At 61.8% G+C, this 112197-nt stretch carries 111 protein-coding genes and 2 tRNA genes (2 of these 113 cut by a window edge); 48 read left to right on the forward strand and 65 right to left on the reverse strand.

Going from position 1 to position 112197, the window contains the following annotated elements:
• On the reverse strand, positions 1–298 hold the 5' portion of the coding sequence (gene hisB, locus AC1DUY_RS08420; protein ID WP_309941513.1) for an imidazoleglycerol-phosphate dehydratase HisB. Its footprint begins 296 nt before the window's first position; the window shows 298 of its 594 coding nt (coding positions 1–298); it begins with the start codon at positions 296–298; its stop codon lies beyond the left edge, outside the window.
• Positions 299–499: 201 nt separating this feature from the next.
• Between hisB and hslV the strand changes: the two genes are divergently transcribed.
• From hslV to hslU, 3 genes are read left to right on the forward strand one after another with little or no spacing between them, the layout of a single operon-like run.
• Positions 500–1072: an ATP-dependent protease subunit HslV gene (hslV, locus tag AC1DUY_RS08425; RefSeq protein ID WP_068730238.1), complete on the forward strand. Its 573-nt coding sequence runs from the start codon at positions 500–502 to the stop codon at positions 1070–1072.
• A complete protein-coding gene (locus AC1DUY_RS08430) occupies positions 1069–1680 on the forward strand; it encodes a DUF2585 domain-containing protein (RefSeq protein ID WP_478113588.1) in 612 nt (203 codons plus the stop codon). The genes hslV and AC1DUY_RS08430 overlap by 4 nt, the downstream gene beginning before the upstream one ends.
• A gap of 41 nt (positions 1681–1721) precedes the next feature.
• A complete protein-coding gene (gene hslU / locus AC1DUY_RS08435) occupies positions 1722–3023 on the forward strand; it encodes an ATP-dependent protease ATPase subunit HslU (protein WP_478113590.1) in 1302 nt (433 codons plus the stop codon).
• A gap of 49 nt (positions 3024–3072) precedes the next feature.
• Here the strand turns inward: hslU and AC1DUY_RS08440 are convergent, their stop codons facing one another.
• Genes AC1DUY_RS08440 through AC1DUY_RS08450 form a run of 3 tightly spaced genes read right to left on the reverse strand, consistent with a single transcriptional unit; the run spans position 3073 to position 6096 of the window.
• Positions 3073–3669, reverse strand: coding sequence for a Smr/MutS family protein (locus tag AC1DUY_RS08440; RefSeq protein WP_478113592.1), 597 nt, complete (start codon positions 3667–3669; stop codon positions 3073–3075).
• Entirely contained in the window at positions 3666–5504 is a 1839-nt protein-coding gene (gene mltA / locus AC1DUY_RS08445) for a murein transglycosylase A (protein ID WP_478113594.1), read from the reverse strand. Before mltA ends, AC1DUY_RS08440 begins: the two co-directional genes overlap by 4 nt.
• The gene (locus AC1DUY_RS08450) at positions 5401–6096 is read right to left on the reverse strand and encodes a Tim44/TimA family putative adaptor protein (protein WP_068730234.1); all 696 of its coding nucleotides are present in this window, start codon (positions 6094–6096) and stop codon (positions 5401–5403) included. The genes mltA and AC1DUY_RS08450 overlap by 104 nt, the downstream gene beginning before the upstream one ends.
• Before the next feature lie 504 nt (positions 6097–6600).
• Here AC1DUY_RS08450 and secB point away from each other — a divergent pair.
• Positions 6601–7080 carry a protein-export chaperone SecB gene (secB, locus tag AC1DUY_RS08455; protein ID WP_068730233.1) on the forward strand — a complete coding sequence of 160 codons (480 nt, stop codon included), beginning with the start codon at positions 6601–6603 and terminating at the stop codon, positions 7078–7080.
• A 61-nt stretch (positions 7081–7141) separates the two neighbouring features.
• On the opposite strand, the gene dnaQ is transcribed toward secB, so the two are convergent.
• Genes dnaQ through AC1DUY_RS08475 form a run of 4 tightly spaced genes read right to left on the reverse strand, consistent with a single transcriptional unit; the run spans position 7142 to position 9939 of the window.
• Positions 7142–7843 carry a DNA polymerase III subunit epsilon gene (dnaQ, locus tag AC1DUY_RS08460; RefSeq protein ID WP_089263111.1) on the reverse strand — a complete coding sequence of 234 codons (702 nt, stop codon included), beginning with the start codon at positions 7841–7843 and terminating at the stop codon, positions 7142–7144.
• A gap of 32 nt (positions 7844–7875) precedes the next feature.
• Positions 7876–8475, reverse strand: coding sequence for a dephospho-CoA kinase (gene coaE, locus AC1DUY_RS08465; RefSeq protein WP_184512508.1), 600 nt, complete (start codon positions 8473–8475; stop codon positions 7876–7878).
• A gap of 16 nt (positions 8476–8491) precedes the next feature.
• Complete coding sequence (locus AC1DUY_RS08470) at positions 8492–9100, reverse strand: Maf family protein (RefSeq protein WP_309941539.1); 609 nt, start codon at positions 9098–9100, stop codon at positions 8492–8494.
• Positions 9097–9939: a pyruvate, water dikinase regulatory protein gene (locus AC1DUY_RS08475; RefSeq protein ID WP_478113598.1), complete on the reverse strand. Its 843-nt coding sequence runs from the start codon at positions 9937–9939 to the stop codon at positions 9097–9099. The genes AC1DUY_RS08470 and AC1DUY_RS08475 overlap by 4 nt, the downstream gene beginning before the upstream one ends.
• Positions 9940–10408: 469 nt before the next feature.
• On the opposite strand from AC1DUY_RS08475, the gene hemJ reads away from it, so the two are divergent.
• The 4 genes from hemJ (at position 10409) to mnmG (ending at position 16080) form a co-directional block, all read left to right on the forward strand.
• On the forward strand, positions 10409–10831 hold the full coding sequence (gene hemJ / locus AC1DUY_RS08480; protein ID WP_439065423.1) for a protoporphyrinogen oxidase HemJ: 423 nt from the start codon (positions 10409–10411) through the stop codon (positions 10829–10831).
• A gap of 274 nt (positions 10832–11105) precedes the next feature.
• Complete coding sequence (gene rho, locus AC1DUY_RS08485; protein WP_068730228.1) at positions 11106–12371, forward strand: transcription termination factor Rho; 1266 nt, start codon at positions 11106–11108, stop codon at positions 12369–12371.
• A gap of 236 nt (positions 12372–12607) precedes the next feature.
• The gene (mnmE, locus tag AC1DUY_RS08490; RefSeq protein WP_439065422.1) at positions 12608–13942 is read left to right on the forward strand and encodes a tRNA uridine-5-carboxymethylaminomethyl(34) synthesis GTPase MnmE; all 1335 of its coding nucleotides are present in this window, start codon (positions 12608–12610) and stop codon (positions 13940–13942) included.
• A gap of 266 nt (positions 13943–14208) precedes the next feature.
• Positions 14209–16080 carry a tRNA uridine-5-carboxymethylaminomethyl(34) synthesis enzyme MnmG gene (gene mnmG, locus AC1DUY_RS08495; RefSeq protein WP_478113601.1) on the forward strand — a complete coding sequence of 624 codons (1872 nt, stop codon included), beginning with the start codon at positions 14209–14211 and terminating at the stop codon, positions 16078–16080.
• 32 nt (positions 16081–16112) lie between these two features.
• Here the strand turns inward: mnmG and AC1DUY_RS08500 are convergent, their stop codons facing one another.
• Both AC1DUY_RS08500 and AC1DUY_RS08505 read right to left on the reverse strand, forming a co-directional pair.
• Complete coding sequence (locus AC1DUY_RS08500) at positions 16113–16301, reverse strand: hypothetical protein (protein ID WP_478113603.1); 189 nt, start codon at positions 16299–16301, stop codon at positions 16113–16115.
• Positions 16302–16386: 85 nt separating this feature from the next.
• The gene (locus tag AC1DUY_RS08505; RefSeq protein WP_439074149.1) at positions 16387–16920 is read right to left on the reverse strand and encodes a DUF4269 domain-containing protein; all 534 of its coding nucleotides are present in this window, start codon (positions 16918–16920) and stop codon (positions 16387–16389) included.
• A gap of 102 nt (positions 16921–17022) precedes the next feature.
• Here AC1DUY_RS08505 and rsmG point away from each other — a divergent pair, with 102 nt between their 5' ends.
• The 3 genes from rsmG (at position 17023) to AC1DUY_RS08520 (ending at position 19613) form a co-directional block, all read left to right on the forward strand.
• Positions 17023–17733 carry a 16S rRNA (guanine(527)-N(7))-methyltransferase RsmG gene (rsmG, locus tag AC1DUY_RS08510; RefSeq protein WP_231081251.1) on the forward strand — a complete coding sequence of 237 codons (711 nt, stop codon included), beginning with the start codon at positions 17023–17025 and terminating at the stop codon, positions 17731–17733.
• A complete protein-coding gene (locus AC1DUY_RS08515) occupies positions 17720–18574 on the forward strand; it encodes a ParA family protein (RefSeq protein WP_068730223.1) in 855 nt (284 codons plus the stop codon). Before rsmG ends, AC1DUY_RS08515 begins: the two co-directional genes overlap by 14 nt.
• A gap of 148 nt (positions 18575–18722) precedes the next feature.
• The gene (locus tag AC1DUY_RS08520) at positions 18723–19613 is read left to right on the forward strand and encodes a ParB/RepB/Spo0J family partition protein (protein ID WP_478114026.1); all 891 of its coding nucleotides are present in this window, start codon (positions 18723–18725) and stop codon (positions 19611–19613) included.
• Here AC1DUY_RS08520 and holA read toward each other — a convergent pair.
• The 4 genes from holA to AC1DUY_RS08540 form a co-directional block, all read right to left on the reverse strand.
• A complete protein-coding gene (gene holA, locus AC1DUY_RS08525; protein WP_478113606.1) occupies positions 19610–20638 on the reverse strand; it encodes a DNA polymerase III subunit delta in 1029 nt (342 codons plus the stop codon). The genes AC1DUY_RS08520 and holA overlap by 4 nt on opposite strands.
• A gap of 9 nt (positions 20639–20647) precedes the next feature.
• Positions 20648–21199 carry an LPS assembly lipoprotein LptE gene (locus AC1DUY_RS08530; protein ID WP_089263131.1) on the reverse strand — a complete coding sequence of 184 codons (552 nt, stop codon included), beginning with the start codon at positions 21197–21199 and terminating at the stop codon, positions 20648–20650.
• A complete protein-coding gene (gene leuS, locus AC1DUY_RS08535; RefSeq protein ID WP_478113608.1) occupies positions 21186–23795 on the reverse strand; it encodes a leucine--tRNA ligase in 2610 nt (869 codons plus the stop codon). Before leuS ends, AC1DUY_RS08530 begins: the two co-directional genes overlap by 14 nt.
• A gap of 181 nt (positions 23796–23976) precedes the next feature.
• On the reverse strand, positions 23977–25674 hold the full coding sequence (locus tag AC1DUY_RS08540) for a diguanylate cyclase domain-containing protein (RefSeq protein ID WP_478113610.1): 1698 nt from the start codon (positions 25672–25674) through the stop codon (positions 23977–23979).
• 75 nt (positions 25675–25749) lie between these two features.
• On the opposite strand from AC1DUY_RS08540, the gene AC1DUY_RS08545 reads away from it, so the two are divergent.
• Positions 25750–26478 carry a YggS family pyridoxal phosphate-dependent enzyme gene (locus AC1DUY_RS08545; protein WP_089263137.1) on the forward strand — a complete coding sequence of 243 codons (729 nt, stop codon included), beginning with the start codon at positions 25750–25752 and terminating at the stop codon, positions 26476–26478.
• Between the two features lie 9 nt (positions 26479–26487).
• On the opposite strand, the gene AC1DUY_RS08550 is transcribed toward AC1DUY_RS08545, so the two are convergent.
• The gene (locus AC1DUY_RS08550; RefSeq protein WP_414716827.1) at positions 26488–26997 is read right to left on the reverse strand and encodes a L,D-transpeptidase family protein; all 510 of its coding nucleotides are present in this window, start codon (positions 26995–26997) and stop codon (positions 26488–26490) included.
• A gap of 249 nt (positions 26998–27246) precedes the next feature.
• Between AC1DUY_RS08550 and AC1DUY_RS08555 the strand changes: the two genes are divergently transcribed.
• The gene (locus AC1DUY_RS08555) at positions 27247–27933 is read left to right on the forward strand and encodes a response regulator transcription factor (protein ID WP_068730214.1); all 687 of its coding nucleotides are present in this window, start codon (positions 27247–27249) and stop codon (positions 27931–27933) included.
• Between the two features lie 72 nt (positions 27934–28005).
• Positions 28006–28455 (forward strand): cyclic nucleotide-binding domain-containing protein, encoded by a 450-nt coding sequence (locus AC1DUY_RS08560; protein ID WP_093757793.1) that lies wholly within the window; start codon positions 28006–28008, stop codon positions 28453–28455.
• A 6-nt stretch (positions 28456–28461) separates the two neighbouring features.
• Here the strand turns inward: AC1DUY_RS08560 and AC1DUY_RS08565 are convergent, their stop codons facing one another.
• The 8 genes from AC1DUY_RS08565 to tesB form a co-directional block, all read right to left on the reverse strand.
• Positions 28462–29277, reverse strand: coding sequence for an exodeoxyribonuclease III (locus tag AC1DUY_RS08565; RefSeq protein ID WP_120287667.1), 816 nt, complete (start codon positions 29275–29277; stop codon positions 28462–28464).
• 66 nt (positions 29278–29343) lie between these two features.
• Entirely contained in the window at positions 29344–30198 is an 855-nt protein-coding gene (locus AC1DUY_RS08570) for an outer membrane lipoprotein carrier protein LolA (protein WP_439075557.1), read from the reverse strand.
• A gap of 193 nt (positions 30199–30391) precedes the next feature.
• Positions 30392–32878 carry a DNA translocase FtsK gene (locus AC1DUY_RS08575; protein WP_478113614.1) on the reverse strand — a complete coding sequence of 829 codons (2487 nt, stop codon included), beginning with the start codon at positions 32876–32878 and terminating at the stop codon, positions 30392–30394.
• Positions 32879–32916: 38 nt separating this feature from the next.
• Positions 32917–34146 (reverse strand): aminotransferase class I/II-fold pyridoxal phosphate-dependent enzyme, encoded by a 1230-nt coding sequence (locus AC1DUY_RS08580; RefSeq protein ID WP_478113616.1) that lies wholly within the window; start codon positions 34144–34146, stop codon positions 32917–32919.
• A gap of 293 nt (positions 34147–34439) precedes the next feature.
• Complete coding sequence (locus AC1DUY_RS08585; RefSeq protein ID WP_089263149.1) at positions 34440–35879, reverse strand: ammonium transporter; 1440 nt, start codon at positions 35877–35879, stop codon at positions 34440–34442.
• 54 nt (positions 35880–35933) lie between these two features.
• Positions 35934–36272, reverse strand: a complete 339-nt coding sequence (locus AC1DUY_RS08590; protein ID WP_068730208.1) for a P-II family nitrogen regulator — start codon at positions 36270–36272, stop codon at positions 35934–35936.
• Between the two features lie 468 nt (positions 36273–36740).
• On the reverse strand, positions 36741–37079 hold the full coding sequence (locus tag AC1DUY_RS08595) for a P-II family nitrogen regulator (RefSeq protein WP_089263151.1): 339 nt from the start codon (positions 37077–37079) through the stop codon (positions 36741–36743).
• A gap of 168 nt (positions 37080–37247) precedes the next feature.
• Complete coding sequence (tesB, locus tag AC1DUY_RS08600; RefSeq protein WP_089263153.1) at positions 37248–38123, reverse strand: acyl-CoA thioesterase II; 876 nt, start codon at positions 38121–38123, stop codon at positions 37248–37250.
• Between the two features lie 142 nt (positions 38124–38265).
• On the opposite strand from tesB, the gene AC1DUY_RS08605 reads away from it, so the two are divergent.
• Positions 38266–39486, forward strand: a complete 1221-nt coding sequence (locus AC1DUY_RS08605; RefSeq protein ID WP_089263155.1) for a ubiquinone biosynthesis hydroxylase — start codon at positions 38266–38268, stop codon at positions 39484–39486.
• Between the two features lie 25 nt (positions 39487–39511).
• Here the strand turns inward: AC1DUY_RS08605 and AC1DUY_RS08610 are convergent, their stop codons facing one another.
• Positions 39512–40474, reverse strand: a complete 963-nt coding sequence (locus AC1DUY_RS08610) for a LysR family transcriptional regulator (RefSeq protein ID WP_478113620.1) — start codon at positions 40472–40474, stop codon at positions 39512–39514.
• A 101-nt stretch (positions 40475–40575) separates the two neighbouring features.
• Between AC1DUY_RS08610 and gstA the strand changes: the two genes are divergently transcribed.
• Genes gstA through AC1DUY_RS08625 form a run of 3 tightly spaced genes read left to right on the forward strand, consistent with a single transcriptional unit; the run spans position 40576 to position 42234 of the window.
• Positions 40576–41202: a glutathione transferase GstA gene (gstA, locus tag AC1DUY_RS08615; protein WP_478113622.1), complete on the forward strand. Its 627-nt coding sequence runs from the start codon at positions 40576–40578 to the stop codon at positions 41200–41202.
• Positions 41199–41897, forward strand: coding sequence for a glutathione S-transferase family protein (locus tag AC1DUY_RS08620; protein ID WP_478113624.1), 699 nt, complete (start codon positions 41199–41201; stop codon positions 41895–41897). Before gstA ends, AC1DUY_RS08620 begins: the two co-directional genes overlap by 4 nt.
• 7 nt (positions 41898–41904) lie before the next feature.
• The gene (locus AC1DUY_RS08625; RefSeq protein WP_478113626.1) at positions 41905–42234 is read left to right on the forward strand and encodes a DMT family transporter; all 330 of its coding nucleotides are present in this window, start codon (positions 41905–41907) and stop codon (positions 42232–42234) included.
• A 17-nt stretch (positions 42235–42251) separates the two neighbouring features.
• Here the strand turns inward: AC1DUY_RS08625 and AC1DUY_RS08630 are convergent, their stop codons facing one another.
• Genes AC1DUY_RS08630 through trxA form a run of 3 tightly spaced genes read right to left on the reverse strand, consistent with a single transcriptional unit; the run spans position 42252 to position 44143 of the window.
• Positions 42252–42452 (reverse strand): Trm112 family protein, encoded by a 201-nt coding sequence (locus AC1DUY_RS08630; protein WP_068730204.1) that lies wholly within the window; start codon positions 42450–42452, stop codon positions 42252–42254.
• A gap of 47 nt (positions 42453–42499) precedes the next feature.
• Entirely contained in the window at positions 42500–43174 is a 675-nt protein-coding gene (locus tag AC1DUY_RS08635; protein ID WP_089263165.1) for an LON peptidase substrate-binding domain-containing protein, read from the reverse strand.
• A 30-nt stretch (positions 43175–43204) separates the two neighbouring features.
• A complete protein-coding gene (gene trxA, locus AC1DUY_RS08640; protein ID WP_414716828.1) occupies positions 43205–44143 on the reverse strand; it encodes a thioredoxin in 939 nt (312 codons plus the stop codon).
• A 298-nt stretch (positions 44144–44441) separates the two neighbouring features.
• Here trxA and AC1DUY_RS08645 point away from each other — a divergent pair.
• From AC1DUY_RS08645 to AC1DUY_RS08660, 4 genes are all read left to right on the forward strand, one after another.
• Positions 44442–44516 (forward strand) — tRNA-Gly (locus AC1DUY_RS08645).
• Between the two features lie 160 nt (positions 44517–44676).
• Positions 44677–45126 carry a hypothetical protein gene (locus tag AC1DUY_RS08650; protein ID WP_478113629.1) on the forward strand — a complete coding sequence of 150 codons (450 nt, stop codon included), beginning with the start codon at positions 44677–44679 and terminating at the stop codon, positions 45124–45126.
• Positions 45127–45382: 256 nt separating this feature from the next.
• Positions 45383–46651, forward strand: coding sequence for a PQQ-dependent sugar dehydrogenase (locus AC1DUY_RS08655; protein WP_120287658.1), 1269 nt, complete (start codon positions 45383–45385; stop codon positions 46649–46651).
• Positions 46652–46727: 76 nt separating this feature from the next.
• Positions 46728–47318 carry a c-type cytochrome gene (locus AC1DUY_RS08660; protein ID WP_478113631.1) on the forward strand — a complete coding sequence of 197 codons (591 nt, stop codon included), beginning with the start codon at positions 46728–46730 and terminating at the stop codon, positions 47316–47318.
• A 54-nt stretch (positions 47319–47372) separates the two neighbouring features.
• On the opposite strand, the gene panE is transcribed toward AC1DUY_RS08660, so the two are convergent.
• The 5 genes from panE to AC1DUY_RS08685 form a co-directional block, all read right to left on the reverse strand.
• Positions 47373–48296, reverse strand: coding sequence for a 2-dehydropantoate 2-reductase (panE, locus tag AC1DUY_RS08665; protein ID WP_478113633.1), 924 nt, complete (start codon positions 48294–48296; stop codon positions 47373–47375).
• Positions 48297–48447: 151 nt separating this feature from the next.
• On the reverse strand, positions 48448–49185 hold the full coding sequence (locus tag AC1DUY_RS08670; RefSeq protein WP_478113635.1) for an SDR family oxidoreductase: 738 nt from the start codon (positions 49183–49185) through the stop codon (positions 48448–48450).
• Between the two features lie 13 nt (positions 49186–49198).
• Positions 49199–49813, reverse strand: a complete 615-nt coding sequence (locus AC1DUY_RS08675; protein ID WP_478113637.1) for a DsbA family protein — start codon at positions 49811–49813, stop codon at positions 49199–49201.
• Positions 49814–49916: 103 nt separating this feature from the next.
• On the reverse strand, positions 49917–51272 hold the full coding sequence (locus AC1DUY_RS08680; RefSeq protein ID WP_478113639.1) for an MATE family efflux transporter: 1356 nt from the start codon (positions 51270–51272) through the stop codon (positions 49917–49919).
• A 26-nt stretch (positions 51273–51298) separates the two neighbouring features.
• Positions 51299–51904 (reverse strand): DUF2239 family protein, encoded by a 606-nt coding sequence (locus AC1DUY_RS08685; protein WP_478113641.1) that lies wholly within the window; start codon positions 51902–51904, stop codon positions 51299–51301.
• Positions 51905–52012: 108 nt separating this feature from the next.
• On the opposite strand from AC1DUY_RS08685, the gene AC1DUY_RS08690 reads away from it, so the two are divergent.
• Positions 52013–52678: a glutathione S-transferase family protein gene (locus AC1DUY_RS08690; protein WP_478113643.1), complete on the forward strand. Its 666-nt coding sequence runs from the start codon at positions 52013–52015 to the stop codon at positions 52676–52678.
• Here AC1DUY_RS08690 and AC1DUY_RS08695 read toward each other — a convergent pair.
• The 3 genes from AC1DUY_RS08695 to ggt all read right to left on the reverse strand — a co-directional run bounded on the left by AC1DUY_RS08695 (position 52675) and on the right by ggt (position 56692).
• Complete coding sequence (locus AC1DUY_RS08695; RefSeq protein WP_478113645.1) at positions 52675–53574, reverse strand: amidohydrolase family protein; 900 nt, start codon at positions 53572–53574, stop codon at positions 52675–52677. The two genes, AC1DUY_RS08690 and AC1DUY_RS08695, sit on opposite strands and share 4 nt — an antisense overlap.
• Positions 53561–54865: an MFS transporter gene (locus AC1DUY_RS08700; protein WP_089263183.1), complete on the reverse strand. Its 1305-nt coding sequence runs from the start codon at positions 54863–54865 to the stop codon at positions 53561–53563. The genes AC1DUY_RS08695 and AC1DUY_RS08700 overlap by 14 nt, the downstream gene beginning before the upstream one ends.
• An 81-nt stretch (positions 54866–54946) precedes the next feature.
• Complete coding sequence (gene ggt, locus AC1DUY_RS08705) at positions 54947–56692, reverse strand: gamma-glutamyltransferase (protein ID WP_439065404.1); 1746 nt, start codon at positions 56690–56692, stop codon at positions 54947–54949.
• Between the two features lie 106 nt (positions 56693–56798).
• Here ggt and AC1DUY_RS08710 point away from each other — a divergent pair, with 106 nt between their 5' ends.
• Positions 56799–58190: an MFS transporter gene (locus AC1DUY_RS08710; RefSeq protein WP_175369320.1), complete on the forward strand. Its 1392-nt coding sequence runs from the start codon at positions 56799–56801 to the stop codon at positions 58188–58190.
• Here AC1DUY_RS08710 and AC1DUY_RS08715 read toward each other — a convergent pair.
• Positions 58187–59107: a LysR family transcriptional regulator gene (locus AC1DUY_RS08715; protein WP_175369319.1), complete on the reverse strand. Its 921-nt coding sequence runs from the start codon at positions 59105–59107 to the stop codon at positions 58187–58189. The two genes, AC1DUY_RS08710 and AC1DUY_RS08715, sit on opposite strands and share 4 nt — an antisense overlap.
• 116 nt (positions 59108–59223) lie before the next feature.
• On the opposite strand from AC1DUY_RS08715, the gene AC1DUY_RS08720 reads away from it, so the two are divergent.
• The 3 genes from AC1DUY_RS08720 to AC1DUY_RS08730 all read left to right on the forward strand — a co-directional run bounded on the left by AC1DUY_RS08720 (position 59224) and on the right by AC1DUY_RS08730 (position 61234).
• Complete coding sequence (locus AC1DUY_RS08720) at positions 59224–59868, forward strand: DsbA family protein (protein WP_175369318.1); 645 nt, start codon at positions 59224–59226, stop codon at positions 59866–59868.
• A gap of 72 nt (positions 59869–59940) precedes the next feature.
• On the forward strand, positions 59941–60837 hold the full coding sequence (locus tag AC1DUY_RS08725; RefSeq protein WP_478113649.1) for an MBL fold metallo-hydrolase: 897 nt from the start codon (positions 59941–59943) through the stop codon (positions 60835–60837).
• Between the two features lies 1 nt (position 60838).
• Positions 60839–61234, forward strand: a complete 396-nt coding sequence (locus AC1DUY_RS08730; protein WP_175369316.1) for a nuclear transport factor 2 family protein — start codon at positions 60839–60841, stop codon at positions 61232–61234.
• A gap of 103 nt (positions 61235–61337) precedes the next feature.
• On the opposite strand, the gene purH is transcribed toward AC1DUY_RS08730, so the two are convergent.
• The 3 genes from purH to AC1DUY_RS08745 all read right to left on the reverse strand — a co-directional run bounded on the left by purH (position 61338) and on the right by AC1DUY_RS08745 (position 66246).
• Positions 61338–62930, reverse strand: a complete 1593-nt coding sequence (purH, locus tag AC1DUY_RS08735) for a bifunctional phosphoribosylaminoimidazolecarboxamide formyltransferase/IMP cyclohydrolase (protein ID WP_320446082.1) — start codon at positions 62928–62930, stop codon at positions 61338–61340.
• Between the two features lie 100 nt (positions 62931–63030).
• The gene (locus tag AC1DUY_RS08740) at positions 63031–64722 is read right to left on the reverse strand and encodes a heparinase II/III family protein (RefSeq protein ID WP_089263676.1); all 1692 of its coding nucleotides are present in this window, start codon (positions 64720–64722) and stop codon (positions 63031–63033) included.
• Between the two features lie 183 nt (positions 64723–64905).
• Entirely contained in the window at positions 64906–66246 is a 1341-nt protein-coding gene (locus AC1DUY_RS08745; RefSeq protein ID WP_478113652.1) for an RsmB/NOP family class I SAM-dependent RNA methyltransferase, read from the reverse strand.
• A gap of 195 nt (positions 66247–66441) precedes the next feature.
• Between AC1DUY_RS08745 and AC1DUY_RS08750 the strand changes: the two genes are divergently transcribed.
• Both AC1DUY_RS08750 and AC1DUY_RS08755 read left to right on the forward strand, forming a co-directional pair.
• Positions 66442–66672 carry a DUF1674 domain-containing protein gene (locus AC1DUY_RS08750; RefSeq protein ID WP_115033144.1) on the forward strand — a complete coding sequence of 77 codons (231 nt, stop codon included), beginning with the start codon at positions 66442–66444 and terminating at the stop codon, positions 66670–66672.
• Between the two features lie 111 nt (positions 66673–66783).
• Positions 66784–67299 carry a thermonuclease family protein gene (locus AC1DUY_RS08755; RefSeq protein ID WP_478113654.1) on the forward strand — a complete coding sequence of 172 codons (516 nt, stop codon included), beginning with the start codon at positions 66784–66786 and terminating at the stop codon, positions 67297–67299.
• Positions 67300–67362: 63 nt separating this feature from the next.
• Here the strand turns inward: AC1DUY_RS08755 and AC1DUY_RS08760 are convergent, their stop codons facing one another.
• The 3 genes from AC1DUY_RS08760 to acs form a co-directional block, all read right to left on the reverse strand.
• Positions 67363–67878 (reverse strand): L,D-transpeptidase, encoded by a 516-nt coding sequence (locus tag AC1DUY_RS08760; RefSeq protein WP_175369311.1) that lies wholly within the window; start codon positions 67876–67878, stop codon positions 67363–67365.
• A 273-nt stretch (positions 67879–68151) separates the two neighbouring features.
• Positions 68152–69273, reverse strand: a complete 1122-nt coding sequence (locus AC1DUY_RS08765; protein ID WP_309941645.1) for a Kelch repeat-containing protein — start codon at positions 69271–69273, stop codon at positions 68152–68154.
• Positions 69274–69311: 38 nt separating this feature from the next.
• The gene (gene acs, locus AC1DUY_RS08770) at positions 69312–71261 is read right to left on the reverse strand and encodes an acetate--CoA ligase (protein ID WP_478114029.1); all 1950 of its coding nucleotides are present in this window, start codon (positions 71259–71261) and stop codon (positions 69312–69314) included.
• A 351-nt stretch (positions 71262–71612) separates the two neighbouring features.
• Here acs and AC1DUY_RS08775 point away from each other — a divergent pair, with 351 nt between their 5' ends.
• A complete protein-coding gene (locus AC1DUY_RS08775; RefSeq protein WP_478113657.1) occupies positions 71613–72719 on the forward strand; it encodes a DNA topoisomerase IB in 1107 nt (368 codons plus the stop codon).
• Here AC1DUY_RS08775 and AC1DUY_RS08780 read toward each other — a convergent pair whose 3' ends face one another.
• From AC1DUY_RS08780 to tsaD, 4 genes are read right to left on the reverse strand one after another with little or no spacing between them, the layout of a single operon-like run.
• Positions 72720–73397, reverse strand: a complete 678-nt coding sequence (locus AC1DUY_RS08780) for a class I SAM-dependent methyltransferase (RefSeq protein ID WP_478113659.1) — start codon at positions 73395–73397, stop codon at positions 72720–72722. It lies immediately after the preceding gene.
• Positions 73394–73807, reverse strand: a complete 414-nt coding sequence (locus tag AC1DUY_RS08785) for an EVE domain-containing protein (protein ID WP_320446078.1) — start codon at positions 73805–73807, stop codon at positions 73394–73396. The genes AC1DUY_RS08780 and AC1DUY_RS08785 overlap by 4 nt, the downstream gene beginning before the upstream one ends.
• 7 nt (positions 73808–73814) lie before the next feature.
• A complete protein-coding gene (locus tag AC1DUY_RS08790; protein ID WP_478113662.1) occupies positions 73815–74795 on the reverse strand; it encodes an NAD(P)H-dependent glycerol-3-phosphate dehydrogenase in 981 nt (326 codons plus the stop codon).
• 10 nt (positions 74796–74805) lie between these two features.
• A complete protein-coding gene (tsaD, locus tag AC1DUY_RS08795) occupies positions 74806–75879 on the reverse strand; it encodes a tRNA (adenosine(37)-N6)-threonylcarbamoyltransferase complex transferase subunit TsaD (protein WP_120288082.1) in 1074 nt (357 codons plus the stop codon).
• A 145-nt stretch (positions 75880–76024) separates the two neighbouring features.
• On the opposite strand from tsaD, the gene AC1DUY_RS08800 reads away from it, so the two are divergent.
• The 4 genes from AC1DUY_RS08800 to AC1DUY_RS08815 all read left to right on the forward strand — a co-directional run bounded on the left by AC1DUY_RS08800 (position 76025) and on the right by AC1DUY_RS08815 (position 79944).
• Positions 76025–76771 carry a uroporphyrinogen-III synthase gene (locus AC1DUY_RS08800; protein ID WP_478113664.1) on the forward strand — a complete coding sequence of 249 codons (747 nt, stop codon included), beginning with the start codon at positions 76025–76027 and terminating at the stop codon, positions 76769–76771.
• 56 nt (positions 76772–76827) lie between these two features.
• A complete protein-coding gene (locus AC1DUY_RS08805) occupies positions 76828–77991 on the forward strand; it encodes a COG4223 family protein (RefSeq protein WP_478113666.1) in 1164 nt (387 codons plus the stop codon).
• Positions 77992–77998: 7 nt separating this feature from the next.
• Positions 77999–79714: a heme biosynthesis HemY N-terminal domain-containing protein gene (locus AC1DUY_RS08810; RefSeq protein WP_478113668.1), complete on the forward strand. Its 1716-nt coding sequence runs from the start codon at positions 77999–78001 to the stop codon at positions 79712–79714.
• 154 nt (positions 79715–79868) lie between these two features.
• Positions 79869–79944, forward strand: a tRNA-Thr gene (locus AC1DUY_RS08815).
• Positions 79945–80000: 56 nt separating this feature from the next.
• Here AC1DUY_RS08815 and AC1DUY_RS08820 read toward each other — a convergent pair.
• The 6 genes from AC1DUY_RS08820 to AC1DUY_RS08845 are packed head-to-tail and all read right to left on the reverse strand — an operon-like array spanning position 80001 to position 84570.
• Positions 80001–80813, reverse strand: coding sequence for an ABC transporter ATP-binding protein (locus tag AC1DUY_RS08820; protein ID WP_478113670.1), 813 nt, complete (start codon positions 80811–80813; stop codon positions 80001–80003).
• Positions 80810–81610 carry a pyrimidine utilization protein D gene (gene rutD / locus AC1DUY_RS08825; protein ID WP_276509765.1) on the reverse strand — a complete coding sequence of 267 codons (801 nt, stop codon included), beginning with the start codon at positions 81608–81610 and terminating at the stop codon, positions 80810–80812. Before rutD ends, AC1DUY_RS08820 begins: the two co-directional genes overlap by 4 nt.
• 31 nt (positions 81611–81641) lie before the next feature.
• Positions 81642–82433, reverse strand: coding sequence for an ABC transporter permease (locus tag AC1DUY_RS08830; RefSeq protein ID WP_089263216.1), 792 nt, complete (start codon positions 82431–82433; stop codon positions 81642–81644).
• A gap of 1 nt (position 82434) precedes the next feature.
• Positions 82435–82821, reverse strand: a complete 387-nt coding sequence (gene rutC / locus AC1DUY_RS08835) for a pyrimidine utilization protein C (RefSeq protein WP_093757765.1) — start codon at positions 82819–82821, stop codon at positions 82435–82437.
• 7 nt (positions 82822–82828) lie between these two features.
• Positions 82829–83557, reverse strand: coding sequence for a pyrimidine utilization protein B (gene rutB / locus AC1DUY_RS08840; RefSeq protein ID WP_089263220.1), 729 nt, complete (start codon positions 83555–83557; stop codon positions 82829–82831).
• Positions 83557–84570, reverse strand: coding sequence for an ABC transporter substrate-binding protein (locus tag AC1DUY_RS08845; RefSeq protein ID WP_120287636.1), 1014 nt, complete (start codon positions 84568–84570; stop codon positions 83557–83559). Before AC1DUY_RS08845 ends, rutB begins: the two co-directional genes overlap by 1 nt.
• A gap of 82 nt (positions 84571–84652) precedes the next feature.
• Here AC1DUY_RS08845 and AC1DUY_RS08850 point away from each other — a divergent pair, with 82 nt between their 5' ends.
• From AC1DUY_RS08850 to AC1DUY_RS08895, 10 genes are all read left to right on the forward strand, one after another.
• A complete protein-coding gene (locus AC1DUY_RS08850; protein ID WP_478113674.1) occupies positions 84653–85627 on the forward strand; it encodes a LysR family transcriptional regulator in 975 nt (324 codons plus the stop codon).
• 77 nt (positions 85628–85704) lie between these two features.
• A complete protein-coding gene (locus AC1DUY_RS08855; RefSeq protein WP_478113676.1) occupies positions 85705–86997 on the forward strand; it encodes a glutamate-5-semialdehyde dehydrogenase in 1293 nt (430 codons plus the stop codon).
• A 30-nt stretch (positions 86998–87027) separates the two neighbouring features.
• Positions 87028–87657 (forward strand): nicotinate-nucleotide adenylyltransferase, encoded by a 630-nt coding sequence (locus AC1DUY_RS08860; protein WP_478113678.1) that lies wholly within the window; start codon positions 87028–87030, stop codon positions 87655–87657.
• 360 nt (positions 87658–88017) lie between these two features.
• Positions 88018–88383, forward strand: a complete 366-nt coding sequence (gene rsfS / locus AC1DUY_RS08865) for a ribosome silencing factor (protein ID WP_244558251.1) — start codon at positions 88018–88020, stop codon at positions 88381–88383.
• Between the two features lie 46 nt (positions 88384–88429).
• Positions 88430–88912, forward strand: a complete 483-nt coding sequence (rlmH, locus tag AC1DUY_RS08870; RefSeq protein ID WP_439060188.1) for a 23S rRNA (pseudouridine(1915)-N(3))-methyltransferase RlmH — start codon at positions 88430–88432, stop codon at positions 88910–88912.
• A 126-nt stretch (positions 88913–89038) separates the two neighbouring features.
• On the forward strand, positions 89039–90343 hold the full coding sequence (locus AC1DUY_RS08875) for a murein hydrolase activator EnvC family protein (protein WP_478113680.1): 1305 nt from the start codon (positions 89039–89041) through the stop codon (positions 90341–90343).
• Complete coding sequence (locus AC1DUY_RS08880; protein ID WP_120287632.1) at positions 90340–91716, forward strand: S41 family peptidase; 1377 nt, start codon at positions 90340–90342, stop codon at positions 91714–91716. The genes AC1DUY_RS08875 and AC1DUY_RS08880 overlap by 4 nt, the downstream gene beginning before the upstream one ends.
• A gap of 145 nt (positions 91717–91861) precedes the next feature.
• The gene (locus tag AC1DUY_RS08885) at positions 91862–93070 is read left to right on the forward strand and encodes a divergent polysaccharide deacetylase family protein (RefSeq protein WP_439060186.1); all 1209 of its coding nucleotides are present in this window, start codon (positions 91862–91864) and stop codon (positions 93068–93070) included.
• Between the two features lie 105 nt (positions 93071–93175).
• On the forward strand, positions 93176–93679 hold the full coding sequence (locus AC1DUY_RS08890) for an RNA pyrophosphohydrolase (protein WP_068730156.1): 504 nt from the start codon (positions 93176–93178) through the stop codon (positions 93677–93679).
• A gap of 7 nt (positions 93680–93686) precedes the next feature.
• Complete coding sequence (locus AC1DUY_RS08895) at positions 93687–94181, forward strand: RNA pyrophosphohydrolase (protein WP_093757758.1); 495 nt, start codon at positions 93687–93689, stop codon at positions 94179–94181.
• Between the two features lie 43 nt (positions 94182–94224).
• On the opposite strand, the gene AC1DUY_RS08900 is transcribed toward AC1DUY_RS08895, so the two are convergent.
• From AC1DUY_RS08900 to AC1DUY_RS08920, 5 genes are all read right to left on the reverse strand, one after another.
• The gene (locus tag AC1DUY_RS08900) at positions 94225–94632 is read right to left on the reverse strand and encodes a F0F1 ATP synthase subunit epsilon (protein ID WP_089263241.1); all 408 of its coding nucleotides are present in this window, start codon (positions 94630–94632) and stop codon (positions 94225–94227) included.
• Positions 94633–94752: 120 nt separating this feature from the next.
• Positions 94753–96195 (reverse strand): F0F1 ATP synthase subunit beta, encoded by a 1443-nt coding sequence (gene atpD, locus AC1DUY_RS08905; protein WP_089263243.1) that lies wholly within the window; start codon positions 96193–96195, stop codon positions 94753–94755.
• Positions 96196–96271: 76 nt separating this feature from the next.
• Entirely contained in the window at positions 96272–97147 is an 876-nt protein-coding gene (locus AC1DUY_RS08910) for a F0F1 ATP synthase subunit gamma (protein WP_068730146.1), read from the reverse strand.
• Positions 97148–97268: 121 nt separating this feature from the next.
• Positions 97269–98804 (reverse strand): F0F1 ATP synthase subunit alpha, encoded by a 1536-nt coding sequence (atpA, locus tag AC1DUY_RS08915; RefSeq protein ID WP_478113684.1) that lies wholly within the window; start codon positions 98802–98804, stop codon positions 97269–97271.
• Complete coding sequence (locus AC1DUY_RS08920; RefSeq protein ID WP_478113686.1) at positions 98804–99364, reverse strand: F0F1 ATP synthase subunit delta; 561 nt, start codon at positions 99362–99364, stop codon at positions 98804–98806. The genes atpA and AC1DUY_RS08920 overlap by 1 nt, the downstream gene beginning before the upstream one ends.
• 694 nt (positions 99365–100058) lie before the next feature.
• On the opposite strand from AC1DUY_RS08920, the gene AC1DUY_RS08925 reads away from it, so the two are divergent.
• A complete protein-coding gene (locus AC1DUY_RS08925) occupies positions 100059–100550 on the forward strand; it encodes a septal ring lytic transglycosylase RlpA family protein (protein WP_175369293.1) in 492 nt (163 codons plus the stop codon).
• Between the two features lie 193 nt (positions 100551–100743).
• Here AC1DUY_RS08925 and AC1DUY_RS08930 read toward each other — a convergent pair whose 3' ends face one another.
• Positions 100744–102942: a primosomal protein N' gene (locus AC1DUY_RS08930; protein ID WP_478113688.1), complete on the reverse strand. Its 2199-nt coding sequence runs from the start codon at positions 102940–102942 to the stop codon at positions 100744–100746.
• 145 nt (positions 102943–103087) lie between these two features.
• Between AC1DUY_RS08930 and AC1DUY_RS08935 the strand changes: the two genes are divergently transcribed.
• The 3 genes from AC1DUY_RS08935 to AC1DUY_RS08945 all read left to right on the forward strand — a co-directional run bounded on the left by AC1DUY_RS08935 (position 103088) and on the right by AC1DUY_RS08945 (position 105481).
• Entirely contained in the window at positions 103088–103720 is a 633-nt protein-coding gene (locus tag AC1DUY_RS08935; protein WP_246297922.1) for a carboxymuconolactone decarboxylase family protein, read from the forward strand.
• 84 nt (positions 103721–103804) lie between these two features.
• On the forward strand, positions 103805–104788 hold the full coding sequence (locus AC1DUY_RS08940; RefSeq protein WP_478113691.1) for a tyrosine recombinase XerC: 984 nt from the start codon (positions 103805–103807) through the stop codon (positions 104786–104788).
• A 102-nt stretch (positions 104789–104890) separates the two neighbouring features.
• Complete coding sequence (locus AC1DUY_RS08945; RefSeq protein ID WP_068730131.1) at positions 104891–105481, forward strand: DUF4337 domain-containing protein; 591 nt, start codon at positions 104891–104893, stop codon at positions 105479–105481.
• Between the two features lie 4 nt (positions 105482–105485).
• Here the strand turns inward: AC1DUY_RS08945 and AC1DUY_RS08950 are convergent, their stop codons facing one another.
• The 7 genes from AC1DUY_RS08950 to AC1DUY_RS08980 form a co-directional block, all read right to left on the reverse strand.
• Positions 105486–106379 carry an alpha/beta fold hydrolase gene (locus tag AC1DUY_RS08950; protein WP_478114032.1) on the reverse strand — a complete coding sequence of 298 codons (894 nt, stop codon included), beginning with the start codon at positions 106377–106379 and terminating at the stop codon, positions 105486–105488.
• Positions 106380–106406: 27 nt separating this feature from the next.
• Positions 106407–106937, reverse strand: a complete 531-nt coding sequence (locus tag AC1DUY_RS08955; protein ID WP_068730456.1) for a hypothetical protein — start codon at positions 106935–106937, stop codon at positions 106407–106409.
• A gap of 38 nt (positions 106938–106975) precedes the next feature.
• On the reverse strand, positions 106976–108379 hold the full coding sequence (lpdA, locus tag AC1DUY_RS08960) for a dihydrolipoyl dehydrogenase (protein ID WP_478113693.1): 1404 nt from the start codon (positions 108377–108379) through the stop codon (positions 106976–106978).
• Positions 108380–108424: 45 nt separating this feature from the next.
• Entirely contained in the window at positions 108425–109171 is a 747-nt protein-coding gene (locus tag AC1DUY_RS08965; protein WP_478113695.1) for an SDR family oxidoreductase, read from the reverse strand.
• Positions 109168–109599, reverse strand: a complete 432-nt coding sequence (locus AC1DUY_RS08970) for a VOC family protein (RefSeq protein WP_120287625.1) — start codon at positions 109597–109599, stop codon at positions 109168–109170. Before AC1DUY_RS08970 ends, AC1DUY_RS08965 begins: the two co-directional genes overlap by 4 nt.
• A gap of 12 nt (positions 109600–109611) precedes the next feature.
• On the reverse strand, positions 109612–110856 hold the full coding sequence (odhB, locus tag AC1DUY_RS08975) for a 2-oxoglutarate dehydrogenase complex dihydrolipoyllysine-residue succinyltransferase (protein WP_478113697.1): 1245 nt from the start codon (positions 110854–110856) through the stop codon (positions 109612–109614).
• Between the two features lie 116 nt (positions 110857–110972).
• Positions 110973–112197, reverse strand: partial view of a 2-oxoglutarate dehydrogenase E1 component gene (locus tag AC1DUY_RS08980; RefSeq protein ID WP_478113699.1) — the 3' portion only. 1733 nt of this gene lie beyond the right edge of the window; the window shows 1225 of its 2958 coding nt (coding positions 1734–2958); the start codon falls outside the window, past its right edge; the stop codon is at positions 110973–110975.

Raw genomic sequence — 112197 nt, forward strand, 5'->3', positions numbered from 1 at the left:
CGTCCATCGGCATATAAACCGAGGCATAGCGGGTGATCCCGGCCATATCGCCGAGTGCCTGCTTGACCGCCTGGCCGAGCGCGATGCCGACATCCTCCACCGTATGATGGAAATCGACATGAAGGTCGCCGACCGCTTTCACGGTGACGTCGATGCGGGAATGGCGGGCGAGCAGATCGAGCATATGGTCGAAGAAGCCGATTCCGGTGGTCGATTTGGATACGCCGGTACCGTCGAGGTTCACGGAGACCTCGATATCGGTTTCCTTGGTCTTGCGCCTGATCGTCGCCGTGCGCATGAAAACGCCTCTCCGCCTGCTGAAAACGCGCCCTTTTAACAGGGAGATGACACCTTCGCTACCGCGGGAGAGCCGATTCCGGACCGATCTTTGCGCCTATGGTGACCGGAATCCGCGCGCATCGGCCGCTGGCCTATGCTTCCTCGCCGGATTTGCAACGGCCGGTATCCGTGCCTAGATCAGGCGCTCAAGAGGGTTTCCATGAACGCATCCTATTCGGCCTCCCATGACGGATCGTCTCCGGTCTGGCACGGCACCACCATCCTGACCGTCCGCAAGGGCGGTAAAGTCGTGATCGGCGGCGACGGCCAGGTCTCGATCGGCCAGACGGTCATCAAATCCAACGCCAAAAAGGTCCGTAAACTGGGCAAGGGCGACGTGATCGGCGGCTTTGCCGGCGCCACGGCGGACGCCTTCACGCTGTTCGAGCGTCTCGAAGCCAAACTGGAGCAGTATCCCGGCCAATTGACCCGGGCGGCCGTCGAACTCGCCAAGGACTGGCGCACCGACCGGTATCTGCGCCGGCTGGAAGCCATGATGATCGTCGCCGACAAGGACGTCTCGCTGGTGCTGACCGGCACCGGCGACGTGCTCGAGCCGGAAGCCGGCGTGATGGCCATCGGCTCCGGCGGCAATTACGCACTGGCTGCGGCGCGGGCGCTGGTCGATACCGATCAGGATGCCGAGACCATCGTGCGCAAGTCGCTCGATATCGCCGCCGATATCTGCGTCTACACCAACCGGAACGTGACGCTGGAAATGCTGGAGGCATGACCGCCGCGGGTCACAATACCCGCGCGTCGTCCGTCAGCGACCTCTCGGTCAAGCAGGGCGTCGTCATCGCGCTCGGTCTGCTCACCCTGCAGGCGACACTTCTCTATGCGATGGGCCGGTTGCCGATCTGCGCGTGCGGCTATGTGAAGCTCTGGCATGGCGTGGTGCTGAGTTCGGAGAATTCACAGCACCTCACCGACTGGTACACCTTCTCCCACATCATCCATGGCTTCCTGTTTTACGCCGCCACCTGGCTGCTGCTTCCACGACTGTCCTGGATCGCGCGCCTGATCGTCGCCATGCTCATTGAAGGCGGCTGGGAGCTGCTGGAAAATTCGAGCTGGATCATCGAACGCTATCGCGCGGGTACGATGTCGCTGGATTATTTCGGCGACAGCATCGTCAATTCGCTGGCTGATACACTGTCGATGATCACGGGCTTCATCCTGGCGCGGAAGCTGCCGGTCGCCGCTACCGTCGCGATCGCGCTTCTGTTCGAGATTCTGGTCGGCCTGCATATTCGCGACAATCTCACTTTGAACGTGATCATGCTGATTCATCCATTCGAAGCGATCCGAACCTGGCAGGCCGGGCCACCCATTATCTGATCCGCTTGTCCCCACGCCCTTCTCAACTTACGTAGAGTGACATGACCGACTTTTCTCCCCGCGAAATCGTAAGCGAACTCGACCGGTTCATCATCGGCCAGCACGACGCCAAGCGCGCGGTATCGATCGCGCTGCGCAATCGTTGGCGGCGCCTGCAACTGACCGGATCGCTCCGCGAGGAAGTGCTGCCGAAGAATATTCTGATGATCGGCCCCACCGGCGTCGGCAAGACCGAGATCGCACGCCGGCTGGCGAAGCTCGCCGGCGCGCCTTTCATCAAAGTCGAGGCCACCAAGTTCACCGAAGTCGGTTACGTCGGCCGCGATGTCGAGCAGATCATCAGGGACCTCGTCGAGGTCGCGATCTCGCTAACCCGCGAGCGCAAGCGCAAGGACGTGCAGGCACGCGCGCAGCTCGCCGCCGAGGATCGCGTAGTCGACGCGCTGGTCGGCGCCACGGCGAGTGCGGCGACAAAAGAATCCTTCCGCAAGAAGCTCCGCACCGGCGAGCTCAACGATAAGGAGATCGAGATCGAGGTTCAGTCCTCCGGCGGCCCCTCGATGTTCGAAATCCCGGGCATGCCCGGCGCGCAGATGGGCGCAATCTCGATTGGCGATATCTTCGGCAAGATGGGCAAGGGCACCAAGACGCGCCGTCTGCGCGTGGAAGACGCACATGAGCCGCTGGTGAATGAGGAAGCCGACAAGCTGCTCGACAGCGACGCACTCGTGCAGGAAGCGATTTCAGTGGTCGAGAACAACGGCATCGTGTTTCTCGACGAGATCGACAAGATCTGCGTGCGCGACGGCCGCAGCGGCGGCGAAGTCTCGCGCGAAGGCGTCCAGCGCGACCTGCTGCCGCTGATCGAAGGCACCACCGTCTCCACCAAGCACGGCGCGGTGAAGACCGACCACATCCTGTTCATCGCATCCGGTGCATTCCATATTGCCAAGCCGAGCGATCTCTTGCCGGAATTGCAGGGCCGCCTGCCGATCCGCGTCGAGCTCAATGCGCTGACCCGCGACGACATGCGCCGCATTCTCACCGAGCCGGAGGCTTCGCTGATCAAGCAATATGTGGCGCTGCTGCAGACCGAAGGCGTGACGCTGGAATTCGCCGACGATGCCATCGATGCACTGGCCGATGTTGCCGTTGCCGTGAATTCAACCGTCGAGAATATCGGCGCACGACGTTTGCAGACGGTGATGGAGCGCGTGCTCGACGAGATTTCCTTTGCGGCGCCCGATCGCAACGGCGAGACCATCCGAATAGATGCCGCCTATGTGCAGAAGCATGTGGGGGATCTCGCGAAGAATTCGGATCTGAGCCGGTTTATTTTGTGAGACGAAGCACTGACCTCTCGCTCCCTCGCCCCGCTCTTGCGGGGAGAGGTTAAGAACGCGCCCGCCTGATCCGCACATACAGCGCACCGGCGCCGCCGTGCCCGATATGCGCTTCCTCGAATCCCACCACCAGCGACCGAAACTCCGGCAGGCCCAGCCAGAGCGGCACCTGGCGGCGCAGGACGCCGCGTTCGGATTCCGGGCCGGTCGTGCGGCCCTTGCCGGTGATAACCAGCACGAAAGTCATACCGTCATGGCTGGCGCGATGCAGGAAGGCCGACAGCGCGTGATGCGCGCGCGTCTGTGTCATTCCGTGCAGATCAATCCGCGCGTCGATGTCCTTGCGACCGCGCGAGAGCTGCGAACGTTCGCGACGGCCGAGCGGCGCCAGAGGCGGCACGGGCGGTGGGGCAGGCTTTGCGGTTTTAAGGGCTGCCGGGGGTGCCGAAGTCATCTTCTTGGGCGCCGCGACTTTCACAAGCGTTGGCGCGTCTTCCGCGGGCTCCGGCTTCACCACACGCTTTTTGCGCAGCGGCTTGACCTGTTTGGCGACCAGTTCCCACAGCGCGCGCTCCTCTTCGCTCAGCACGCGGCGACGGCGCGGCGCCACGGGATCGATAAGTTGCGGTGGACGTGAACGCTTCATTGCCAGGGGAAACGGAAGAGGGACTGCGGCTGCTTCGCTGCGCGACGATACACGCGGTGCCGGGCTTTGGCACGTTTCGGTTTCACTTCCCGCTTCACTTCAGGTTTTACTTCGGGTTTTTTCTGCGACTTCGCCTCGGCTGCGACTTGAGGCGCGACCGCAGGCCGAGCCTCCGGCAATGGCACCGTCGTAGCCACGGATGGAGACGATGTCGGGGCAGGCGCGACTGCAGCCACAGCTGGTTTTGCAACTGGCAATGGCGTCGTCATTATCACGGCTGGCGCCGCGGGCTTTGACGCGACCGATGTATCAGACCTGGACGTATCGGGCCTTGCTGCAGCCTTGTTATCGATCGCGAAATTTTCGACCTTCGATGCTTCGACCGGCTTCGGCTCGGTCTGCGGAAACAGCTTTGCGATTGTCTCCGACGGCCGCGCATCGGGCAGCGGCATGTGATGGCCGCGCACAGAGGGATCGAGACTCTTCGGCACCAGCATAACAAAGCGCGCAGGATGGCGCATCCGGCCGGCGACTCGGCCAGCTTCTGCGCCGGCGCCGAAATACAGATCGGCGCGGGCAGGGCCGACAATGGCCGAGCCGGTGTCCTGCGCCACCATCAGGCGACGGAACGGCGTCTTTGCCGTATCCGAGTCGACAGGTAGATCGCCCTCGATGAAGAACGGCGTGCCATAAACATGCAGCGACTTGTCGACGGCGATGGAGCGGCCCGGCGTCAGCGGCACGCCTTGCGCACCGACGGCTTCGTCCTTGTCGGAGAGCTGCACTTCGCGAAAGAAGACATAGGAGCGATTCTGCCGACGCAGTTCGCTCGCGGCATCTGGATTCTCTTCCATATATTGCCGGATACGCTGCATCGACATCTGCTCGCGCGGGATGATGCCGCGATCGATCAGCACGCGACCGACCGGCGTGTAGCGATAGCCATTATGCGCATCGTAATTGATCCGCACCGTGCCGCCGTCTTCGAGGCGGACGCGCGCCGAGCCCTGGATCTGCGTGAACAGCAAATCGGTCTGGCTCTTCAGCCAGACGATTTCAAGCCCGCGCCCGGCGATGGCGCCGTCTTCGATCTCACCACGATCATAATAAGGCACGAGTTTGCGACGGCCAATCTTGCGGAACACATCGCCGCCATTTGGCATGCTTGCGGATGACTGGCGATAGCCGCGCACAAACAGATTCGACGGGCGGCGATAGACCGGCACGGTGTAAACGTCAGTCTTCGTGCGCGAACCGTCGATCACCGGCTCATAGTAGCCGGTGACGAAACCTTCAGGCTCACCGAGCCGTGAGATACGCAGCGGCAGAAAATGGTCTTCGAAGAAGGCGCGCGCCTTGGCACCATCGGAAATCTCGGCAGTTCTCGCAGCCCGGCAGGGATCGCGGAGCGTGGTGCCAAGCGCCTTCGAATCAGTTGGTGGGTTGCGTTGAGCAACAATCGGCTTGCAGCTGGTGCGAAACGCCTGGAAGGCGAGGAGGTGATCGTCCTCGCTCCAGCCGCCAATATCGGTCCAATTCACCGGCGCATATTGGCTGCCTGTGAATTCGAACGGCCATTCCCGCGGCGGATTGTGCCGCGGCACATACACAAATTGTGCAGGATCATTCTTGACGTGCTTGGCGTGACGCCGGACCCGTGCGTCTGCAGAGACAGGGACCAACGCAGCAGCAATCACGCACAGCGCGGCAAGCCGGCCGAGCCTGGCAGCGTTATTGCACGCTGCCGGTGCCAACCAGCTTCCAATTCGGATCGCGCGAAGTGATGTCGCGGGCAAAGGTCCAGACGTCGGTGATGTCGCTGACCTTGTCGGCATTGCCGTCGACCACAGCGCCGGTCTTGTCGCGCGTCACCGAAATCATCTGCGACACGAAACGTACGGTGAGCTGTGCCGCGCGATCGCGCACTTCGGCGCCGACGAGTTCGGCCTTGTCGATGGAGACGAAACGGGTCTCGGTCTTCTGCTCGTTCTTCTCGCGGTCCTTGATGACGGCGTCGAACGAGTCGAACACTTCCGATGACAGCAGATCCTTCAGCGACCGACGATCGCCATTGGCAAAGGCCAACACGATCATCTCATAGGCGCCCTTGGCGCCGGTGATGAAATGGCGCGGATCGAACGACGAATCCTGGTCGACGATGGCATCGAGACCGGCGGCGAGCGGCGTGCCCGGTTCGGTGATGCCCTTCCAGCGCTCGGCGGGAGAGACGTCGGCGGCCGGTGCCGGCGCAGCCTGATCGATCGGACCGCCGGGCATCGGCACGACATTGCCTTCGGGCGGCAGAGCATCACGCGCGGCGCGGTCGAAGGGCGGACGCTCCTCGCCGGTGCGCTGTCCGAGCACGTTGCGCAGGCGGATGAAAATGAAGACCGCCAGTGCCAGGAAGATGATGGTGTAAATGTCCACGTCTTATTGCTTTCTGATCGGTGCCGGGCATGCCCGGCGGAAGACTATGCCGCCCATCGCGGTGCTGAAATCGGCTCCCACAGGGTCGGGAGATCGCGTCATGGGCGAACCTGCTCCATGTAGACATGAAACTAAGCCCAGCCAATGGCGCGCCATCGTGTCCGGCTGCGGCAAAGCGGCCTTCGCACCGGCAGCCTCGACCGCAACCGTTTCGATAAATTCTAGCGCGTTTGTCTGTCAGAGGAAATCGGATCGAACGAGGAAAACCCGCACTTTCAGTCATTTAACGTGAATTCGGGGCGAATATGACCGGTTTTGCACCTGGATGCCCAAGCGGTGGGTCAAACCAGCGATTTTCTAGCGTCCAGGTTGTGGCGTGGCATCCTTGTCGAGTGCCGCAGGCCTATGATAGCCACTCGCCGCGATCACCTCATTCGACCGTTCGTGCGGACGCCCGCGACGAACCGGTTCCACCCGCCCGGCAGCGCTTCAGGAGAATTTTCGATGGCAAACGGCAACGGCACCCCTCCGGAGCAGTCCCCCCCTCAGCTTAATGTACTGGCGCAGTACACCAAGGACCTGTCGTTCGAAAACCCGAACGCCCCAGCCTCGCTGGCACCGCAGGCCCAGCAGCCAAACATCAATATCCAGATCAATGTCGGCGCCAACAATCTCTCCGAGAGCGAATATGAAGTGACGCTGTCGGTCGAGGGCAAGGCCGAGAACGCCGGCTCGGTGCTGTTCTCTTTCGAACTGGCCTATGCCGGCGTGTTCCGCATCGTCAACGTGCCACAGGAAAACCTGCACCCGCTGGTTATGATCGAATGCCCGCGCCTACTCTTCCCGTTCGCGCGCGAAATCATCGCCACCGCGGTGCGCGATGGTGGCTTCCCGCCGCTGATGCTCGATCCCGTGGATTTCGTCGGTCTGTACCGGCAGAACCTGGAACGTCAGGCTCAAGCCGACGCTGGTCCGGCAAACTAAGTTCGGGTGCTCCAAACAATAAGCTTACGTCATGGCCGGGCTTGTCCCGGCCATTGTCGTTTTACGACGGCGTTCCCAGAAATTCGTTCCAGATTGCCTTCTCGCCCATCGTTGCGACAAAGGCGCGGTGCTCGGCGCGATCGGCTTCGGTCACGCGCGGCGCAAGTGCGATCTCGCGCTGGCGGCGCGGTGCGTCATTGATGCTGCCGGTGCGCTGCGCAGGCGCTTCGTCCGCCAGGATCAGTTGCGACTGCCGGGCGCCAATGAGGTCGATATAGACTTCCGCCAGCAATTCGGAGTCGAGCAGCGCGCCGTGCTTGGTGCGGCGGGAATTGTCGATCGCATAGCGGGCGCAGAGATCGTCGAGCTTGTTCGACACACCGGGATGCTTGCGACGCGCCAGCAGCAGCGTGTCAACGAGACGCTCGCGCGGCACCGGCGGGCGCTTGATGCGATCGAGTTCGGCATTGATGAAGCCGAGGTCGAACATGCCGTTATGAATCACCAGCGGCGAATCGCCGATGAAGGCCATGAAGTCGTCGACCACTTCGTGAAACAGCGGCTTGGTCGACAGGAACTCGGCCGACAGCCCGTGCACGTTGAATGCTTCCTGAGGCATGTCACGCTCGGGATTGACGTAGACATGGAAGGTCTGGCCGGTCGGCATCCGGTTGAAAATTTCGAGGCAACCGATTTCCACCAGCCGATCGCCCCGGAGGGGATCGAGGCCGGTTGTTTCGGTATCCATGACGATTTCGCGCATCGCAGTAAGCCGGTTGTCGAATCAGGGGGCGGTTACGGTCGCCGTTGCGGCATCTTAACAGCCTCGGCGAGAATTTCACGGATCTGCTCCCGCACGGGATCCAATCCGTTCGATGTATCCACCACGAAGTCGGCGCGCTTGCGCTTTTCGGCGTCAGGCAGCTGCCGCGCCAGAATGGCGTCGAGTTTCTCGGCCGTCATACCCTCGCGCGCCAGGATGCGCTCGCGCTGCTGCTCGGGATTGGTGGACACGACGACTACCGCATCGACCCGCTTTTCTCCGCCGGTTTCATAGAGCAGGGGCACATCGACCACTACCACCGGCACACCCGACTTCTCTGCATCGTCCAGGAATTTTCTGTGATAGGCGCCGAGCAGCGGATGCACGATCTGCTCGAGCCTCTTCATCGCGGCGGCATCGTGCACCACCAGCGGCGATAGCTTCGCGCGATCGACCTTGCCATTCACGGTGGTTCCGGGAAACGCCGCCTCGATCAGCGGTGCAGCTTCGCCCTCATAGATCATGTGCACGGTGGCGTCGGCGTCATAGACCGGCACGCCGGCTTCCATGAACAACTTCGCCGTGGTGGATTTCCCCATTCCGATCGAACCGGTCAGCCCCAATACGCGCATCAATTCCTCATAAAAATCAGATCGCGATCATCTCTTCGCCCCGCAGGAAACTCAACAGCGGCAACAGCGGCAGGCCGAGAATGGTAAAGTGATCGCCTTCAATCAGCTCGAACAGATGCACACCCAGACCTTCGAGCTGATAGGCGCCGACACTCGTCGTCACCTTGTCGCCCGCAGCGTCCAGATAGGCATTGATCGCCGCATCATCCAGCTTGCGCATGGTCATATGCGCCACGGAGACATTGGAGAACAACGTCGCACCATCGCAAACGACGGCAAGCGCTGAATGCAATTCGTGGGTCCGACCGGCGAGGATCGCAAGTTGTTCGGCCGCCTGTTCGCGTCCGGCGGGTTTGCTGAACATCCGATCCCCGAGCGCCAGGATTTGATCGGCGCCAAGAACATAGCGGCCGGGATGACGCAGCGAGATAAAGGCCGCCTTCCGCTCGGCGAGCAAGGCTGCGATCTCGCCCGGCGCCTTCAACCCGGATTTCTGCTGGATGCCGCGCTCGTCGATATCCGCCGGCATCGCATCAAACGTAATGCCAGCATTCGCCAGCAACTCACGACGCGCCAAACTCTGCGACGCCAGGATCAGTGGTTGCACGCCTCGCCAAATGGTCATTCGGACATCCTCTGACGCTGGCGATCGGCCAGCAGTTTCATGATGGCTGCCGCGGTTTCCTCGATGGAGCGACGTGTCACTTCCAACAAAGCCCAGCCGTATTTGGCGCTAAGCTTGCGCGCATAGGTGACTTCGTCCGTGACCGACTGGCGATCGATATAATCGTCATTGGCCGTATCGCTACCAATGCTGAGAAGCCGGTTCTGGCGAATCTGAATCAAGCGCTCCGGCGTCGCGTGCAGGCTGACCACCAGCGGATTTTTCAACGTCTCAAGCTGATGGGGAATGGGGATGCCGGGGACGAGCGGCACATTGGCCGTGCGCACACCACGATTGGCAAGATAGATCGATGTTGGTGTCTTCGATGTGCGCGAAACGCCGACCAGAACCACGTCCGCTTCTTCGAGGCCTTCCACATGCTGGCCGTCGTCATGCATCATCGAATAATTCAGCGCGTCGATACGCTTGAAATATTCGGCGTTGAGCGTGTGCTGCGCACCGACGCGGCCGGTGGTCGACGCACCAAGATAAGCCTGAAAGAGCTGCATCACTGGCCCGATGATCGACAGGCTCGGGCTGTTGATCTCCTGGCACTTGGCTTCCAACCGGCCGACGAGATCTTTTTCCAGCAGCGTGAAGAGAACAATGCCCGGCGCTTCCTCGATTTCGGAAAGCACACGATCGAGTTGCTTTTGGCTGCGGACAAGTGGGTAGACATGTTCGACCGGGGTGACGTTGGCATATTGCGCCGCGACGGCGCGGGCCACCGTGATCAACGTCTCACCGGTCGAATCGGAGACCAGATGAAGATGAAAATAGCTGCCGGTGGGGGGCACCATGATCGTGTATGTCCTGTGAATCTCTGTGGAGCTTTTCCGGGAAATCGACCATCGCCTCAGCGGGCCCGGGATAACTCGGTTTTTTCTTCACAGGGCTCATGAAGAGGAAAAGCTCTGAGGCTGCTCTGAATGATAATGGGGTTATCCGGGTTTGTCTTGGGATAATCCAGTGCACGGCGACGGTAAGCCTTTGCGCTGCATATCGAACTTGCATGCAGGCCGCTTTGGAGAAATCACGTGGCCATGTGCATAAGCGTGGGACAGTTCCGGGATTGTTTTGGGCGGCTGAAATCCACTGTCACTTAGACTCAAACCTAAGATTCTATAAATATTATTTAAGAGAAGGATGGCTTGCGGATAGTGCGGTGATCCGCTCTGTATCGGCGCGTCCTGCAACGCGGCTTTCCGGTGAAATGTTCCGGTGTCTGCACGTGCGGTGTGACGCAGTGATGCTGGAAAGAACTTTCGAATGTATGAATGGGCCAAGGCGTTGCATGTGATCGCCGTCATCTCCTGGATGGCGGGCATGCTCTATCTGCCGCGACTGTTCGTCTATCACTGCGATGCGGAGATCGGCTCGAAGCAATCCGAAACCTTTAAGGTGATGGAGCGTCGCCTGCTCAAGGCGATCATCAATCCGGCGATGATTGTCACCTGGATCCTCGGCCTGTATCTCGCCTGGGCCGGTCACTGGTTCAGCTCGGGCTGGTTTCACGCCAAACTGACGCTGGTGCTGCTGATGTCTGGCGTTCATGGCTTCCTGAGTGCCCGGGTGCGTGATTTTGCTCAGAACAAAAATACGCGGACTTCGAAATTTTATCGAATTATCAACGAGGTACCGACAATTTTGATGATCCTGATCGTCATTTTGGTGATCGTGAAGCCGTTCTAGGCCAAATTTGTCATCACAACCGCCGTTTCGGCTCCTTGCGCGACACCCTGCGATTTTCTATATTCGCGTTATCCCACCCCACGCAGGCGGATGTGGTTTGTACCGGTTTCGCTTTTTGAACCGGCCACCGCATCAGGTTTGAAGCTCCTTCAGCACCTTCCTCGCTCAAGACTTCCTGGCCAGAGACCTGCGGACTTTCCTGATCTTTTCCAGCGTCCGCATCCGTCTTGGCTACCTCGCGCTCCCTCCCCGACTTTCCACAGGATCCCTCCCAATGCGGGAAATGAAACTCCAGGACCTCAAGGCCAAGACGCCAGCCGAGCTTGTCTCGTTTGCGGAAGAGCTCGGGGTCGAAAATGCCAGCACCATGCGGAAGCAGGAGCTGATGTTCGCGAGCTTGAAGCAGCTGGCGATCAAGGAAACCGACATCATCGGCGAAGGTGTCGTCGAGGTTCTCTCCGACGGCTTCGGCTTCTTGCGGTCGCCTGATGCGAATTACCTGCCTGGCCCGGACGATATCTACGTCTCGCCCTCGCAGATCCGCCGCTTCGGCTTGCGCACTGGCGATACGGTCGAAGGCCATATCCGCAGCCCGAAGGAAGGCGAACGTTATTTCGCTTTGCTCAAGGTCAATACGCTCAACTTCGAAGATCCCGAGAAGTCGAAGCACAAGGTCAATTTCGACAACCTCACCCCGCTGTTTCCGGACCAGCGCTTCCGCCTCGAGCTGGAAGATTCGACCCGCCGCGATCTCTCGGCGCGTGTCATCGACATCGTTGCGCCGATCGGTAAGGGTCAACGCGCACTGATCGTCGCGCCGCCGCGTACGGGTAAGACCGTGCTGATGCAGAACATCGCGCATTCGATCACCGCCAACCACCCGGAATGCTATCTGATCGTTCTTCTGATCGACGAACGTCCGGAAGAAGTCACCGACATGCAGCGTTCGGTGAAGGGTGAGGTCGTCTCCTCGACCTTCGACGAACCGGCGGTGCGTCACGTTCAGGTCGCCGAAATGGTGATCGAGAAGGCCAAGCGCCTGGTCGAACATGGCCGCGACGTGGTCATCCTGCTGGATTCGATCACCCGTCTTGGCCGTGCTTACAACACCGTGGTGCCGTCATCCGGCAAGGTGCTGACCGGCGGTGTCGACGCCAATGCTCTGCAGCGTCCGAAGCGCTTCTTCGGTGCGGCCCGTAATGTGGAAGAAGGTGGTTCGCTGACCATCATCGCCACCGCGCTGGTCGATACCGGCAGCCGCATGGACGAAGTCATCTTTGAAGAATTCAAGGGCACCGGTAACTCGGAACTCATCCTGGACCGCAAGGTCTCGGACAAGCGGACCTTCCCGGCGATCGATATCTCGCGCTCGGGTACCCGCAAGGAAGAGCTCATCACGGATCCACAGCTGCTCAAGAAGATGTATGTGCTCCGCCGGATCCTCAATCCGATGGGTACGATGGACGCTATCGACTTCCTGCTCGACAAGCTCCGCAACACGAAGAACAACTCGGAATTCTTCGATTCGATGAATACGTAAGTTTCGGGGGCTGTTCGAGCGAACAGCTGCAGGACTGCAAAACGCGCCGTTGCGAAAGCAGCGGCGCTTTTTTGTGTCGGTTCTTTGTACTGGCCGTTGACCGTCATTCCGGGATGTACGGAGGTCGGCGAAGACGCCTGATGCACAGACCCGGAATCACGGATTGTCTTAAACATCTCGGGATTCTGGGTTCAGAATCCCCATTGCATCGCATCGCCCCCATCGGCAAATAGGCGATGCATCCACGCGACCAGACGATCTACGCTTTGTCCTCCGGCCGCCCGCCGACAGCGATTGCGATTGTCCGCGTGTCAGGTCCTCAGGCAGGTGAGGCGCTGACGCGTCTGGCAAGGAAGCTGCCGGCGCCGCGGATGGCCACCCATGTTCTCCTCTCGGATGACCGGCTCGGCCCGATCGACGATGCGGTGGCGCTGTGGTTTCCGGGGCCAGCGAGCGCGACCGGCGAGGACGTTGCCGAATTTCATATTCATGGCGGGCGCGCGGTATTGGCTTCTTTGTTTGAGGCCCTGGGCGCCATCGACGACTTACGGCCGGCGGAGCCCGGCGAATTCACGCGCCGCGCGTTCGAGAACGGCAAGCTCGACCTGACCGAGGCGGAAGGCCTCGACGATCTGATTCACGCGGACACTGACCGGCAGCGGCGTCAGGCGCTGCGGCAACTCAAGGGACTGCTCGGCGACAAGGCGCGCAACTGGCGACAGCAGATCATCGAGGCGCTGGCCCTGGTCGAAGTCGGCATCGATTTTTCCGACGAGGGCGATGTATCCGCCGAATTGCTGGCGCCGGCTCTGGCGAAAGCATCGGCGCTGCATCGGGAGATCGAGGAGGTGCTGGCGGCGCAGAGTCGAAGCGAGCGGTTGCGTGACGGTCTGGTGGTGGCGATCGCCGGCCAGCCCAATGTCGGTAAATCGACGCTGATGAATCAGCTCGCCCGGCGCGATGTCGCAATCGTATCACCGCATGCCGGCACCACCCGGGACGTTATCGAGGTGCAGCTCGACCTCGACGGTTATCCGGTAACGATCATCGACACCGCCGGCATTCGCGAGACGGCCGATCCGGTAGAGGAGGAGGGTGTGCGCCGGGCGCGGGCTCGGGCGGCCGAGGCGGATCTGGTGCTATGGCTGGTTGACTCCAGCGCGGAGGTATCCAATCCAGAACAATGGCTGGCGGAATCTGAAACGCCGGTCTGGGTGGTCCAGAACAAGGTCGATCTGGTCCAGACTGCGTCGGCCGGGCCTGACCTGTTGATCGCAATTTCTGCGGAACGCGGTGATGGCCTCGCACAACTGTTGGCCCTGCTTGTCGATTTTGCCGGTCGGTACTTCGGGAGCGGCGAGGCCGGGCTGATTACCCGGGAGCGGCAGCGTCTTTTGCTGCGCAGCACATCGGATTTGTTGCAGCATGCTGCAGCATCGGCTGAGCAAGGCGAAGAATTCGTTGCCGAAGATATGCGTGCTGCAGCGCAGCAATTGGGACGATTGCTGGGACGTGTCGATGTAGAGGATATCCTCGATAGCATCTTCCGGGACTTTTGTATAGGTAAGTAATATTTCTTTGTTCATTATTTAATGAAATGAATGTGAGATCATCTAAGAAGCGAGCCTCTCGGTTAAAGAGATTTTACCCGTCTCAAAAGGACAAGACTGCTTCGTTGCGGGCGTGCGCCACGCAATGACGGCTAAAGCAGATTGTGTTTCACGTGAAACAGTCCTGCCTCTCAGATCCTCTTCAGAGGACATCCGTTGTTTCACGTGAAACACTGCCTGTGGATTTCTCTTCAATCCCGGCGGCGCCCGCGCTAGAAGCTGCGGCCATGCAGGACAAGTTTGACGTCATCGTAATCGGGGGAGGCCATGCCGGCTGCGAGGCCGCGGCTGGTGCTGCGCGCATGGGCGCGCTGACGGCACTGGTCACGCACCAGTTCGCGACTATTGGTGCGATGTCCTGCAACCCCGCCATCGGCGGTCTGGGCAAGGGTCATCTGGTTCGCGAAGTCGATGCGCTGGACGGGTTGATGGGGCGCGTCGCCGATGCCGGCGGCATCCAGTTCCGCATGCTCAACCGCAAGAAGGGCCCGGCCGTCCGCGGCCCGCGTACCCAGGCGGACCGCAAGCTTTACGCTGCAGCGATGCAGGCAGCGATTGTGGCAACCGAGAATCTGAGTGTGATCGAAGGCGAGGCCGACGACCTCCTGATGTCAAATGGTCGGGTCACCGGCATCCGTCTGGCCGATGGCCGCGAACTCTCCGCCGGATCGGTGGTCATCACCACTGGGACGTTTCTGCGCGGCTTGATCCATCTTGGAGAGAAGAACTGGCCCGCTGGCCGGATCGATGAAGCTCCCGCACTCGGCCTGTCCAAGGCGTTCGAGCGCGTCGGCTTTACCCTCGGACGGCTCAAGACCGGTACGCCACCGCGGCTCGATGGGACCACCATCGACTGGGCGGGGGTAGAGATGCAGTCCGCTGACGAGCCGCCGGAGCCGTTCTCGGTGATGACCGACCGGATCACCAATCCGCAGATCCAGTGCGGCATTACGCGCACCACACCGGCCACCCATGAGGTGATCCGCGCCAATGTGCATCGCTCGCCGATGTATTCCGGCCAGATCAAGAGCTCAGGGCCGCGCTATTGCCCGTCCATCGAGGACAAGATCGTCCGCTTTGGCGATCGCGATGGCCACCAGATCTTCCTGGAGCCGGAAGGCCTTGATGACTCCACGGTCTATCCCAACGGCATCTCTACCTCACTGCCCGAGGAGGTTCAGGCTGCGATCCTGGCCTCGATCCCCGGTCTCGAGCGGGTCCGAATGGTCCGCCCCGGTTATGCGATCGAATATGACCACGTGGATCCCCGCGAACTCGATCCGACGCTGCAGACCAAGCGCGTCCCCGGCCTGTTTCTGGCCGGGCAGATCAATGGCACCACCGGATACGAAGAAGCGGCCGCCCAGGGTCTCGTCGCCGGTTTGAATGCGGCCCTGGCCGCGAGTGGGAGCCAGTTGACCGTGTTCGACCGGGCTGACGGTTATCTCGGCGTGATGATCGACGACCTGGTCACCCGTGGGATTACCGAGCCCTATCGAATGTTCACGTCGCGGGCCGAATATCGTCTCACGCTGCGTGCCGACAACGCCGATCAGCGCCTGACTGACAAGGGTATCAGCCTGGGATGTGTCGGCAGCGCTCGTTCGGCCCGGCATGGCGCCAAGATGGAAGCTCTCACCGTCGGTAAGACGCTCACGCAGGCGCTTTCGATCACTCCTAACGGGGCGGCGAAGCATGGTCTGGTGCTCAATTACGACGGTCAGCGTCGCTCTGCCTTCGATCTCCTGTCCTATCCGGAGACCGAATGGGCCACCGTGACCCGGATCTGGCCAGAATTATCGGCCATTGACCCAGCGATCGGCACCCATATCGAGATCGATGCCAAATATGATGTCTATCTGAAGCGTCAGACCGCGGATGTGGAGGCTTTTCGCCGTGACGAGGGTCTCTCGCTGGTGGATGTCGACTATGATGCGGTCCCCGGACTGTCCAATGAGGCCCGGGCGAAGCTCAAGGCAGTACTTCCTCACACTGTGGGGCAGGCGGGACGTCTGGATGGTATGACTCCGGCCGCATTGGCCATTCTCGCGGCCTATCTCCGCCGCGAAGCACGCAAGCCGAAGGCTGCTTTGGCCTAGTTGGTTGTTTCACGTGAAACAGGAAGCCGAAATCAACGCGGCTCCGTTGAAGATGGCTTCGCTGGCCGACGGGGCCAGAAGGCAATAGCTGCGACGGCCACTGTAAAGAGAACCACGGCGACGATCGTCTGAACCACGTCGAAATTGAGTGCGTCACGCGAGACGAACAGCGCAGTGATGGGTGCTGCCAGCATCAGGAAAAGCCGTACGATCACACTCATGGTCATCTGCCTCCAACGATGATTCATTGGAGGCCGGACTCGTCCTGCTCACATTGATCCTGGTCAACTCACTGTCCTGAATCCTCTATACTGCAAACCCTTGCGCCCTCAGGACGGCATTCAGCTGGTTATCAGAGGTGCTGAACAGGTCGTACAGGACGGCGTAAGGATCGCCTTCAAGCTTGAGCGCACGCGCAAAGGCAGGCTCTGTCTTTACTCCTCCGGCCCGTAACGCGCAGATGGCGGTGTGGAAGGCGGGTCCACCCAGGGTCAGCAGTCGCTTCTCGACCTCGAAGTGCCGCCAGCCAGCTTGATCCTGTACGGGAGTCGAGCTGACGAAGATTTCGAATGGCCATCCATACGCTTCGAATGTCGCGATCACCGGTCGGCCTTTGGCCGACCATTGATAGATGGCAAAGCTTTCGGACTCGCCGAAGTGCTTCCAGACAAGTTCAACAGCCGCGGACAGGTCGGCGGCGCAACAGATGATATCGATGTCACTGTTGGGCCGGGCGACACCGAGCGGCAGCGTGCCGATCACATGCGGGTCGAATGGTTCGAGGATGCGGAGCAGGCCGGTGCGTCGAAGGGCATCCTGATAGGTCGGTCGCTCATTCATCGGCAATTCCCGCCCGGATTCGTCGCCTCAATCCGGCAATTTGATAGCGGCTGTAATGGACTCAGAGTATGGATGGGTCCCAACAGCTTTTCAGACAATCCAATGGCGCAACGATCCCAGCAAGCGGCTCCCGCACCCCGGCTCGATGCCGATAAGGCTGCGGCCTTGCGGCTGACACCTGTTTCACGTGAAACGGAAGACAGGCTCGATCGTTATGTCGACCTGTTGCTGCAGTGGCAGGCCAAGACAAATCTGATTTCGCCGGCCACGCTTCCAAATCTCTGGACGCGCCATATCTCGGATTCGCTGCAGCTTCTGAACCTCGCGCCTTCAGCCATGACCTGGCTCGACTTCGGCAGCGGCGGAGGTTTCCCCGGTGTGGTTCTGGCCTGTGCCATGGGTGATGTCGCTGGCGGACATGTTCATCTCGTCGAGCGAAACGCCAAGAAGGCGGCGTTCCTGCGCGAAGCGTTACGTGTGACGCAAGCCCCAGGCACAATTCATCTGGCTGACATCGGGGATAATGTGGATAGATTTCCCGAGCATGTCGATTGCATCACCGCGCGTGCCGTTGCCTCGTTACATATCGTCATCGGTTTCGCCGAGCCCCTGATGAAGCCGGGCACAAAAGCCTTATTTCTCAAGGGTCAAGATGTAGAATCGGAATTGACCGAAGCTACTAGATATTGGAATATAAGCCCGCGCCTGCATGCCAGCCTGACCGGCGGACAAGGCTGGATCGTCGAACTCGACCGGATCGAGCGACTGACCCCGTCCGCAAACCAAAATGGCCACACCAATGACCGTAATTGATCAGCAATATCAAGAGCATACGTCAAATACGGTGCCTGGCCATCCCCGCATCCTGGCGCTGGCCAATCAGAAGGGCGGCGTCGGCAAGACGACGACTGCGATTAATCTCGGCACCGCACTTGCTGCGATCGGCGAGCGCGTGTTGATCGTCGATCTCGATCCGCAGGGCAATGCGTCCACCGGTCTCGGCATCGATCGCCGCAATCGCAACTGCTCGACCTATGACGTTCTGATCGGCGAAGCGCCACTGCGCGATGCCGTCGTCGTCACCGCCGTGCCGCGTCTGCACATAGCCGCCTCGACCATGGATCTGTCGGGTCTCGAACTCGAACTCGGTTCGGCCCGCGACCGCGCCTTCCGGCTGCGCGATGCGATCGGCGAGTTGAACAACAATGTCTCGCCGGGCTCCGACTATACTTACGTGCTGATCGATTGCCCGCCATCGCTCAACCTTCTCACCGTCAATGCCATGGCCGCGTCGGACGCTATTCTCGTTCCGCTGCAGTGTGAGTTCTTCGCGCTCGAAGGTTTGTCGCAATTGTTGCAGACCGTGGAGCAGGTGCGCTCGACGCTGAATCCGAACCTGTCGATCCATGGCATCGTGCTGACCATGTTCGACTCGCGCAACAACCTGTCAAACCAGGTCGTTGCCGACGTACGCGAATTCATGGGCAGCAAGGTCTATGAGACCATGATTCCGCGCAACGTCCGCATTTCGGAAGCGCCGTCCTACGGCAAGCCGGTGCTGGTCTATGACCTGAAATGCTCGGGTTCTGAAGCCTATCTGCGGCTCGCGACCGAAGTGATCCAGCGCGAGCGCGACCTGCGCACCGCTCACTGAGCAAGTAGGGTGGGCAAAGCACAGCGTGCCCACCACAGCGGATCGCAAACGATAATGGCAGGCGCGGCGCAAGTGCGCCTTTGCCCAGCCTGTAACCGAATTTCAAGTTTGAGTACGGAGTGGCGCGATGAGTTCGAAGGGATTGGCGATGGCTGATGAAGCGCGTTCGCGGCTGGGCCGCGGTCTTGCAAGTCTGATCGGCGATGTCGGCGGCGAGGCCGCGCATGTCGAGCGTCCTTCGCGCAACCAGCGCAAGGTGCCTATTGAATTTCTCAAGGCCAATCCGCGCAACCCGCGTCGGGCTTTTGCCGATGCTGAGCTCGCCGAACTCGCCGCCTCGATCAAGCAGCATGGCGTGATCCAGCCGATCGTGGTGCGGCCGGTGAAGGGTAGCAACGATCGCTTCGAGATCATCGCCGGCGAACGCCGCTGGCGCGCGTCGCAGATCGCGGGTCTACATGAAGTGCCGATCGTGCCGCTCGACGTGACGGATTCGGCCGCGATGGAAATCGCGATCATCGAGAACGTCCAGCGCGAGGATCTCAATGCGATGGAAGAGGCGCAGGGCTATCACGCGCTCGCCGAGACCTACAAACACAGCCAGGACGAGATCGCGAAAATCGTCGGCAAGAGCCGTAGCCATGTCGCCAACATGATGCGCCTCACCAAGCTGCCGGAAGACGTGCAGGGCCTGATCGCATCGGGGCAGCTCTCCAACGGTCACGCCCGCGCGCTGATCAACCTGCCGGACGCATCGAGCGCCGCGAAACGGATCATCGCCGAGGGACTGAACGTTCGTCAGACCGAAGCACTCGCGCACGAAGAGGGGGTGCCGGAGCGCGCGCCGCAGAAGCCGCGCACGTCGTCTCCCAAGGCGGCGAAGGATGCCGACACGATCGCGCTGGAGAAACGGGTCAGCGACGTGCTCGGGCTGAAAGTGTCGGTGGATCACCGTGATCCCGGCGGCACCGTGATCATCAAGTATCGTGATCTCGATCAGCTCGACGAAATTCTGAAGCGGCTGGATTCGGAGAGCTAACCGCGCCGCCTTGCATTCACGGCAATCGACATCAACGCCCTCTGTGCGATCACCGCGCCGAGGGCGTTTTGCTTGCGGACATCGAGGGCGGCAACGGCGAGCTGGTCGATGATGTTGACCAACCGTTGTGCGGAGAAATTTCGCAGCGCTGCTTCCACCGTTCCCTTGCGGGAAAAATGCAGCCGCGGAAATCCGCTTTCCACGGCTGCTGATGCCGAACTACCAGCCTCCACCAGCAGGCTGGCTTTGTGCAGCAATGCGGCCTGGCGCTGCGCGGCCATCATGATCATGCCCGGATAAGTTCCGGCGATCATCGCCTTGTTGAACTCGACTTCCACTGCGGCGGGATTTCCGGCAAAGGCGCCATCGACGATCGGGTCGATCTTCAGTTCGGACGCGTCGGCGACGACGGCCATCACGTCGTCGAGCGTGACTTCGCCGGTACCATGCGCATAGAGCGTGAGCTTGCGGAGCTCGTTACGCGATGCCTGCCGATCGCCGCCGAGCAGCGACATTAGTGTGGCGCGTGCATCCGGCGCCATGCGGAGATTGGAGACGCGGAGCTCTTCATCGATAAGCTTTGCGAGATCGCGCTCGGTGTCGGGGTAACAGGCGATGGCCACCGCGGTCCTGGCCTTCTCGCAGACTTTCCGCAATGGCGATTCCGGCCGAAGCTCACCAGCCTCGATGACGATGCGGCAATCCTTGATATCGGAGTTAGCGAGCGTGTCGACGCCGCTGGAAAAATTCTTCGAGCCTGCGCGCACACGGATCGCCCGCCGCCCACCGAACAGCGGCACCGTCATGGCTTCTTCGACGAGACGCGACGGCTCGGCGGCCAAATCATCGCCGTCCATGCGAACCAACGAAAATGGATCATTGGGATCGTCGACCGCGGATTTCATCAGCGCGTCGGCGCGCTCGCGGACGAGTCCGGCGTCAGCCCCGTAGAGCAGGATGATCGGCCGGCCGGGATCCGGCCTGGCCAGAAACGCGTCGATATCTTTTCCGCGAAGCGCGACCACGCGAGGCGCTTAGGTGCCGGCGTAGAAGAACGACGCCAGACGGGTGTTGATGTTGTCGGCGATCTCGCCCGCCGCGCGGTCCTCGGCATCGCGATAGGCGCGGGCGCGGGCGAAGCGCTGCAGCTGACCGGGAATGTCATAGGTGACGCGGGAGAAGGTGCTGCCGGTCAGGACCTGCTTTCCGGTGGCGATCTCGATCAGGCCATAGGTCGCGTCGATGCCGTAGTTTTCGCTGGTCGGCAGTGCGGTATTCGGGTCGACGATCAGCGAGGTCCGGCTTGGGTTGAAGCGGATCTTCAGCTGATAGGTCGGCGGCAGACCGGTGGCGCTGCCGTACATCTTGAACATCAGTGCATTGCGGATATTCACGCCGACGCGGGCTTGCGGCGACGCGTTGGGATAGTCTAGCGGCGGCACCTCGACGCCCTGCAGCTTCTCGCGCAGGCCGGGTTTACCGTCGCCACGCTCGGCATACATCGGCTGGAAGCAGCCGGCCGTCAGCGCCGCCAGGGTGGCGACGACCATGAGCCGGGCGGCGATACGGGATTTAGCCGACAACATTCACGATCCTCTGGGCGACGACGATGACCTTCTTGACGGGTTTGCCGTCGAGAGCTTGTTTTACAGCATCGAGCGCCAGAGCGGCAGCCTCAATTTCCGGGTTCGTCGCTTCCAGGGCCACTGTGACTTCTCCGCGCTTCTTGCCGTTGACCTGTACCGGCAGGGTCATGGTGTCTTCAACCAGCAGATTGGGCTCGATTTGCGGCCAACGGGCTTCCGAGATCATGCCCGGTTGCCCCAGTACGCCCCAGCATTCCTCGGCCAGATGCGGCATCATCGGCGCAAACAGTTGAACAAGAATGACCGAGGCCTCGTGCAGCGCCCAGCAGACGTCCGGGGCCGGAGTTCCCGGCTTCGCTAAAGCTTCGCCCAGCACATTAGAAAATTCGCGGATATGGGCGAGGCAGACATTGAAATGCAGCTTTTCGATCTCGATCGAGACCTTGCTGAGCGCGCCATGGGCCGCCTTGCGGATCGCCAAGGCATCGGGGCCGAATTCAGTCGGCCGGGCTGCCGGCGCCGATTTGCCGTGCGCGGCTGATTCGTTGATCTGCCGCCACAGACGCTGCACGAAGCGCGAGGCGCCTTTGACGCCTTCTTCGCTCCAGATGACGTCGCGGTCGGGCGGCGAATCCGACAGCATGAACCAACGGGCGGTATCGGCGCCGTAGGTGCCCATGATGTCGTCGGGGTCGACTGTGTTGCGCTTCGACTTCGACATCTTTTCGATCGGGCCGATGGTGATGTCTTCGCCAGTGGCGATCAGCGTAGCGCGTTGGCCGTTACCGCCGATCTCGATGTTGATCTCGGCCGGTGAGGCGAAGGTGCCGTCCTGTTTCTTGTAGGTCTCGTGCACCACCATGCCTTGCGTGAACATGCCGGCAAACGGCTCGTCGAAATTGACGTGGCCGGTGGCCTTCATGGCGCGGGTGAAGAAGCGGCTGTACAGCAGATGCAGGATCGCGTGCTCGACGCCGCCGATATACTGATCGACAGGCATCATTCGATTGGCAACGGCGGTCGTCGTGGGTGCCGACGTGTTCCATGGATCCGTGAAGCGCGTGAAGTACCAGGACGAATCCACGAAGGTGTCCATGGTATCGGTTTCGCGCCGCGCATCCGCGCCGCAGTTCGGGCACTTCACATGCTTCCACGTCGGATGATGATCCAGTGCATTGCCCGGCTTGTCGAAGGAAACGTCCTCCGGCAGCACGACCGGCAGATCCTTGTCCGGCACCGGCACGATATCGCAGCTCGGGCAGTGGATGATCGGGATCGGGCAACCCCAATAGCGCTGACGTGAGATGCCCCAGTCGCGCAGGCGGAAATTGATCTCGCGCTTGCCCCAGCCGTCCTTCTCGAAAATCTCGAGCGACTTCTTCATCGCTTCTTCGCAGGTCATCACGGCGGGTTCACCCACCCAACGGACATACTGCACAGTCTCACTTTTCGCCGGAGCGAAAGCGATGTTACCAACGCGTTCATCGCTACCGACGGGCACGAACACGTCGAGCACCGGCAGGTCGTACTTGCGCGCGAAATCCAGGTCGCGCTGATCGTGTGCCGGGCAGCCGATGATGGCGCCGGTGCCGTAATCCATCAGCACGAAGTTCGCGATGTAGAGTGGCAGTGTCCATGACACGTCGGCGGGATGCGTGACCTTGATGCCGGTGTCGAAGCCGAGCTTCTCGGCTGTGTCGATCTCGGCCTGCGAGGTGCCCATGCGATGGCATTCCTCGATGAAGGCGACAACCTTGGGGTCCTTTTCTGCCAGCGCTTTCGCCAGCGGATGATCCGGCGAGATCGCAGCGAAAGTCGGGCCATACATGGTGTCCGGGCGTGTCGTGAACACCGGCAGTTTGTCGAAGCCGGCGGGGGCGCCGATCAGTCCGAACTGGAAATGCAGGCCTTCCGACTTGCCGATCCAGTTGCGCTGCATCAGGCGCACCTTGTCGGGCCAGCGATCCAGCGTATCCAGTGCGGTCAGCAGTTCGTCGGAATATTTGCTGATCTTGAAGAACCACTGGGTCAGCTCGCGCTGCTCCACCAGAGCGCCGGAGCGCCAGCCGCGGCCGTCGATCACTTGCTCATTGGCCAGCACGGTGTGATCGACCGGATCCCAATTCACCTTGGACTTCTTGCGCTCGGCCAAACCTGCCCGCATGAAATCGAGAAACATCTTCTGCTGATGCTTGTAGTAGGTAGGGTCGCAGGTTGCGAATTCGCGCGACCAGTCGAGCGACAGACCCATGGTCTGCAGCTGCTTTTTCATCGACGCGATGTTCTCATAGGTCCACGCTTTCGGAGCGACCTTGCGTTCGATCGCGGCGTTCTCGGCGGGCAGGCCGAACGCATCCCAGCCCATCGGATGCAGCACGTTCTTGCCCTGCGCGCGCTGGAAGCGCGCAACCACGTCGCCCATCGTATAGTTGCGGACATGGCCCATATGGATGCGCCCCGACGGATACGGGAACATCTCGAGCACGTAATACTTCTCGCGCGGATCGTCGTTCTTGGTGGCGAAGATCGCCTTGTCGTCCCAGACGCGCTGCCAGCGTGGTTCGGTCTCGCGGGCGTTGTAACGTTCGTTGCTCATGGTGTTTTTGAAATCCGCCGGCCGGTTCGAGCGCTTCTCAGATCATGGACGCGCGAACGAGGTCGCAAACCGGTGCTTGCTCGGGCTGAATTCGCGCTGAGGCGGGGGACTAGGCCATAAAAGGCCGCGTTAGGTCAATGGTTTAAGACAAGAAACGGGCCAGGGGCGGGGGCCCGCCGTCTCACCCCGCCAGCGACACGGCCGTGCCATATGCCCGGACGAAGCCGTGCTCCACCACGGTGTTGCGGCCACGCCGTTTGGCGGCGTAGAGCGAGGCATCGGCTGCCTCGATCAAATCGTTCGCCGTCTCCAGCGTAGCTGGCATCGTCGAGGCCACGCCGACACTGACCGTGACCCGCTGATGTGCGCTGGTGGCATGGGAGACTGACAGGTTCCAGATTGCCGCGCGTACCATTTCGCCGATTTGGACGCCGCGGGCGACCTCGGTGCCCGGCAGCAGCAGGCAGAATTCCTCGCCGCCATAGCGTCCGGCAAAGCCCGAGCAGCGATCGGCCAGGCTGGAGAGAGCTTCGCCGACGCGCGCCAGGCAAGCATCGCCTTCGGGATGGCCATAGGTGTCGTTGAAGAGTTTGAAGTGATCGACGTCGATCATCAGCAGCGTCAGATGGTCGCCGGATTGCTGGGCCTTCAGCCATTCGAAATCGAGGCGGCTCTGGAAGCCGCGCCGATTGGCAAGGCCAGACAGCATGTCGATGGAGGCAAGCACCGTGAGCTGCTCGTTGCTGGCGCGCAATTCGCGTTCGCGACCACGCAACTGCGCCGCCATGCCGTAAAATGCGCGTGCCAGCGGTACGAACTCGGCCGGCAGCTTGTTCCGCGCTACGCGGGCCGACCAGTCGCCGCGACCGAAGCGCTGCGCCATGGTCTCCATCATCTGGATCGGCTTGATGATCAGTCGCTCCGCAACCACCAGCGCACCAAGCAGAACGAACAGGCAAACGAAAGCGAGCTGCAAATAGGCGGTGCGGATTTCGCGATCGGCAACCGCCGAGACTCGGGCCTCGTCGATGCTGACGATCAATTGCGCGCCGGTACCGGGGATTGTCGCGAATGATACGGTGCGCTGTGAACCGTCACTGGCGCTGAATGACAGCGAACCGGTCTGCTTATCCGTATTGCGCAGATGCGCTTCGATCATCGGCAATAGAGCAAGGTCTTCCATCGGCCGACCGATCGCGCTGGCGTTTGTCGGCGGCGCTGCAAGCACGGTGCCGGCATGATCGACCAGCAGTGTCGTGACACCGGGCCGGTCGCCGAGATTGCCCATGATCTTCGACATCCAGTCGAGATTCACCGCCGCCAGTACCACGGCATCGTCGTCCTTAGTCAGGCCCGGTGCGAGATAGGCAGCCATCACTGTCGGCTGGTTCGTCAAGCGGCTGAACAGATAATCGCTGACGACAAACTCACCGGTCGCTATCGCTTTCTTGAAATAGGGGCGATCGCTGAAATCGAATCTCTGCTCGATGACTTCCGGCCAGGTCGAGCACATGGCGATGCCATCCGCACCGGCCACCGTCAGGCTGCGCAGCCACGGCATATCGCCGCGGAGGCTCGCCCGCATAATGGCGCAGCTCCGATTCACCTGAGCGGCCGACGTATAGATGTAGGCGGATGATTTCAGCACGGCCTCGATCGAGGCGAAAACTTCGCGCTGTGCATCGGCGCTGTGCTGGGCGACACCAGCGAAATCACGCGCGGCCGTCGCGATCTGGTGGGTACGCGTCGCATCGAGTGAGCGAATTCGCTCCGCCATCAATGGCCCGACCAGAATGAGGGCCAACAGGACCAGTCGAGCGCGAATACCGAGAGCTCCCCTAAGCCTCGCTTTATTGCGGTTAATACCGATGCGTGACATCTTCGATCCCTAAGCCCCGCGGACATAGGTACTCCAAAGCCTTCAAAAAGCCTTTCCCGGATTCGTTAAACTGCAATGGATCTCAAGAAAGTTCGCGCCTTGGTTGAAAATAAATCCGTGCAAGAGTCGTCGGGCGTAACGTCTTCTTTACCAACCGACGGACTCGCTTCGGTCGAGTACGATATCTTCCGCGCATGTAACGAAGCGCGGCGGGACCGCAGTTCTGTGACGTTGATCGCGGTGTCGAAGACGTTCGAGGCTGACGCAATTGCGCCCGTGATCCAGTCCGGTCAGCGTGTGTTCGGCGAAAATCGCGTCCAGGAGGCAAAATCCAAATGGCCGGCGTTAATCGCCACTCAACCCGCGATTGCGTTGCATTTGATAGGGCCTTTGCAGTCCAACAAGGCCAAGGAAGCGGTCGCCTTGTTCGATGCGATTCACTCGGTCGATCGACCGAGCATTTGCGAAGCGTTAAGCAAGGAGATGAAGGCGCAGCAGCGGACGCCGCAGCTCTTCGTACAGCTCAACACCGGTGAGGAGCCGCAAAAGGCCGGTATCGCGCCGGGCGAGGCTGATGATTTCCTGGCGCGTTGCCGCGATACCTATGGGCTGACGATTTCCGGACTGATGTGCATTCCGCCGGTTAACGATGCGCCGGCACCGCATTTCGCGCTGACAGCGAAGATCGCTGCACGCAACGGGCTCACGCAATTATCCATGGGAATGAGCGCCGACTTCGCCATCGCCATCCAGTTCGGCGCAACTCATGTGCGCGTCGGCTCGGCGATTTTCGGACGTCGCTAGGCCAGAGGCCTAGCCGATAACGATCTTCGTCTTCGGTCCGATCCGGGCCAGCAGCCGCAGCATGGCTGGCTTGGTCATGGCCACGCAGCCCGCGGTCGGCGCGAATTTTGGGCGCGCCAGATGCAGGAACACCGCGCTCCCCCGTCCGGCGATCCGCGGCCGGGTGTTCTGGTCAATCTCGATGATGAAATCGTAGAGATGATCCTCGCGGGCCAGTCGGTCGCCGTCATGACCACGATCGAGCCGCACAGGCCGATTGTAGTGCCGATCAGACGGATCCTCGCACCAGCCATCCATCGGCGTGATGGGGCGGATCGGCAGAAAGCTACGCGGACGTGGATTGCGGTCGGCTCGCCACCATAGGCGGATGGGGCGAAACGTCCCAAGCGGCGTTCCGCCATCTCCTTCGCGTTTGTTCGCCTTGATTCCGCCGCGGCCGAGCGCGACGGGTATGGTTGCGTGATCGGTCGTCAGCCATCCACGGAGTCTGTCTCCGGCTGACGCGCGAATGTGAACCATAGTTAGCGGTCGATCACGCAAGCTTGTTCGATAAGTGTCTGAAATAACGAGACTTCCCATCCGAATCGCGAACTCCGCCTTGCTATTTACCGCAAATGTTCTATTTCGCGCTGCAGCAGTACATTCGCCGGGAATGTCGCTGATTTTGCGCTAGAATATGCAGTAACGGCGAAGCCTGTCACGATTTCTGGCCCACTGTTTCAGCGCGGCGAACAACGCTCCGCCGCAGCCGTTCAAAGGATTGTCGCAATGCCCAATGCCCGCAAGATCTTGATCGTGGATGACGATACTGATTTGCGCGAGGCGCTGGTCGAGCAGCTGTCGCTGCACGAAGAGTTCGAGGCCTCCGCTGTCGACACCGGCGCCAAGGGCGCTACTGCAGCCAAGGCCAATTCCCCCGATCTGGTGCTGATGGATGTCGGCCTGCCCGACACGGACGGTCGCGAAGTCGTGCGCAGCCTGCGCAAGGGTGGCTTCAAGGCGCCGATCATCATGCTGACCGGCCACGACACCGATTCCGACACCATTCTCGGTCTGGAGTCCGGTGCCAATGATTACGTCGCCAAGCCGTTCCGCTTCGCCGTGCTGTTGGCGCGTATTCGCGCGCAGCTCCGTCAGCACGAAGCCAGCGAAGATGCCGTCTTCACCGTCGGTCCCTATAGTTTCCGGCCCGGCTCCAAGATGCTCACCGGCGCCAATGCCAAGAAGGTCCGCCTGACCGAGAAGGAAACCGCGATTCTGCGCTTCCTGTACCGTGCCGGCCAGTTGCCGGTGTCGCGCGAGACGCTGTTGCAGGAAGTCTGGGGTTATAATTCCGGCGTCACCACGCACACGCTGGAAACGCATATCTATCGGTTGCGTCAGAAGATCGAGAAGGATGCCGCCAATCCTGAAATCCTGGTGACGGAAGCCGGTGGCTACAAGTTGGTGCCGTGATACGATTCGGGAGCCGATTCGCCATTAGCTGTTCGGTGCCCTCCTTCGCGCGTCCCGATCACACGGTTCTACATGTCGATCGATGATGATGTAGCCCTGCTTGAGCGCGTCCCAACATTGCGCCTGTTGGGTATCGCCGCTTTGCGCGTGATCGCGATCGGCTCCGAACAGCAGGAATTTGCGCGGGGCTCCGTGTTGTTCCGGCAGGGCGACGATGCCGATTGCGGCTATGTCGTCCAGAACGGCGCATTCCGCATCAGCCTCGACGATGGCAGCGATCATGAGGTGATCGCGGGGCCCGGCACATTGATAGGCGAACTTGCACTGCTGGTAGCGATGCAGCGGCCATCGACGGCGGTCGCCACGGAATATTCCAGCACGATCCGGATCACGCGCAGCCTGTTTCAGCGCGTGCTCGACAGCGATCCCGCGGCCGCGCGCCGTCTGCGTGACGACATGGCGACTCGCGTCAGCCAACTCGCCAGCGATGTGACGCTGATCGGCGCCAAGCTCAGCCAGTAACTGATATCAAAGCTCCAGCACCGTCGTGACCGGTACGTGGTCCGATGGCCGCTCCCATCCGCGTGCATCTGACGTGACGGTGAAGTCGCGGATCGAATCCTTCAGTGCGGACGACACCCAGATGTGATCGAGGCGGCGGCCGCGATTCGACACCGCCCAGTCGGCGGCGCGGTAGCTCCACCACGTGTAGATCTTTTCCGACAGTGGAATGCGTTCGCGCGCGACGTCGATCCAGTTGCCCTCGCTTTGCACGGCGAGCAGCTTTTCGCACTCGATCGGCGTATGCGACACGATCTTCAGCATCTGCTTGTGCGACCACACGTCATTCTCATGCGGTGCCACATTGAGATCGCCGACCAGGATGTGACGCGCATCGCCGCGCGGATGCAGCGGCTCGCAGGTCTTCATCTCGTCGAGGAACGAGAGCTTGTGCGCGAACTTCGCATTCACGTCCGGATCCGGAACGTCGCCGCCGGCAGGCACATAGAAATCATGCACGATCAGCGGCACGGCCATGCCGGCCTTTTCACCGAACGATACCGAGATGTGGCGTGAGTCCAGATTGTTGCAGAACACGCGGATGTCGCTGCTCTCGAATGGAAGTTTCGAGACGATGGCGACGCCGTGATAGCCCTTCTGCCCGTTCAGCACGACATGGTCATAGCCGAGCTGTTTGAAGCGCTTGAGCGGAAAGGCATCGTCCGGGCACTTGGTTTCCTGCAGACACAGCACATCCGGCTGCATCTCTTCGAGAAACTTGGCGACAAGGTCGATGCGTAATCGCACCGAATTGATATTCCAGGTGGTCAGGGAAAAACGCATAGAAATCCGATGGTGAGACGGCGCAAGCGCGCCTGCTCATCGTGAGGGCATCACCTGCAGCGAAAACTAATTCGCGCCGCTGGTGGGATACTTGGTGAAGTCGATCTTGAACAGCCCCGGGTCGGGCTTTTTCGCGGTATCGAGATTGTAGATCGCGACCGTGGTGTCATAGCCCTGCGGGTCGGTGACGGTCCACTGCTTGAGCTGTCCATCCTTGGTGCCGACCATCAGCATCAGGCGCGAGGTGCCGACCAGCGCGTTCTTTTCCTCAATGGTCACCGACGTATAGAGGTCGTCAGCGCTGACGGCGACCACATTGGTGTCCTTCATCAGATCGATGCGATCGGACAGCAGATAGCGCAACGGTGTCTGCGACAGCGGGTAGATGTCCTGGGTTGCCAGCTTGGAATCGCGGACGGCGAGCGACTGGCCGTCGGACACCATGGCGATGGTCGTCGGTGCATCATATTCGAAACGGACCTTGCCGGGCTTCTGGATGAAGAAGTCACCGGTGGTGCGGCTGCCGTCCGGGCCCACCTGAACAAAGTTACCGCTCAGATTGCTGAGCGATGACAGATAGCTGCTGACCTTGCTCGCCTGCGCCTTCTGATTGGCGTCGAAGCTCATGAAAATGCTGGCGGGAACGTTGCGGCGCGGATCCGGAATGATTGGATTCGGTGGCGTGGATGTCGTCGCCGATGTCTTGGGTGCGATTGCAACTGGCGGCCGAACGGCCGGGGGCTCGGAGGCCGACATCTGGAAACTGCCATTGCTGCGCGCCTGCGGTGCAGGTCGCGGCAATGGGATTGACTGGGCATGGGCCGAGGGCGCCACAATGGCGGCGACAAACGTCGCGACGAGGCCGGCTGCGCCGATGCGCAGGAAAGACCGGTCTGCGGCGTGATGGGTCGGGCGTCTCATCAAGGCGTCGTCCTGCTCGGCGGGTTCGGCGCATTTTACCGCGCTTTGCGTCAGAATGGGTACCGGTTTTGCGGTCCGGCCGGTGGTCTCTTGCGCCCCCGCCGCGGCTGGCGCCGCCAGCGCAGGCGCTAACCCGGAGCTGTGGCGATTTCGCGACTCAAAAGCGGGATTGTCCATCGGCGGGGTCAAACTCTCAGAACCCGCTTTCTTCTTCTTCGATCAGAATCTCGCGTTTACCGGCATGGTTGGGCTGACCGACGATGCCTTCGTTTTCCATGCGCTCGATCAGCGACGCTGCGCGATTGTAACCGATCTGCAGCCGGCGCTGGATGTAGCTGGTCGACGCCTTCCGGTCGCGCTTCACGATGGCAACGGCTTGCTGGAACAGATCGCCACCACCGCCATCGGCACCCATGCCGGTCGAATCGAATACCGCGCCGTCCTCGCCCTCTTCCGGTTCTTCGGCGGTGACCGCCTCGAGATATTCCGGCTCGCCCTGCGTCTTCAGGTGGCGCACCACCTTCTCGACTTCCTCGTCCGACACGAAAGGACCGTGTACGCGCGAGATGCGGCCGCCGCCAGCCATATAGAGCATGTCGCCGCGGCCGAGCAGTTGTTCGGCACCCATCTCACCCAGGATGGTGCGGCTGTCGATCTTCGACGTGACCTGGAAGGAGATACGCGTCGGGAAGTTCGCCTTGATCGTGCCGGTGATGACGTCCACCGACGGACGCTGCGTGGCGAGGACGACGTGGAGACCGGCGGCGCGTGCCATCTGCGCGAGACGCTGCACCAGGCCTTCGATGTCCTTGCCGGCGACCATCATCAGGTCGGCCATTTCGTCGACAATGATGACGATATAGGGCAGCGGCGCGAGATCGAGTTTCTCTTCCTCGTAGATCGCCTTGCCGGTTTCCTTGTCGAAGCCGGTGTGAACGGTGCGCGAGAGCTCCTCGCCCTTGGCCTTGGCTTCCACGAGGCGCGCATTATAGCCGTCGATATTGCGCACGCCGAGCTTGGCCATGCGCTTGTAGCGCTCTTCCATCTCGCGCACGGCCCATTTCAGCGCGACCACGGCCTTCTTCGGATCGGTCACGACCGGCGTCAGCAGATGCGGGATGCCGTCATAGACGGAGAGTTCGAGCATCTTCGGATCGACCATGATCAGGCGGCACTGATCCGGCCGCAGCCGGTAGACCAGGCTGAGAATCATGGTGTTGATCGCGACTGATTTGCCCGAACCGGTGGTACCGGCGATCAGCATATGCGGGGTGCGCGCAAGATCGATGATGATGGACTCGCCGCCGATATTCTTGCCGAGGCAGAGCGGGAGCTTGATGCTGCCGTCATTGGTGTCCTGCACGGTCAGCAGTTCGCGCAAGTAGACGTTTTCGCGATGGGCGTTCGGCAGCTCGATGCCGATGGCGTTGCGACCGGGGACGACGGCGACGCGGGCGGACAGCGCGCTCATGGAGCGTGCGATGTCGTCGGCAAGGCCGATCACGCGCGACGACTTGATGCCGGGTGCGGGTTCGAGTTCGTAAAGCGTGACGACGGGGCCGGGATTGGCTTTGACGATTTCGCCGCGCACGCCGAAGTCCTGCAGCACGCCTTCCAGCGCGCGCGAATTGGCTTCCAGTTCGGCCTTGCTGAGCGGCTTGCGATCGGCGGCCTTCGGCGCGGTGAGCATGCCGACGGAGGGCAGTTCGAACTTGCCGTTGGATTTGCGCACCGGCTCCTTGGCCGAGGATTTCTTGCGGGCCTTCGGGGCGGGCTCCTCTTCCTCTTCTTCTTCCTCGTAGTCGTGCTCTTCGTCCTCGTCGTGATCGCTCTCGTCTTCGTCATGCGGTGCGATGGAGGGACTGTTGCGACGACCGCCGAGGTTCGGTTCCTGACGTTCGAAGGAGGCCGCCCGCGCGTTGGGCTCGCTCGCGACCATCTTGCCGTAGACCAACGAGAGGAAACGGCCGAGACGCGCCTTCGCGCTCATCACGGCATGCGCCGCCCAGCCAAGCGAGACCGAGATCGAGCTGCGATCGCGGGTTTCGTCTTCCTCGAATGGCTCGTCGTCTTCCTCGATATCGATCTCGGCAAACTCTTCCTTCGCTTGCGCGCCATAGCCGCAGGCGATCAAGAAAGTCACGATCATCGCCGCGCAGAGAATAAAGCCGAGGACGAATCGATAGATGAAGCCGACGGGGCCGAAGACCACCGCGGGCGCGCGAAACAGCGCGTCGCCGACCACGCCACCGACGCCGGTCGGCAGCGGCCACGACCCGCCATGCTGCCAGCAGCTGGCAAAGCCTGATGCGATGATGGTGCAAAGGACCCAGCAACCGATGCGCAGTGCTTCGCGATCGAAATGCCGATGTGTCATCATCCGCCAGCCCCAGACGGCGATGGTGAGAATCATCATGATCGCGCCGAGGCCGAGGATCTGCATCAACAGATCGGCACCGATCGCGCCGGGATAACCGGCGACATTGCGGATCGCACGCGAGGTGGCATGGCTCAGGCTCGGGTCCTGCACGGACCACGTCATCATCGCTGCCGCCGCGACACCTGCGGCGCAGACCAGGCCAAAGCCCGCCAGTTCACGCAGCCGTCGTCCCAGCATCTCGCGAATCGACGCGGGCAGATGGCCGACGAGAGGAATGACGCGTTCGATCGTGGTGCTCATACCGGAGTGCTCATGCGCCCTGCATCAATCCAGGATCTTCAATTCAAAATCTTCACCAGCCGATGCAAAGCCTCGGCTGTCGTTTCACTGTCCTGCACCATGGCCAAACGAATATAGCCGGCGCCGGGATTGCTGCCGTCGGCCTGCGGGCGCGCCAGATAACTTCCGGGCACCACGCGCACGCCGCCATCGCGATACAGTCTCACGGCTGCCTCTTCGTCGCCGCCATATGCGGAGACATCGAGCCACAGACAGAAGCCGCCAGCCGGGCGCTTGTAGCCGTAGCGATTGCCGAGGATCTGATCCGCAAGATCGAACTTCAGGCGGTAGAGCCTGCGATTCTCTTCCACATGTGCTTCGTCGCTATAGGCGGCAACCGCGACCTGCTGCAGCGGCACCGGGACCTGCGGTGCGGCCACATTGCGCAGTTCGTGAAATGCGCCGAGGAATTTCTTGTCGCCGGCGACGAAGCCGACGCGCATGCCGGGCAGGTTCGAGCGCTTAGACAGCGACTGGAACGCAACGACATTGGCATAGTCGGGTCCGGCTGACGCCAGCATGCTGCCGGGCGCGGCCTGTGTGTAGATTTCCGAATAGCATTCGTCGGACAGCACGATGAAACCGTAGCGCAGCGCGAGGTCGTGCAGCTTCTTGAAGTAAGCGGGCGTCGCGACGGCGCCTTGCGGGTTGGCCGGCGATGCGACGTACATCGCCACCGTGCGCGCCAGCGTGGCCTCATCGAGTGCGTCGAGATCGGGAAGGAAGCCGTTGGCCACTGTGGTCGGCATGAAGATCAGTTCGCAACCCGCGGCACGCGCACCGGCGCCGTAGGCTGGATAGAACGGATTTGGCAGCAGGATCGCCGGCGTGCCTTTGCGCGGGCCGACAAAGCGCGCGGCTGTGATCGCGGCGAAGAACAGGCCTTCACGGCTGCCATTCAGCACCAGTATTTCGGTTTCAGGATCAAGGGCGCGCGGGAGATTGAAGCGCGTACCCATCCACGTCGCGGCGGCGCGGCGGAATGGCTCGATGCCCTTGGCGATCGGATAGCGGCCGAAATCGGCGATGTGTTTGGCGAGGACCGGCCCAACGAAATCCGGCACCGGGTGCTGCGGTTCGCCCAATGACAGTGTGATCAGCGGTTGGCCGGGCTGATACGGCGCCAGCAATTCCGTCAACCGCGCAAACGGCGAACGCTCGCCATCGGGCCCAGCCGAGGTCCGGCTGCCAGCGCCTTGCGCCGCGGAAGGAGGAGCGGTGAGTGCCATCAGGAAAACGCCAGTACTTTTAAGGCAGCCGATCGCCCCATGAGATCGGCCGAAACGAGATCAAACCACCATAGATACGGCGAGGTTAAGACGCGATTAACCATCGAGGGGCCGGCCTTGCTATCACGTGTTCGGCGGCCGTCCAGGCCTACGCGGGGATCAGAATGGCCCCCAAAAAGTGAAAGGCCCCAGCTTGCGCTGGAGCCCTTCGACGGTTGGGACATTGCCGGGTAGTGCCCCAACCGATCCCTTTGTGAGCATCCCGGACCGATGATCCGGCATGCTCGTGACGCTTACATGTTGTAGGCGCGTTCGGTGTGCTCGGTGACGTCGAGGCCTTCGCGCTCGACTTCAACATTGACGCGGAGACCGACGATCACGTCGACGACCTTGAACAGGATCGCCGAACCGACGCCTGACCACACCAACGTGGTCGCGACAGCCTTACACTGCGCGATCATCTGGGTGACCATGTCGTAGTCGCCGATCTTGCCGGCGACGTAGTCCATGACGCCCGTGCCGCCGAGGGCCGGGTTGACCAGGATGCCGGTGCCGAGCGCGCCGATGATGCCGCCGACGCAATGGACGCCGAACACATCGAGCGAGTCGTCATAGCCAAGGGAGTTCTTCACGACGGTGCAGAAGAACAGGCAGACGACGCCTGCGACCAGACCGAGAACCATCGCGCCCATCGGACCCGAGAAGCCGCAAGCCGGGGTGACGGCGACGAGGCCGGCAACCGCGCCCGATGCTGCGCCGAGCAGCGACGGGTGACCCTTGGTCATCCACTCCGCGAACATCCAGGCCATCGCCGCAACCGCAGTTGCGAGGAAGGTGTTGGTCATCGCGAGAGCGGCAGTGCCCGAGGCTTCGAGGTTCGAACCGACGTTGAAGCCGAACCAGCCAACCCACAGCAGGGACGCGCCGATCATGGTCATGGTCAGCGAGTGCGGAGCCATCAGCTCCTTGCCGTAGCCGGTGCGCTTGCCGATGATCAGGCAGCCCACGAGGCCAGCAATACCGGCGTTGATGTGAACGACGGTGCCGCCAGCGAAGTCGAGAGCGCCCCACAGGAACACCTGGCCGGCATCGGCCATGACTTCATCAAGCTTGGCCTGAGCCGCAGCCTTCGCATCGGGAGCCGCAGCCGCAACAGCCTTGGCGGCTGCAACGATGGCGTCCGGACCAGCCCAGTACCAGACCATGTGCGCGATCGGGAAGTAGATCAACGTCACCCAGAGCGGGATGAACAGTGCAATCGCGGCGAACTTGGTGCGTTCTGCAAAGGCGCCGACGATCAGGCCGGGTGTAATGGCGGCAAAGGTCATCTGGAAGCAGAAGTAGACGAGTTCCGAGATGTTGGCGTCTGCGGTGAACGAAGCAGCCATCGAGTCAGGCGTCACGCCGGCGAGGAACGCCTTCGAGAAGCCACCGATATAGGCCGAACCGCCAGTGAACGTGATGCTGTAGCCGTAGAGAGCCCAGATCACCATCACGATGCAAGCGGTGTAGAGGACCTGCATCAACACCGAGAGCATGTTCTTGGAACGAACGAGGCCGCCGTAGAACAGGGCGAGGCCCGGGACGGTCATCAACAGAACCAGCACCGTCGAGGTCATCATCCAGGCGTTATCGCCCTTGTTGACCGTCGGATCGGCGTAAGCCGCAGTTGCGGCGAACAGGCCAACGGCGAGTGCCGCCAATCCCGCGCCAGAGGGACGCTTAAACGTCATTGTGTTTGACTCCTGATTGAAGAATGGGTGAGCGCGAAATCCGAGGAATTCGACTTAGAGGGCTGCAGCATCGGCCTCGCCGGTGCGGATGCGAACCGCGTGGTCGAGGTTGATGACGAAGATCTTGCCGTCGCCGATCTGGCCGGTCTTGGCGGCGGTGGTGATGGCTTCGATGGTCTTGTCGACCTGATCGGAAGCGACAGCCACCTCGATCTTGATCTTGGGCAGGAAGCTCACCGCATATTCAGCGCCGCGATAAATTTCCGTATGGCCCTTCTGCCGGCCATATCCTTTGACTTCCGTCACCGTCAAACCATGAACGCCAATGGCGGTCAGGGCATCACGGACTTCCTCAAGCTTGAATGGCTTGATGATCGCCATAACAATTTTCATGGGTCCTATCCCCGCTTGGGCCCGACCGAAAACCGACCGGGCGATCTCGACTGAGGTTCACCACGCGGAGAAGTTCACTACGCGGGCACAGCCAGACCAGATAGAATCAAATGCCGTGCCAGATCGGCGGAATTCTCTAACGGTTTATGAATCCCCAGCTTTTCGCGTTTCTCACGTGATGAGACAGAGTGCGCTATTCGGTCGCGCCCAAACTCTAGCCAATCTTGCCCAAAATGGAAGCATGACAGGCTCTCGACATATTCCTGCTTAGGCGGCGGGCAGCCCAGAGGTGTCCAAATACGTCAATCCGAGGCAAAAAACTCGAAATTGTCTAATCTTCAGGCCTTCCAACTGGCGCGCGTGGAATTGACAGGGCTCAACCCGGGCAAGGCCGTAGAGCCCTTCGGGCGTATTCGAGCGGACTGAGAGCAGCTCTGGCTGAAAGCCCGTGGGGCGCTGGTGTGTTGCCTAAAGCGCGTCGCTGTCGGTCTCGCCGGTGCGGATACGCAGGGCGTGGTCGATCGGGGTCACGAAGATCTTGCCGTCGCCGATCTGGCCGGTCCGGGCTCCGGTGGAGATGACCTCGACCGCCTTGGCCGCGAGGTCGGACGCCACAGCGATTTCGAGGCGCAGTTTGGGTAGGAAGTTCACAATATACTCGGCGCCGCGATACATCTCGGTATGGCCCTTCTGCCGGCCATAGCCCTTCACTTCGGTCACCGTCATGCCGTGGACGCCGATGGCCGTCAGAGCCTGACGCACTTCATCGAGCTTGAAGGGTTTGATGATCGCGACCACGAGCTTCATGCAGGATTCCTCTTCGGGGGCGGTGTACGACCCTGCTTACGCAATCAGACAGCTTTATGCCATCCCCGTTGGCATGGCGCGTGGAAATTGGGCGGCGACCTGCCTTCGGGGCGGGCCGTTTGCACGCCAAGACGGCGAAGCGGGATTCATGGCTGGAAGCGGAGCAACTTACGTCGCCGGCTTCTCGCGGCGCTCGCGCACTGAGCCTTCCTGCGCCACGGTCGCCACCAGCGTGCCGTCGGGCTTGAAGATCAGGCCGCGCGCGAGGCCGCGACCGTTCTGGGCGCTCGGCGAATCCTGACTGTAGAGCAGCCATTCGTCGGCGCGGAACGGGCGGTGAAACCACATGGCGTGATCGAGACTGGCCGCCATCGCCTGACCGTCGAACAAAGTGCGGCCATAGCGGGCCATGATGGAATCGAGCAGCGAAAAGTCCGACGCATAGGCCAGCGCGCACATATGGAGCGCCGGATCGTCCGGCAGCTTCGCGGCGGTACGAATCCAGAAATTAATCCGCCCCTCCGGAATCTTCTCGCCAGCATAACGCTGGAATTCCACCGGACGCAGCTCGATCGGGCGATCGGACTCGTAATAGCGGCGGATGAAATCGGGCATCTTCTCGATGATCGGATGTTTCGACAGCTCTTCCGCAGTGAGCTTGTCCGGCGGCGGCACGTCCGGCATCGGATCCTGGTGGTTGAACGAGTCCTCCTCCTCGGCGTGGAACGACACCATCATCGAGAAGATCGCGTGGCCATGCTGGATCGCGGTGACACGCCGGGTCGAATAGCTCTTGCCGTCGCGCAGGCGCTCGACCTCGTAGACGATCGGAATCTGCGGGTCGCCGGGCAGAATGAAATAACAATGCAGCGAATGCGGCATGCGGCCTTCGACGGTGCGGCACGAAGCCACCATGGCCTGGCCGATCACCTGGCCGCCGAACACCCGCTGCCAGCGCGTTTTCGGGCTGCGCCCGCGGAACATGTTCACCTCGATGGTCTCGAGATCGAGGATATCGATCAGATCGATCAGGCTCTTGGACATGTCGGCATCTTTCGCTCAGCGGCAATATTAAGGGAGGTTTACCAAGACCTTGGCCGTGCAGGCCCCGGTCCCATTGCCGCCCTTGTTTCGCGATCCTGTTTCGCCCAGCTATAAGCGCGTGGCAACAGCGAGAACGGATATCATGGCGGCACAACGAGGCATTGTCATCGGCGGCGGAGCCTTCGCCGGACTGGCGCTGGCTTTGGCGTTGCGGCAGGGGCTTGGCCCCGATCTGCCGATCATTGTCGCCGATCCCGCGCTGGCGAACCGGCCGAGCCGCGATCCGCGCGCCACGGCCATCGTTGCTGCCTGTCGGCGGCTGTTCGATGCTCTCGGTGTCTGGGATGCTGTGGCTGCCGAAAGCCAGCCGATCCTCGACATGGTCGTCACCGATTCCAAGCTGGAAGACGCCACCCGTCCGACCTTCCTGACCTTCGGCGGCCATGTGGAGCCGGGCGAGCCGTTCGCACATATGGTCGAAAATCGCCGGCTGATCGACGAACTCGTGATCCGCGCCGAAGCGGCGGGCGTCGACCTGCGTGCGACCGCGGTGACGACATTCGATTCACGGGCCGACGGTGTCAGCGTCACGCTCGGGGATGGCAGTGTGATCGAGGCAGCACTTCTTGTCGCTGCCGATGGCGCACGCTCCAAGCTGCGCGAGCGTGCGGGCATCGCGACCCATGGCTGGGACTATGACCAGTCCGGTATCGTCGTCACCGTCGGCCATGAGCGCGATCATGACGGACGTGCCGAAGAACACTTCCTGCCCGCCGGGCCGTTTGCAATTCTGCCTTTGACTGGCAAGCGTTCGTCGCTGGTGTGGACCGAGAAGCGCGCGGAAGCCGCGCGCATCGTCGCTTTGCCGGATGATGAATTCCATGCCGAGCTCGAGCAGCGGTTCGGCCTGCACCTCGGCGAGGTCAAAGCGCTCGACAAGCCGCGGGCCTTTCCGCTCGGCTACTTCGTCGCGCGCTCCTTCATCGGCGAACGGCTGGCGCTGATCGGCGACGCTGCGCATGTGATCCATCCGATCGCGGGGCAGGGACTCAATATGGGTCTGAAGGATGTCGCGGCATTGGCAGAGACCATCGTCGACGCTGCACGTCTTGGGATGGATTTCGGCCAGAGCGATGTGCTGGAGCGCTACCAGCGCTGGCGCCGCTTCGACACCATGACGATGGGTGTCGCCACCAATGTGCTCAACGTCCTGTTCTCGAACGATCTGCCATTCGTGCGCAGCATCCGCGACATCGGTCTCGGCATCGTCGATCGGCTGCCGCCGCTGAAGGGCGCGTTCATCAAGCAGGCGGCGGGATTGTCGGGCGAAGTGCCGCGGCTATTGAAGGGCGAGGCACTGTAGGCAGCACGTCATGCGGTTATGCCGCTCAACGTGGGGAAGGTGTCTGATTCTTCTCGCCTTCGAACAGTGGGCGCTCGCGGATCAATCCTTCGCCGACGAGGTCGAAGAAGGCCCTGACGCGCGCCGTATTCTTCAAATCTGCATGAGTCACGATCCAGAGTTCACCCTCGAGTTCCTTGAGGGGCTCAGACAGTGCTCTTGCCACCCCAGTGTCCTGATCTGCGAGATAGCACGGCATTAGCGCGAGCCCGATGCCGGCTTTCGTTGCGATGAGCTGGTTGACCAGACTGTTCGTCCGATAGACGAAGGCCTTCGATGGCGCGGCGCGTGACAGCCAGTCGGCAGCCCCGATACCTGATGTTGTTTCCTCCCAGCCGATCAAGGAATGGCGATCGATCTCGGATGGATTCGATAACGGGCCGCCAATTGCCTCGAGATAGGCAGGGGCGGCATAGAGCCCCCATGCGATGGCCGACAGTCTGCGTCCCCAAAGATCGCCTTCTTTCGGACGGATAGGGCGCAATGCGATGTCGGCTTCGCGGCGCGACAGGCTCAGCACGCGGTTGTCGATCACCAACTCCACGACGATCCCGGGGTGAGCCTGCTGGAACGCGGCGAGAAGCGGCGTCAGCCGGCTATAGGCCAGTGTCTCGGACGACGTGATCGTCAGACGGCCGGACAGACGATGGTCACGACCTGATATGTCGCGATCAAGCGCCAGTGCCTCGTCCTCCATGCGCTCTGCGCCGGCAGCCATCCGCGCACCGGCCTCCGTCGCTTGATAGACGCCGCCTGGAAGTCGTTCGAATAGCCGCACACCAACCTTGTCCTCCAACGCTTTCAGGCGGCGGAAGGCCGTGGAGTGATCCACGCCGAGTGCTATCGCCGCCGCTGTCAGACTGCCCGCGCGTTGGATGGCGAGAGCCAGCCGAAGTTCGTTCCAATCATCCATGCCGACGAAGATAGCAGTGTGGCTGCTTGCAGTCACGCAAGCGTCGCTGGTGAAATGCCAATGGGACTTGCGTCTGTGCGGGCACTACCTTGCTGGTGCGATAGCGACCCCACGACGGATGCAATGAAAGTCGAGCCATGAAACTCTATTACGCCACCGGTACCTGTTCGCTCTCGCCGCACATTGTTGCGAACGAGGCGGGTATCCCGCTTGAACTCGTGCGGGTGGATATCCGGAAGTCGCCCCACGTCACCGAGGCGGGCAGCGACTATTCGGCGGTGAACCCGAACGGCTATGTGCCGGCGCTGGCGCTTGATGATGGCACAGTGCTGACCGAGGGCACCGCGATCGTTCAATACCTTGCGGACCTCAAACCCGAGAGCAGCTTGGCGCCACCAGCGGGCACACCGCAGCGTGTCGAGCTGCAATCCTGGCTCAATTTCATTGCCACCGAACTCCACAAGATGTTCAGCCCGTGGCTGTTTCACCCCGAATATGGCGCGCAGGCGGGAGATGTTGCACGCGCAAAGATCGCAGAGCGGCTGGCGTCGGTCGAGCGCCATCTGGCGGCGGGCGGGCCGTTCCTGCTCGGGGAAGGCTTCACAGTGGCCGACGCCTATCTGTTCACGATCGTTGGGTGGTCCAACTTCGCCAAGGTGGATCTGTCCAACTTTCCGCATCTGCGCGACTTCATGGCCCGCGTCGAAGCGCGGCCCGCCGTGCAGCAGACCATGCGCGCCGAGAGAATAAAGGTGAGCGCATGACCGTGGATCAGCCAGACGCGCCAGCACTGACGCTCGTCAGCCATCATCTCTGCCCTTACGTGCAGCGAGCGGCCATCGTGCTTGCCGAAAAGGGTGTCCGTTTTGAGCGGCGCTATATCGATCTTGCGCACAAGCCGGACTGGTTTGGTACGATCTCCCCGCTGGGCAAGGTTCCGCTTCTGCTTGTCCGACGCGACGGCAACGACACTGCCGTGCTCTTCGAGAGTGCGGTGATCTGCGAATATCTCGAAGAGACGCAGACAGGCGTGCGGCTTCATCCATCCGATCCGCTCGAACGAGCCACGCACCGTGGCTGGATCGAGTTCGGCTCGTCGATCCTCACGGATCTGTGGGGATTTGAGACGGCCACCGACGCGAACGGCTATGAAGCGAAGCGGAAGATGTTGACTGGAAAATTCGGTCGCATCGAGAACGTGCTAACTGCAGCGCCGTTTTTCGCGGGGCAGCACTTCAGTATGGTCGATGCGGTTTACGCGCCAATCTTCCGCTACTTCGATGTGTTCGATACCATCGCTGACACGGAAGTCTTCGTCCAGACACCCAAGGTTCGGGCATGGCGCGCAGCGTTACGCGGGCGTCCGAGTGTAGCGAACGCCGTCACGGCCGACTACGCCGACCGACTGCGTGCATTCCTCGCTGAGCGCGACGCTCATCTTCTCAAGATCGCAGCATGAGGCAGCCATGAGCCAGGGCGTCGCATGGCTGCTGCTGATCGTGGCCGGGTTTCTGGATGTGGGGTGGGCGATTTCGATGAAATATGCCACGGGTTACACCCGACCGGGCTGGACCATCCTGTCGCTGATTTTCCTCGCCGCGTTCGTCTATCTGCTCGGCCGGGTTCTGGAGGTTTTGCCGGTGGGGTCCGCCTACGCGGTATGGGTCGGGATCGGCGCAGCCGGGACGGTCCTGTTCGGAAGCGTGCTGTTTGGCGAGTCGATGAGTCTGCTGCGCGGCGGCGGGGTCGCCCTCATCGTCGCCGGTATCGTCGCCCTGAGATTTGCGCCGGCATGAGCCGCCATATCAGAAACTCAGTCGATCTTCCGCGCCTCTTCCGGCAGCATGATCGGAATGCCATCACGGATCGGATAAGCAAGCTTGGCCTGGCGCGAGATCAGCTCCTGGCGGGCGGCATCGAATTCGAGTTGGCCCTTGGTCAGCGGGCACACCAGAATCTCGAGCAGCTTGGCGTCGACGGTGCTTTCGGCGCGCTCGATTGGCGGTGTGGTCATGGGTGCGCTCCGGTGATGCGGTCGTTGATCATGGATATTTATCAGAATTACTGCAGCGGTGGGTCGCCGCTGGTGCGCTTCTTGGCCAGATCCATTTCAGTGACAGCGATCAGGATCTCGGCGCGGGTCTTGAGATCGGGCGCTTCGAGCATCGCCTGCTTCTCTGGCGGACCATAGGGCGACATCATCGCCAGCGCGTTCACCAGGGCCTCGTTGGGAGCCTTGTCGATGCCTTCCCAATCCACTTTCAGGTTGTTGGCCTTGAGGAAATCGGTGAGCACCGCGAGCAGCGCGGCCCGGTCGACATCGTCTTCGCCCTTGCGTGCGGTGAAATCGTCGATGAAGGGGAAGTAGTCGACCTTGCACTGCCGATATGCCGTCAGCACCGAGAGTTCCCGCACCACTTCGAAACGGGAAACGCCGGTCAGTTCGAGGATATAGCGGCCGTCGCCGGATTCGGCGAGCTGGGTGATGCGCCCGACACAGCCGACCTTGAACAGTGCCGGCTTGGCCTCATCCGGCGAATGCGCCGCATCGGGCTGGATCATGCCAATCAGCCGGTGCCCGTCGCGAAGCGAATCGTCGATCATCGCCAGATAACGCTGTTCGAAAATGTTCAGCGGCATCTGGCCACGCGGCAGGAGCAGTGCGCCCGGCAACGGAAAGACCGGGATCACCTCGGGAAGTTCGGCAGGCCCGCGATAGTCGGCATTGATGGGCATGTCCGGTTCCGATTCGTCACACGAGAAGAATTACGAGAACAGGATAGTCGATAACCGCCTGCGGCCGTCAACGGTGGCCTCATCCGTTGGTCCCCAAGCGTCGAAGAACTGGATCAATTGCTTGCGGGCGCCGTCGTCATCCCATTTGCGGTCACGCTTGACGATTTCGAGCAGATGACCCGTGGCCTCACTGCGCTGGTTGGCGCCATTGAGTGCGATCGCAAGGTCGAAGCGGGCCTGATGGTCGAGCGGATTGGCGGCGACCTTCTGTTCCAGTTCGGTGACCGGACCGAGCGCACTGGCCTGTTCGACCAGATCGATCTTGGCCTGCACGGCCTTGACTGCGGCGTCCTCACGCTTCGCGACTGGGACGAGCTCAAGAGTCTGCTTGGCCTGCTCGATGGCGCCGGTCTCGACGTAACAGCGGGCAAGGCCAGCGATGGCGGCGATATTGCCGGCGTCGGCGGCAATTACCTCGCCATAGATCGAGGCGGCGGTCGCGGGATCGCCCTCAGCCAGAATCGCTTCAGCTTCCTGAAGCAATTCGGCAGCCGTCGGCTCGGCGCCGGGCATGCCGGCCGTCAGCTTGTCGATGAACGCGTTGACCTGGCTCTCCGGAACCGCACCCATGAAGCCATCGGCCGGCTGGCCGTTGACGAAGGCGATCACGGCCGGGATCGACTGGATGCCCATCTGGCCGGGAATCTCTGGATTCTCGTCAATGTTCATCTTGACCAGCTTTACCTTGCCCTTGGCGGCGGTCACGGCTTTCTCGATGACAGGAGTCAGCTGGCGGCACGGACCACACCAAGGCGCCCAGAAGTCGATCAGGACCGGCTGGCGTTTGGATTCCTCGATGACGTCCTGCACGAAGGTGCGGGTGGTCGTGTCCTTGATGAGAGCGGTTGCTGCCTGCGGCGTCGAACCTGCCTGCGGCGCCTGTGCGCCGCCCTGATCCATGATGGTCACGTGAACCTCGCTCGATGTCTGAAAAATTTGGCTGCTTCTAGCATGGCCTGAGCGATTAAATGGCGTCCGTGACAGTAATTTGCAATCCGGTGAAATAGGTCCGGCAAGGACCGATTCGACCCGAGAGGCGACATTTCGCTGTTTTGACCCATTTTCTGGGCAAAATCGGGCTCAAAGGGCCATAAATCGCGATTAACTCGCCGCGATCCGAGATGCAGTCTAACTGTTGCATTCGCCACCGGCATTTGGCATAGGTCTGCGCGTCGGCGGCGAGCAATCGCCGCCTGTCTTCTCGGATGCGGGTGTAGCTCAGTGGTAGAGCACGACCTTGCCAAGGTCGGGGTCGAGGGTTCGAATCCCTTCGCCCGCTCCAGAATTTTCCTGGTTTTTTGGCATCAGTTTTATCGATCACAGGCCGCCGTCCGGCGGCCTTGTCGTTTGTGATCCGCAGGCACGCAGATCCGCCCCGCATCGCTTGAAATCATCGGGCGTTGGGCAGACAATCCACGGGCGAAGCGGGTACGAGACTGACGATGCCGTCGACCACTGATTCCAACCTGGAAATTGCCAAGCGTGCCAATGACGAGGCGCGGGCGGATTTTGCGACCTGGGTGATGATGGCGAAGCTGAAAAGCCTCGACGCGCTGCCGCAGGAAGCCCAGACATTCTATGCGGGCTATCTCGCGCTGCTGGCGCGTGGCAAACAATCCGAGCCAGCCGCGGCCGAAGCCACCATCCAGACTGTCTACCGCAGCTATTATTCCCGCATGGGCGGCACCGGCATCGCGCCCATCATCAAGACGGCTTCGAGATCAAGACCAATGCCCGACGACAACAATAACAACGTCACGCCTTTTCGCCGGATCAAGCCCAACACGCCACCGCCCCCGCGCGAAAAGAAGAAGCTGCCGGTCGCGTTGATCTTCATGGGGTTGATCTTGCTGGCCGTGGCCTGGCGCTATCTCACCAAGGGCAGCCTTTAAAAAACGTAGCAGTGATCGCGCGATGATGCGGTGCGATGCGCCAATTGCATCAGGCTACTGGAACTAACTTTCAAAATTTTTTCAAGATGTCGTCGTGATGGCGACGTCTTTCATTTGCGCGAGCGTTAGTTGCGCTTTTCACCCGCGACATTTGTGCTAGCATCTCACTGTCTGAGAAAATCACAGACCAATAAAGTTCGTCTTGAACGTTCGATAAGACATAGCAGCCGCAACAAGCTGCACAGGGAGTGACGCGATGAAATCGATGACTGGTCGATCCGTTGTTGCGTGCGCCGCCATCCTCGCTACGGCGATCGGCATGGCCTCGCTCAATCAAGCGAGCGCACAGCAAAAGCTCAAGAGCTACAAATCCGATACCAAGGAATTCTGGACCAATCCGCCGGACGACTGGTTCCTCGGCGACGAGACCGAAGCGCAAAAGGGCCTCGCACCGCCGTCGGGCCCGCCGACCGGTGCGTCCGATGCCGAACTCGCAGCCATGATGAAGAAGATCAAGCTGCCGCCGGGATTCAAGATCGAGGTCTATGCGTCCGGCGTGCTGGCGGCGCGGCAGATGGCCTGGGGCGATAAAGGCACGCTCTTTGTCGGCTCGTTCGGCCTCGGCAACGTCTATGCGATCACCGACAAGGGCGGCAAGAAAGAGGTCAAGACCGTCATCAAGGGCATGAAGATGCCCACAGGCATCGCCTTTCAGGACGGTGCGCTCTATGTGATCGATATCAACAAGCTGATCAAATACGAGAATGCCGAGGCAAATATCGACAAGCTCGGTGACGGCAAGGTGGTCTATGACGATATGCCGTCATTCGCGGCACATGGCTGGAAGTATCTCGCGCCGGACAAGGACGGCTGGTTCTACGTTCCGTTTGGACCTCCCTTCAACATCGGCATTCCGCCGACCAGCCTGTCGCAGATCCGCCGTGTCGATCCCAAGACCGGCAATGCCGAAATCGTGGCGCTCGGCGTTCGCAATTCGGTGGGCGGCGACGTCGATCCCCGCACCGGCAAATACTGGTTCACCGAAAATGCGCGCGACTGGATCAGCGACGATATGCCGAGCGACAAGCTCAACATGATCTCGAAGCTTGGTGAGCATTTCGGCTATCCGCATTGCCATCAAGGCAACATGCCGGATCCTAAATTCGCCATGGGTCACAAGTGCTCGGAGTTCACGCCGCCGGTGTTGAATCTCGGCGCCCATGTCGCTCCGTTGGGGATGAAGTTCTATACCGGCAGCATGTTTCCTGCCGAATACAAGAACAACATCTTCATTGCCGAACACGGCTCGTGGAACCGGCACAAGTATCAGGGCGCACGTATCAAGCGTGTGATCGCTGGGCCGGATGGCAAGAACGCTAAGCAGGAGATCTTTGCCTCCGGCTGGATCGAGGGTGACCAGGGTTATCTCGGCCGCCCTGCCGATATCGTTCTGGCCAAGGATGGATCGCTGCTGATTGCCGACGATTGGGCAGGCGCAATCTATCGCATCAGCTACGCGAAGTAAGTCGCGAATTGCGTGAGGCTGGAGTTGCGTCATCCGCAGCTCCAGCCTCATGTATTCTGGAATGGGAATGTGGCTCATGCATCGTTCTGCAATCGCGGCTGTTCTTGTCTTTCTAGTTCTTGGTTCTGGGTCCAGTCCGGCTGATGCCGCCGATATCGCCGCGGGCAAGGAGAAAGCCGAGCTCTGCAGTGGCTGTCATGGCGAGAACGGCATCTCGCAAATGGAGAATATCCCATCACTCGCCGCACAGCCGGATCTGTTTATCCAGTGGCAGCTGGTGTTCTTTCGTTCAGGTACGCGCAAGAACGAACAGATGCAGCCGATCTTGGAGCAGATCGACAACAACGACATCCGCAATCTCGGCGCCTATTTCGCCTCGCTGAAACCGCCGGAGGGCAAGAAGCCCGATGACAATCCGGATCTGTCGGCCAAGGGCGCGCAGGCCGCCGCCGGCCGTCGCTGTGCATCGTGTCACACGGAGAGCTACGCCGGTACCAAGGCGGTGTCACGCATCGCCGGACAGCGCGAGGACTATCTCGTCAAGGCGCTGCGCGATTACAAGTCCGGCGTCCGCGCCGGTGGCGGCATGGCAGCGATGGCCGAGGTTGCCTATTCCCTAAGTGAAGAAGAGATCACTGCGCTGGCGCATTATCTGGCGCATCTATGAGGGGAAATCCGTAGCCCGGATTGCGATTGGCCTGATCCGGGCTACGTTGCGATGCTACGCTACCCGCTGATACTCATACGCCTTGAGATGCGTATAGATCATCCGCAGTCGCGGCACGGCAACCTTGGCGGCATCGGCGCGGGCGATGACATCGCCGACGATCTGGTCGGCCTCGATCTGCGCCTTGTTGAGAATGTCGCGATACATCGAGGCGGTCATCTTCGAACCCTCTGCTGTCAGCATGCCCTCGGTGCGTTCGAGGAAGGCTGCCCGCGGTGCGAAGCCGTTGGCCTTGGCGACGCCGCTCATCTCATCCCGCACGCCAAGGATGAAGTCGCGGCCGCCAGGTGCCGCGACGATGTCACCGACAGCGCCGCGCATGGCGCTGGTCGAGCCGGCAATCGTCGCGAGGAACACCCACTTCTCCCACATATCCTGCATGATATTCTCGGAGGCCGCGCCTCCAAAGTTGCCGGTCGCCATGATCGCAGCGATCGCCTTCACGCGATCTGAACTGCCGCCCTTGCGTTCGCCGAAGCTGAGCACCTGCATCGGCGCCATCTGGACGACCTCGCGCGCCTCGTTGAGCGTCGCTGCGATCTGGCATTGGCCGCCCATGACGTTCTCGGCGCCGAACTTCTTCTCCAGTATGTCGAGGTGCTTCATGCCGTTGAGCAGCGGAATGATCGCCGTGTTCGGCCCAACCGCGGGTGCAAAGGACGCGATGGCGTCGTCGAGGTCGAAGGCCTTGCAGCTCAGCAGCACGACATCGAATTTCTCCTTGATCGCATCTGCCTGCACCGTCGGCGGATTCTTCAGGGTCACGTCGCCGTGCGGGCTCTTGATGACAAGGCCGGCGCTTGCCAGCTCACCGGCGCGCTTCGGGCGAACCAGGAAAGTGATGTCATTGCCGGCCTGCAACAGCCTGCCGCCGAAATAGCCGCCGATGGCACCGGCGCCGACCACGAGAATACGCATTGGGATGAGTCCATGTTGGATTGGAACGTGAAGCTGTCAAACAGTAGCCCGTCATTGCGAGCGAAGCGAAGCAATCCAGTTCCTTGTCGATGCAGGGCTGGATTGCTTCGTCGCAAGGGCTCCTCGCAATGACGGCTGTGGTGTGAGCGGACTACCACTTCTCTCCGAACGGGCGGATCTCCAGCTCGAACGTCCAGGCGCTACGCGGCTGCTGATAGAGCTGCCAGTATGACTGGGCGACCGACGCAGGCGGCATCAACAAATCGGGATTGTTGAGCGCCTCCTTGCCCCACATCTGCTCGCGGCGTTCGCGCACCCAGGCGGTGTCGACGCCGCTGTCGATAATCAGATGGGCGACATGGATGTTTTTCGGGCCGAGCTCGCGGGCCATCGCCTGAGCTACTGCACGCAACCCGAATTTGGCCGATGCAAAAGCGGCAAAACCATTGCCGCCACGCAAGCTCGCGGTGGCGCCTGTGAAGAAGATGTTGCCCTGGCCACGCGGCATCATCAGCCGTGCAGCTTCGCGCCCGGCCAGGAAACCGGAATAGCAGGCCATCTCCCAGACCTTGCGAAACACCCGCTCGGTCGTCTCCAGAATTGGGAAATTGACGTTGGCGCCGACATTGAAGATGCAGACCTCCAATGGCGCGTGCGCATCTGCGTCGTTGAGAAAGGCGGCGATTTCGTCTTCCTTGCGGGCATCGAGCGAGCGCGCCACGATCGTGCCTCCTATGGCCTCGATCTCCGCCACCAAAGGCGCCAGCTTGTCCCCGTTACGGCGGCCGGCGAACACCGTGAAACCTTCGGCGGCGAACTTCTTGGCGATCTCCGAGCCGATAAAATCACCGGCGCCGATGACTGCGACAGTCGCATTGCGCTTCTGCATGATGTGCTCTCCGCTATTTGCCGGCGCCGGTAATCAATTCCTCGACCTCGCGCAGCTGTTCCTTGCCGAAGAACATCTCATCGCCGACGAAGAAGGTCGGTGAGCCGAACGCGCCGCGCTCGACAGCGGTCTGTGTATTCGCCACCAGTACCGCCTTCACCTCCGGCTCCTGTCCGCGTGCGAACAATCTTGCGCCATCGAGACCCGAGTCGGTGAGTGCTCTTATGGCCACTTCGGGGTCATCCATCTTCTTTGGCTCGCCCCACATGTGATGGAACGCGGCATCGACGTATTTCTCGAACACGCCGTCAAGCTGTGCCGCGATGGCGACACGCATCAGGTTCAGTGTGTTGACCGGAAAGAACGGGTTCATCGTGTAGGGCTTGACGCTGAAGCGCTTCACGAACCGCTCGGTCTCGATTTGATGAAATTCACGTTTGTTCTTGACGCCGGCATAGGTCTCCGCCGGCGAGCGATTATTGGTCGCCTTGAAGATGCCCCCCAGCAGGACCGGGACGTATTCGAATGTCACGCCGGTGCGCGCTTCGATCGCCGGGATCGCCAGATGGCTGAGATAGGCGTTGGGGCTGCCGAAATCGAACAGGAATTGTGGCGACGTCTTGGTCAAGGCGGTCTCCCGAATTTTTATTGGGTGCAGTGTGGCGCAGCACATGCGATGCGTCCACATCTTTTATGATGACCGTAATGCTATGGCTTGACGGCGCACAGTGTCAGATCAGACGCTGTACGGTCCGTTTGCGCCACACCAGCATGTAATAGCTCATCTGCAGAACAAACATGGCGCAGAAGGTGATGGGGTAGGCGGCCCAGACACCATCGAGACCGATAGTGCGGCTGAGGATGACGGCCGAGGGCACCTCGATGGCAACGATGGCGAAAACCAGAAGCGCCAATGGTGCGAATACCGTTCCGCTGGCACGCATCATTCCAGAGAAGGTTGTGGCCATGCCGAACAGGACCGAACTCCACAGTACAATGTGAAGCGATCGCTGTGCGAGTTCGAGGACCGCGGGATCGACAATGAAAAAGCTCATGAGGGTGCGGGAGAACAGGTAGGCGATCGCCACCAGTCCGCCGGTCAGGACGAGGTTCATCAGCAATCCGGTGCGGACGATGGCGCCGAGCCGGTCGGCCTGGCCGCGGCCGATGGCCTGCGCGCCGAAGATCGAGACCGTAATCGAGATCGAAATGGCCGGAAACTGCACATAGCTCAAAATCTGGTTGACCGCGCCATAAGCGGCGGTCGCGTTGGAGCCGAAGCCGTTGACCAGGCCGAGCAGCACAAGTTCGGCCACCGACATGACGGCCATGCCGATCGCGGAAGGGATACCGATCCGCAACACCTTGCGCAGCAGCGCGGGGTCAAGCCGTATTCTGCGCAGGAGCTCCGCGTCGGGCGCGAGCGCGTGTTTCTTGCGGCGCAGGTACATGGCGAGCCAGAGCAGCGTGAACGCGCTCGACGCGGCCGCGGCGCAGGCAGCGCTGGCCACGCCAAGTCGCGGCAGGCCAAACCAGCCCTGGATCAGCGCCGGTGTGACGGTGAGGCCTATGAATGTGGATAGTGCCAGCGCCCATAGCGGCGTCACGGTGTCGCCGACGCCGCGCATCATCGATGTCATCAGAATGAAGATGAAGGTCGCCGGCATCGCCAGCATCATGATCCGGGCATAGGCACTGGCCTGGTCGAGAACATCTGCCGGTGTCGCAAGCGCAACCATCATTGGTCGGCTCAACAGGGCGCCGAACACCGCGATGATGACCGCTAGCAGAAGGGCGACAGCGAGAGTCGTGCCGGCCACCGCCTTTACCTTGTGGCGCTCGCCCGCGCCCCAGGCCTGGCCAATCAGCACCGACGCGCCCGCTCCCAATCCCACGACGAAGGAGATGAAGAAAAACATTATCGGAAAGAACACCGATGCCGCCGCCAGCGCATCGACGCCGATCATCTGGCCGACATAGATGCTGTTGATGGTGCCGAACAGCGATTGCAGAATATTGCTCAGCATCATCGGTGCAAGGAAGACGAGAAAGGTCTTCCAGAGGGGCGGAACGTTCGACACGGGCATTTCCTTGGGATGGACGTGACGGCCGATTAGGCCGAGGTCGATTCGGCGCGATCACTGAAGGCAAGCTTGATGACGTGGTCGCGAATATCTTCGGGCCATGGGGCGATCAGGCCGGCAAAGCGTCGCCGGTCGTCAGCGAACAAGGCCCGCGACGCTTCCTCGAAACCGGGCCGGTCGCCCGCCATGGTCGACATGAAGTGATAAGCGGCGTCACGCGCCGCACGAAGCCGATCCCGGTCACCATGGACGCGGCGCGCCTCCTCGACCAGTTTTCGTAATGCGACGGAAGCGCCGCCGGGTTGGGTGCCAAGCCACTCCCAATGGCGCGGCAACAGCGTTACCTCGCGGGCGACGACGCCAAGCTTCGGCCGGCCACGGCCACGTGGCTCGGTGGATGCCTCGGTGGCGGGCTCGGCCGTCGATGGCTGGGGCAGGCGGGCGACGACCTCGCGATGGCTGCCGCGCAAATCGATATCGAGTGACTTGCCGGTGGCATTGTCGAAAATGACGATCGGATCGGCGATTGCGCCGGTCGCGATCTTGATTGCGATCGCGACCTCGGCCAATGGCCCAGAAGCCAGCAGCTTCGGACCGGCAAAGGCGCTAAACGGAGGAACACTCATTTCAGTCATGGGATAAGCCCGTCTCATCATCAAGATCGATGCTAATTATACCCGGATAATATATCTGTCAATATTACCCGGGCAATAATTGAGCGCGCCAGGTCGCAAAGGATCGCCATGCTTACAGTTCATCACCTGAATAACTCGCGCTCCCAGCGCGTCCTGTGGCTGCTCGAGGAGCTCGGCGTTCCCTATGAGATCATCAGATATAACCGGCAGCCCAACATGCTGGCGCCGCCGGAGCTGCGGGCGATCCATCCGCTCGGCAAGTCGCCTGTCATCACCGATAGCGGCAACACGATCGCCGAGTCCGGTGCGATCGTCGAATATCTCGTCAAAACCTACGGCAACGGCCGGCTGATTCCGCCTGACAACACACCGGAGCGCCTGCGCTTCACCTATTGGCTGCACTACGCCGAGGGATCGGCGATGCCGCCGCTCCTGTTGAAGCTGATCTTCCTAATGCTGCCGAAGCGCGCGCCGCTGCTGATGCGCCCGGTGGTCAATGCCATCGCGGCGAAAGCGCTGAACACGCTGGTCGATCCGCAACTCAAACAGCACATGGCGTTCTGGGAAGGCGAACTGTTGAAGAGCGAATGGTTCGCGGGCAGCGAGTTCACTGCAGCCGATATCCAGATGAGCTTCCCGCTCGAAGCAGCGTCCGCGCGCGCCGGGCTGGAACAAGGACACCCCAAGGCGATGGCGTGGCTCGCGAAGATCCACGCGCGGCCCGCCTATCAGCGTGCGCTGGAGAAGGGCGGGCCGTATTCGGTGGGGCGCTAGACCGCGGGGAAGCCGAACAGCTTCTGCGGATTGTTCGTGAGGATACGATTGCGCGTCGTCTCATCCGGCACCCACTCTGCAAGCAGGTCGAGCAGATCACTTACGCCCATCATCACATCCCAGTTCGCCACATGCGGCCAGTCGGAGCCCCAGATGCAACGATCCGGATTGGCGGCGACCAGCTTCTGGGCGAAGGGAATCGTATCGCTATAGGGCGGGCCACCCTGGATGCTGGTGCGATAGGCGCCGGACAGCCGCACCCATGCGCCGTCACGAACGAGTCCGACCAGAGCGTCGAAGCCCGGATCGTTGATGCCGCGTGAGGTCGGGAAGTGTCCCATGTGGTCAACGAGGAATGGCACCGGCAGTTTCGCAAAGCGTGAGGCGAGAGCCGGAATATCCTTGGCATCGATCAGAAATTGCAGATGCCAGCCCATCTCGCGGCAGAGCGACGCGTAGTCCTCAAGCTGCGCGAAACCCATCCCGCCGCCATAAAGCACGTTGAGCCGGAGGCCGACGACGCCCGCTTCTTTCAGCGCCACCTTCTCCTTCTCGGGGCAATCCAGCCCGATCACCGCGATGCCACGCAACCGCTGGCGATTGGCGGTGAGCGCGTTCACCAGCAGGCGGTTGTCGGTGCCATGCACGCTGACTTGCGTTAGCACGCCGTAAGTCATGCCGGTCGCATCGAGCATCGATAGATAAGATGCCGCCGTGGCCTCCGGCGGTGTGTAACTCCGCCCGGCGACGAACGGATAGTCCGGCGGCAGACCGATCACATGGGCATGGGTATCAACGGCACCACGCGGCACGGTGAACCGTGTCGCGCTGCGCTGGCTCGGTTGCGGCCCCGGGCAAGCCCGGGGTTCGCTGGGGGATGAATCAGGCGTCTGCATAGAGAATACGTCCGCGGGTTTCAGGCAACGCATAGGCTGCGAGGAAGAACAGGCCGTAAGCCAGCACTGCGAAGATCGCGATGGCATTGCCGAGGCTGGTGGTGTTGGACAGAGCGCCGACCAGGAACGGGAACAGAGCGCCGATGCCACGGCCGAAATTGTAGCAGAAGCCTTGGCCCGATCCGCGCAGACGTGTTGGATAGAGCTCCGTGAGGAACGCGCCCATGCCGGAGAAGTAGCCCGACGCAAAGAAGCCGAGCGGGAAGCCGAGGATCCACAGCACTTCGTTGGTGAGCGTCACCTGTGTGTAGATCAGGATGACTGCGATGGCGCCGAGCGAGAAGGTCAGGAACAGGTTGCGGCGACCGATGCGGTCGGCGAGCCAGGCACCGACGAGATAGCCGATGAAGGAGCCGACGATCAGCGCCGAGAGATAGCCGGTCGATGAGACGATCGACAGCTTGCGCTCGGTGGTGAGGAAGCGCGGCACCCAGAAGGTGATGGCGTAATAGCCACCCTGGCAACCGGTCGCAGCGAGCGACGCAAGGATCGTGGTCTTCAGCATCGGGCCGGCAAAGATTTCGCTGAGCTTGGGCCGATCGCCGCTGGCGTTCTGCTTGGCGCGGGTCTCCGCGGCGATGACCGGTTCTTCGACGTAGCGGCGCAGATACAGCACCAGCAAAGCCGGCAGTGCACCGATGGCGAACATCCAGCGCCACGCTGTCTCTGGTGGAAGCCATGAGAACAAGACCGCTTGTGACAGCACGGCGAGACCCCAGCCGATCGCCCACCCGGATTGCACCGAGCCGACAGCACGGCCGCGATATTGCGGACGGATGGCTTCGCCCATCAGCACTGCGCCTGCGGCCCATTCACCGCCAAAGCCGATGCCGAGCAGCGCACGCGCCACCAGCAGCTGATCGAAATTCTGCACGAAGGCACAGATCAGCGAGAAGAACGAGAACCACAGGATGGTCAGCTGCAGCGTGCGGACGCGGCCGATACGGTCGGCAAGATAACCGCCGAGCCAGCCGCCGATGGCGGATGCGAGCAGTGTCACCGTGCCGGCGAGTCCGGCGGTGCCGGGATCGACCTTCCACATCACGATGATGGTGCCGATCACCAGCGGATAGATCATGAAATCCATGCCATCGAGCGCCCAGCCTGTGGCACAGGCCCAGAATGTGCGGCGCTCCGGCGGATTCATGTCGCGATAGAAGGCCAGAAGGCTGGTGTCTTCGATTTCCGCGCGCTCAATGGCGCCGGGATCGGTTGGTCGGTTGCCGCTCATGATTGTTTCCCCCGTTAGTCGTCTTGGTTCGGGGGGCGCTCACCCGTGCGCCCCTGGGAGCACCGGATATGTCATTGGACGTCAGTACCCAGATGCCTCAGCGCCACGCGTACGCGGATCAGGGGCACCAAGCAAGCCGTCTGGCGTCACGAGAATAGAATTGGCCGAAGTCTGGCCCATCGGCTCGACCACCTTGTGGCCCATGGCACGCAGGGCATTGAGGGTCTCTTCGCTGAAGCCGCGTTCGATGCGCACTTCATCAGGCAGCCACTGGTGATGCAGGCGAGAGGTCGCGACGGCCGACATCACATCCATTCTGTAGTCGATCACATTGACGATCACCTGCAGCACTGTCGAGATGATGCGGCTGCCGCCGGGCGAACCGGTGACGAGTACCGGCTTGCCGTCCTTCAGGACAATGGTCGGCGACATCGATGACAGTGGCCGCTTGCCTGGGCCGGGCAGGTTGGCTTCGAAGCCGACCAGGCCGAAGGCATTCGAGGCGCCGGGTGCTGCGGTGAAATCGTCGAGCTCGTTATTCATCAACACGCCCGTGCCATCGGCGACGAGGCCGACACCGTAGGGAAAGTTGAGCGTATAGGTATTGCTCACAACATTGCCGGCAGCATCGACCACGGAATAGTGGGTCGTGTTCTGCCCTTCACGCGGAGGCACCGCAGACAGCGCGTCGGTCCATGGCGTCGCCTTGTCGAGATCGATCGAGGCGCGCTGTTTGGCGGCGTAGTCTTTCGAGGTTAGTATCGCAATCGGTGCATTGACGAATGCGGGATCGCCAAGATAGCGTGCACGATCGGCATAAGCGCGTTTCATAGCCTCGATCAGTAGATGCAGCGACGGCGCCGAGCCTTGCCGCAAGGTTGCCACTGGAAAGCCTTCGAGGATGTTGAGTGTTTCCAGCAGCACTGTGCCGCCGGATGATGGCAGTGGCATCGAGACGATATCGTAGCCCCGATAGCTGCCGCGCACCGGCTGGCGGATCACCGGCTGATAGGCCTTGAGGTCTTCGATCGCAAAAATGCCGCCGGCCTTGTTGATGCCATCGACCAGCTTCTGCGCCACCGGGCCTTCGTAGAATCCGCGTGGCCCTTGCGCGGCGATTGCCGTCAGCGTCGCAGCAAGGTCGCTCTGGGTCAGCGTATCGCCCGGTTGCAGCGCTGTGCCATCGGAGCGCGAGAAGATCTTCACCGATGATGGCCAGCGCGCGGTGCGTCGTTGCAGATCGGGCAGCGTGGCGGCGATATCGTCCGCCACGACGAAGCCGTCGCGCGCCAGCGCAATCGCGGGCTGCAGCAGATCCGACCATGTGAATTTGCCCGAACCGTATTTTTCCAGCGCAAGCGCGAGCCCTGCCACCGTGCCGGGGACGCCGATGCCCAATGCGGAGTCACGCGATTTCGCGATATCCGGCTTGCCGTCATTGCCGAGAAACATGTCACGGGTGGCTTTGGCCGGCGCGGTCTCGCGGTAATCGATGGTGATGTCCTCGCCGGCGGCGGTATGGATCACCATGAAGCCGCCGCCACCGATATTGCCGGCGCGCGGATAGGTGACGGCCATGGCGAAACCGCTCGCAACAGCCGCATCGATCGCATTGCCACCGTGCGCCATGACATCCGCACCGACCTTGGCGGAGATCTTCTCCTGGGCGACGACCATGCCATGCGTGGCAGCGATGGGTTTGAGCGTGCCTGACGGTGCGGGGGTATAGACGTCACGCGCCTGCTGCGCGTTTGTCGATGCCGGGACGACGAGTATAAAAGCGAGTGCTGCGACGCACGTACAACGCAGGAAAGCAAACAGTGCCATCGATCACTCCGGCTGACAGCGGACATGATCGCATCGCCGTCTCGAATGCTATATGGCTTGTGAAACGTACGAGACAACACTCTGTGATTCGCGGGGGATACCACGCATGGCGGTCGCCGCCGCTTCATCAGCCTCTGTGACAGCGGCGCCAAAGACCTATCCACCGCGCTCTGCGGTGATCAGCTGGATGTTTTTCGACTGGGCGGCCCAGCCTTACTTCAGTCTCATCACAACCTTTGTTTTCGCGCCCTATTTCGCCACGCGCGTGGCATCCGACGCCGCCACCGGGCAATCCCTGTGGGGCTTCGCCACCGCTGCGGCCGGGTTGGTCATCGCGCTGGCATCGCCGATGCTTGGCGCGATTGCCGACGCGAGCGGCCGCCGCAAGCCGTGGATCGCAAGCTTCGGTGCGATCTTCGTGATCGGCGCCTGCATCATGTGGATCGGCAAGCCCGGCGATCCCGCTATCATCCTGCCGCTGCTGATTGCCTATGGCTTGGCGACCATCGGCGTGGAGTTTGCCACCGTGTTCAACAATGCGATGATGCCGACGTTGGTGCCGCCGGATAAAATCGGCCGCCTGTCCGGTTCGGGCTGGGCGCTCGGCTATGTCGGCGGCATTCTCAGCCTAATCATCGTGCTCGGCTTCATGGCTGCGAACCCGACCACGGGGCGCACATTGTTCGGTCTGGTCCCGATCCTCGGTCTCGACCCCGCGACGTTCCAGGGCGATCGCATTTCGGCGCCGCTGTCGGGCCTGTGGTTCGTCGTCTTCGTGCTGCCGATGTTTCTCCTGACGCCGGATTTTCCTGCAAAGGTTTCGCCCGGTCACGCCGTGCGTGCAGGTCTGACCGATCTCAGGCACACGCTAAGTGATCTGCCGAAGCATCGCTCGATGATGGCATTCCTGATTGCCAACATGATCTACACGGACGGGCTGGTGTCGCTGTTTGCTTTCGGTGGCATCTATGCGGCCGGCACGTTCGGTTGGAATACGATTCAGATCGGCACATTCGGTATCATCCTGGCCATTGCCGGAACGTTCGGCGCCTTCGTCGGCGGCAAGCTCGACGATGCGTTCGGACCAAAGCGTGTAATCACCGGCAGCATCCTGCTGCTGCTGATCTCGATCATCGCTATCCTGCTGATTGATCGCGAAACCATCTTCTTCATCAAGGTCGCGCCGCCGGTGCCCGGTGGCGGCCTGTTCGCGGCGCCTGCGGAGAAGGCCTATCTCGCGCTGGGTTGCCTGATCGGCATGGCGGGCGGTCCGCTGCAGGCGGCATCGCGCACGCTGTTGATCCGGTTGGCACCGCAAGATCGCATCGCGCAGTTCTTCGGTCTGTTCGCGCTGACCGGAAAGGTGACGTCCTTTATGGGGCCGTTGCTGATCGGCCTCGTCACCGCGGTCACCGCCAGCCAGAAGGCTGGCATGGCGGTGCTGGTGCTGTTCTTTGTCGGTGGCCTCGGTCTGCTCGCACGGGTGCGGGAAGACTAGGGTGCGCGTCCCGGGATATCTCCGATCGAATCCTTATTTCGCTCAGCAGCGATGAGCATTTCGACAAAGGCGGTCACCTTGCGCGGCCGGAATTGTGCTGCAGGGTAAACCGTGTAGATGCCGCCGGACGGCAGCTGCCATTCCGGGAGGGCATGGCTCAGCCGCCCCGAGGCTAGATCTTCGGCCACCAGGAAATCCGGCAAAACCGAAAGGCCGCCACCGGCTCTGACTGCCGCGAGTACCCCTGGCGTCGTGTCGATGCCCATGCTCGCCTGCATGCGCACGGTCCGTCGTTCGAGGTCGCTGCGCGAGAACTGACACAGTAGCGGTTCGCGCAGTGCCATGTTGGCAATGAACGGCAGCGCAGCGAGATCCTTTGGATCGTAGGTGGCCGCGATTCGATCCGCGAATGCAGGGGCACCGACCAGCAATTGTCGGAAGGATCCGATCTTGCGCGCCTGCAGGCTGGAATCTGCAAGCCAGCCGACCCGGATCGCCATGTCTATCTTGCCGGAGGTGAGATCCATCGTCTGGTCGCTTAGCGTCTGCTCCACGCGGCAGCCGGGATAGCGCTTTGTGAAGGCCGTGACCACCGGAACGACCACTGCGATACCGTAGTCGTTGGGCGCGGTGATGCGCAGGGTGCCGGTCGGCTCGGCGGCCGCTTGGGTGAGTTCGTTGAACGCATCCTCCGCTTCCCGCAAGATCATGACGCAACGTGCATGAAACATGCGGCCGGCCTCGGTCGGATGGACGCGCCGCGTGGTCCGGACGAGAAGGCTCGTCCGCAACTCCTGTTCGAGCTGCGTCACCTGCTGGCTCACCACGGCCTTGGTGATGCCGAGCCGCTCTGCCGCGCGCGTGAAGGAGCCTGTGTCAACGACAGCAGCGAAATAAGCCAGCCGGTTCAGGTTCATCGCTATGACCGTGAGGAACGGGATAGATTGTCAGTTAATAGCATACATTCTGTCTGGTTTGTCGGTCTTATTCGAGCATTTGCCGTGTGCCATAAATCGCGTCCAAGGAGACCGATATGGCCGCTACCACGCACATCGCCTATCTCTTCGATCCGCTCTGCGGCTGGTGCTACGGCGCTTCTGCAATTCTCGAAAAGCTTGCCGCTCTGCCGGACTTTTCCTTCGCGTTAGCTCCGACCGGGCATTTTGCCGGGTCTGGTGCCAGACCGATGGACAACGGTTTCGCTGCATTCGCCTGGGCCAATGACCAGCGCATTTCGCGCCTGAGTGGTCAGCCCTTCAGCGAAGCCTATCGCCGCAATGTCCTCGGGGATCACACGCGCCCCTTCGACTCTGGCCCGGCGACGCTGGCGATCACCGCGGTCGCACTCACTGCCCCGGACCGGGAGTTCGATGCTCTCAAGGCCATTCAGAATGCACGCTATGTCGAGGGCCGCGACAACACGGACATCTCGGTTCTCTCGCATGTGCTGCGCGTGTTGCAGTTGCCGGAGATCGCGGATCGCCTGGTCGCTCCTGATGACGCGTTGATCGCTGCTAACCGTACGCGCCTCGATACAGCACGCGTCGAGATGCGCCGATTTGGCGCCAATGGCGTCCCATCCCTCATTGTGGGCAACGGGGAGAGCCGACGTCTTGTCAGCGCGAGTAGTCTGTTCGGCAGCATGGAGACGCTCGTCGAGGGACTGAAGGCAGCCTGAGTTTTACTGATCAACAGCGACAGGCGAGCCACGCCTGAATTTTACACTACCCACTCTCACGAGGAGACGCCCATGTTCACCAGGAGAACCATCATGAAAACAACTCTTGCCGCCGGTGCAGTCGCTGTGTTCGCTCCAGAGGGAACGGGCTACGCAGCTGGTGGGCTTTCGTGGAAGCACTTCCCCGCCGGCCCGAAGGGTTTCTTTCGCGCCCCCGTGCTCATTACTGGCGCGTCCGAGGCTGTTCTGATCGATGGCGGCTTCACTTACTCCGACGGTCGGGCTGTAGCCGACGCAATCAAGGCGACGGGCAAGAAGCTCACCACCATCTATGTCAGCCAAGCCGACCCGGATTACTACTTCAGCCTCAAGCCAATTAAGGAAGCTTTCCCCGAAGCTCGGGTGATTGCAGCATCCGATACGGTGGCCGCCATCAACGGCAATGTGGAAAAGAAACTCGCAGTCTGGGGGCCGCAGCTTAAGGAAAACGGCCCGCAGACGCTTGCCGATGTCGTCATTCCCAAGGCTTTCGACGACAAGAAGCTCATCGTCGATGGGGAGACCATTGAGATCGTCGATGCAGAAGGGCTGGCCAGTCGGCGCTATCTCTTCGTGCCGTCGTTGAACGCGGTGTTTGGCGGGGTAATGATCTTTGCGGGTGTGTATGTCTGGACCGCCGATTCACCGACCAAGGAACAGCGCGTTGCATGGATCGCCAATCTCGATAAGATTACCGCCCGCAAGCCGGTAATCGTTGTGCCCGGTCACATGACGCCGGACGCTCCCACTGAACTCTCGGGTGTTGCGCACACCAAGGCTTACCTTGTTGCCTTCGAGGAAGAGCTGGCCAAGGCCAAGGACTCAATAACGCTCAAGAGAGCCATGGAAGCCCGCTTCCCCGGTCTCGGCATGGGGGTTGCCCTCGACATCGGCTCCAAGGTCGCCACCGGCGAGATGAAGTGGGGCTGAGATGGGCGCCAATCTCGATCTGATCCGGGCTACCTATGAGGGATCATCATCGGAAGAGAACGGCCATAACCTGCTGGCCGCTCTCGCTCCTGATGCCGCGTGGACCGAAGCTGATGGTTTCCCTTACGCAGGAACTTACGTGGGGCCGGAAGCGATTGCGGCGGGTGTGTTTCGGCGCCTCGCCACCGAGTGGGTGGGTTACCGCGCCGATGTTCACACCTATCTCGAAGATGGCGACCGCGTCGCCGCCTTCGGCGTTTACTCTGGGACCTACAAGACGACGGGCAAGTCGATGCAGGCCGCCTTCGCACACCTCTACCTAGTGAGGGGCGGCAAGATCGCGCGCATGACGCAATATGTCGATACGCTCATGGTCCAACAGGCCTTGGCTTTGTAGCCCGATCACGCCGCTCGATGCGCCGACTGAGAAAATCGATCATCTTGGTCTATCGGTTGGCCGTGGGCCGCTGGCTAGCAGCCGGGGCTCCTTATGGCCGCAACTAGTGCTTGAAGTGGCGGACGCCGGTGAACACCATTGCGATTCCGGCGTCATCCGCCGCCTTGATCACTTCATCGTCGCGGATCGAACCGCCAGGCTGAATCACGGCTGTGGCTCCGGCCTCGATCGCCACCAATAGTCCGTCGGCGAAGGGGAAGAACGCATCTGATGCGACGACCGATCCTTTGGTCATAGGCTCGGCGAGTTTCAGTTCGGCAGCAGCATCCTGCGCCTTACGTGCGGCAATCCGAGCGGAATCGACCCGACTCATCTGGCCTGCACCGATACCGACGGTGGCAAGGTCTTTCGCGTAAATGATCGTGTTCGATTTGACATGCTTGGCCACACGGAATGCAAATTTGAGATCGCGCAATTCAGCTTCCGTCGGCTGCCGTTTGGTAACCGGCTTTAGGATCATGTCATCGACCACCGCGTTGTCACGGCTCTGCACCAGCAGGCCGCCGGCCACCGTCTTGTAGGTCAGGCCTGGCGCGCGCGGATCAGGCAGACTGCCTGCCAGCAGCAGGCGGATATTCCGTCGTTTGGCGATGATGGCGATTGCTTCTTCGGTGGCGTCCGGCGCGATGATCACCTCGGTCAGGATCTCGGTGATGGTCTGCGCGGTCTCCGCGTCCAGCGTGCGGTTCATGGCAATGATGCCGCCGAAGGCCGAAGTAGAATCGCAGGCCAGTGCCTTGCGATAGGCGTCGATCAGGTTGCTGCCTTCGGCCACGCCGCAGGGGTTGGCGTGCTTGACGATGACGCAGGCTGCGGTGCGCTTTGGATCGAACTCGGCGATGCATTCATAGGCCGCATCGGTGTCGTTGATATTGTTGTAGGACAGTTGCTTGCCCTGCACCTGCCGCGCCGAGGATACGCCGGGGCGCAGTTCGGGCGTGCGATAGAACGCAGCGGTCTGATGCGGGTTCTCGCCGTAACGCAACGCTTCGACGAGCTTGCCGCCAACAGCCCGGAAATCCGGCGCATCGATTTTCAACTGATCGGCAAACCAGTTCGAGATCGCGGCGTCATAGGCCGCAGTGCGGGCATAAGCCTTGGCTGTCAGGCGGCGGCGCAGCGTTAGCGTGGTCGCGCCCTTGTTGGTCGCGAGTTCGTCGAGCACCGACTGATAGTCCGACGGCTCGACGACCACGGTGACGTCGTCGTGGTTCTTGGAGGCCGCGCGGATCATTGCCGGACCGCCGATGTCGATATTCTCGATACAATCCTCATAGGAGGCGTTCTTCGCAACGGTCTCCTCGAACGGGTAGAGGTTCACGACGAGCAGATCGATCTGCGAAATCCCGTGATCCTTCATTGCCTTGGCGTGTTCGGCATTGTCGCGGATCGCGAGCAGGCCGCCATGAACCTTGGGATGCAGCGTCTTGACCCGGCCATCCATCATTTCCGGGAAGCCGGTGAGGTCGGACACGTCGGAGACCTTCAGGCCCGCCGCAGCGATCGCCTTGGCGGTACCGCCGGTCGAGACGAGGTCGATGCCGTGGGCGGACAGCGCCCGCGCGAATTCGATCAGTCCGGACTTGTCGGAAACGGACAATAGAGCGCGAGTAACCTTGCGCGGATGGTCGGTCATGATGCGTATCCCGTGGGAGAAGGATGCCGCGTAGCATGGTTTCGCGGTGCAAGAAACTGCAAGGGCTTGCATGCCAGCAATTTCGTCGTGAAGGCCTGATTTACAACGGCAATTCCGGCTCGCGGCGGGCGTTGCGGCGGGCCGTGGTCTGCGACGGCGAGGAGGCCGAGCGGGCAAAACTCCAGCGGATGCTGGAGGTCTGCTGCGCGTTCTGGTGGATCACGATCTGGGCGGTTCGGCGCGGTCCGTCATTGCCCGCCAGGAACACGCTGTCCTCCAGCTCGACCTTGTCGTCCAGCGCCTCGAAGGTCCAGACGTCGCGGTTCGGCAATACCAGCATGACGCCGCGGGCGTCGCTGAGCCGGCTGGCCTTTACCGACGGGTGCAGATGGAAGCGCAAGGCGTAGTCGGTATTACTGCCTTTCAGCCGCGCGCCGGGCGCCGCCGCGACGATGTCCTCGCCCTCGAGTTTCGAACCGTCCTCGGAGATCATCAGCACGCGCCGATGCGTGACACCGAAGCGTGGGTGATAGCCGTCATGCGCGGTGGTCAGGATGGTGCCGTTCGAGGTGATCTCGCGATAGCTCTCCACCACATGCGGGCCATTGACGATCGGCGCGCCCTGCAGAAACTTCTTCATCGCGCTGCGTTCGACGAACTGGCACGACGAGGTGTTGTGATAGGTCATCGTCGAATGCGCGGGCGTGCCGCGCGCGAAAGCGCGCCAGTTGTCGCGCCCGGTCGACGGCATGCCGCAATTGATGACGATGCGGCTCGGGCCGGACGACAGTTCGAACGACAAAGTACCGGCATGGGCGTCGTGGCTCACACTGGACGGTGGTGGCGGGCCGGTGTCGATGATCACGGTCATCTGACCGGCCTCGAGACGCTGGAAGCCGGTATGCGGCATATGCGCCATCGGCACGCCATGCGTGTCGTCATAGGCCAGCAGCGTCGCCAGCAGATGCGATGGCGCATTGCTCATACCGTTGAACAGTGCGAACGAGCCGTCGCCATGACGGAAGAATCGCAGCATCGGCATCATGCGATCGATCGCATTCAGTAGCGCCGGCGGTGGCGCGATGTTGCGCGCGGCAAAGGTCTGCCGCAGCGGCAGCAGATCGATCAGCAATTCGATCAACGCGCCCGGATTGCGCGAGATATGCCCGCCGTCCGGTAGAATCTGGCGCTGCAATTCGTCGGAGAGTTTGCGCGTCGCAGTGCGGATGTGGCGCGCCTGATTGGCGAGGCAGAGGGATGCGTAACACAGCGCAATCAGTACCTGCAGCTTTGGCACGCCGTCGGGTGCATGCGACAGCGCGTAGCGTAGCGAGCGGATCTCGCGGCTGAGCGAGCGCAGATAGCGGCGATAGAATTTGCCGTCGGTATCGCCGAGTACCAGCGGCGCCTGCGATAGCAGCGAGATCACACGGCGGGCGATGACGTCGGCGCGGCGTCCGACCGGGCGCTTGCGCGACGTATTCGACATCCAGTCGTCGATCAGCGAGCGCGCATTGGCGCGGGTGATGGCGGTGTCGGCGGCGCGCAGATGGCGGAGCCAGCCGAAGCCGAGCAGTGAAACTTCCCAGTCTTCCGATGGCGGCTCCAGATCGAAGATCGAGCGACCGTGGCAGGTGACGATCTTGCCGGCAAAGACGAAGCGCCCGGCATAGATTTCGGCGGCGCGGGTGGCGTCGGTGGTGCGCAGGTCATGCGGAGCGATGATCAGGCGATCGGTGCGTCCGGGCCAGAGCCGGGCCAGCGCTGCCGATCCGCCGGACGCGCGCGACATCGCGCTCCGCGCGAAGCGGCCGAGGATCAGCCCCGAGATACGTCTGCGATGTGCGACCACGCGCGCCTTGAACTGGAAGAGAAAGGGTTGTTGCGAATCCTTTTAGCCGGAAACGCGATCCGCACACAGTACAAGGAAGCTTCCTGTGGAAGCCTCGCGAATCGGGAGATTACTCTGTGAATATCAGGATTTAATGAGTCGCGCCGCATAGAAGCCGTCGAGCCCGCCGAGCCGAGGATCGGCATGGGGCAGATGGCTCGGCAAAGTGCGCAGATCGCCCTCGGGGGTGACGATCTCGGCAAGACCGGCCACTTCACTGGCGTCGGCGGGGGCGCGGCGCATACTGGAATCCTTGGCCAGCAGGTCGGCGATGGCTTGTTCGCCTTCTTCTGGCTCCAGCGAACAGGTGCAATAGACCAGGGTTCCGCCGGGCTTCAGGATGGAAGCCGCCTTCTGCAGCAGGCGCCGCTGCAGCGCCGTCAGCATGACGATGTCGGAGTCCTGTTTCAGCCAGGCGACGTCGGGATGCCGCCGGATCGTGCCAGTCGAGGAGCAGGGCGCGTCCAGCAACACGCCGTCAAAACCCTCGCCGGGATATTCGGTGCCGTCGACGACGACGGTTTCGGCCTCGAGCGACAGCCGCGCCAGATTTTCGCGCAGCCGTGCCACACGGTTCGGCGAGCGGTCGATAGCAGTGACCTGCGCGCCGCCCTGGACCAATTGTGCAGTCTTGCCGCCCGGCGCGGCGCAGAGATCGACGATGCGTTTGCCCTTGAGGTCGCCGAACAGTCGTGCCGGCAGTGCCGCCGCGGCGTCCTGTACCCACCACTGGCCGTCATCGAAGCCGGGCAGCATGGTCACCGAGCCCTGCAGCAGGGTTCGGACGGAGCCTGTGGGGAGCACTTCGCCATGCAGGCGCGTGGCCCAGGCATCGGCTTCGGATTTGACGGTGAGATCGAGCGATGGCTCATGGCTCAGCGCCACGGCCATTTCCTTCGCGGCCGTCTCGCCGTAATGGGCCGTCCAGCGCGCCATCAGCCAGGGCGGGATGTCGAGAGTCTGGGCGGCAACTTCGTCGATCAGCGGCTGGCCTTCTCGCGCGCAGCGCCGCAATACGGCATTGACCAGTCCGGCATATTTCGCGGCGCGGCGGTCGGATTGCACCATGCGGACCGAGAGGTCGACGGCAGCGTGATCCGGCACATCCATCCAGAGGATCTGGGCAGCGCCGATCAGGAGCGCACTTTGCGCACGCGGGGCATCGGTGGGAACACCACGGTCGAGCAGGCGGGAGAGAATATGCCCGAGCGTGCCGAGTCTGCGCAGGATCGTCGCAACCAGACGTCGCATCAGCGCGCGGTCGCGGTCGGATAGCGTTTTCAGGCCGGGATGGGCCGCGGCGCCTTCGAGCTGGTCGTCGAGGGTCCGATGCTTGTGCAAGACGCCGTCGAGAATATCCGCCGCAATCCGTCGCGCGGCGAGGCCGGGGACCTCGGTTGGCGGTGCGTATCTTACTTGCGACATGCGAAAACATCACGACGGAGGGCGGGCAATGGCGCGGGCAGGCTCAGCATGCGGCCATTGGATGGGAGCGATTCTGTCGCATGCGAATATGCCAAATGTAAGAATCGCCCTTATATGCTCACAGTCGAACGGCAACTGTTCGACATTGATTTATGTAACGCGTGCCGCCCTTGCCGGTTCAGCAGGAAACCTGAGATGAACGACATTCCTTCCGAGTCCGCAACGTCTTTGCCGGAGCCTGAGCCGGCACCGAAGAAAGTTTTGACGCCCGCCGCGCAGCGCGCGCTGGCCGAGGCAGAAGAACGTCGGGCTGCAGCTGCAGCAGCACATACTGCGGCGAAAGCGAAAGAGTTCCAGGGACCTGAAGGCCCGGAGCCCACGCGCTTTGGCGACTGGGAGCGTAAGGGCATTGCGTCCGACTTCTAACTCTTCGGATCACTGAGCCAGATTCTTCTGGCTGGTTGTTTCGACTCACATTATCGCAGGACGATGACCCCAGCATCGCGCATTCACCGTGCGTCGCCGTGGCGATCCCGCATGTCCGCGGCGATGCCGTGGGTATTCGTGCTTGGCCTGGCCGCCGGCACCATGCTGCCGGTGAAGCGTTGGCTGCCGTTCCTGCCCGGCGCGGATCAGACCGAGGCCGCCCGCGATTCCGAGGCGATCGTCAGGCGCGCCGGCAATGCTGAGGCGCGCTACCCGATCGAGATGCGCTATGCCATTGACGGCGATACTTTTGGCGCGCGCGTGCATCTTGGGTCCGGCGAGGACGTCAGTGTGCGCATTCGTTTGCGTGGCATCGATGCGCCGGAACTGAAGGGGCAATGCGCGCGCGAGATCCAGAAAGCAGAAACCGCGACGGCTGCACTGACCAAGTTGCTCCGCGAGGGAAGCCTCACGATCTACAATATCGGGCCTGACAAATATCCCGGCCGCGTGGTCGCCGATGTAGCGACCAGGCAAACGCCCAACGTGTCTGCAGCAATGCTCAACGCAGGGCACGCGCGCCCGTATGGTGGCGGTCATCGTAGCGGCTGGTGCGATAGCCGCTGAGATCAGCAAAACAAAAAGCCGCGCATCATGCGCGGCTTTTCAGAATAGCGAAGCTGCCAGCGATCAGCGCTGGGTGACGATCACAGGCGTGCCGACCGAGACGCGCGAATAGAGGTCGGTGATGTCTTCGTTGTACATGCGGACGCAACCGTAAGAGACATAGCCGCCGATCGAATTGGGGCGGTTGGTGCCGTGGATGGCATATTCGCCGCCGGCAAGGGTCATCGCTGCAACGCCCATCGGATTAGCTGGCGAACCGCCCGCAATCACATCGGGGATATTCGGATTGTCACGCTTGACGTCGGCTGGCGGAGCCCAGGCCGGCTGGCGGTACTTGCCGTCGATCTTGGTGGCGCCGGCCCACTGTTTGCCGGGCTTGCCGACACCGACGGGATAGCGCACGGCCTGACCCTGTTCGAGCACGAGATAGAGCTTACGCTCATTGGTCTTCACGACGATGGTGCCGGGGGCATAGTCGCCGTGGAAGCCGACCACATTGGGCGCTGCCTGCGCGGTGGGGGACATCAGGGCGCCAACGACAACGGTGGCTGCCAGCGCACTAGCAATCTTCAAGGACATCGATCTCTCCAGTTCGGCCCGGCCGGTAGCGGCCGACGAGGTCGTGCCGCCTCTCAAGGCGACGAAAACAATTGCACACGGGAAATTCTCAACCAGTCGCGTAAACAACCGGTCTCTGCCAGCGCGGGGGAGTGCGCCAACGAGCGCCTAAAGAGGAAATCCGCTGAACAAAGTAAATGCCCGGAAAACAACACTCGCTCTAAATTGGCCGGGGGTGGCCATCCGGCCCTGACAATCGCGTGAGGCCAGCCAGATGCAATGCGTTGGAGGTCACTAGGCCAGCGTAAAGGCCTCATGGACGGCGGATTGTACCGCGCCGCCGAGGACAGCGCCGCCACCGGCCACATAGATCCAGTCACCAATAACTGTCGCGCCGACCGCATGGCGCGGGGTCAGCATCGGCGCGTGGCTCTGCCAGGTGTCGGAGGCCGGGTCGTAGCTTTCCATCTGTCCGTACACCTTGCCTTGGGTGAGCTGGCCGTTCTGCACCACGCCGGATTCGCCGCCCATGGCGAACAGCCGGTCGCGATACACCACAAGACCATGGCCCGAACGGGTCGTCGGCAGTGCGGCGCGCAGCTCCCATGTGTCGCGCTCGGGCAGATACACATGGTGCAGATCGGTATTGTACTCGAACGTATTGAAACGCCCGCCGATCACATGGATCACGCCGCGCGTGGCGACGCAGCCGACATGGTCGCGCGCACCGGGCAGTGCCTTGCGGCTCTCCCATTTGTCGGTCTTGGGATCATAGACTTCGTGCCAACTGACACTGGCGCGCTCTGCCGCAGGTTCCGACGCGCCGCCGATCAGATGGATTTTGCCGTTCAGCGCAACGGCAGCGCCGGCACCGCGTGGTCGCGGCAAGGGCGCGATCGTATCCCAGCGATTGGCAGCGACATCATAGGCATAGGCGTTCTGATCCGAGCCGCGGTTCTGCTGCATGAAGCCGCCAAGCGCATAGACCCGTCCGGCATCGGCGGCGACCGAGACGTGATTGGCGCCGCGCGGCAGGGGCGCTGCGTCGAGCCACTGATCTGAAGCGGGATCGTAGACATGGTGATAGGGGCGGTCGACACGGCCTTCGCCGTAGCCGCCGACGATATGCATACGATCGGCCCATGATGTCGCCCAGGCCATCTCGCTGCGCGGCAACGGCAGTGCCGCACGCGATATCCACTTTCCTTGCGGCCCTTTCGGCGCCGGACTCTCTGTGACGCGCTGCGCCTCCTGCTCGGGCGTCATGTGATGCGGTACGCCGCCTTGCAATTTGGCGTAGGGCTCTTTCGACGATGGTGCCGCAGGCAATGCGGGATGACCGGCATGTTGCGCACGGGCGGAGGCTCCGCCCGCAACAACTGCAGCACTTCCCAACACGAATGACCGACGATCCACCACATCACTCCGTGTTTGCCAACAGATTGGGCGAGCGGTTACGCCCCCGGCTTCTTGTTCTGCCGATGCTCGACGAGGTCGGTGACCACGGCGGGATCGGCCAGTGTCGATGTATCACCCAGAGATGACGGTTCGTCTTCGGCGATCTTGCGCAGGATGCGACGCATGATCTTGCCGGAGCGGGTCTTTGGTAGACCCGGTGCGAACTGGATCAGGTCCGGCGAGGCGATCGGGCCGATGTCCTTGCGAACCCAGGCCACCAGCTCCTTGCGCAGCTCTTCAGTCGGCTCGACGCCGTTCATCAACGTGACATAAGCGTAGATGCCCTGGCCCTTGATATCGTGCGGATAGCCGACCACGGCGGCTTCTGACACTTTCTCATGTGCGACCAGCGACGATTCCACTTCCGCGGTGCCCATGCGGTGGCCGGAGACATTGATGACGTCGTCGACGCGGCCGGTGATCCAGTAATAACCGTCGGCATCGCGGCGGCAGCCGTCGCCGGTGAAGTACTTGTTCTTGTAGGTCGAGAAATAGGTCTGTTCGAAACGGGCGTGATCGCCATAGACCGTCCGCATCTGGCCAGGCCATGACTTGGCGATGCAGAGATTGCCCGAGGTCTCGCCCTCCAGCACCTTGCCATCGGCATCGACGATCTCGGGGACGACACCAAAGAACGGCCGCGTCGCCGAACCCGGCTTCAGTTTCGTGGCGCCGGGCAGAGGCGTGATGAGAATGCCGCCGGTCTCGGTCTGCCACCAGGTGTCGACGATGGGCGCACGCGCCTCGCCGACCACGTGATAGTACCACTCCCAGGCTTCCGGATTGATCGGCTCGCCGACCGATCCTAGCAATCGCAGGCTCTTGCGCGAGGTTTTCTTCACCGGCTCGTCGCCGGCCTGCATCAGCGCGCGGATCGCGGTTGGCGCGGTGTAAAAGATGTTGACCTGATGCTTGTCGATCACTTCCCAGAACCGCGACATCGACGGATAGTTCGGCACGCCTTCGAACATCAGCGTGGTCGCGCCGTTGGCCAGCGGCCCGTAGAGAATGTAGCTGTGACCGGTCACCCAGCCGACGTCGGCGGTGCACCAGTAGACATCACCCTCGTGATAGTCGAACACGTATTGATGCGTCATCGAGGCGAACAGCAGATAGCCGCCAGTGGTGTGCAGCACGCCCTTGGGCTGGCCGGTGGAGCCCGACGTGTAGAGGATGAACAGCGGATCTTCCGCATTCATCGGCTCGCAGGGGCATTCGGTGGTCACGACTTCGGCGGCTTCGCGGTACCAGAAGTCACGGGCGGGATCCATGTTCACCGGTGTGCCGGTGTGCTTGACGACGACGACCCAGTCGACACCGCCGGCCTTGGCGACCGCGGCATCGACATTGTTCTTTAGCGGCACCTTCTTGCCGCCGCGCAGGCCTTCATCGGCGGTGATGATGATCTTCGACTGGCAGTCAGTGATGCGCTGCGCCAGCGAGTCCGGCGAGAAACCGGCGAAGACCACTGAATGGACCGCGCCGATGCGCGCGCAGGCCAGCATCGCGTAAGCGGCTTCCGGAATCATCGGCAGATAGATGGTGACGCGGTCGCCTTTGCCGACATTGCGGTTGCGCAACACGTTGGCCATCTTGCAAACTTCGTCGTGCAGTTCCTGATAGCTGATGTGCTTCGACTGCGAGGGGTCGTCGCCTTCCCAGATGATCGCGGTCTGGTTGGCGCGCTTCGGTAGATGGCGGTCGATGCAATTATAGGCGGCGTTCAATACGCCATCCTCGAACCACTTGATCGAGATCTTGCCTGGGGCAAAGGACGTGTTTTCGATCTTGGTGGGGGCGTGGCTCCAGTTGAGGCGCTTGGCCTGCTCGGCCCAGAAGCCGTTGGAATCGCTGATCGAGCGCGCATACATCTCATTGTATTTCGCGTCATCGACGAAGGCGCGCGTCGTCCACTCAGCCGGTACGTCGTAAATCTTGTCGGACATCGTCCCCTCCACCACCGTGCGACCGCTGCGCGAATTCGCCGCCAGCCGGTTCTCGTTGCGCGCAATATGCGCCGGCGCGAGATAGCTGGACAAGCGGGGACGGACTAGGCCTTTGGTCGGTCCGCAAGGTCGCAGCCCTGATCACGTTCGCGTTTTGACGGCTCGGAAATTTCATCATAAAGCCAATTCGGGCGCTAAACGGTAACCAGTAACCGAAATTGCGTACCTGTGGACTCGCAATAGTTGCGGGAAGCCCCTAAATCGCCCTCGCAGGGACGGCCAAGCGGCCCGGAACCAAAAATCAATAAACGGCATTAGCAGAGACACAGGGCCGACGAGGCAGATAACACTATGATGGAACAGCAGAATTTCGCGCCTTCCCGGGCCGTTTCCGCCCGTTCCGTCGCGCGGCCAGGCCGTATGGCCAAGCCAAGCCCCGCGAGCGTGGAGGTTTTGGCCCGTGAAATGGGCCTGAAGCTTGGAGATCAGTCTGAGCTGACGATCCGCCGGCTCAAGCGCGGACAATCTTATTCCTTCGTCAGGGCCAACGGCACCCCGATCAAGCATATCGGCACGATCAAGCGGCTGAACTCCATGGCGGTGCCCCCGGCCTATGCCGAGGTCCGCTATGCCGCTGATCCTACGTCTCATTTGCAGGCCGTAGGCCGCGACGCGGCCGGCCGCCTGCAATACCGCTATCACTCGGATTGGGAGAAGGTCCGCGAGCAGCGCAAGGCGCATCGGCTGGCGAAGCTGGTGGCGGCACTGCCGAAGATCCGCCGCAACGTCTCGGCGCTTCTGGCTGGCGACGAGCCGACGCGTGAGTTCGCGCTCGCCGCTGTCATCGAACTGGTCACGCGGACCGCGATCCGTGCCGGCAATGAGAGCTACATGAAGCTGTCGGGCACCCGCGGCGCTACTACGCTGATGAAGTCGAACGTGCAGCTCGAAGACGATTGCATCGTGCTCACCTTCAAGGCCAAGGGCGGCAAGGCAGTGCGCAAGGAGTCCAATGCGTCGAAGCTCGTCCGCGCGATTGGTATCCTGCACGACGTGCCGGGCAAACGCCTGTTCCAGTATCGCGACAATGCTGGCCGCATTCACAAGGTCAACACGGCAGCAGTGAACGCCTTCCTGCGCGATATCGCCGGCATCAAGATTTCACTGAAGGATTTCCGCACGTTGATGGCGTCGGCGACGGTGGCTGAAACCCTGTCACGGATAGAGCCGGCAGCCAGTGAGCGCGGGCGCAGGAAGCAGGTGCTCGAAGCCGTGCGGTCGGCGGCGGACGAATTGCAGAACACGGCGGCGATCTGCCGCAAGAGCTATGTGCACGATACCATCGTCACCGCCTTCGAGGACGGCGTCCTCGCGCGCATCGCCGCGACGCAAACGGGCTATCGCTCGCAATCGAAACGCGAGCAGCTTCTGGCGCAGGTGGTGGCTGAGGCGGGGTAGTTAGGCCAGCGTCCACACCGCCGTGTTCTTGATCTCTGCATCTTCAAGATCGCGCGTCACGGGCACTCTGTATTCCGCGAGCTTGCGCAACTTGTCTTTCGGCAGATAGCTGCGGCCGGGGTCGCCGATCAGGACCGTTGAACCGCGCGCCGCTTGCTCTGAAAGAAATGCAAAGGCGCGCTCTGCGGTGTCGCGTTCATAGAAAATATCGCCTGCCAGAATCGTTTGTGCGGGCGGGACAGATGAGCCGCCGAGCAGATCGTCACCGCGAGCATTGATCGTAACGCCATTTTCAGCCGCGTTCAGTGCGATGGCCGTGCGCGCAAAGGCGTCGATGTCATAGGCGAAGACGCTGCTTGCCCCGGCTTTCATCGCGGCGATAGCCACCAGCCCCGATCCTGTTGCGAAATCGATGATGGTCTTTTCAGCAACATGCCCGGGATGATCGATAACAAAGCGCGCCAGTGCCTGTCCGCCGGCCCAGGCGAAGGCCCAGAACGGTGGCGGCAGTCCGGCTTCGCCGAGTTCTTCCTCAGTCTTGCTCCACAGCGGTACGGCCTCGTCGGCTGTGTGCAGCACGATCTCCGGCACTAGCGGCACCGGCAGCAGGCGCGTATTGGCGCGAATGAAAGCAACGGGGTCAGTGATTGCAAGATTGACCGCGCCGTCGGCGCTCACAATCCGCCCATTTTGCAGACGAGCTTCCACTCCTCCGCGGTCACCGGCTGCACCGAGAGCCGCGACAGTTTCAGCAGCGCCATCTCGGCGAGCTTCTTCTCGGCCTTCACGGCAACGAGCGTCACCGGTGTCTTCAAAGGCTTGTCGGCGGCGATATCGACGCAGACGAACTTGCCGGATTCATCGGTCGGATCGGGATAGTGCTCTTTCACGATCTCGACGATCCCGACGACCTCCTTGCCTTCGTTGGAATGGTAGAAGAAGGCGCGGTCGCCTTTCCTCATGGCGATCATGTTGAGCTTGGCGCTGTGGTTGCGTACGCCAGTCCAGGCTTCGCCCTTGTTGCCTTTCGCCACCTGCTGGTCCCACGACCACACCGAAGGCTCGGATTTCACCAGCCAGTATTTCATCCCGTCTCTAACCTTCTGCCTTGAATGGCCGCGTCAGCAGGCCCTCGATGACCTGATCGATGGTCGCTTTGCCGGCCAAGATCGCTGCCACGGCTTTCGCCACCGGCATATCGACGCCCTTCGACGTCGCAAGTTCGATCAGCACCGGCGCCGTGAACTCACCTTCGGCAAGTTTGCCGCGCGCCGGCTGCTCGCCGCGGCCGAGTGCCACGCCGAGTGAAAAATTGCGCGACTGCGCGCTCGAACAGCTCAGGATCAGGTCGCCCAATCCTGACAGGCCCGACAGCGTCTCGGTGCGCGCGCCGCATGCGATGCCTAGTCGCAGTAATTCGCTGAAGCCGCGCGTGGTGAGTGCCGCGAGGGCCGAGGCGCCCAGTTCCTTGCCGGCGACGATGCCTGCGGCGATCGCCAGTACGTTCTTCGCCGCGCCGCCGATCTCGACGCCGCGCACATCGGTGGAGTGATAGGGACGGAACGTCGCCGAACCCAAGGCCTGCACGAGTGCGACAGCGACATCCTCGTCGGCGCAAGCGAGCGTCACGGCCGTGGGCAAGCCAGCTGCGACATCGTCAGCGAAATTCGGTCCCGACAGAATGGCAGGAATCGCATGCGGTGCGACGTCGGCGATGACTTCCGTCATGAATTTGTGGCTGCCGCGCTCGATGCCCTTGGCGCAGGCGACCACCGGAACGCCTGCCGGCAATAGCGGCGCGAGCGCCGTCAATGCCTCGCGCAACTGTTGCGACGGGACGGCGAGCAGAATGATATCGGCGCGCGCTGCCAGCGAAAGATCGGCGGTGACGAAGACAGAGTCATCGATGGCAGCGCTGGGCAGTCGCGGATTGGCGCGCGATACCTGCATCAGTTCGGCGGCTGCAGTCGAGCGTGCATAAAGCACGGTTTCGCGGCCGGCGCGCGCCGCGACATCGGCCAGCGCCGTGCCGTAAGCACCAGCGCCGATCACCGCCACAGAGTTTAAGTCGGCCATGATGTTCCCGTCAGTAAGCCGCGCGGGATTTGGAATGGCCTGCCGGCGCCTTGGCGTCAGCGTCGAGCAGCCAGCGCGCGCGGGGCGGTGCTTCCATCGTGTCGGTGAGTCCCAGCGCAAGGCGCTCTGCGCCGGCCCAGGCGATCATCGCGCCGTTGTCGGTGCACAGTGCCGGCGGCGGGATGATCAGCGTGGTCTGCGCTTTTGCGGCCACGGCCTGCAGCGCACCGCGGATCGCCTGGTTGGAGGCGACACCCCCTGCCGCGACCAGTGCATGCGGCGGGCCGAATTGGTCTTCGAACAATCTGAGGCCGACGCTCAATCGATCCGCCGTCGATTCCAGCGCCGCCGCCTGGAAGCTGGCGCAGAGATCCGCGATGTCCTGCTCTTCCAAAGGAATGAGCCGGCTGGCCTCGTTGCGTACCGCAGTCTTGAGACCTGACAGCGAAAAATTCGCATCGGGCCGGCCAAGCATCGGCCGCGGAAACGCAAAGCGCTTGGGATCGCCACCGGCAGCGGCCCGCTCCACTTGCGGACCGCCGGGATAGGGCAGGCCGAGCATCTTTGCGACCTTGTCGAAGGCTTCGCCCATGGCGTCATCGACGGTGGTGCCGAGCCGGACATAGTGGCCGACGCCGAGCACCGCGACGATCTGGGTATGACCGCCGGAAACGAGAAACAGGCAATACGGAAACGCCAAGGAAGTGGTCAGCCGCGGCGTCAGCGCATGGGCTTCGAGATGGTTCACGGCCACCAGCGGGGTGTCATGCACCATGGCTATGGCTTTTGCGGTGGTGAGACCAACAATGACGCCGCCAATCAGGCCGGGTCCGGCGGCTGCGGCCACACCGCTCAGTTGCGCGAAATTGACGTCGGCGTCCTTCATGGCGCGGCCGACGATGCCGTCGAGCAGGTCGATATGGGCGCGCGCGGCGATCTCGGGCACCACGCCGCCATAGGGCGCGTGGTCGCCGATCTGCGAATGGACGATATTGGACAGGATCTTGCCGCTGCCGTCGGGCTGGCGTTCGATAACGGCGGCCGCGGTCTCATCGCAGGTCGTCTCGATTCCCAGCACCAGCATCGGTTGGTCGATGGTCACTATCGGTCCTTGCTAAATCAGCCAAATCCGGGCTTTTCCTGTCCCCGGCGTAGCATTGCGGGGTTGCAAGGTGCAATCACTCGATGCCCTGCGTGGCATGCGAGACCCCCGAAACCGGACCTCAGATATGGCTATTCTCGTCACTCGCCCGCAGCCGGACACTACCCGCACCGTCGCCGTCTTGCGCGCGCGGGGCTTCGAGGTGCTGGCGGCGCCGATGCTGCGCTTCGAAAAGGTGATGCTGTCCATCGATTCGGATGCGGATTTCGGCGCGGTGATCGTGACGTCGGCCAATGCGCTACGCGCACTCGCCGATCAGCCGGTGCAAGCAACCCTGCTTCACCTGCCGCTGTTCGCGGTCGGTGACCGGACCGCAGAGGCCGCGCGCGATCTCGGCTTTGCCAAGGTCGTGTCCGCCGAAGGTGATGCTGCGGCGCTGCGGGACCTATTGACGGAGAGCAGCAAGAGCAAGCTGCTGAACAAGACCCGCCCGCTCCTTTATCTGGCCGGCGCCGATCTTGCGCGGGATCTCGCTGGCGAACTCGGTGCGCGTGGTTTCACGGTGGTGACACAAACCACCTACCGGATGATGCCGGTGGCCGATCTGCCGGATGATGTTGCTGCGGCCTTCGTGGCCGGCAGAATCGAGGCCGTGCTGCATTATTCGCGGCGGAGCGCGCGGGCATTCTTCCAGGCGGTGGGCTTATCGGGCGTCGAGATCGCTGCCCTCGCAGTTCCACACTATTGCCTTTCAGCTGCGGTCGGTACGATTGCGCATGATGCCGGAGCCAGCCAGGTCGTGGTGGCGCAGACCCCGGACGAAAATGCCCTGTTCGCGGCGCTGGACCGTGCCATCGCGCCATTATCGCGTTAAGACTGCTGTGACCAAATCCCGGTAGGGATCGGGCATGTCACGAGGGAACCGACGCCATGGCCGACGATAATGAGACGGGATCGTCTCCGGATGCCGGTCGGCCCAAGCGGCCGCCGCCAACCATCGAATTGACGGCTGCCGAGGTCACCGAGCGTCCGGCTGCAGCGGAGCCTGCGGTACCGGAAACAGCATCGGAGTCCGTCGATACCGCACCGTCGGACATGCCGCCGTCCGAGCCCGCCGCGGAGGCTGCGGTTGAAAAGCAGGCGCCCGTCTCGCCTGCGCGTGCACCTGTCCTGGTTCCCGCCGCCGTTGGCGCGGTTGCCGGTGCGCTTGTCGCCGGAATTGCATGGTTCGGCCTGAGCGGCATTGCTTCGAGCGACAAGACAGATGTCGATGCGCTGACCTCTCGCATTGCACAGATCGAAGCACGCCCGCGCGCTGCGCCGGATACCGGTCTGGTAACGCGGATCGATACGCTCGAGAAATCCATCGCGGGATTGCGTGGCGATCTCACTGCCGCGAAGACGCAATCGGATCGTGTCGTTGCCGATCTCAATCAACTCAAATCCGCGCCGCGCACCGCGACCGGTGTGGTCGATCTCGGGCCGATCAATGAGCGGCTCGGGCAGATCGAACGTGCAGCCGGCGAGTTGAAGTCTTCGGCCGCCCAACAGAATACCAAACCTGTCGATGACACGGTCTTGCGCCGTGTCGTTGCGGCGTCGTTGCTCGATACGTCGGTGCGTCAAGGTGAGCCCTTTGCGACGGCGCTTGCGGCGGTCAAACCGCTTGCCGGCAATGCCAATCAGCTGAAGCCGCTCGATGCGTTTGCAATGACGGGCGTACCAAACGCAGTCGCACTCAGCCGTGAACTGCTTGCAGTGTTACCGAAGCTCACACCCGCGCCGGCGGACACGCCTGCGGTAGGCGCAGGTTTCATGGATCGTCTGCAGGCCGGCGCGGCCAAGCTGGTGCGCATCGAGCGCACCGACGCTGTCGGCGCAGGTAGCGACAGCGGCGCTGTGTCACGCGCGTCTGCGGCTGCGCGCAACAACGATATCGCCACGGCCAGGCGTGAGTTGCTGACGCTGTCGCCGGCGGATCGTGCCGTGGTTCAGCCCTGGCTCGATAGAGTCGATATGCGCGATGCAGCGCTGGCGGCTTCACGTCAATTCGCAGCCGACGCGATGGCGGCGCTTTCCAAACCGGCGCCATAGGAATCCGATGTTCCGCATTATTCTGTTTCTTGTGTTGATAGCACTTGCGGCCGCTGGCGCCGCCTGGGTCGCCGATCAGCCCGGCGATGTCGTTATATCCTGGGGCGTCTGGCGCGCTTCGCCGTCGGTGCCGGTGTTTGTGCTGGTGCTCGGCCTGACAATCGTCGCGGTGGTGTTCGCCTGGTCGCTCCTGCGTGGTTTGTGGGGCGCGCCGAAGCGAATGCGCCGTCGTCGCCATGAAAAGCGTCAGGCGCGCGGACGTCAGGCCATCACGCATGGTCTGCTGGCGATCGGGCAGGGCGATGGGCACGCCGCGCGGCGTCATGCCGATATCGCCAAACGTTTGACGACTGACGATCCGCTCGCTCTGTTGCTGCATGCCCAGTCCGCCCAGCTCGATGGCGATCGCGCCGGTGCGCATCGTGCGTTTCAGGCGATGGCTGAGCGTGGCGATACGCGGCTGCTGGGTCTGCGCGGTCTGTTCATCGAAGCGCAGCGCAGCGACGATCCCGTTGCTGCCGTAACGATCGCCGAAGAAGCGCTTAAATTATCGCCGGCATCGACATGGGCGTCGCAAGCCGTGCTTGGCTTCCGCTGCGCGCAGAGCGATTGGACCGGCGCGTTGAAAATCCTCGACAACAATTTTGCCTCTGGTCTGATCGATCGCGCGGCGTTTCGTCGGCAGCGCGGTGTGCTGCTCACCGCGCGTGCGCTGGAGCTTGAGACACAGGATCGCGATCTGTCCCGCGACAGCGTGACCGAGGCGATCAAGCTTGCGCCAACTTTGGTGCCAGCCGCCGTTCTCGCTAGCCGATTCCAGAGCGAGGCGCATCAGACTCGTCGGGCAATGAAGATCATCGAGACAGCGTGGCTGGCGCAGCCGCATCCGGATCTCGCCGACGCTTATGCCCATGTGAAGCTCGGCGATTCCGCGCGGCAGCGGCTGGTGCGTGTCGAGACGCTGGCGTCGAAAGCACCAGGCCATATCGAAGGTGCGCTGGCGATCGCCCGCGCGGCCATCGATGCCGCCGAATTCACGCGCGCCCGCGAAGCACTGGCGCCGTTCACGGCCGACTCCACCCAGCGCGTTGCGATGCTGATGGCGGAAATCGAACGTACCGAACATGGCGACAGCGGCCGTGCCCGCGCCTGGACATTGCGTGCCGTGCGCGCGTTGCATGATCCGGTCTGGACGGCGGACGGCTATGTGTCGGATCGCTGGCGGCCGGTGTCGCCGGTTACCGGCCGAATTGATGCGTTCCAGTGGCAGACGCCGCTGGCCGCACTGCCGTCGGACAGGGCCTCGACGATCGAGACCGAGATTTTGCGCGAAACCGTGCTGGCTCCGCCGCCCGCGATGCCAAAACCCGTGGTGCCCGTGCCGGTCGAAGTCACACCCTCCGCGCCGGCTCAGGACCTCGCGGTGGAACCTGAAGTACCAGCACAGCCCGAGCCGGTGGCCGATGCCGCGCCCGAGCCCGCCGAAGCGCCGCCGCCGCTCCCGAAACCGGCCCCCGCGCCGCCACCGCTGTTCCGCGACCGCAGCGATATCGCCAGCGCCGTGAAGCCCGCGGTGGCTATTCCGGCCGTCATTCCCATCGTCAGGCCCCCGGACGATCCGGGCGTGGACGAGGCGGACGATTATCGCGATGAATTCGCCGAGCTGAATGCAGGCCAGCAACAGGGCGGTTGGCGCGGGTTTCTACGGCGCTGGGGCGGATAACAGCCCCGATTCAGGCCCAAATGGCCGGTTTCAGTGGGTGGTTGGTCGCGCTTTTCGGTCGCCAGATTCGCCGCCGCTTCTTGCAAAGCAACGCCCCGGGCGATATCAGATGCCCCAGCGTTTTCGGCCGAAAAGCCGAATCGCCGCTTGGTTCGCCGCAATAGCTCAGTTGGTAGAGCACGTCATTCGTAATGACGGGGTCACAGGTTCGAGTCCTGTTTGCGGCACCAATTGCGCTCCGGCGCGATCCGTTTCAGTCGCAACAGTCAGTCGCAGCTTTGGTGCCTTACGCGGCGGTGGCAGGCATTTCCAGGTCGGCCCAGATCTTGGCGAAATAGGCCTGGAAGGCAGCGTCGGTGCGCAGCGCTACGGGATCGCGGCCTGCTTTGGGCAGATCGATGACATGCAGCGCCCGCACGGTCGCCGGGCGTGCGCTGAGCACCAGAACGCGATCGGCCATGGCGATGGCTTCGCCGATGTCATGGGTGACCAGAATGGCGCTCTTGCCGTTTTCGGCGATGATGCGTGACACGTCGGCCTGCAGCAGCAGGCGGGTCTGGAAATCCAGCGCCGAGAACGGCTCATCCAGCAGGATCACCTGCGGATCGAACGCCAGCGTGCGCATGATGGCCACGCGCTGGCGCATGCCGCCTGACAAGGTTGCGGGCTTGGCATGTTCGAAACCGGCCAGGCCGTAGGCGCGGATCAGTTTCATGGCAATGTCGCGCGACGTCTGCCGCGGCGCGCCGCGCACTTCCAAACCGAGCATCACATTGTCGATGACGGACCGCCACGGCAGCAGCAGATCCTTCTGAAGCATGTAGCCGACGTGCCCTGCGGCATCGTCGACGCGGATGCCTGCAACCTCGACATGGCCACGCGTCGGCTTCAGCAAACCGGCGATGACATTGAACAATGTGGACTTGCCGCAGCCGGACGGGCCGACGATGGCCAGGGTTTCGCCCTGCCGCAGTTCGAAGCTGACGTCGCGGATGGCCTCGACATATTGCTTGCCGCTTCCGAAGGATGCGCCGACCTGTTCGGCCTTGAGCACAGCGGATGTGGACGACGACGTGGCGATTGGTATCATGGCGTTCATGCGTCCACCTCGCTGCAGAAGCCGAGCAGCATGTTATTGAAAACATCGGGTATCACGGCGGTGAAGGCATGGGCGCCCCATTCCACTTCGCGAACGCGCGCGCCCGGAATGGCGGCAGCCAGTTGTTGCGAGAGATAGGCCGGCACCAGGCTGTCGTCCCGCGATGAGGCCAGCAGTGTCGGCGTTGCAATGGTCGCGAGAGCGTCGCCGGGGTCGAAGGCGAGAAACATGTCGATCCGCGCATTCATCGTCGCCGCTGTCGGGAAGTGCGCGAGGATGCGCTCTTCTTCCGCGTCGAGCTGCGCGGCGTTGTCGGAAATCCATCGTGGCGGATAAAGAAACAGCGGCTGCGCCCGCACATAGGCTTTCGGGCCGGACTGATTCAGGATCTGTTTGCGCACTTCAAAACAGCGCCGCAGGAACGGATCGGCCCGGCCCCAGCCGTTCACCACCACCAGGCTGCGCAAGCGCGCGGGGTCGCGCAGGGCAAGTTCAATTCCGACGATGCCGCCGATGGCATGCCCCACCACATGTGCGTTGCTGACACCGGCGTGGTCGAGTACGTGCGCGATGTCGTCGGCCATGCCCGCAATCGATCGTGGTGGTGCGCTGTTTGCAGCACTGCGGCCGGTGCCGACGTGGTCGTAGAGGATGACCTGGTGGCGCTGCGCGAGTGCTGTGACCTGCGGCGCCCAGAACGATCCGCTGCCGCCCATGCCGGCCGACATGAGGATCGCCGTTCCGTGTCCATGAGTTTCGTAATAGATGTCGGCGTCAGCGCCGCTTGCATAGGGCATGGGTTGTCTTGCGGGTTCGAGCGATGGAAAGTCAGAAGCGCAGACGGCGTTCGAGAATGTCGATCGCGCCGTACATCAGTAGCGCTACGGCCATGAGCGCGGCGATGCCGACCCAGACGGCGTTCAAATCGTAGAGCACGCCGGCATAATAGATCATGTAGCCGAGGCCCTCTTTCGAGGCGATGTATTCGCCGACGACTGCGCCGATCAGCGCGAAGCCGACATTGAGACGGAAGGCGGACACGATCCACGGCATGGCGCCCGGAATGACGACGGTTCGCCAGGTCTTCCATCGGCTGGCGCCGAGCGAGCGCATCAACTTGATCAGGTCGCTATCGACTTCCTTGGCGCCTTGTTGCGCGGTGATCACCGCGACGATGAAGGTGATGATGGCGGCGATGGCGATCTTCGACGAGATGCCGATTCCGAACCACACGATAATCAAGGGTGCGAGTGCGATCTTCGGCAAGCCGTTGAGCGCGATGAGATAGGGGCGCAGCACCGCCGCGCTGGTGGGAAACAGCCAGAGCAGCAGCCCGACGGCGCTGCCGGCAATAGTGCCGATCAGGAATCCGGCGATGGCTTCCCAGGCAGTCAGCGCAGCATCGCGCAGGAGTTCTCCGTTGGCGATCAGAATAGAGGCCTTGGCGAAGATGCCGCTTGGCCGTCCGTAGAGATAGACCGCGATCCATTTGAAGCTGATCGCAATTTCCCAGGCAGCAAGTAACAGAGCTAGCAGTGCCACTTGCAGCAGCGCGATCCGCAGGACCGGCGGCATCAGCCGCCGCGCGACATTGGCTTGGGTGGCTTCGATGGTCGTCACATCAAGCTCGCTTGTGTGCGATCGACGCGATCTCGACGAGGCAATCCGGTTTCACCAGTCCGCACTGGATGCAGTAGCGAGCCGGCTTCTCGCCGGGGAAGTATTCGGCATAGACCTTATTGACGGCGCCGTAATTGGCCCAATCGGTTACGAAGATGGAGTTGAAGGTGACATCGGCCATCGTGGCGCCTGCGGCAGTCAGCACGCTCTTGATCGTCTCAAGGATGTGCCGGGTCTGCGCCGCCGCATCGCCGACATGAACGACGTCGTTGTTCTTGTCGAAGGCCAGCGTGCCGGACACATAGATCACGCCGTCGGCCATCATGCCGGGCGAGTAAGGTGCGAGCGGCGGATGAGTGCCGGGCGGAATAATCGCGCGATCTGTCATGGGATCCTCAGGCTTTCGTGGAGGTTTCAGTCTGCGCGAATGCGCGGCGGAAATCGGCCGTGCTGGAAACCCAGCCGAAGAAGGTTTCGATGTTGAAGACAGCCGCCTTCTGGACGTAGTCGGGGCCGGCCTGATGCGTCGCGTCTTCGAGCATCACGCCGAAATATTCGAGATGGAAGCCGTCGCGCAGAGTCGATTCCACGCAAACATTGGTGGCAACTCCGCAGAAGACGAGATTGCGGATGCCGCGCGCGCGCAGGATGCTGTCGAACTGGCTGTTGAAGAAGCCGCTGTAGCGCGGCTTCGGTACCACGATGTCGCCGGGCTGCGGCTGGAGTTCATCGACGAGCGCATAGTCCCAGCCACCCTTGGCGAGCAGGCTGCCTTGCAATTCCGGGCGCGCGCGCATGGTCTTGAGTGCGTTCGATTTGTGCCAGTTCGGGGAGCCCGGACCGCCGGCCTCGACATAGTCGGCGTCCCAGCCGTTCTGGAAATAGATCACAGTGACGCCGGCCTCGCGCGCGACCTCCAGCGTCTCCTTGACGGCCACGATCGCTGCCTTGGCGCCGGTCACGTCGAAGCCCGCGAGATCCAGATAGCCGTTCGGCGACGCGTAGGCGTTCTGCATGTCGACCACGATGACTGCGGTCTCCTCGACCGCGAGCCGCAACGGCTCGGGGCGTGCGGGCAAGGTGACGTAGCGCCGTTCAGGCGGAAAGCTGGTTGAGACCGACATCACGCCAATCCGAATTCTTTGGTCGCTTTCTCGGCGAAGCGATTGTCGACCATTTGTGCATAGGGAAGCGTCGTTGAGACTGCGCCGCCGCCTTGTTCCAGCAACATCGCGCGATCCCATTCCTCGGCGGAGATGGTGGGGTTTTTCGGGATAGCCGTCTTGCTGCCAAAGAAGTTCTTCGTCGCATTTCCGACCACCGACGGCGAGACTTTCGGAAAGTACTTCTCTGCGACCTCGGTGAAGACAGCATTGTTCTCGTGCATCATCTTCTGCGCCTCGGCGATGGCGTTACAGAAGCCTTGCACCGCCTCCGGGTTGGAGGCGATCACGTCTTCGGTGGCCATGGCCGTCGTGAAACACAGCGGACCAAGCAGATCGGCGAATGATAGCGACGGTACGAGGCCAAACTGTTCGGCGCCGATGCTGATATCCCATTCGAATGCGGTGGCGATGTCGGCACGGCCATCCTTGACGGCTGCGGCCTGGGCGCCCGGTGGCAATTCTAGGAAGGTAACGCCCGCTTCCTTGGGGTCGAACTTGCCGACCGTCTTCATCGCGTAAGTCGGGACCTGGATCGTCGAGGACGGAAATTTCAGCGTCGCGATGGTCTTGCCGCGGAGATCATCGATGGTGGTGATCTTGGTGTCCGGGCGGGTCATTCCCCACATCGACACGCCGCCGACGATCTTGGCGATATTCTTGAGCTTGCCGCCTTCACGCGTGGCGTTGACCGACATGCCAGGGCTTGTGACGCCGATCTGGCCGCGGCCGGACAGCAGGATCGGCACCGGCAGAGCGATGCCGCCTGCGGTCGACAGGTCGGTGTCGAGGCCATGTTTGGCGAACAGGCCCTTATCGGCGGCGACATAGAGCGAGGCATACATGCCGAGCCGGATGGCTTCGGACACCAGAACCTTGCGGCCGGCGGCAAAGGCCGGGCCTCCCAGGCCTGCGAACGGTGCCGCTGCCGCGCCGATGAGCGAATATTTGAGTAGGTTGCGCCTGTCGATCATGCCTCTGTCCCTCGCCGCCATTGCCGATGTCAGATGGTGCGCTGCATAGTTTTTAGCCGCAGCGGGCTTTCGCATAAAATTCTTGCACTCGGTAATTTCATTAACAAGTCGGGAAAAACAGATATATTTATCTGTAATGCTTATGAATATTGACCTCCGGCAACTCCGTGCCTTCGCCGAGGTGGTTCAGGCTGGGAGCTTCAGCCGGGCTGCGCGGAAACTTGGCGTTTCCCAGTCCGCCCTCAGCCAGGCCGTTCGCCAGCTCGAGGACGAGCTGCAGGTCCGGCTGCTGGACCGGACGACGCGCAGCGTTCAACTCAGCAAGGTCGGTGCCGAATTCCTGCCGGGGATCCAACGCCTGCTGGCGGATCTCGATCACCAAATTCAGGATTTACGCGATCTGCGCGAGCATCGCCGCGGCCATGTTACGGTGGCCTGCGTGCCGTCGGTGGCGTTGCGTCTGATGCCGGTGGTGCTAGCGAATTTCCAGCGCGAATATCCCATGGTGAGCGTGACGCTCAAGGAAGTGTCACGGCATCAGATCATTGCCGGGCTGCGCAGCGGCGACGCCGAGCTCGGCATCGCCAATGTGCCGGGTGAGGATGCGGATCTTGACGCGACGAAGCTGCTGACGGATCGTTTTGCGCTGGTGATGCGGCGGGATCATCAGCTGGCGTCACAAAGCACCGTGAACTGGATGGACGGCGTCGCTGCAGGCATGATCGCAATGGCGACCGGCACCGGGATCCGGTTGGAAATGGAACGCGGTCTGCAGGAACTGGGGCGTAGCAACCCGCTGCATGAGGCCGAACACCCGGCGACCCTGCTCGCCATGGTCGAGGCCGGCGTCGGCGTGGCGCCATTGCCAGGTCTGGCGTTGCCCGCGACGGACCACCCCGTGCTGACCTTCCGCAGGCTGCTTGATCCGGTCATCGAGCGCGATCTGTATCTGATCCGTCGCGTCGGGCGTGACCTGTCGCCGGCCGGTCGCGCGCTTTACCGCGGCATCCAGCTCGTGGCGCAATCGATCCGCGAGCGCACAGCGGCAGGATGGTAGCGAACACGCTTTGACCTTGCTCCCGTGAGTCCCTATTTTGGGGTCGTGAATTCCCATTCCGCCCATTTGAGCCCGCCATGACCGCCTCGCTGAAAGCCATCGACGGATCGGCTGATCTGCCTGTCCTGATGAACGACCTCGCCCGGAGCGCCCGTGCGGCTGCGCGTGCGTTGGCGGTGGCTCCAACGGAGCAAAAGAACCGGGCGCTTGCGGCCATGGAGCGCGCGATCCGTGCCGGTGCGCCTGCGATTCTGGCGGCCAATGCCGAGGATGTCGCCGAGGTGCGCGCCAATGGCGCCACATCGGCCTTTATCGATAGGCTGACCCTGACCGAGGCGCGCGTGCATGCGATGGCCGACGGCATTCGTGTGATTCATGACATCGCCGATCCCGTCGGCGCCGTCACCGAGAGCTGGCAGCGGCCGAATGGCATGACCATCGAACGCGTGCGGGTGCCGCTCGGCGTCGTTGCGGTGATTTTCGAGAGCCGTCCGAATGTTGCGGCGGATGCCGGCGTGCTGTGCCTGAAGTCCGGCAATGCCGTGATCCTGCGCGGCGGCTCGGACAGTTTCCGCTCCTGTCGTGCAATTCATGAATGTCTGGTGCAGGGCCTGCGTGAAGCCGGTCTGCCGGAAGCCGCGATTACGCTCGTGCCGACGCGCGATCGTGCGGCGGTTGGCTTGCTGCTCACCGGCCTCAATGGCGGCGTCGATGTGATCGTGCCGCGCGGCGGCAAGAGCCTGGTCGCGCGTGTCGAGGCCGAAGCGCGGGTCCCGGTATTCGCACATCTCGAAGGCGTCAATCACACCTATGTCGATCGTACCGCCAAGCTCGATATGGCGAAATCGATCGTGCTGAATGCGAAGATGCGCCGTCCCGGTGTCTGCGGCGCGACGGAAACGCTGCTGATCGACCGCGCGGTGGCAGGTACGCATCTCAAGCCGCTGGTGGAAATGCTGATTGATGCCGGCTGCGAGGTGCGCGGTGACGCTGTCGTGCAGCAGGCCGATGCGCGCGTCAAGCCTGCAACGGACGAGGACTGGGACACCGAATACGAAGATGCGATCATCTCGGCCAGGGTCGTCGATGGTGTCGATGATGCGCTCGCGCATATTCGCGATCACGGCTCGCATCACACCGATGCGATCGTTACCGAGGACGTCGCGGTGGCCACGAAGTTTCTCAACGAAGTGGATTCCGCGATTGTACTGCATAACGCCTCGACGCAGTTTGCCGATGGCGGTGAATTCGGCTTCGGTGCCGAAATCGGAATCGCCACCGGCAAATTCCATGCGCGCGGCCCGGTCGGCGCCGAGCAGCTCACCAGTTTCAAATATCGCATTCACGGCACCGGACAGACCCGGCCGTGATGATGTGCGTTTCGGCGCGTGGAGACTGAATTGGATTTGCATTCAGTCCCGCCGGCGCAGGGCATACCGCCACATAGTCCCGGGATGCGGATCGGTCTGCTTGGCGGATCGTTCAATCCGCCGCATGCCGCGCATCGGGCCATCAGCCTGTTCGCGATGAAACGGCTGCAGCTGGATCGCGTCTGGTGGCTGGTGTCGCCGGGCAATCCGCTGAAGGATCAACGCAATCTGCACGATCTCGCCGAGCGCGCGGCGGCTGCGAAGGCGATGGCCGATCACCCGCGCATCGATATCACCTGTCTCGAGAGTGTCATCGGTACGCGCTATACCGTCGACACCATCAGCTACCTCCGACGTCGATGTTCGCAAGCACGATTTGTCTGGATCATGGGTGCCGACAATCTCGCCCAGTTTCACCGCTGGGAGAGCTGGCAGGTGATTGCCGGAGAGGTTCCCTTTGCGGTCATCGACCGGCCGCCGCAGAGCTTCAAGGGACTGGCATCGACCGCCGCCCAAGCCCTCGGCCGTTACCGGATACCGGAGCAGGACGCTGGGTCATTGGCCGACCTGAAGCCCCCCGCATGGGTATTTTTGACCGGTTTGAAGCTGAATCTGTCCTCCACCCGGCTGCGGAACCCGGATGGCAGCTGGAAGACGTAATTCCACAACACTCGCCCGATAAGTGCTATAGGGCGGGCGCTGGAATATTGAATCCGGCATTCCCACATGCATACTTGATCTCACCGGGCGTCGGATTCGGCGTCCCAATACAGTGAAAGGAATGGTCCTCTGGCCACTTCTGTATTGTCCAAGACGGGTGCCAAGAAAGCCTCGTCCAAGGTTGTCCCACCCAAGAAGTCCGCTTCGGTAAAGAAGGCTGCCGCGCCTAAAAAGGCTGCCGCAACCAAAACCGCAAAGCCGAAGGCTGCAGCCAAGACACCTGCTGCGGCAAAAGCTGCACCGAAGGCTGTCATTCCGAAGAAGGTTGCTTCGCCCAAGGCAAAGAAATCTGCTGCGGCGGTGCGCGACAGCGCGACCGAAACGCTCAATCTCGTTCTCGCCCGCCTGGACGACATGAAGGCCGAGGAAACGGTGACCATCGACCTGCGCGGCAAGTCGGCTTTCTCCGATTACATGGTTGTGACCACCGGCCGGTCGAACCGCCATGTCGGCGCGGTGGCCGAAAATGTCGCCAAAGGTCTCAAGGAAGCCGGTCAGAAGAAGCTGCATGTCGAAGGCCTGTCCAATTGCGATTGGGTGCTGATCGATACCGGCGAAGTCATCCTGCATGTCTTCCGGCCTGAAGTTCGCGAATTCTACAATCTGGAACGTTTGTGGACGCAGAGCCCGTCGGATGAACCGCGGATCGATCTGAAGGCTGTTTGAGCCAGCGAGAATTCGGCAACGGCGCGACGCGTGCTAGTCTGCGCTGATGCATCTTCTTGTGATTTCCATCGGCAAGCTCAAGCAGGGTCCGGAACGCGAGCTCGCGGAACGGTACCGTGATCGTTTCGACGATATTGGCCGCAAGCTCGGTTTTCGCGGCCTTGCGATTCATGAAATTTCGGAAAGCCGCGCACGCGATGCGGTGACCCGGATCAATGAGGAAGCAGCGGCGATTTCGGCGCTGATTCCGGAAAAGGCTGTATTAGTAGCGCTCGACGAGCGTGGCAGCAGCGTCGACAGCGCCAGTTTTGCTCGCCATATCGGGAAGTGGCGGGACGAATCGGTGCCACATAATGTTTTTGTCATCGGCGGGGCGGACGGACTTTCGCCCGAATTGCGGCGCAAAGCCAAACTGAGCATTGCATTCGGCTCGGCGACCTGGCCGCATCAAATGGTTCGCGTCATGCTTCTGGAACAGATTTACCGGGCCGCTACAATTTTAGCTGGCCACCCGTATCACCGCGTTTAGCTCGCTATATTGAGCGTATCGCGTTTGAAAGAAGGCGCTGTCGAAACCACGATGCTGTCACCGCGGTCCATTCCATCTGAATACGACGCCGTTCGCCGCGGGATGTCGAACGCATCGTCGTTATCCATGATGCTGGTATCAGCGACTCTTGCAGGTTTGATGACGACGTCGGTCCGTGCGCAAACCGCTGCGCCGATCCAGCAAGCGAATGCGCCGTCACCCGATATCATTCGTCAACGCGAGCAGGAGCTTGAAGCGGTCCGCGCGCAGCAGAAGAGCGCTGCGGAGCTGCAGGCGAAATTGAAAGCCGATATCGCGGCGATCGGACAGGATCGCGGCAAGCTCAGTCAGCAGCTCATCGATATTGCCGCCCGCGTCCGCAGCGTCGAAACCCGGATCGACGATGCCGAAGTACGATTGCGGCCGCTGGATGCGCGCGAGCAGAAGATCCGCGGTACGCTGGAATCGCGCCGCGGCGAAATCGTCGAAGTGTTGTCCGCCTTGCAGCGCGCCGGCCGCCGTGCGCCGCCGGCTTTGCTGGTGCGTCCCGAAGATGCGCTGAAGTCGCTGCGCACCGCGATGCTGCTCGGCTCCGTTGTGCCCGAGATGCGCGCGCGCGCCGAGCAACTGGTGGCCGACCTCAGCGAACTCGTGAATTTGCGCAAGGCGATCTCGACGGAGCGCGATCAGCTTGCCGGCGATCGCGACAAGCTGAAGGAAGAACAGACACGCCTCGCGTCCTTTACCGAGGAGCGCCAGAAGCAGCAGTCGGCTGCGGAAAAGGACATGGAAGCGGAAGCCGCGCGTGCGCTGACCTTGTCCCGTCAGGTCGACAGTCTGCAGGGCCTGATCGCGAAGATGGAGCAGGACTCCAAGGCGGCGGCGAAGGCGGCGGCCACAGCCAGTCTGCAGGGCACGCCGGCGGCGCTCAGCAACGGCAAGCCAAATATCGGCGCCTTCAAGGATCCCGGCAGGCTCAGTCCGGCGATCGCCTTTGCTTCGGCAAAGGGCATGCTCGCACTTCCGGTCAACGGGGTTAAAATTCGCAATTTCGGCGGTTCCGACGGTGTGGGTGGCGTCGAAAAGGGCATGTCACTGGCCGCACGGGCGGGTGCGCAGGTCACAACACCGTGTGACGGCTGGGTTGTTTATTCCGGTCCGTTCCGTAGCTATGGACAACTCTTGATCCTCAATGCCGGGGGCGGGTATCATGTCTTGATCGCCGGGATGGAGCGTATTTCGGTGAACATTGGTCAGTTCGTCCTTACCGGGGAACCGATCGCTGTCATGGGATCAGCATCCCGGGTAGCATCCGTCCTTGCGGCCAATGCCAGCCAGCCTGTGCTTTATATCGAGTTCCGGAAAGACGGGACTCCCATTGATCCAGGCCCATGGTGGGCCGCTAACGAAGGCGAAAAGGTTCGCGGATGATGCGCAAGACTTCCATAATTTTGCTGAGTGCTGCCACTGGCGCCGCCTTGACGCTCTTCGTGACTCAGCCACGCGCCGTGTTCATGGGCACCAGTGCCCGCGCAGCGACCTCGGATACCTACCGCCAGCTCAACCTGTTCGGCGACGTGTTTGAGCGCGTCCGCAGCGACTATGTCGAGAAGCCCGACGACAGCAAGCTGGTCGAGTCGGCGATCTCCGGCATGCTCACCGGTCTCGATCCGCATTCCAGCTACATGGACGCCAAGAGCTTCCGCGACATGCAGGTGCAGACCCGCGGTGAGTTCGGCGGTCTCGGCATCGAAGTCACCATGGAAGACGGCCTGATCAAGGTGGTGTCGCCGATCGACGATACCCCGGCATCGAAGGCCGGTATCATGGCCAACGACATCATCACCAGTCTCGACGAGGAAGCCGTGCAGGGGCTCACCCTGAACCAGGCCGTCGAGAAGATGCGCGGTCCGGTCAATACGAAGATCAAGCTGAAGATCATCCGCAAGGGTCAGGACAATCCGCTCGACGTCACCCTTGTGCGCGACAACATCCGTGTTCGCTCGGTGCGTGCTCGGGTTGAAAGCGACGATATCGCTTACATCCGCATCACGACCTTCAACGAGCAGACCACAGAAGGCCTGAAGCGCGAGATCGCGGCCCAAACCGCGGCAATCGGCGCGGACAAGGTCAAAGGCTACATCATCGACCTCCGCAACAATCCCGGCGGTCTGCTCGAAGAAGCCGTCACCGTTTCCGACGCGTTCCTCGAGCGTGGCGAGATCGTCTCGACCCGCGGTCGTAACGCTGAAGAAACCCAGCGCCGCACGGCGCATGCTGGCGATCTGACCAAGGGCAAGCCGGTGGTGGTGCTGATCAATGGCGGTTCGGCTTCGGCATCGGAAATCGTCGCCGGCGCTCTGCAGGATCACAAGCGTGCGACCACCATCGGTACGCGTTCGTTCGGCAAGGGCTCGGTGCAGACCATCATCCCGCTGGGCTCCGGCAACGGTGCGCTGCGTCTGACCACGGCGCGTTACTTCACGCCGTCGGGCAAGTCGATCCAGGCCAAGGGCATCGTCCCGGATATCGAAATCGTGCAGGACGTGCCGGATGAGCTGAAGTCCCGCGACATCAAGGGCGAGGCTTCGCTCCGTGGCCATCTGAAGAACGATGGCGACGAGAAGACCGGTTCGCAGTCCTATGTGCCGCCGGATGCCAAGAATGACAAGGCGCTGAAGGCCGCTGCCGATTTGCTCCACGGCATCAAGGTGACGTCGAACGCAATCATCACGCCGCCGCCGGGAGCCGCTGCTGCTGCGGACAAGCCAGCGGACGATAAGGCGGCCGCCAAGCCGAACTGATCGGCGAATACGCATCAATTCTGCGGAAAGGGCGGCCTTCGGGTCGCCCTTTTTGTTGCAATCCTTCCAGGTGATCCCGCGCCCTTCCGGGTGCCGTGGCCGCGACCGGGCGTGTTATTGTCCGGTCGGCTGATTCGGGAGATCCATGGCAGTGTCGGCGGACGATCTGAGCGCCCCGCTTGGACAAAAATCGACGCGTAAGCGGCGGTTCCGGCTGCCTTTTTCCGGAACGCAGGCGCTTGCCACGATCCTCGCCTTGCTGCTGCTCGGTTTTCTCGGTGTTGCCATCTTCAATAATAACCCGATGGGCGGCGAGCCGGTAGCGCGCGTAGCGATCAAGGCACCTGCCGCGACTGATGATCAGAAGGTCGCCGCCAAGCCGCCGGTCGAGGTCAAGCACGGTACGCCCGAGACGGCCAAGGCACCCGAGGTTCCCGGCCAGAAGACCATTACCATCATCGACGGCTCCAGCGGCGCCCGTAAGGATGTCGTGGTGTCGAGCGAGGGGTCGGACAACGCTGCGGCCGATGTGTCGCCGCCGGTCATGACGGGGATCGATCAGAAACTGCTGGAGAAATCCCGCCACGGCATGGTGCCCATCGCCATCGGCGCGCTGAAGCCGGTCACGGCCTATGCCGCGGGCTCCGAGGCCGAGCGCGCCAGGGCGATGAAGATGCCGAGCATTTCCATCGTTATTGGCGGCCTCGGCGTCGGTGCAGCCAAGACCACCGATGCCATCATGAAGCTGCCGCCGGCCGTGACGCTGGGCTTCACGCCCTATGGCTCGGATCCCGGCAAACTGGTCGAGCGCGCCCGTGCGCAGCGCCACGAGGTGCTGCTGCAGCTGCCGATGGAACCGTTCGACTATCCCGACAACGATCCCGGCCCGCAGACGCTGTTGTCCTCGGCTACGGCCGAGCAGAACCTCGATCGCATGATGTGGCATATGAGCCGCTTCCAGGGCTATGTCGGCGTCGCCAATTTCATGGGCGCGCGCTTCATCGCCACTGACACGGCGATGCAACCCATTGCGCGTGAGGCCAGCAAACGCGGGCTTGCATTGTTCGACGATGGCTCGACGCCGCGCAGCGTTGCCGCCGCAGCCGCCGAAGGGCAGGGCATGCCCTTCGCACGCTCCGATGTTGCCATCGACGCGGTGCCGACCTCCGCAGACATCGACAAGGCGCTAGCGCGGCTCGAGGGGCTGGCCAAGGAGCGGGGTGTGGCTGTCGGCGTCGCTTCGGCGCTGCCGATCTCGATCGAACGTATCAGCGCCTGGGCGAAAACCCTTGAAAGCCGCGGGGTCATGCTGGTGCCATTGACAACCGCGATGCTGAAATCAAAATCAAGCTAGCGTCTTTGGGCTAGGGTGAATTCGGCACGGCCGAATCGCTGCGATTCAGCAAGGTCGAATCGCTGCGTAAAGAGTGCTCGAACGGACGCGAGAGGCATTGACGGAATGGCGCGCTACGAAGACCTGCCCTATCGAACTTGCGTCGGAATGATGCTGATCAACCCGCAAGGGCTCGTCTTTATCGGCCGACGTGCCGGCGGTATCGAGCACGTCGATGACATGCATGTCTGGCAGATGCCGCAGGGCGGCGTCGATCCCGGTGAGGACACCTGGGAGGCAGCCAAGCGCGAGCTCTATGAAGAAACCAGTGTCCAATCGGTCGAGAAGCTCGGCGAAGTGCCGGACTGGTTGATCTACGACATTCCCCGCACGGTGGCCGGGCGGGCCTGGAAGGGTCGCTATCGCGGCCAGCGGCAGAAATGGTTCGCCGTACGCTTCACCGGCGATGACAAGGAAATTAACGTCACGCACCCCCCGGGTGGCCACAAGGCCGAGTTCATCAATTGGCGCTGGGAGCCGATGAAGAACCTTCCGGAGCTGATCGTGCCGTTCAAGCGCCCCGTCTATGAGCGGGTGGTGAAGGAATTTGCCGGTCTGGCGGACGGCTAGCGCCGCAATGACGGATAACCGGCCCTATCGCCCCAATGTGGGCGTCGCACTGTTCAATGCCGACGGCAAAGTTCTGATCGGCCGCCGCTTCAAGGATGACGGGCCGGAGATCATTCTGCCGGGCCTGGAATGGCAGATGCCTCAGGGTGGTATCGATCCCGACGAAGATCCCCGCGTCGCCGTGATGCGCGAATTATGGGAAGAGACTGGCGTCAGCCATGCCGACTATCTCGGCGAGACCGGCTGGATGACCTACGACTTCATCCCGTTCGAGAACCCCAGCCATCGCTTTGCGCAGTTCCGCGGGCAACGGCAGAAGTGGTTTGCACTGAAATTCACCGGGGATGATGCCGAAGTCGATCCGCTCACGCCGCGCAATGACCAGCCGCCTGAATTCGACGCCTGGCGTTGGGAGCGGCTGGATCGCGTCGCGGATCTCGTGGTGCCGTTCCGGCGGGAGGTCTATCGCGCCGTGGCCGAGAGTTTTGCGAAATTTGTCTGAGGCGAAGCCCTGACGAAACGAAGCGCTACCCGGGCTATAGCGCTTAGTGCATCGCCGTCGAGGTGATGTGCTGCTGGATGACCTTGAAGTGGTCGAGGCGCTCGATGGCGCGGTCCAGAGCGGAACCTTCCTTCTCGGCGAGCTTCTCTTCCATCTCGGCGATGTCCTTGGCGAAAGCTTCGCGGTCCAGCTCGGCGATCGACGTCGCGACGTCAGCAAGAACCGTCAAGCCCTTGTCCGAGACTTCGGCAAGGCCGCCGAGCACAATGATCTTCTCATGCTTGCCACCGTTGGTGACAGTCATGATGCCCGGACGCAACGCAATCACCACAGGTGCGTGGCCGGCCATCACGCCGACATCACCCTCGGCGCCCGGGATATCGACCTGCTCGACTTCGCCTGTGAAAGCGAGCTTTTCCGGCGAGACGAGATCGAAGTGGAACGTGACCATCGGTAGCTACTCTCTTGGCTGTCACCCGCGAACACGGTCCGCGGTCTATCAGTCAGAATCTGCAGTCGGAACAATTCAATCCGCTGCCGGGCAGAGCCCGACAGCGGCAATCTTCTTTGATCAAGCGGCTTCCGCAGCCAGCTTCTTGCCCTTCTCGACGGCTTCTTCGATCGCACCGACCATGTAGAAGGCGGCTTCCGGCAGATGATCGTACTTGCCTTCGCAGATCGCGCGGAAACCCTTGATGGTATCGGCGAGCTCGACGAACTTGCCCGGCGAACCCGTGAAGATTTCAGCGACGAAGAACGGCTGCGACAGGAAGCGCTCGATCTTGCGGGCGCGGGCCACGGCCAGCTTGTCCTCTTCCGACAGTTCGTCCATGCCGAGAATGGCGATGATGTCCTGCAGCGACTTGTACTTCTGCAGCACCTGCTGAACCATACGCGCGGTCTCGTAGTGCTCCTGGCCGACGATCAGCGGGGACAGCATGCGCGAGGTGGAGTCGAGCGGATCCACTGCGGGGTAGATGCCCTTTTCCGAAATCGCACGGTTGAGCACGGTCGTCGCGTCCAAATGGGCGAACGAGGTAGCAGGCGCCGGATCGGTCAAGTCGTCGGCCGGAACGTAGATGGCCTGCACCGAGGTGATCGAACCCTTATGCGTGGTGGTGATACGCTCCTGCAGCGCGCCCATGTCGGTCGCGAGAGTTGGCTGGTAACCCACCGCCGAAGGAATGCGGCCGAGCAGCGCCGACACTTCCGAACCTGCCTGGGTGAAGCGGAAGATATTGTCGATAAAGAACAGCACGTCCTGGCCCTGATCGCGGAAGTGCTCGGCGACGGTCAGACCGGACAGAGCAACGCGCATGCGGGCGCCCGGAGGCTCGTTCATCTGGCCGAACACGAGAGCGCACTTCGACTTCACGGCCGGATCCGGATTGTGCGGATCGGCGTTCACCTTGGACTCGATGAACTCGTGATAGAGATCGTTACCTTCGCGGGTACGCTCGCCGACGCCGGCGAACACCGAGTTGCCGCCGTGCGCCTTCGCGACGTTATTGATCAGTTCCTGAATGAGAACCGTCTTGCCGACGCCGGCGCCGCCGAACAGGCCGATCTTGCCGCCCTTAGCGTAAGGCGCGAGCAGATCGACGACCTTGATGCCGGTGACGAGAATTTCAGCCTCGGTGGACTGCTCAGTATACATCGGCGCTTCCTGATGGATAGCGCGGTTGCCTTCCGAAGCGATCGGACCGCCTTCATCGATCGGCTCGCCGATCACGTTCATGATACGGCCGAGGGTGCCGACGCCAACGGGAACCTGGATCGGCGAGCCAGTGTCGGTGACTTCCTGACCGCGGACCAGACCTTCGGTGGTGTCCATCGCGATGGTGCGGACCGTCGATTCGCCGAGATGCTGGGCGACTTCGAGAACCAGGCGGTTGCCACCGTTCTTGGTTTCGATCGCGTTCAGAATTGCGGGCAGGTAGCCTTCGAACTGCACGTCGACGACGGCGCCGATGACCTGGGTGATACGTCCGGTCTGGTTGGCGGATGCGGCCATGAAAACTTCTCCATAAACTTCAAGGACTCGGAAGTCCAAAACTTGAACGGCGGCCCATGAGGCCGGAAGGTTGTTGTTAGATCGCCTCGGCGCCGGAGATGATTTCGATCAGCTCCTTCGTAATCATCGCCTGGCGGGTGCGGTTGTAGATCAATGTCTGCTTGCGGATCATGTCGCCGGCGTTGCGCGTAGCGTTGTCCATCGAGCTCATCTGCGCGCCATAGAACGAAGCGTTGTTCTCGAGCAGAGCGCGGAAGATCTGCACCGCAAGATTGCGCGGCAGCAGGCCGTCGAGGATCTCATCTTCGGCGGGCTCGTAGTCGTAGCTCGGCGTTGGGCCGGCATCGGCTTTAGGCGCCTCGACCACCAAGGGAATGATCTGCTGGGCGGTCGGGATTTGCGCGATCACCGACTTGAAGCGGGAATAGAACAGCGTGCAGACGTCGAATTCGCCAGTGTTGAAGAGTTCGAGAACCTTCTTGGCGATGTCGTTGGCATTGACGAAGCCGAGCTGACGCACCGAACGCAGTTCGAGATGACCGACGATCTGCTTGTCGAAGTTACGGCGCAATTGCTCGTAGCCCTTGCGGCCGACGCAGAAGAATTTGACCGTCTTGCCTTGGTTCATCAGCGCCAGTGCGCGTTCGCGCGCCAGACGGACGATCGAGGAATTGAAAGCGCCGCACAGGCCACGCTCGCCGGTGCAGACCAGCAGCAGATGAACCTGATCCTTGCCGGTGCCGACGAGCAGCGCCGGGCCGGAGCCTGCCGTTGTAGCGCCGGCAATGCTGGCGATCACGGTATCCATCTTCTCGGCGTAAGGACGTGCAGCTTCGGCAGCGGTCTGCGCACGACGCAGCTTCGACGCTGCGACCATCTGCATCGCCTTGGTGATCTTCTGCGTCGCCTTGGTCGAGGCGATGCGGACGCGCATGTCTTTAAGTGAGGCCATTCTCAGTCCACCCCGGCGATCTGGCCGTTTGGCCGATCGCGAACCTCTCGTTCGAAACGCCCGACCTCGTGCCGGACATCAACGCGAATGGCCGGCAGGAGCCGGCCATTCATTGACAGTATTAAGCAGCGTAGGTCTTCGCGAAGCCTTCGACGACGGCCTTGAGCTGGGCGGCGACGTCATCCTTGAGATCGCGGCTGTCGCGGATCGCGTTGAGGATCTCAACGTTCTTGCCGCGCAGCAGCGACAGAAGACCGTCTTCGAAGCCCCGAACCTTGGCGATCGGCAGAGTGTCGAGATAGCCGTTGGTGCCGGCCCAGATCACGCAAACCTGCTCTTCCATCTTCAGCGGCGAGAACTGCGGCTGCTTCAGGAGTTCGGTCAGACGCGCGCCGCGGTTCAGCAGGCGCTGGGTCGACGCGTCGAGGTCGGAGCCGAACTGCGCAAAGGCCGCCATTTCGCGGTACTGCGCGAGCTCACCCTTGATCTTGCCGGCGACCTTCTTCATCGCCTTGGTCTGCGCGGCGGAGCCGACGCGCGACACGGACAGACCGACGTTCACGGCAGGACGGATGCCCTGGAAGAACAGGTCGGTTTCAAGGAAGATCTGACCGTCAGTGATCGAAATCACGTTGGTCGGAATGTAGGCGGACACGTCGTTGGCCTGGGTTTCGATGACCGGCAGCGCCGTCAGCGAACCATTGCCCTGGGAATCATTGAGCTTCGCAGCGCGTTCGAGCAGACGCGAGTGAAGATAGAACACGTCGCCCGGATAGGCTTCGCGGCCTGGCGGACGGCGCAGCAGCAGCGACATCTGGCGGTAAGCAACGGCCTGCTTCGAAAGATCGTCATAGATGATGACGGCGTGCATGCCGTTGTCGCGGAAGAATTCGCCGATCGTGCAGCCGGTGAACGGCGCGATGTACTGCATCGGAGCCGGATCTGAAGCGGTCGCGGCGACGACGACGGAGTATTCCATCGCGCCCTGCTCTTCGAGCACCTTCACGAATTGGGCGACGGTCGAACGCTTCTGACCAACGGCGACGTACACGCAGTACAGCTTCTGGCTCTCGGGAGCGCCAGTAACGTTCAGCGACTTCTGGTTCAGAATGGTGTCGAGCGCGATTGCGGTCTTGCCGGTCTGACGGTCACCGATGATCAGCTCCCGCTGGCCGCGGCCGACCGGGATCAGCGCGTCGACCGACTTCAGGCCGGTTGCCATCGGCTCGTTGACCGACTTGCGCGGAATGATGCCCGGTGCCTTGACGTCGACGCGCATACGCTTGTCGGCCTGGATCGGACCCTTGCCATCGATCGGATTGCCGAGCGCGTCGACCACGCGGCCGAGCAGACCCTTGCCAACCGGCGCGTCCACGATCGAACGGGTGCGCTTAACAGTCTGGCCTTCTTTAATTTCGCGGTCAGCGCCGAAAATAACGACACCGACGTTGTCGGTTTCGAGGTTCAGCGCCATACCGCGGGTGCCGTTCTCGAATTCGACCATTTCGCCGGCCTGGACGTTGTCGAGGCCGTAGACGCGGGCAATGCCGTCGCCGACGGACAACACCTGTCCGACTTCGGAAACTTCAGCTTCCTGGCCGAAATTCTTGATCTGGTCTTTGAGGATCGCGGAAATTTCTGCGGCGCGGATGTCCATCAGCCTGCCTCTTTCATCGAGTGCTTGATCGAGTTGAGTTTGGTGCGAAGCGAGCTGTCCACCATGCGGCTGCCGAGCTTGACGACAAGCCCGCCGATGATGGACGGATCGACTTTCACGTTGAGCGCGACGTCCTTGCCCGTCACTGACTTCAGCGCGGTCTTGAGAGCGTCGAGATTCTTGTCGCTGAGCGGCTCGGCGACGGTGACGTCAGCCGTAGCTTCGCCCTTAAACTTGGCGACCAGCGCATTGAAGCCGCGCGCCACGTCACCAATGGCGAACAGGCGGCGGTTGGCGGTGAGGACCTTGAGGAAGTTGGCAGTGATGCCGGTAATTCCGGCTTTCTCCAGAACCGAAGCGAGGGCCTTGCCCTGAATCTCGGCAGAGAACACCGGGCTGCGAACCAGTCGCGCCAGGTCGGCGCTGTCGGCCAGCATCGCTGCGAATTTGTCGAGATCGGTCTTCACCGCATCGACGGACTTTTCGTCACGCGCCAGCTCAAACAGAGCCGTTGCATAACGACCGGACATTCCCGAAACCGACGGATCTTGTGTTGCCACGAATTGCGCTCTTCAGGCTGTCAAACTCGCAAGGGAATAACTATCGCCTGAATGTGGCGCCTAGCGATCCAAGTCCTTGGAATTCAAGCGGGACTTCGATTTTTAGGTCACAACAAAATGTCGTGACCCGTTCAAATCGCGGCTTTGCTAACATAGCCCGCGCGCTGGTGCAACGCGACGAAAGCGTTTGATGATGCCTTGTCGCAGGCCCTCGCAAAGAATCATTTCAGGGAGATGTGACGCGCCAATCGGGTCGCTGACGGAGTGTTTCATCGTCCATCTCCGAGGCGGAATTTCTTATTCCGCATGACGGTACGCCGTGCCGATTCTTTTGAATCACGCAACGTCGAGTACGGTGAGTCGGCAATTGAAATCGCGGCGGGCAGCGCGGCGTGCGCGTTTCATGTCACCGTTTCGGACTGCTTAACATTTACTTATCGAATGCTATCCATGCACGGCGATCACTTAGCTATTCAGTATAGTTATGTAATATGCAGTATATTTAATAGTTAAAAATTCATTAAAGTGGCTCATTAGGCATGTTCTGTTCCATCACAAGATATTTCATCTGGTCATGGAACGATTGCGTTGCCTATTTTACGCCTCATTACGTCGTCAAACGCTCAGCCAATGAAATTGGGACGGGGGTCCACTTGCCACATTTGTGGCAATACTGTCTGAGGGACAACAACTTATGCTGCGTTACGGAAAATCGACGCTGGGCGCTATCGCCCGGCCGCGTACGGCAATCGCTGTCATGACTGCCGCTCTTGTTCTCGGGGGAACGGTTTCTGAGGCTTCGGCCAAATCCCGGCACCATCGCCATCACCACAAGCACCATCACGTCGCCAAGGCTTCGCCGTCGCTGTTCGATGCCAATGCGTCGATCGCGCCGACCACCGGCGGCCGCAGCTTCTCTGGCGTTGCGTCCTATTACGGCAATGAGTCCGGCAGCCGCACTGCGTCGGGACAGCGCTTCAATCAGAATGCGATGACCGCCGCGCATCGTTCGCTGCCGTTCGGCACCAAGCTGCGCGTGACCCATGGCGGTCGCAGCGTTGTCGTCACCGTCAACGATCGCGGACCGTTCATCCGTGGCCGCGTACTCGACCTGTCCAAGGGCGCAGCGAGCGCGATCGGTCTGACCGGCCGTGGTGTCGGCCGTGTCGTTGCGGAAGTCATGTAAGCAAGACTAACGCGTCGCGTTTCTGATCTTTCAAGTTCAGTAGCGTTGTGTGTGTACTGAGTAGAGTAAGCGTTGAGTAAAAGAGCCTGCTGTCATTAAAAGACAGCAGGCTTTTTTGTTTTACGTTGTCAGTTCACGCTGTCATTCATTACGGCTTCGCCCGCAAGAGCAAGCGCCCCCGGAATGACGAAGCTCAAAGAAAGCTCTGCGGATCGACATCGACTTCGAGCTTTAGATTGCCTGTAGGCTTTGGGCCGTGCGCCAGCCAGTCGCGGAGATAGTGCGACAGGTCGACATTGCGCGCCGACTTCACCAGCAGTCGAAAGCGATAGCGACCTTTGATCACGGCGAGCGGTGCTTCGGCGGGGCCGAGCACCATGATGCGCTCGTCGATCGGCGCTACGGAAGCGAGCTTGCGCGCATAGCCTTCGGTGGTCGGCCGGTCGCCGCCTGAGATGATCAGGCTCGCCAGCCGTCCGAAGGGTGGATAGCCGGCGCGCTCGCGGGCCTCGATCTCGCTGGCGTAAAACGCTTCGCGGTCGTTTGCGATCAGCGCCTTCATCACCGGATGTTCCGGCTGATGGGTCTGCAGATAGCCGACGCCGCGGCCCTGTTCACGTCCGGCGCGGCCGATGACCTGATTGAGCATCTGATAGGTGCGTTCCGCGGCGCGCGGATCGCCATTACCGAGGCCCAGATCGGCGTCGATGACGCCGACCAGATTGAGCCGCGGGAAGTTATGGCCCTTGGCCACGAGTTGCGTGCCGATGATGACATCGACACGGCCCTCTGCGATCTCGGTCAGCTCCGTGCGCATCGCATCGATCGACGTAATAAGATCGCTCGACAGCACCATGGTGCGCGCATCCGGGAACAGGCTCGCCGCTTCCTCCTGCAAGCGCTCGACGCCCGGGCCAACGGCGACCAGCGATTCTTCGGCCTGGCAATGCGGGCATTGATGCGGGCGATGCATCGAGAAACCGCAGTGGTGGCACACCAACCGCTGGCGAAAGCGATGATCGACCAACCACGCATCGCAGATCGTGCAGGCAAACCGGTGTCCGCAGCCGCGGCACAGCGTCAGCGGCGCATAGCCGCGGCGATTGAGGAACAGCAACGCCTGTTCCTTGCGCTCGATGGCGATCTGGATTTTCTCGGCGAGGCGCGGTGCGATGAAGCGGCCGCGCATCGGCCCTTCGCGGCGCAGGTCGATGGCTTCGATATGCGGCATGTGCTGGCCGCCGAAGCGCGATGGCAGCGCGATGCGTTGATAGCGCCCCTTGCGCGCGTTGACCTCGGACTCGACCGATGGCGTGGCAGAAGCGAGCACGATGGGGATCTTCGCAATCGATGCGCGCACCACCGCCATATCGCGGGCGTGGTAATGCGCGCCTTCGTCCTGCTTGTAGGCTTGGTCATGTTCCTCATCGACGATGATCAGGCCGAGTTTCGCGTAAGGCAGAAACAGCGCCGAACGCGCACCGACGATGACATGGGCCTCGCCATTGGCGATCGACGCCCAGTTGCGCGCGCGGGTGCGCGGTGTCAGTTCGGAATGCCACTCCAGCGGCCGCACGCCGAAGCGTTTTGAGAAGCGCTCGAGGAATTGCCCCGTCAGCGCTATTTCGGGCATCAGGATCAGCACCTGTTCCCCGCGCTTGATCACCTCGGCAACCGCCTCGAAATAGACCTCGGTCTTGCCGGAGCCGGTGACGCCGTCGAGCAAAGCGGCGTGAAAATCCCCCTTGGCGGCGAAGGTCCGCATCGCCTCGGCCGCGACGGCCTGATCGTCTGAAAAGTCCGGTTCGGCGAAGGTGGGATCAGGCGCCGGCGGCGGCAGCGCGCGGGGCATGGCTTCAATAGCAAGCGTGCCTTCATCGACGAGGCCGTCGATTACGCCTGCGCTGACGCCGGCCTCCTTGGCTGCCTCAGACTTCGCGTGCAGCAGGCCGTCCGACAGGATCTCGATCAGCCGTGCGCGTGCCGAGGTCATGCGCTTGGGCACTTCGCCGACCAGGCGGACGCCCATGCGCACGCGCTCTGGGCCGAGATGCTCGCCCATCCGCAGCGTCATCTTCATGACCATGCCGCGTGCGGACAGAGTGTAATTCGCCACCCAGTCGACCAGGCTGCGCAATTCCTGCTTCAGCGGGGGGACATCGAATTTCTCGCCAACCTCTTTCAGGCGGTTGTGCAGCCGCGGATCGGGATTGGTATTTTCCGCCCAAACCACGCCGATCACCTCGCGGGCGCCGAGTGGCACGCTGACAACATCGCCGGGCCGCAGATCGAGGCCACGAGGCACGCGATAGGAATAAGCCTGGTTCAGCGCGACCGGCACCAGCACGTCAACGACGCCAGACGATGTTTTGGTGCGCGCAGCTTCGTCCATCGGCGGAATCAGACTCGAAATGGGGTATCCGCTAACCTAAGCTCGCGGTGCGGGCCGGACCAGTGCCGGCTGTGTGGCCCGGTCTTATGACCGATGTGCCGCCACGACAATGAAGCAAGAACAATAAGTCAAAGGGAGAGTTACTATGGGCCACAGGCTCGCTGGGGCAATCGCCTCATTCGTCATGTTTTCTGCCGTCGTGATACCTGCGCTGGCGCAGGACCGGATGCCGCCGATCCCAGCCGACAAATACACCGAATCGCAGAAGAAAGCCGCCGAGGAGTTCGCCGGCGGCCGGGGCTACGAGGTCCGTGGCCCCTTCGTGCCGCTGATTCGCAGCCCGGAAGTCATGCTGCGCGCCAAGGCGATGGGCGATCATCTCAGGTTCAAGAGCGCACTGGCGCCGCGGCTCAGCGAAATGATCATCTTGATCACCGCACGCGAATGGACCCAGCAATATGAGTGGGTTGCGCATCATGACATCGCGATCAAGGCCGGCCTGCGCAACGACATCGCCGATGCGATTGCCGATGGCCGGCGTCCTGTTGGCATGGCCGAGGACGAAGAGGCCGCCTACGACATGTCGATCGAGATCCAGCGCACCAAACGCGTGAGTGATCCGACCTGGAACAAGGCCGTCGCCAAATTCGGCGAGCAGGGCGTCATCGATCTGCTCGGGATCAATGGCTATTACACCTTCCTGGCCATGGCCATGAATGCAGCGCGAACAGGCCTCCCGGCCGGTGTCGCGGAGCCCCTGAAGCGGTTCCCGGATTGACGATGCCGGCGGTTCACCAAAGTGAAACGAGCAGGGTGTGATAATCTCTGCCCGTTCGCGTACCGCGAACTGCAAGGCATTCCGATGGCCAAGCTTTCCGATAAAAAACCAAACGCACCCGCACCTATCGATCTCATTTGCGCCGATGCTGATGTCTCGCTGCAAATGACGCGCTGGCTGTCGCATTTGCGTGCCGAGCGACGGCTGTCGCCGAAGACGCTGGAGGCTTATGCGCGGGACGTCCGGCAGTTTCTGACATTTCTCGCCGAACACTGGGGCGCGCTCGTCTCGCTGCCGCGTTTCGCCAAGCTGGAGACCAGCGATATCAGAGCCTTCATGGCGGCGCGGCGCGGCGATGATATCGGCAGCCGCTCGCTGATGCGCGCGCTGGCCGGTCTACGGTCATTCGGTCGTTTTCTAGAGCGCGAAGGCAAGGGCAATGTCGGTGCGTTGTCCGCGATTCGCGCGCCGAAAATCGGCAAGAGCCTGCCGAAACCGTTGCAGATGGTCTCGGCCAAGCGCCTCGCCGATGCGGATGAGCGCGCGGGCGAAAATCGCGATCCGTGGATCTGGGCGCGGGATGCCGCGGTGATGGCGCTACTCTACGGGTCCGGCTTGCGTATCTCCGAAGCACTTGGCCTGAAGCGCCGCGACGTGCCGGCAGCCGGCGCGGGCGATGTGCTGATCGTCAACGGCAAGGGTAACAAGACCCGTATGGTGCCGGTGTTGCAGAATGTGCTGGAGCTCATCGCCGACTACGCCACGCAGTGTCCGCATCCGCTCCCTGCCGATGGCCCGATGTTCGTCGGCGCGCGCGGCGGCTCGCTCAGCCCTCGGATCATCCAGTTGACCATGGAGCGGATGCGCGGCGCGCTCGGCCTGCCCGACAGCGCCACGCCGCACGCGCTGCGCCATTCCTTTGCCACCCATCTGCTGACCCGCGGCGGTGACCTCCGCGCGATCCAGGAATTGCTCGGCCACGCCTCGTTGTCGACCACGCAGATCTATACCGGCATCGACACCGAGCGGCTGTTCGAGGTCTACAAGACCGCACACCCGCGAGCATAGGCTAGGCAAGCCCCAGCTGTAGTAGAAGTGTCATGAGCTGCCCCTTGCGAAGTCGCCGCGGTTCGGTCAAATCGACACATCGACCAACCGGAGGGGATTACGATGGGTGCGCACGAAAGTATGGAGCACGCGGAGCATGCCGAGCATGCGTCCGGCTCGAACAAGAATATTGCACTGCTGATTGCCGTGATCGCGCTGTTTCTGGCGTTCTCGGAAACCCTCGGCAAGGGTGCGCAAACCGAATCTATCAGCAAGAACGTCGAGGCATCCAACCTCTGGGCGTTCTTCCAGGCCAAAAGCATCCGCCGCACCGTCGTTCAGGCGACATCGGACCAGGCCAGGCTCAGCCTCGGCCTGATGGGTGACGATGCCGCCAAGGCCGCACTGTCCAAGCAGATCGACGACTGGAAGAAGACCGCGGATCGTTATCGCTCCGAGCCGGAGACCGGCGAAGGCTCCGAACAGCTCGCCGCCCGTGCCAAGGAAGCCGAGCATGCGCGCGACCTCGCAATGGCGCGTTATCATCACTATGAAGTGGCCTCCGCCGCATTCCAGATTGGCATCGTGCTGGCATCGGCCACGATCATCACCGGCATGATCGCGCTGGCCTGGGTATCAGGTGCACTGGCGATTGCCGGCGTCGCCTTCACCGCGATCGGTCTGTTCGCGCCGCATGCGGTTCATCTCATGTAATGACTTAAGCCGAAGCGGTCCGGCATAGCTGCAGGGCCGCTTCGGCAAACGCGCGCGGCGCCTCTTGGGGCACATTGTGGCCAACGCCCGCGATGACGCGGCGCTCGTAAGGGCCCGTAAAATACTGGCCGTGATTTTCGGAGTTATTTACTGGTCCAATGCCATCGTCAGCGCCGTGCAGCACAATGGTCGGAACATCGATCTTCGGCTGCGTTGCGAGTTGCGTTTCCAGGAAAGCATAATTTGGATCGCCGGCGACGCTGCCGGTACGGTGCATATAAGAGTGCACGACCACATCGACGAAGTCATCGTTGTCGAAGGCCGATGCCGAGCGCTCGAAGGTGGCGTCGTCGAACGCCCAGCTGGGCGACCACATCTTCCAGAGCAGTTTGGCTAGTGCGTCGCGGTTCTGGATCAGGCCGTTGCGGCCACGTTCGGTATGGAAATAATACTGATACCACTGTCGCGCTTCCTGCTCGGGAGCGGATGGCCGCGCCGCATTCGTCAGGTCCTGGATGTTGTAGCCGGTGCAACTGACGAGGCCGTGCACGCGTTCGGGCCATAGCGCCGAGACGACACAGGCCGCGCGGCCGCCCCAGTCATAGCCTGCGACAACAGCCTTGCCGATACGCAGCGCGTCCATCAGCTCCAGCAGATCCTGTCCGAGCGCAGCCTGTTGCCCCGAGCGGATGGTCGCGCTGGAAAGAAACCGCGTTGGCCCATATCCACGCAGATAGGGCACGATGGTGCGGAAGCCAGCGGTGTTGATGATGTCGACCGCGTCGTCATAGCCTCTGATGTCATAGGGAAAACCATGCATCAGCAGGACGGGTAGGCCGTCATTCGGTCCGCTATGTTCATAAGCAATATCGAGAAGGGGAGTTTGGATGCGTGCCAGTTCAGCCAAGTTGCTCTCCCGCTCGGTCTACCGTGCCGAATGCGCCCGATGACGCAGCCGTTGTACCAGCCGCATCCAACGCGACGATGAATTGGAGCGGAACATCGCCATCGTCGCCTTGATTCTTGCCGTCACAGGCGCGACCAATTCGCCGGCCCGGCGGCGGATGTCGAGAACGAATTCGTAGAGCTTCCGAAACCAGTTCATCTGCAACAGCTTCGGCCGTGTCACATCGAAGATGAACGCGGCGACGCCGACGCCGAGAAACTTGCTGAATACGATGAGTGCGAAAGCGCTGATCCAATACTGATGCATAAGCAGCCAGGCGCCGGCCAGTTTCAACGGAAACAGCAGGATCGCCGGAATAACAAACACGACCAGCGTCAACATTGGCGACAGCCGCGCGATTCGCGCGGCCAGCCATTCCTTGAATGCGCGCAGCGGTATCGCTGCAACGATGCGCGCGACGACCGGTTCGAGATGATCCCACAGCCACGCTTCGATCAGGAAGATCAAAGCGAGGAAGAACCATAGCGGCTGCAGCACGCGTCGCATCATGGTGTTCGTCTCCCAGCCGGCGTCGTGCCGGCCGTGACTCACATATGGATAGCGCGCTTGGCTACTGCAAATGCAGCTTCCTTCACCGCCTCGGAGCGGGTCGGATGGGCATGGCAGGTGCGGGCCAGATCTTCGGCGGAACCGCCGAATTCCATCAGCACGCAGGCTTCATGGATCATTTCGCCGACTTCGCGGCCGATCATATGCACGCCGAGCACGCGATCGGTCTTCGCATCTGCGAGAATCTTCACGAAACCATCGGTGGTCTGGTTGACCTTGGAGCGGCCATTGGCCGTGAACGGGAACTTGCCGACATTGTAAGCGATACCGGCAGCCTTGAGCTCTTCCTCGGTCTTGCCGACGGCGGCGACTTCCGGCGTGGTGTAGACCACGCCCGGGATCACGTCATAGTTCACATGACCGGCTTGGCCTGCAAGAATCTCGGCGCAGGCAACGCCTTCGTCTTCCGCTTTGTGCGCCAGCATCGGGCCGGCGACGACGTCGCCGATCGCGTAGATGCCCTTCACATTGCTTGAGAAGTGATGGTCGATCTTGACGCGACCGCGTTCATCGAGCTCGACACCTGCTTCCTTGAGGCCAAGCGCTTCGGTATAAGCGACGCGGCCGATCGCCACGAGAATCACGTCGGCTTCGATGGACTCGGCAGCGCCGCCCGCGGCTGGCTCGATCTGCGCCTTCAGTTTCTTACCGGACGTATCGACGCCGGTGACCTTGGCGCCGAGCTTGAAGGTCATGCCCTGCTTCTCGAGCATGCGCTGGAACTGCTTAGCGACTTCGCCATCCATGCCGGGCAGGATACGGTCGAGGAATTCCACGACGGTGACTTCGGCGCCGAGGCGGCGCCACACCGAGCCGAGTTCGAGGCCGATCACGCCGGCGCCGACCACGATCATCTTCTCCGGCACCTTGTCGAGGGACAGTGCGCCGGTCGACGACACGATGCGCTTCTCGTCGATCTCGATGCCCTTCAGCTTGGCGACGTCAGAGCCGGTAGCGATGACAATGTTCTTTGTCTCCAGCGTCTGGGCCTTGCCGTCGGCGCCGCTGACTTCGACCTTGCCGGTGCCGAGCACACGGCCGGTGCCCATCACGACGTCGATCTTGTTCTTCTTCATCAGGAATTCGACACCCTTGACGTTGCCGTCGATGCCTTGCTGCTTGAAGTTCATCAGCGCCGGAAGATCGAGCGTCGGGGCGGACACCTTGATGCCCATCTTGGCGAAGGAGTGGCCGGCTTCCTCAAAAAGCTCTGACGAATAGAGCAAAGCCTTCGAGGGCATGCAGCCGATGTTCAGGCAGGTGCCGCCCAGCGTGCTGTTCTTCTCGACGACGGCGACCTTCATGCCGAGCTGCGCCGCGCGAATCGCGCAGACATAACCGCCGGGTCCGGTGCCGATAACAACGAGGTCGTAAGAAGCCATGATGCAGTCCTGTATTGTCTTCAGATGATATGGGGTGTCAGAGCCTCAGCGGCCACCGGACACGTCGATAATGGTGGATGTGACGTAAGAAGCCTCGTCCGACAGTAACCAGACGATGGCATTGGCAACTTCATCCGCAGTGCCGACGCGCTTCATCGGTACGTTGACGGAAAGACGATGCGCGCGGTCCGGCTCGCCGCCTGACGCGTGAATATCGGTATCGATCAAACCCGGCCGAATGCCGGCAACGCGAATGCCTTCGGCTGCGACTTCGTGTCCCAATCCGATGGTGAAGGAATCGATCGCGCCCTTCGAGGCGGCATAGTCGACATAGGTGTTCGGCGCACCCAGTTTGGCGGCTACCGATGACAGATTGACGATGACGCCACCCTTGCCGCCATGCTTGGTCGACATCCGTTTCACGGCTTCGCGGGCGCAGAGAATGCTTCCGGTGACATTCACCGTCATCATGTTGGCGATGCGTTCGGCAGTCATCTGATCGACGCGGATGGAAGGGCCGACAATGCCGGCATTGTTGACCAGGGCGCCGAGAGGACCAAAGGCGTCCGCTGCCTTGAACAGCGCAAGAATGTCAGCCTCGGAGCCGACATCGCATTTCACCGCGATGGCCTTGCCGTTGGTCGCTTCGATCTTCGAAACGACCTCGTTGGCGGCGGCTTCGTTGCTGGCATAGCCGACGACGACCTTGAAGCCACGTGAGGCCGCCAGCAGCGCGGTGGAACGACCGATGCCGCGGCTTCCGCCGGTAATGATCACGACGTTGTCGCTCATGCGTCGCTCCCGGTGAGTGCGGCGTTGAAGGACCAGATGTGTCCGAACGGATCGCGAATGGTGCCGTAGCGGGCCCCCCAGAAAACATCCTGAGGCGCCATCACGACTTCTGCTCCCGATGTTTCCGCGCGGGCGATCGCGGCGTCGACATCTTCAGGCTTGGGCAGATTGATATTGATCGTCATGCCGGCGCCGCCGCGGGTCTGCGGCGACAGGATGTGGCCACCAAACTCGGGAAATTCGTCATGCAGCATAACTTCGCTGCCGAACATTTCGAGATTGGCGTGCATGACCCGCTTGCCGTCGTCGGCCATTGCGTGGAACGAACACTTCGCGCCAAGCGCCTTCTCATAGAAGGCAATGGCTTCAAGCCCACCCTTGACGCAAAGGTGGGCCTGAATTGGCGGAGGGTTCGGTCCGAACGCCATGGCGACCTCGGGTTAGAGATCCAGAACGAGACGGGCCGGATCTTCCAGGCTTTCCTTGACGCGAACGAGGAATGTCACGGCTTCCTTGCCGTCGATGACGCGGTGATCGTAGGACACCGCCAGATACATCATCGGGCGGATCTCGATCTTACCGCCGACCACGACCGGACGTTCCTGGATCTTGTGCATGCCGAGGATGGCCGACTGCGGTGCGTTCAGGATCGGCGTCGACATCAGCGAACCGTAGATGCCGCCATTGGTAATGGTGAATGTGCCACCCTGCATTTCGTCGATCTTGAGCTGGCCGTCGCGGGCGCGCTTGCCGAAATCCGCAATGGTTTTTTCGATGTCGGAGATCGACTTGGTATCGCAGTCGCGCACCACGGGAACGACGAGGCCCTTGTCAGTGCCAACGGCAACGCCGACGTGATAGTAGTTCTTGTAGATCAGGTCGGAGCCATCGATCTCGGCGTTCACGGCCGGAATATCCTTCAACGCCTGCACGCAGGCCTTGGTGAAGAAGCCCATGAAGCCGAGCTTGGTGCCGTGCTTCTTCTCGAACACATCCTTGTACTGCGAGCGCAGTGCCATCACGTTGGTCATGTCGACCTCGTTGAAGGTCGTCAGCATCGCTGCGGTGTTCTGCACGTCCTTGAGGCGACGCGCGATGGTCTGACGCAGGCGCGTCATTTTCACGCGCTCTTCGCGGGCAGCATCGTCAGCGGGTGACGGCGCACGTACCTGCACGGCGGCGGCAGACTGATTGATCGGCGTGGGTGCCGACGCAGCCTTTTCGATCGCAGCGAGCATGTCGCCCTTGGTCACGCGGCCATCCCTGCCCGAGCCGGGGACGGTGGCGGCATCGATGCCGCTCTCGGCCGAGATCTTGCGGACCGACGGCGCCAGCGGCGCATCGACGGGTGCAGACTTTTGAGCGGGAGCAGGCGTAGCAGCGGCGGGTGCGGCGGCCGGAGCCGGGGCAGCGGGCTTCGCGGGAGCTGCAGCCGGCTTGGCGCCGCCGGCACCATCGGTGATCTGGCCGAGCAGTGCGCCGACGGCCACGGTCTCGCCGTCCTTGGCAACGATCTCGCCGAGCACGCCAGCGGACGGCGCGGGCACTTCGATCGTGACCTTGTCGGTCTCGAGTTCGACCAACGGCTCGTCAACGGCGACGGCATCGCCGGCCTTCTTGAACCAGCGGCCGATGGTGGCTTCCGTCACGGATTCGCCGAGCGTGGGAACGCGAATTTCAGTCATTGTCTATTTCCTCTTGTGGCGTGGCGACCCGCTCGGTCATCCCTGCCTGAACTTAAAATCAATGGGGATATGCGAATGCCCCGCGGGTGCGGGGCATTCGCCAACAGAATGGAGGCTTAGCCGAGCGCTTCGTCGAGGAAGGCCTTGAGCTGGGCGAGATGCTTGGACATCAGGCCGGTGGCGGTCGCCGCAGATGCGGCGCGGCCGGCGTAACGCGGACGCTTGTGGGTGGCGTTGATCTGGTTGAGCACCCATTCGAGATACGGCTCGATGAAGTGCCAACCGCCCATGTTGCGCGGCTCTTCCTGACACCAGACGAATTCCGCGCCCTTGAAGCGGGTCAACTCCTGCACCAGCGTCTTCAGCGGCACCGGATAGAGCTGCTCGATGCGCATCAGGTAGACATCGTCGATGCCACGCTTCTCGCGCTCCTCGTAGAGGTCGTAATACACCTTGCCGGAGCACAGCACGACGCGACGGATCTTGTTGTCGGCGGTGAGCTTGATCTTCTCGTCCGGCAGCTTCTCCGCATCGTCGAACAACACGCGGTGGAACGAGGTGTCGGCACCGAGTTCGCTCAGCTTCGATACCGCACGCTTGTGGCGCAGCAACGACTTCGGCGTCATGACGATCAGCGGCTTGCGAATCTCACGCTTCAACTGACGACGCAGCATGTGGAAGTAGTTGGCCGGAGTGGTCGGATACACCACCTGCATGTTGTCTTCCGCGCACATCTGCAGGAAACGCTCAAGGCGTGCGGAGGAATGCTCCGGCCCCTGGCCTTCATAGCCATGCGGCAGCAGGCAGACGAGGCCCGACATACGCAGCCACTTGCGTTCGCCCGAGGAGATGAACTGGTCGAACAGCACCTGTGCGCCGTTAGCGAAGTCGCCGAACTGCGCTTCCCAGATGGTCAGAGCCTTCGGCTCGGCCAGCGAGTAGCCATACTCGAATCCGAGCACGGCTTCTTCGGACAGCAGCGAGTTGATGACCTCGTAGTGACCCTGGTCGGGCTTGAGGTGGTTGAACGGCGTGTAGCGGCTTTCGTCTTCCTGGTCGAACAGCACCGAATGGCGCTGCGAGAAGGTGCCACGCTCCGAGTCCTGGCCGGACAGCCGAACATGGTGGCCTTCTTCCATCAGGGTACAGAATGCCAGCGCCTCGCCGGTCGCCCAGTCAATGCCTTCGCCACTGTCGATCGCCTTGGCGCGGGTGTCGAGGAAACGCTGCACCGTGCGGTGAACGCGGAAGCCATCGGGCACCTTGGTGATCTTGGCGCCGATCTCCTTCAGCGTCTTGACGTCGACGCCGGTCACGCCGCGACGGGGATCTTCCTCCTGG

The organism is Tardiphaga sp. P4_G1 (genome assembly GCF_056401215.1).

What these genes read in the sequence shown, in the direction of transcription:
- AC1DUY_RS08710 (WP_175369320.1), top strand. Translation starts at nt 56,799, where the DNA reads ATGGCGGTCGCCGCCGCTTCATCAGCCTCTGTGACAGCGGCGCCAAAG.
- leuS (WP_478113608.1), bottom strand. Translation starts at nt 23,795, where the DNA reads ATGAGCAACGAACGTTACAACGCCCGCGAGACCGAACCACGCTGGCAG.
- AC1DUY_RS08940 (WP_478113691.1), top strand. Translation starts at nt 103,805, where the DNA reads ATGGCCAAGCTTTCCGATAAAAAACCAAACGCACCCGCACCTATCGAT.
- atpA (WP_478113684.1), bottom strand. Translation starts at nt 98,804, where the DNA reads ATGGACATCCGCGCCGCAGAAATTTCCGCGATCCTCAAAGACCAGATC.
- AC1DUY_RS08880 (WP_120287632.1), top strand. Translation starts at nt 90,340, where the DNA reads ATGATGCGCAAGACTTCCATAATTTTGCTGAGTGCTGCCACTGGCGCC.
- AC1DUY_RS08680 (WP_478113639.1), bottom strand. Translation starts at nt 51,272, where the DNA reads ATGCCCGTGTCGAACGTTCCGCCCCTCTGGAAGACCTTTCTCGTCTTC.
- AC1DUY_RS08935 (WP_246297922.1), top strand. Translation starts at nt 103,088, where the DNA reads ATGGGCCACAGGCTCGCTGGGGCAATCGCCTCATTCGTCATGTTTTCT.
- AC1DUY_RS08570 (WP_439075557.1), bottom strand. Translation starts at nt 30,198, where the DNA reads ATGAGACGCCCGACCCATCACGCCGCAGACCGGTCTTTCCTGCGCATC.
- AC1DUY_RS08655 (WP_120287658.1), top strand. Translation starts at nt 45,383, where the DNA reads ATGAAATCGATGACTGGTCGATCCGTTGTTGCGTGCGCCGCCATCCTC.
- rlmH (WP_439060188.1), top strand. Translation starts at nt 88,430, where the DNA reads ATGCATCTTCTTGTGATTTCCATCGGCAAGCTCAAGCAGGGTCCGGAA.
- panE (WP_478113633.1), bottom strand. Translation starts at nt 48,296, where the DNA reads ATGCGTATTCTCGTGGTCGGCGCCGGTGCCATCGGCGGCTATTTCGGC.
- AC1DUY_RS08440 (WP_478113592.1), bottom strand. Translation starts at nt 3,669, where the DNA reads ATGAAGCGTTCACGTCCACCGCAACTTATCGATCCCGTGGCGCCGCGC.
- AC1DUY_RS08875 (WP_478113680.1), top strand. Translation starts at nt 89,039, where the DNA reads ATGATGCTGGTATCAGCGACTCTTGCAGGTTTGATGACGACGTCGGTC.
- secB (WP_068730233.1), top strand. Translation starts at nt 6,601, where the DNA reads ATGGCAAACGGCAACGGCACCCCTCCGGAGCAGTCCCCCCCTCAGCTT.
- AC1DUY_RS08470 (WP_309941539.1), bottom strand. Translation starts at nt 9,100, where the DNA reads ATGACCATTTGGCGAGGCGTGCAACCACTGATCCTGGCGTCGCAGAGT.
- AC1DUY_RS08565 (WP_120287667.1), bottom strand. Translation starts at nt 29,277, where the DNA reads ATGCGTTTTTCCCTGACCACCTGGAATATCAATTCGGTGCGATTACGC.
- AC1DUY_RS08970 (WP_120287625.1), bottom strand. Translation starts at nt 109,599, where the DNA reads ATGGCGTTCGGACCGAACCCTCCGCCAATTCAGGCCCACCTTTGCGTC.
- AC1DUY_RS08635 (WP_089263165.1), bottom strand. Translation starts at nt 43,174, where the DNA reads ATGCCCATCAATGCCGACTATCGCGGGCCTGCCGAACTTCCCGAGGTG.
- AC1DUY_RS08785 (WP_320446078.1), bottom strand. Translation starts at nt 73,807, where the DNA reads ATGAAATACTGGCTGGTGAAATCCGAGCCTTCGGTGTGGTCGTGGGAC.
- AC1DUY_RS08890 (WP_068730156.1), top strand. Translation starts at nt 93,176, where the DNA reads ATGGCGCGCTACGAAGACCTGCCCTATCGAACTTGCGTCGGAATGATG.
- AC1DUY_RS08800 (WP_478113664.1), top strand. Translation starts at nt 76,025, where the DNA reads ATGGCTATTCTCGTCACTCGCCCGCAGCCGGACACTACCCGCACCGTC.
- AC1DUY_RS08930 (WP_478113688.1), bottom strand. Translation starts at nt 102,942, where the DNA reads ATGGACGAAGCTGCGCGCACCAAAACATCGTCTGGCGTCGTTGACGTG.
- AC1DUY_RS08595 (WP_089263151.1), bottom strand. Translation starts at nt 37,079, where the DNA reads ATGAAGCTCGTGGTCGCGATCATCAAACCCTTCAAGCTCGATGAAGTG.
- AC1DUY_RS08910 (WP_068730146.1), bottom strand. Translation starts at nt 97,147, where the DNA reads ATGGCCTCACTTAAAGACATGCGCGTCCGCATCGCCTCGACCAAGGCG.
- AC1DUY_RS08605 (WP_089263155.1), top strand. Translation starts at nt 38,266, where the DNA reads ATGGCGGCACAACGAGGCATTGTCATCGGCGGCGGAGCCTTCGCCGGA.
- AC1DUY_RS08810 (WP_478113668.1), top strand. Translation starts at nt 77,999, where the DNA reads ATGTTCCGCATTATTCTGTTTCTTGTGTTGATAGCACTTGCGGCCGCT.
- AC1DUY_RS08590 (WP_068730208.1), bottom strand. Translation starts at nt 36,272, where the DNA reads ATGAAAATTGTTATGGCGATCATCAAGCCATTCAAGCTTGAGGAAGTC.
- mnmG (WP_478113601.1), top strand. Translation starts at nt 14,209, where the DNA reads ATGCAGGACAAGTTTGACGTCATCGTAATCGGGGGAGGCCATGCCGGC.
- AC1DUY_RS08430 (WP_478113588.1), top strand. Translation starts at nt 1,069, where the DNA reads ATGACCGCCGCGGGTCACAATACCCGCGCGTCGTCCGTCAGCGACCTC.
- AC1DUY_RS08660 (WP_478113631.1), top strand. Translation starts at nt 46,728, where the DNA reads ATGCATCGTTCTGCAATCGCGGCTGTTCTTGTCTTTCTAGTTCTTGGT.
- AC1DUY_RS08475 (WP_478113598.1), bottom strand. Translation starts at nt 9,939, where the DNA reads ATGGTGCCCCCCACCGGCAGCTATTTTCATCTTCATCTGGTCTCCGAT.
- rho (WP_068730228.1), top strand. Translation starts at nt 11,106, where the DNA reads ATGCGGGAAATGAAACTCCAGGACCTCAAGGCCAAGACGCCAGCCGAG.
- dnaQ (WP_089263111.1), bottom strand. Translation starts at nt 7,843, where the DNA reads ATGCGCGAAATCGTCATGGATACCGAAACAACCGGCCTCGATCCCCTC.
- tsaD (WP_120288082.1), bottom strand. Translation starts at nt 75,879, where the DNA reads ATGCTGGTGCTGGGAATCGAGACGACCTGCGATGAGACCGCGGCCGCC.
- AC1DUY_RS08515 (WP_068730223.1), top strand. Translation starts at nt 17,720, where the DNA reads ATGACCGTAATTGATCAGCAATATCAAGAGCATACGTCAAATACGGTG.
- AC1DUY_RS08500 (WP_478113603.1), bottom strand. Translation starts at nt 16,301, where the DNA reads ATGAGTGTGATCGTACGGCTTTTCCTGATGCTGGCAGCACCCATCACT.
- AC1DUY_RS08715 (WP_175369319.1), bottom strand. Translation starts at nt 59,107, where the DNA reads ATGAACCTGAACCGGCTGGCTTATTTCGCTGCTGTCGTTGACACAGGC.
- AC1DUY_RS08540 (WP_478113610.1), bottom strand. Translation starts at nt 25,674, where the DNA reads ATGTCACGCATCGGTATTAACCGCAATAAAGCGAGGCTTAGGGGAGCT.
- odhB (WP_478113697.1), bottom strand. Translation starts at nt 110,856, where the DNA reads ATGACTGAAATTCGCGTTCCCACGCTCGGCGAATCCGTGACGGAAGCC.
- ggt (WP_439065404.1), bottom strand. Translation starts at nt 56,692, where the DNA reads ATGGCACTGTTTGCTTTCCTGCGTTGTACGTGCGTCGCAGCACTCGCT.
- AC1DUY_RS08900 (WP_089263241.1), bottom strand. Translation starts at nt 94,632, where the DNA reads ATGGTCACGTTCCACTTCGATCTCGTCTCGCCGGAAAAGCTCGCTTTC.
- AC1DUY_RS08925 (WP_175369293.1), top strand. Translation starts at nt 100,059, where the DNA reads ATGCTGCGTTACGGAAAATCGACGCTGGGCGCTATCGCCCGGCCGCGT.
- AC1DUY_RS08545 (WP_089263137.1), top strand. Translation starts at nt 25,750, where the DNA reads ATGGATCTCAAGAAAGTTCGCGCCTTGGTTGAAAATAAATCCGTGCAA.
- AC1DUY_RS08575 (WP_478113614.1), bottom strand. Translation starts at nt 32,878, where the DNA reads ATGAGCACCACGATCGAACGCGTCATTCCTCTCGTCGGCCATCTGCCC.
- AC1DUY_RS08585 (WP_089263149.1), bottom strand. Translation starts at nt 35,879, where the DNA reads ATGACGTTTAAGCGTCCCTCTGGCGCGGGATTGGCGGCACTCGCCGTT.
- AC1DUY_RS08685 (WP_478113641.1), bottom strand. Translation starts at nt 51,904, where the DNA reads ATGACTGAAATGAGTGTTCCTCCGTTTAGCGCCTTTGCCGGTCCGAAG.
- purH (WP_320446082.1), bottom strand. Translation starts at nt 62,930, where the DNA reads ATGACCGACCATCCGCGCAAGGTTACTCGCGCTCTATTGTCCGTTTCC.
- acs (WP_478114029.1), bottom strand. Translation starts at nt 71,261, where the DNA reads ATGTCCGACAAGATTTACGACGTACCGGCTGAGTGGACGACGCGCGCC.
- AC1DUY_RS08650 (WP_478113629.1), top strand. Translation starts at nt 44,677, where the DNA reads ATGCCGTCGACCACTGATTCCAACCTGGAAATTGCCAAGCGTGCCAAT.
- AC1DUY_RS08745 (WP_478113652.1), bottom strand. Translation starts at nt 66,246, where the DNA reads ATGTCGCAAGTAAGATACGCACCGCCAACCGAGGTCCCCGGCCTCGCC.
- AC1DUY_RS08630 (WP_068730204.1), bottom strand. Translation starts at nt 42,452, where the DNA reads ATGACCACACCGCCAATCGAGCGCGCCGAAAGCACCGTCGACGCCAAG.
- rutC (WP_093757765.1), bottom strand. Translation starts at nt 82,821, where the DNA reads ATGACAGATCGCGCGATTATTCCGCCCGGCACTCATCCGCCGCTCGCA.
- AC1DUY_RS08720 (WP_175369318.1), top strand. Translation starts at nt 59,224, where the DNA reads ATGGCCGCTACCACGCACATCGCCTATCTCTTCGATCCGCTCTGCGGC.
- AC1DUY_RS08945 (WP_068730131.1), top strand. Translation starts at nt 104,891, where the DNA reads ATGGGTGCGCACGAAAGTATGGAGCACGCGGAGCATGCCGAGCATGCG.
- AC1DUY_RS08625 (WP_478113626.1), top strand. Translation starts at nt 41,905, where the DNA reads ATGAGCCAGGGCGTCGCATGGCTGCTGCTGATCGTGGCCGGGTTTCTG.
- tesB (WP_089263153.1), bottom strand. Translation starts at nt 38,123, where the DNA reads ATGTCCAAGAGCCTGATCGATCTGATCGATATCCTCGATCTCGAGACC.
- AC1DUY_RS08805 (WP_478113666.1), top strand. Translation starts at nt 76,828, where the DNA reads ATGGCCGACGATAATGAGACGGGATCGTCTCCGGATGCCGGTCGGCCC.
- AC1DUY_RS08580 (WP_478113616.1), bottom strand. Translation starts at nt 34,146, where the DNA reads ATGGCACTCACCGCTCCTCCTTCCGCGGCGCAAGGCGCTGGCAGCCGG.
- gstA (WP_478113622.1), top strand. Translation starts at nt 40,576, where the DNA reads ATGAAACTCTATTACGCCACCGGTACCTGTTCGCTCTCGCCGCACATT.
- AC1DUY_RS08820 (WP_478113670.1), bottom strand. Translation starts at nt 80,813, where the DNA reads ATGAACGCCATGATACCAATCGCCACGTCGTCGTCCACATCCGCTGTG.
- AC1DUY_RS08555 (WP_068730214.1), top strand. Translation starts at nt 27,247, where the DNA reads ATGCCCAATGCCCGCAAGATCTTGATCGTGGATGACGATACTGATTTG.
- hemJ (WP_439065423.1), top strand. Translation starts at nt 10,409, where the DNA reads ATGTATGAATGGGCCAAGGCGTTGCATGTGATCGCCGTCATCTCCTGG.
- atpD (WP_089263243.1), bottom strand. Translation starts at nt 96,195, where the DNA reads ATGGCCGCATCCGCCAACCAGACCGGACGTATCACCCAGGTCATCGGC.
- AC1DUY_RS08965 (WP_478113695.1), bottom strand. Translation starts at nt 109,171, where the DNA reads ATGAGCGACAACGTCGTGATCATTACCGGCGGAAGCCGCGGCATCGGT.
- AC1DUY_RS08755 (WP_478113654.1), top strand. Translation starts at nt 66,784, where the DNA reads ATGTCCGCGGCGATGCCGTGGGTATTCGTGCTTGGCCTGGCCGCCGGC.
- mnmE (WP_439065422.1), top strand. Translation starts at nt 12,608, where the DNA reads ATGCATCCACGCGACCAGACGATCTACGCTTTGTCCTCCGGCCGCCCG.
- AC1DUY_RS08725 (WP_478113649.1), top strand. Translation starts at nt 59,941, where the DNA reads ATGTTCACCAGGAGAACCATCATGAAAACAACTCTTGCCGCCGGTGCA.
- coaE (WP_184512508.1), bottom strand. Translation starts at nt 8,475, where the DNA reads ATGCGCGTATTGGGGCTGACCGGTTCGATCGGAATGGGGAAATCCACC.
- AC1DUY_RS08895 (WP_093757758.1), top strand. Translation starts at nt 93,687, where the DNA reads ATGACGGATAACCGGCCCTATCGCCCCAATGTGGGCGTCGCACTGTTC.
- AC1DUY_RS08560 (WP_093757793.1), top strand. Translation starts at nt 28,006, where the DNA reads ATGTCGATCGATGATGATGTAGCCCTGCTTGAGCGCGTCCCAACATTG.
- AC1DUY_RS08700 (WP_089263183.1), bottom strand. Translation starts at nt 54,865, where the DNA reads ATGAGCGGCAACCGACCAACCGATCCCGGCGCCATTGAGCGCGCGGAA.
- hslV (WP_068730238.1), top strand. Translation starts at nt 500, where the DNA reads ATGAACGCATCCTATTCGGCCTCCCATGACGGATCGTCTCCGGTCTGG.
- rutB (WP_089263220.1), bottom strand. Translation starts at nt 83,557, where the DNA reads ATGTCGGTCTCAACCAGCTTTCCGCCTGAACGGCGCTACGTCACCTTG.
- AC1DUY_RS08955 (WP_068730456.1), bottom strand. Translation starts at nt 106,937, where the DNA reads ATGATGCGACGCGTGCTGCAGCCGCTATGGTTCTTCCTCGCTTTGATC.
- AC1DUY_RS08530 (WP_089263131.1), bottom strand. Translation starts at nt 21,199, where the DNA reads ATGTTGTCGGCTAAATCCCGTATCGCCGCCCGGCTCATGGTCGTCGCC.
- AC1DUY_RS08740 (WP_089263676.1), bottom strand. Translation starts at nt 64,722, where the DNA reads ATGTCGCGCGCGTCCGGCGGATCGGCAGCGCTGGCCCGGCTCTGGCCC.
- AC1DUY_RS08790 (WP_478113662.1), bottom strand. Translation starts at nt 74,795, where the DNA reads ATGGCCGACTTAAACTCTGTGGCGGTGATCGGCGCTGGTGCTTACGGC.
- AC1DUY_RS08620 (WP_478113624.1), top strand. Translation starts at nt 41,199, where the DNA reads ATGACCGTGGATCAGCCAGACGCGCCAGCACTGACGCTCGTCAGCCAT.
- AC1DUY_RS08520 (WP_478114026.1), top strand. Translation starts at nt 18,723, where the DNA reads ATGGCTGATGAAGCGCGTTCGCGGCTGGGCCGCGGTCTTGCAAGTCTG.
- AC1DUY_RS08885 (WP_439060186.1), top strand. Translation starts at nt 91,862, where the DNA reads ATGGCAGTGTCGGCGGACGATCTGAGCGCCCCGCTTGGACAAAAATCG.
- AC1DUY_RS08550 (WP_414716827.1), bottom strand. Translation starts at nt 26,997, where the DNA reads ATGGTTCACATTCGCGCGTCAGCCGGAGACAGACTCCGTGGATGGCTG.
- AC1DUY_RS08695 (WP_478113645.1), bottom strand. Translation starts at nt 53,574, where the DNA reads ATGCAGACGCCTGATTCATCCCCCAGCGAACCCCGGGCTTGCCCGGGG.
- AC1DUY_RS08775 (WP_478113657.1), top strand. Translation starts at nt 71,613, where the DNA reads ATGATGGAACAGCAGAATTTCGCGCCTTCCCGGGCCGTTTCCGCCCGT.
- AC1DUY_RS08855 (WP_478113676.1), top strand. Translation starts at nt 85,705, where the DNA reads ATGACCGCCTCGCTGAAAGCCATCGACGGATCGGCTGATCTGCCTGTC.
- lpdA (WP_478113693.1), bottom strand. Translation starts at nt 108,379, where the DNA reads ATGGCTTCTTACGACCTCGTTGTTATCGGCACCGGACCCGGCGGTTAT.
- hslU (WP_478113590.1), top strand. Translation starts at nt 1,722, where the DNA reads ATGACCGACTTTTCTCCCCGCGAAATCGTAAGCGAACTCGACCGGTTC.
- AC1DUY_RS08845 (WP_120287636.1), bottom strand. Translation starts at nt 84,570, where the DNA reads ATGATCGACAGGCGCAACCTACTCAAATATTCGCTCATCGGCGCGGCA.
- AC1DUY_RS08730 (WP_175369316.1), top strand. Translation starts at nt 60,839, where the DNA reads ATGGGCGCCAATCTCGATCTGATCCGGGCTACCTATGAGGGATCATCA.
- rsmG (WP_231081251.1), top strand. Translation starts at nt 17,023, where the DNA reads ATGGCGCAACGATCCCAGCAAGCGGCTCCCGCACCCCGGCTCGATGCC.
- AC1DUY_RS08690 (WP_478113643.1), top strand. Translation starts at nt 52,013, where the DNA reads ATGCTTACAGTTCATCACCTGAATAACTCGCGCTCCCAGCGCGTCCTG.
- AC1DUY_RS08505 (WP_439074149.1), bottom strand. Translation starts at nt 16,920, where the DNA reads ATGAATGAGCGACCGACCTATCAGGATGCCCTTCGACGCACCGGCCTG.
- AC1DUY_RS08750 (WP_115033144.1), top strand. Translation starts at nt 66,442, where the DNA reads ATGAACGACATTCCTTCCGAGTCCGCAACGTCTTTGCCGGAGCCTGAG.
- AC1DUY_RS08760 (WP_175369311.1), bottom strand. Translation starts at nt 67,878, where the DNA reads ATGTCCTTGAAGATTGCTAGTGCGCTGGCAGCCACCGTTGTCGTTGGC.
- AC1DUY_RS08670 (WP_478113635.1), bottom strand. Translation starts at nt 49,185, where the DNA reads ATGCAGAAGCGCAATGCGACTGTCGCAGTCATCGGCGCCGGTGATTTT.
- mltA (WP_478113594.1), bottom strand. Translation starts at nt 5,504, where the DNA reads ATGCCGACAAGGTCAGCGACATCACCGACGTCTGGACCTTTGCCCGCG.
- rutD (WP_276509765.1), bottom strand. Translation starts at nt 81,610, where the DNA reads ATGCCCTATGCAAGCGGCGCTGACGCCGACATCTATTACGAAACTCAT.